The following is an 80,962-nucleotide window of genomic DNA, read 5'->3' as shown; positions in this document are numbered from 1 at the left end:
AAGCAAAGTATTTATAAATGAAGCAAAAATTAAACTTAAATAAAAAATAAAAAGAGAGAAATTACAAATTGATTAATAACACTTAAATAATTTATAATATGAAAAATGAATCAAAATATTTATAACTATGTAAACAAAATTACCAATAGAATCAAACACAAGAATGATATTGAAGATGTAGTGCAAAATGTATTAATGATCCTGTGCGAAAAGAACTTAATCAATAATGAACTTAATGATACCCTAAAGAACTATATAAAAGGAATTGTTTTTAATCAATCAGTTACTTTTTACAAGGCCATCCACCAGAACCAATACGAATTAAGCCCAAACATCACCTATAAGCTTACGGATGAAGCAGATGATACTAACAATGATCATCAAGTTTCAGAGCTTTATAGCACCCTTAAAACCTATGTATTTAGGCAATATTACAGTAGAGGAAAGAACATTACTAGATGGAAGGTATACTACCTAAGATTAAAAGGGTGGAATTATAATGAAATCTTTGCTAGGCTGGGGATTAGCTACAAAACTGCTATTCAATACTTCTATCTGTGCGATAAAGAAATTAATGGTATAATGACCTATAAATAAGCTATATAGGTGATATAACATATTATTTTTTGTTTTTATTTTATTTTTTTAGACTGGTAAATGTTTACTGGTCTTTTTTGCTTATTGGTGATTATGCGTAAATTATGCCTTTTGTAACTAATTTTTGAATATATGGCTGTTAATCATAACCTAATTACACTCAACCAATTTAATTTAACTGAGAATAAATTTAATCCGAGGAATACACATCAAATTGGGTTTAGCGATGAAGTTTTTGCTCATTTTAAGGGGAAGGAAATTCTGTTTGAAAATGTGACTTTTGTAAATGAATTAAAGTTTGAATTTAAGGATACCACTATAAAATTTAATCAATGTCGATTTAATAAGGGATTTAATTTTATTGGAGATAAAAATAAAGTTGTTTTTAATGACTGTACATATTCTTTAAAAATTAATAATATTAAAGAAATTAATAGTGAATTTAAATTTTATTTTACGGAAATAAACGGAAAAAATAGAGAAGTAATTTCATTTGATAAATTTATTTATAGTAAAAGTATTCTTGTTGATGTTAAGAAATCAGTAGCTATTTCTTCAATAAGTGATGGAGTTAATGAATTTGTTATTTCTGGTAATAATAAAAACTATTTTATTGATTTAATCAGTTTTGAATGTGAAAATTCTCCAAATATTAAATTTAATGGTTGCCATATTGGACGGGTAGAATTTAAGTATAAAAAATACAATGATATTTGTATAGAGGATTGTGTTTTTAGATCGGATAACCTTGCTGGTATTGTTAATCCAAATAAGGATCGTGATTTAGCCTTAAGAGTTTCTGGAATCAATTCATTTAAATCTTCTAAATCTACCTTTGAAAATGTTTACTTTTTCTTTAAAGATAAAACTACTGTTGAATCAATATCATTTGCTGAAAGTAAGTTTAATGAACTTAGTATTGGGCAAGAAGGAAAAGGTGGTAAATGTGATCTTGTTACTGTAAATAAACTAAATATAGAAAACGATTGTACATTTGATCTTCAGCAAAATACTTATAATTCACTGGTACTTAAAAATAAATTTACCAAAGAAATAAATATTGAAGGTGCTACAATCGGTAATCTAACATTTGATAACTTTTCTACTACTGAAGAATTTACTTTTAAGGATGTAGATGTAATTAAAAAATCTAAATTAATTATATATAAATCATTATTTAATAAGGTAATTATTAATCCTTCATTTTTACATAGGTTTAATTCAATTGAAAACTTTCAATCCAAATTTAATGGTATAAATATAGTTAGTTTTGAAAAAGTTAAAGGTAGATATATTGAATCTAAAAGTGATTACAATAGTGTTTTAGGGAAAAAGAAATATAGGCTTGATAGAATTGATTTTGTAAGATTCTTGAAAAAACTAGCTGATGAAGAGGGGGATTTAAATTTATTCCAGAAATATAGGGCATTAGAATATAATTATACCTTAAGAGAATATAAAGGGGTTAATCTATTTGAGTGGTTTAATTTATTATTTAATTGTATAACTAATAATCATACAACTAGTTGGTTTAGAGCATTGGGATGTATAAGTGTTTTGATATTAGCATATTTTTATTTTTTATCATCCCATTTAATAGGTACTAATCAAATAACTGATTATGATCTTATATATCAAAATGCATATATATTTATTAGTCCAGTTAAGTACTTAAATACTTTAAATGGTTATGTATTTCCATCTTGGTATTATGTAATTGATGTTGTATATAAATTCTTTATAGGTGCATTATTTTTTCAAATGATTGCAGCTTTTAGGAAATTTCATAAATAAAATATTATGGCTGCTTTATCAGTTAGGGAGTTTAATATTAATGGTGATACTTGCACTTTCAATAAAGATATTTTCAATTTCACGTATATTGATAATTCCTTTAATGAATTGTTAGACGAAAGAAAAATCAAAATTATTGAATTTAAAAATGTTACCTTTTCAAGAGAAATTGAAATAGCTTGCTTAAAGTTTAAAAATAAAACGATTAAGTTTATTTCTTGTAGATTTGGTGCTTCATTAAAAGGTGATAATAATATAATATTTATTGATGATAATTTTGAATTTTTTGATATTAATGAAGAAAATTCAACTCTATTTTTAATTAAAAATTATTATGATGATATTATTCTAGATAATACTTGGAATGTTAATGAATTAAATATTTCAATTGGGTCAGATATAAAAACTATAAAGATTACTAATGAAGTAAAGTTATTTTCACTTTCTATATTGGGGAGTTATAAAGATCAATATTTTTGTGAGAATATAGATATTTCAAACCAAGAAATAAGATGTTTTTCAATTAGTAATTTGAAAACAAACTACTTTTATTTACCAGAGTTAAGTCTTACTACCTTAACACTAGTGGACTTAACAATTGTTAATAATATTGACAAGGATTTAAGTTTTAGGTTTTCTGATCTTTTAGATATAACAATACAGTCCGTTCATTTTCCAAATCAAATTTTTATTAATAATTTTTGCGATAATAATCAATCGGTTGATTTTGTTAGTATTGGAGATTCTAATAGTAAAAAAATAAATATTTTTTTAAAAGGAGTTAATGAAATAAGAAATGTATATATTAGTGGTGATATAAATTTTTTTATTACTCAATGTTTTATTCATCATATTAAAATTTCAGAATCGTTCTACAATAAATATAATCTTAGATATTATAAGTTTTCTACACTGGAATTTGAGTCATTTTATTCTTATGATACTTTCGAATTTCAGAATATTGATATTATTGGTGATTCTAAACTTGTTATTACTGATTCTAGATTAGATAACGTTGTATTTAAGCCTTCTTTTCTTCATTCTTTTAAATCTATAGAAATTTATAATTCTTCTATTGGAGATATTAAACTTATTGATTTTAAACCAATAATAAGTGATAGAATTAGAAAGAAGGGAGAAATTAAAACTCTAATTAGTAAGAAATATGACTTTATGTATAATGTAAGAAATATAATTTCAATAATTAAAGGAGACAGAAGGGTAAGATTTGATAAAGTGGGCTTTTTGCGTTTTTTGAAAACCTATGCGCATAAGGAAACAGATATAAACTTATATCATAAATACAAAAGAGATGAATATAATGAGATGTTGTTTTCTAGGAAAACTAAGTTTAACCTAATGGATTGGTTTATTCAATTTACCAATTACTTAAGTAATGATCATTCCAATAACCCTATTAGATCAATTTGTTGGATAATCATTATCTTATTTGGCTATTTATCCTTTTTATCTAACAAATATGGTAGTCAAGAAATATATTCCTTATTCATTCATTCACCAGAATACTTTCTAACACCTATCAAATTTTTATCATCTTCAGATATAGATCCAAAATTGAAAAGTAAATTTAGATTAGATGGTATATTTCTTATTGATTATGGATATAAAGTTTTATTTGGATATCTGATTTATCAAATGATTGCTGCTTTTAGAAAATTTAACAAGTAAAATATTATGGGTATTTCTATTGATGATTTTTCGTTAGAATCGGGTTGGTACGTTTTTAAAAATTCTGATACTAGCCATACCAAATTGGATTATGAATTATATGAAAAAATTGGAAGAAATATTAAGTTTGTTAATATCGTTTTTACCACTGGTATTTTTTTACAATTTTTTGGAAAGCAAGTAAGGTTTATTAATTGTAAGTTTTTGGATGGAGCCAAGTTTCGTGGTGCTAATAATAATTTATGGTTTGAAAACAATTTATCAAATTTTGATATTGATGAACAATCAAGTGAAATAAATATTGATGTGGTTGATGAAAATCAAACATTGTATTTTGGAAATGATTTAAGAATTAGGAGATTAGAAATAAATGTTATAAAGGATATTAAATCAATTCAGTTTTCTTTTAGTGATGTTAAGGAGATTAGTATTTTTAGTATGTATAAAAAACCAATTATATCCAACATCGAATTTTCCATTTATAATCAGTTTGAACTTGTTATCCAAAATATTAAAATAAAAAGGATAGATTTAAAAGATTGTCCTTATAAATCTATATCCTTTGAAGGAATTGAATCTGTTTCTGATTATCCCTTGTTTATTGATGTAAAGGATGTTACAAACCTTTATTTTGTGAAATGTAGAGTGAATGAATTACTAGCTTATTCAAGCGGTGGAACTAATTTAGATAATTTTTTTATTGAAGATTGTAATTTTATTAATGGAAGGATTGATTTATCCAGTGATATTCATAAAAACAAGATTAATCATTTTAGAATTATTGATACTACAAATTTTCTCTTTGAAAAGAAAATATATATAAATCGTTTAAGTTTAGAGGGTATATGTGATAATATTATCGTTAATCAATCAACTATTAAATATTTAAATTTCAATGGGATTGTTGTTATAAATAAAGTGGAATTTAATGATGTTAAGATTGATTCAATATCGCAGTTATCTATTATTGATTCTTTACTTAATAAAGTGATTATTAAAACATCTTTTCTTCATTTATTTGATAATATTAATTACGTAAATTCATCAATGGAAGGTGTTGTTATTTCAAATTTTAAAGAAATTTTTCCCATTCGAATTAATGATGATTGTGATAAAATAGAATTTCTTAGATTTCTAAAGACCTTTTCAAATAAACAAGATAATTTGCCACTTTATCAGAAATATAAGGCATTTGAGTTTGAAGAATTACGTAAAAGTAAAGATACTAGTAGAAAAGAAAAGTTTGTGCTATGGTTTAATAAGGTGACAAATAACTATGTTACAGATTGGTTTAGAGCTTTCTCTATAATTATATGTATGATAGGATTTCATTTTGCTTTAGCAACTTCCTATTTGTTATATACTTCTCAAATTAATTCTATTTGGGATACTTCATTAATATTACCTAATATATTTTCTCCATTTAGTTTTTTAGTTTCTCTTAAACAATTTACTTTCCATAATGGTATTTACTTTTTTGATTTCGCTTATAATTTAATTTACGCTTTAGTCCTTTATCAAATGATTGCAGCTTTTAGAAAGTTTAATAAGTAATTGATACCATTCTAATTACTTATAACTTTTTGTTTTTTTATTTTGTCTTATAATGATATGCGCATTATGGCCTAATTGATCCAGTTGTTATTGGTTTAATTAGGCTTTCTTTTTTGGGCGTAAATTGATACGTATTTACTTACTAATAACCAACTCTTATTGATGATGGGCGTAAATTTTTTAAAATTATTTACGAATGAAAAATAGGGGTATCCCCCTTTAAAATATTTTTAAATATTGCTATACAACCGTATTAGTGGAGATAGACTTTTTTACTCGAAAAATTCATAGGAGGGGGTAAAGTAGAAATTAGATTATGGGAAGAAATCATATACCGCTGGAAATAAAACAAAAAAGAGGAACTTTTGAAAAAAATAAATCTGTTGAAAATTCAATGCAACCAGATAAATTACTTCCTAATTCTGAAATTAAAATTCCTACTTTTTTAAATCGATACGGTAAAATATTCTTCCAAAGTATGTATCAAAAACTTACGCAAATGGGCGTATTAAGCAATACTGATATTGAAGTATTAAGTGCTTGTAGTTTGGAATGGGGAAAGTACATTGAAGCTCAATATAAGATCAAAAAGAATGGTGCTGTTACAGTAAGTACTAATAAGAATGGTAGTACCTATGAAATGGTTAGCCCTTGGTTATCAATTGCAAATAATGCATTAAAAAACTTTATTACTTTATCTTCTAAACTTGGTTTAAATCCAGCCGATAGGCAAAAAATAGCTTCAGCACCAATTGAAGAAAAGGGAGTTTCATTAGAAGATTTTTTAAGCAATAACTAATTACACTTATTTTTTAAGCTTTAATTTTTTTGACTGTTGATTTTTCCAAAATAGATACATCCAAATATTACTTTGATAAATATACCGCTGATAGGGCAATAAGATTTATTGAGGGCTTTTGTTCTCACGTAAAAGGGGATCTTGCTGGTAAGCCTTATGTTCTCCAGGAATGGGAAAAGGAAATTGTTAAAAATTTATTCGGTTGGAAGTCAATAAAGACCAATCTAAGGAAATATAGAGAGGCTTTTATTTTAATACCAAGGAAGAATAGTAAATCAACTTTGTCTTCTGCTATAAGCCTTTATATGATTTTGGCTGATGGTGAAAAGGGTGGTGAAGGGTATTTTGCAGCCAGCACGAGGGAACAGGCTAGAGTTGCGTTTGATATTTTAGGAGGGATGATTAAGAATTCACCGGAGCTTTTAAAACACCTTAAAATTTTTAGAAATTCAATCGAATACAGCAAATCAAATTCCTTTTTTAAAGTGGTAAGTGCTGATGCTGGAAGTCTTCACGGTGCTAACCTATCATTTGCTTTGGTAGATGAAGTACACAGCCATAAAGACGGTGAATTATATGATGTGTTGAAGACCTCAATGGGAGCGAGAAGCCAGCCCCTTTTAGTCAGTATAAGTACTGCTGGGAGCAACAAACATCATATTTGTTATCAACTATACGATTACAGCAAGAAGATAATAAACGGAATTATTGAGGATGAAACATTCTTACCAGTAATATTTGAAGCTGATGAAAATGATGATCCTTTTTCAATCGAAACAGCAAAAAAGGCTAATCCTAGCTTTGGTAAATCTATCAAGGAAGAATATATAATTGAGCAAATCAATAAGGCTAAAGCCATTCCAACTTATCTAAACACCTATAAGCAATTACATCTTAATATTTGGGTAGATAGTGTAGAAGCTTGGGTAAGTAATCAAGATTGGATGGCTAATAATATTGATTATGATGAAGATGATTTACTAGGAATGGATTGTTGGGCTGGGCTTGATTTATCAAACAATAGAGATTTAAATGCTTTTGTATTGGTATTCCCACAAAACAACGGAAAATTCAAAACCTTATCATATACATTTTTGCCCTATGAGAGTGCCAAATTAAAGGATAATATCAGTTCGGGTAAAGCATTTTTGGGATGGGCTAAAACAAAGAAAAACCACCTTTATTTAACTGATCTAAGGGTTAGGGATGATGATTTTATCATCAATAAAATAATGGAAATAGCAGATAAGTTTAAAATCAAAAATATTGCCTATGATAGATGGGGAGCTGATCAACTGGTTACTAAGCTTGAAATAGAAGGATTAAAGTTTACTTCATTCGGCCAAGGTTATAAATCTATGTCACCAGCAATTAAGAAAAGTGAATCATTAATTTTACAAAAGAACCTTCTTCATAATAATAATCCCGTGTTGAAGTGGACAATTAGTAATGTCAAGATTGTAAAAGATGATGCTGGTAATGTGAAGATGAGTAAAGAGAGGTCAAAGGAAAAAATTGATAATGCTGTTGCTTTGGTAATGGCTGTAGGTCAATATTATATTGATAAAAACGAGGATTTAATTAATGAGGAAAACAATAAATCCCCTTATAATGATGGTGGTTTTTTCTTTTTGTAAAGATTGATAATCTATTAATTACTACTAATAATATTTATTTCAATTTTTTAAACTAGATGTTTTTTGGATATGATAGTATAGGTGAATTAATCACCCAAACATTCAAACATATAACCAATGAATGGGTAATCAAGTATGTTATACCGTTCTTCATTTTGGTAAATACCGTATTTAATTTCCTTTTCGATAACTATACAGAATCAATCTATTTTTTGATGATAGTATATATCATTGATTTTTGTACTGGGATAGCCAAAGCAATTAATTATTCAATTCTATACAGTAACCTAAAGGAATCAAACCCAATAGAAGCTGATAAGATAAAAGATAAGGTGCTTACTAGTCGTAAGTTTCCAAGGTTTTTATTTACAATGTTAGCAGCCATATTAATCTTATCCTTACTAAGATTTGCTGGTGTTTACTCCATTATTTTCAATCCTTTATTTGCTATTTTTTATTCAATTTTTTTAGGGGGTAATATTATTAGTATAGGGGAAAATTTAACAGAATTAAAGCTTTTGCCATTGAGCATTTTAAACAAGCTCAAAAAGAAAATTACAGATTATACAAACGAAAAGATGTAAGTGTTTAACAAGATTTTTTTAGTCGCTGGTCATCATAATAAAGATTCTGGTGCTATATACAGTCATACAATCAAAGGAAATGAAATAAAGTTTACTGAATCAGATTTAACTAAAGAATTTAGGGATTTACTTTTTATCGAATTATCAAAATACATTGATAATAAAAGGATTATAAAAGATAATGATGATGAAGATTTAGGTAAAGTAATCAATTGGTTGAATGAAAAAGCTTCAAAAAATGATTTGATTATTGATTTACATTTTAATGCAGCAAGTGAAGCTGCTAATGGTACAGAGGTATTTATTAGGGATTATTCCACTAATTCAGAAATAGAATTATCAACTGAAATTAAAAGAACTATTTGTAATAGTATTAATACCAGAAGTAGGGGGATAAAAAAGCAAAATCAATCAGCACGTAAGAGAATAGGTATATTGAATTTACCTAAACCAACTATACTAATTGAAGTATGTTTTATAACCAATGAAAAGGATATAAGCAATTATATAATCAATAAGCATTTACTAGTAAGTGAGTTAGCTAAGACTATTGATAAATTTTTAATTAAATATTAGTAATCAAAAATTGAATGTCATTTTTTAAAAATATATTATCAAATTCAGTAGTAATCAATCCAGCAATATTATCAATTGAAGATATTAGTAATAATGCTGTTGTAGATGCTTCTACAGCTTTAAGTATTTCTACATTTTACCAAGGCGTAAACTCAATTTCAAATACCATTGCTTCATTACCTTTTAAGTTATATAAAAACAAAGAGGTGCAGAAGGAAAACCCAATTCATTTTTTAATCAAGGAAAAGACAAATGACTATCAAACATCATTTGAATTCTTCAATACTATGCTTTTGATTATGATGATCAAGGGCAATGCATTTGCTAGGATAGTAAGAGATAATAGGGGTGATGTTAGTCAATTGATTATAGTTAACTATTCGGTGGTAGAGCCAGTGATATTTAATAATAAGTTATACTTCAAATTTGATAGTAATGAAAGTATAGCAAATGAGGATTTAATTCATTTTAAAAATATTGGAGCTGGTTATTTGGGTATTGATCCGATAAGCAATTTTAGGAAAAATATTGAAATCAATCTTAACGCTACTAACTATACTAACAATGTTTACAATGGTGAAGCTTCAAGTGTTAGAGGTACAATAACCTATGATAAGCCTTTGAATGACAAACAAAGAGAGAGGTTAAGAAGTGAGTTATCTAATAATTTCAGTGGTAAGAATGGCAAGCGAATATTATTCCTAGAGGATGGAATGAAGTTAGATAATAATTTTTCTTTAAGTCCAGAAAACACCAAATTTTTAGAATCAAGGGAATTTGAAAAAAGTGAAATAGCTAGTATGCTTAATGTACCTCCATTTATTGTAGGGGATTATTCAACGAGTTATTCTAATGTAGAGATCCAAAACCTTCATTATTACAAACAAACCCTATTGCCAATAATCACAAAAATTGAAAGTGAGCTAAAACACAAACTACTTTCAAAAAGTGAAATTGTAAATGGGTACTATGTCAAAGCCAATGTTGAAGCAGTATTAAGGGGTGATTCAAAAAGTAGGGCGGAATATTACAAAGAGCTTTTTTATTTAAATGCCATCACACCACAAGAAATTAGGGATAAAGAAGATTTACCGATTGATTACAATGGTCAAGGTTATATACATTCAAACCTAATACCTTCAAATCTAAGCAATGATTACTGGTTATCCTTAATGGAGAAAAACAAAGCAAAATCAAATTTAGATAATTCTAAAGCTGATGATGCAGAATAATTTTTAGACGTAAATTTTTTAAATAATAATGAATAATGAAATAAGAACTTTTCAAACTGAATTTAGAGCAATTGAAGAAGATGGTAAGTATTATATAAGTGGGTATGCTTTACGCTTTAACACACTTTCAAAAGATTTTGGAGGATGGTTTGAAACTATCCATAATGAAGCCATTAATGATAATACTGTGATGGATGATATAGTATGTAGATTCAATCATAAGGATGATTACATTTTAGGTAGATCATCTTCAAACACACTTGAAGTAAGGGTAGATGATGAAGGTCTATTTTATAAATGTGAATTGGATTTGGATATTAGTTATCATAAAGACTTGTATTTATCGGTTAAAAGGGGTGATGTTAGTAAATCATCATTTGCATTTCAAATTGCTGAAGATGGTGAAAAATGGGAAAAGATAGATGATAAATATGTAAGAACTATTACTAGTTTTAAACTTTTGGCAGATGTAGCACCAGTTGTTAATCCAGCCTATGAAGATACTTCAGTAAGGAATTTTGATGAAGTAAAAAAAGAATTGGATAAGGTAGATAATTTTAATTATAAATATCTTATTAAATACAATCAATTGAAAAACTCAATTATCTAATTGATTACTTTTTAATTAATAATAATAAATAATTTTTAGAAATAATTTTTTTAAATATAGATGAAAAAAAGTGTAGAACTTAGAAAAAAATTAGCTGATTTAGATAATGAAATTAAACAACTTTTAGATTCAGCTAAACAAGAAAATAGAGATTTTAACAAAGATGAAAAGGAATCTTTTGATAGTAAATTTGCTGAAGCAGAAGAGTTGAGAAATGATATTGCACAAGCGGAAAAAGTAGAAGCATTTGAAGCAAGACAAGCAAGTGAAGCTGGTAAATCTGTTCCATCCATCCAAACTAGATCAAAAGAGAAGTATTCAATCATTGGTCATATTAATGCAGTAAGAAGCGGTAAATTAGATGGTATTTATGGTGAAGCTCAAAGTCAAGGTGAAAAAGAAGTAAGGGATTCTGGTGTTAGCCCTAATGCTAATGCTGTTTATATTCCAGCTAATTATCAAAGGGATTTTAGTGTAACTGGAGATAGTGGTGCTAAAGGTGGAAATCTTGTAGCTACTGAAAAGGGTGGAATTATTGAAAGCTTATTTGAGGGGTCGTTATTGAATAAAGTTGGGGCTTCTAGTATGCTTGGATTAGTTTCAAATGTAGATTTGCCAAAAGGAAATTCAGTAACTTCTAGTTGGGTAGGTGAAAACGCTTCTGTTTCTGCTTCTGATCACGAAATTGGAAATGTTGAATTAAGACCAAATAGATTGGCTACAAGAATGAATGTAAGTAATCAACTTTTTATTCAATCTAGTGAAAGTGTAGAAGCTTATTTGAGAAATGAGATTGAAAAATCTATTCAAAAAGCTTTGGATGAAAAATTCATCACTGATTTGTTAGCTTCTTCTGATGTAAATGCGATTGTTGGTGATGTTAATGGAAAGGCCATTGATTATGATGGTATTATGTCATACATTTCAACCGTTGGTAAATCTGAAGCTGATATGGCTAATGCTAAATTCCTAATCAACTGGGATGTTTACGGAGCATTAAAGCAACTAAAAAAAGGTACATCAAACGAAAGATTTGTTTTGGAAGATGATAAGATTGAAGGCTTTGATTATGTTGTTTCCAATAGAATTCCAAGCGACCTTACTAAAGGTACTGGTACTGATTTAAGTGCTGCTGCTTTTGGAGACTTTACTAATACAATTGTAGCTGGGTGGTCAACCGTGGAAATCCTAATAGATCCTTATACGCAAGCGGGATCGGGCAAAACCGTGCTTAATGTCGGGTCTTATTTCGATATCAAAAACAAATATCCAGAGGCTTTAGCAGTTCAAAAAGATATTATAGCATAAGTATAATCAAGTATAAAAAATCCATATTAAAGGGTAGTCAATCGATTACCCTTTTTTTATTGATAATTTTTTAATTAATAATATGAAAATCAAGATAGTTAAACCTTTTAATAAGTCTGGTTATTTCGCAAATCAAGAAATAGAAATCAATCCAGAACTATTAGAAGTGATTAAAAAATATAATGAAGTTGAAATAATTGAAACTGCTGCTATTGATGATAAATCAAATGAAAAGGCAGTTAATAAGGAGTCAATTATTAGAGAACCGATTAATACAAATAACATTGAAAAGGCCGTAAAACCAACTGTTAAAAGAGGTAGAAAAGCTAAGAAGTAATTTTTTTAAATGATTGCAAAATTAACCAAGAAAAGTAATCAATCTATTGTAACACTAGATGAAGCTAAAGAACATTTGAAAATTCTTCATACTCACGAAGATTTGTATTTAAACAGTCTTCTTTATGTGGTTACTGATACTATTGAAAATGAATTGGAAAAGGATTTGGTAGATACATCTTATACCTTTTCAATATTTGAAGAAGTTGAAGTAAATGAAAATATTTTGTTCCCAAATTCACCAATTGTAGCAATTGAATCTGTTAAATTTTTTGATAATTCTACTGAAATAGTAAGTGGGTTTACTTACTCAAATTCAGATGAATATATTACTTTTTCAGAATTACCAAGTGATTACACTAGAATAGAAATAACCTATAAGAAGGGTTATGAAGATGTTGATGATATCCCCACTGCAATCAAACAAGCTGCTTTACTTCAACTAACAGACCTTTATTTATTGAGGGGTAGTATTGTAATTGGTAAGACAGTAATTCACCTTAATAAGACGGTTGACAGACTTTTACAACCATATAGGAAAGTGAGGTTTATATGATACACCTAGAAGATTTAAGATATAAAATATCAATTTTTAGTTACACTGAATCAAAAAATAGTGTAGGCCAAATAATTAAGACTAAAACCCATTACCAAGATTTTTGGGCTTCAAAGTATCAATGGCAAAACCGTGAAAAATATGAAAACAATCAACTCATTGAATCTAATGTAATAATATTTAAAACCTATTATGATGAGAATATTAATACTAGTTATTTGATTGAATTTGAAGGTGTTGAATACAATATCAAAGGAGTAAAGGAATTAGGTTATAAAGATGGTTTAGAAATTACAGCTCAATCAAAAAACAATAGATAATGGCAAAGATTAAGGTTGATTTAGATAGTGGATTAATTCTTAAAAAACTAAGAAAACTTAATCAAGGTGTTGAAGATAAAGTAATTAAAAAAGCCGTAAGAAAAGGTGCTAATGAAATCAAGAAGGAAGCTAAAAGGAATGTGCCAGTTGATAGCGGTTTGATGAAAAAGAAGATCAAGGTTAAACTAGCTAATAGAAGGTATTACAAAGGGTTTTCTTTGATTGTAAATGTAGATAGTCCAGCACATCACTTAGTTGAATTAGGTACTGAAGACAGAGTAGCTACCAACCATAAACTACTAAAATTTGAAGGTAGTAACGGCCAAATGATATATGTGAAAAAAGTTAAAGGTGTTAAAGCTAATCCATTCTTGGGGAAAGCTTATGAAGCTAAAGCAGATGATGCTAGAAAAGCTTTTAATGAGTATATACTAAAGTTTATCAAAGAGAATAGTTTATAATGTTAATAGAAGAAGTAATATACGATGTACTTAGTAATTCAACTGAATTAAGTAATATTTTTGGAGCTAATATTTTTCCCTTGGTTGGGAGTGAAGGTAAGCCATTACCAATACTTTTATACCAAATTAACCAAGTAGATGTAAATCATACAAAGACCTCTAAGAGCCTCCAAGATGGATATTTATTAAAGATTAATGTGTTTAGTGAGGACTATAAGCAAGTAATTGATGCTGTTAAAATTTTAAAAGAATTACTTGATTTTAAAAGCTTTACAGATGAAGAAGATAATGTAATAATTGATTTGGTTAGGTTTAGTTCTTACACTGATGAATTTGAAGAATCAAGTGAGGTTTATTTTAGAAATATCAACTTCGAATTACTAACCTTCAATTGATATTTTTTTAATTATTAACAACAATAATAATATTGAATTAAATAATTTTTTGAAATAATGAATAATCAAGATAGCAATAAAATACTTATAAAAATAAAAGATAATGCTGATACTGGTGCAACTGAAACTGTATTAGCTGGGCAAACTTCAGCCTCTTTAGAGATTACGAAAGAAATGAGGGAGTTTACTAGTAAAACTACTGTAGATGGTAATGGTATACCTATTAGGCGGTATATTCCAACGAGAGTAACTAGTAGTATCTCAATTGAGTCTTTACAAGATGCTAGTGGTAGTTTATCAAGCCACGAATTGATTGAAATGTGTTATGATGGTGTATTAGTTGACTTCGCTTTGGGGGGATCATCTACGGGCGACCGAATAGCCAAAGGAAGCGGTTATTTATCTTCTGCTTCTGGTTCATATGCAATGGATGAAACAGTTTCTGGATCATTTACCTTGCAAATTGATGGCGGTTTAACATTTGAAGATGTGGTATAATTAAAAATTTTCATTTTGTTTTTTGTTTAAGTGTGAAGGGTAGTTACTGCAAGGTAATTGCCCTTTTTTATTGATATGAATCTACTTACTAATGATAAACAATTTTAAAATGATAGAATATTTAAAAGTAGATGAAAATGAATTTCCAGTAAGGATCAACAGAAGAGTAATTGTACAGTTTGAAAAGAAATTTAATAAAGGATTAACTGAATTAGCTAACATCAAAACCGATGAATTAAGTTATCTAATCTATTTAGGAGTATGTGAAGGATTCAGATTTTTAGAACAAAAGAATGAATTCAAGACTTTTGAAAAGTTTGAAGATGAACTTGATAAGCTTTCAGTATCTGATTTTTATGAAAAAACTGGTAAAGTAATTTCTGATTTTTTTACCGAAAAGAAGGAGAAGTAAATAGTACTTCTTCTTCAGATTTAGAAGAGGATGATATAAATGATAGTGATATATCATTAGAACTTGCTTTTGAAGCTGGAATGAATATCAATGAATACTACCAGCTTACACCAGTTGAATTTTCAAAGTTTATTATAGGCTTCGAAAACCGTAAAAAGCACGAATATAATCTAGCTAGATTTATATCATATTTTTCAATCAAACCACACTTAGACAAAGCACAACAAAACAAAGATATTGATTCTTTAATACCCTTTAATTGGGAAACTAAGAAGAAGAAATACAGACAATTAACAGTTGATGAAGTAGAGGAATTGAGAAGGAAATTCAACTTTTAATAATAATAACTTTTTAGATAAATTTTTTAATCTAAGTGAATTCAAATATAGGTAAGATTTTAATTTCCATTGGTGGAGATGCTACCCAATTTCAAAAAGCTATAGGTGGTGTACAACGAGATTTAAACAGATTTTCAAGGAATCTCGACAAAATAGCTGGTGATATATCAACTAAAGTATCTGCCCCATTAGCCCTAGTTGGTGGTATTGCTACTGCTGTTGGTGCTTCATTCAGTGATGGTATGTTACGTGTGCAAGCATTAACAAATAGTACTGGTGATGAGATTGAAAAACTTACCAAAAAGGCTAAAGAGCTTGGAATTAACACAAGCTTTAGTGCTACCCAAGTTACCCAATCAATGCAATATATGGCTTTGGCTGGTTGGAACACTACCCAAATTATGGATGGTGTTAAAGGTGTATTGGATTTAGCTGCTTCTAGTGGTGAAGATTTAGCAACTGTTAGTGATATTCTTACTGATGGCCTATCAGCATTCAATAAAGAAGCTAGTTATAGTGCTAGAATGGCTGATATTTTGGCTACTACAAGTGCTAGGGCTAATACCGATGTAACTAAACTTGGTGATGCTTTTAGATATGTAGCCCCCGTTGCTGGTGCATTAAACTTTGAAGTTGAAGATACTTTATTGGTGCTCGGCACTATGGCTAACAACGGAATCAAAGCCAGTCAAGCAGGAACAGCTTTAAGAGCCACTTTATCAAGAATGGTTAAACCAACCAAGGAAAGCCAGAAAGCCTTAGACCTACTTAATTATTCAATAATTAACAGTGATGGCACAATTAAGCCATTGACCAAAATAGTAGAAGATTTAAGGGGTAAGTTTGCCAATTTAACACCAGCACAAAAAGCAAGTACGGCTGCTATGTTAGGTGGCCAAGAAGCAATGAGTGGTTTGCTAGCTTTGATGAATGCCCCAACCGATAAATTTAACGAATTAAAAGAAGCTATTGAAGATAGTAATGGTGCTGCTGATAGGATGGCAAAGCTTATGAATAGTGGTTTAGGTGGTGCATTGCGTAAGATCAGAAGTAGTATAGAAGGGATTCTTGTAACAATTTCAGAAAATCTTACCCCATACATCATTAAAGCCAGTGAAGTAATAAATCAATTTTCAAATGCTTTTAATAACCTATCACCTAACATACAATCAATAGCAACTGGTTTTGGTGTAATGCTTACTGTAATCCCTCCATTGATTTTAGCCTTTGGACAGATCATTAAATTGGTTAGTAGCTCAATTGGAGCAATCAAAATATTGATACCTCTTATAGGTGGTATTAGTGCACCGGTACTTGGTATTGCTGCTGCTGTTGGTGCTACTGCTTATCTCATTTACAAATATTGGGATGATATAGTAGCGTATTTTACAACTGGTAATGGTATTCAATTTTTGAATGAATTAAAGATATTATGGTCAAATGTATTATTCAATATTAGGCGATTAATTCAAACTTTTACCAATACAGCAAAAGACATTTGGAGTAAGTACGGTGATGAAATAACACAAATATTTAGTTGGTTAGGAGAGGTTATAATGACCACCTTTAATATTGTCATCAATCAATTAACCCTTGTTGTAAAGTATATAAGTACCTTCATTGATGTTATTGTAAAGCTTGTTAAGGGTGATTTTAAAGGTGCATTTGAAAGTGTAGGTAATTTTATCAAAGAACTATATTTTACCATTTTTGAATCAATACTATCAGTTTTTGGGACTGTTATAAGGGGTATAAGTGGTATAGCTGATGTACTTGGATTTGATACTATTGCTAATGGTTTAAGTGCCACTAATGGTAATCTTAGTGATTACATTAAATTAATTAAAAAGGCTAAAGAAGAAGTTTCTGGTGGTGATGATACTCCAAGTGTTTTAACACCAGCTATTACACCACCAACAACTAATACAAATACATCTTCAATAGCTTATGGTGGTCATCCTATAATTGATGCAATTGGAGTTGGCAAAAGAAAATTACCACCACTTGAATTAAAGGAATTCAACAAGAGCTTAGAGGAACTCAAAAACAAAGGTATTCAACTAGCAACTACAGTTGATGAGATGGCTAAAAGGCTTACTGATGGATTTAATGATATTATCAATAATGGTATTGCAAATGGTTTATCTTCTTTTGGTGATGCTTTAGGACAAGTAATAAGTGGTAGTGCTCATATAAGTAGTATAGGTGTTTCCTTACTTACAACTTTGGCTGATGTAATGGGGCAATTGGGTAAGATGGCAATTGCTGCTGGTTTAGCCATCCAAGGTATTAAAGCTGCTTTAAAATCCCTTAATCCTTATGTTGCAATTGCTGCTGGTGTAGCCTTGATAGCTTTATCAAGTGCTATTAAAAGTGGTGCTAGTAATATGGGTGATAAGTTTGGAGGTAGTAGGGCTGAAGGTGGTAATGTTGACTTTGGAAAAGCTTATTATGTAGGTGAGAGGGGCAAAGAATTATTTGTGCCAAATCAGTCTGGTACTATAGTAAGTTCTAATGATCTTAAATTTGGTGGTAATCAAGCTGTAAATATCAATGGTAAATTAACTGCTGAAGGTAGCGACTTGGTGTATGTCTTTGGAAAAGAGCAAAATAAGAGGGGGCGTAAATAATTGATTATTTTTTAATTATTTGTATGTATAACACCAAGTATCAAATTCAATATTCTGACATTAATAATTCACAAACAACCATCAATATCAAACAAAAAGATTACAATGGTGAACTAATTGAATTAGAAAAATTTGGGGTTGATCCATTATATATAAAATGGTATGGTGAGGGTGAAAGTAAGTTTCAAACTATACAGCAATCAGAAGCAACTATTAGCTTATTAAGTGAGTTTAATTTTGAATTTCTTGAATTTGCTGATTTTGAGGAAAAGGAATATTTAGTTGAGATTATTAAAGGAGGTTTAGTTTATTGGATAGGTTACTTACTTCCAGATAATTATTCAGAATCTTATGTTGCACCACCATATGAGATTCAATTATTGGCAATCGATTGGTTGACTAGTCTTAAGGATATTGATTTTACTGATTCACTAGGGAATAATATTTACACAACCAAATCACTTTTAGAAATCCTTATTATCATTTTTGATAAAATAGGCTTAGATATTCCTATTTATGATGGAATTGATTGTAAATATGATGCTGGTGTAACTAGTGCCTTAGATGAAACTAAGATCAACTGCAAGAAATTTATAGATGATTTAAATGGTGATAATCCTACACCTTGGGATTGCGAAAAAGTTTTAGAAGAAATACTTACAATCTTTGGAGCTACATTAAAGCAAAATAAAGGACGTTGGGAAATAACCCACTTTGATAATCAATCTAAGGTCTTTCAAAAGTTTACTTATAATGGTACTTATATAGCTTCTGAAGCAATCAATCAAACCAAATACCTTGATGACAATCAATTAAAAATACTTGGTGAAAGTGGTGATCTTGAAATAGAAGGTGCTAAAAAAAGTGTTGAGATAACGCAAAAAATAGAAGGTAATGAAGATATAATTGTTGGGGGTAATTTTAAGCAAGATGCTAGTTGGAATACATCTACTGATTTACTCAATTGGAATGAAAATAATATTGAGGTTGAACAAAGTGAAGATGGTTTATACATAACTTCCAAATTTGATAACCTTCATCAAGGAACTGGATTTGAAGAAAATACCAAGGATTACTACATAAAAAGCAATCCAATTGCCGTAAGTAGATTACCAATATCTTCTAGTCCAACAAGTAATGATAAATGGTTTGATATAGATTATAAAATTAAGTTAAGACCAGAATATTTTGAACCAACTGGATTGACCACTGATCCCAACTTTGATAGGGAGCAATATTATTTATACCTAGAGACACAACTAAATGACTTTATCAATGCCCTTGATATGGGTAGTTTTTTTGCTGTAAAGTATGTTGATTCAAGTGGTACTTATTGGTTAAATTTTAGATATACATTAGTTGGTATAACAAATACACCAGTAGCTAGAGGGCGAAATTATCGAAGTGAGTGGATTAACCAACCAACTATTATCTGGAATCAATATTTAGATGCTGATAGGGTAGAGTTTAATAGACTAGAACCTAGCACTAATAGGAATATATATGATAGAATCTTATTTCCAGAAAATATTGAATTCCTAAACAAGACATTCAATTATGATCAAAGAATATATCTCTATGAAGAAAAGTATGATCAAGAAACACCATTGATTCAAGATGATGGATATTTTGAATTTTACTTTTGTGTGCCTTGGTTTACTGGGGCAGTTATAAATACAAGTGGAGTTCCAGTCGATTATATGGTTGACTTTAGTGGTGTTGGGGTATATTTTGAACAAATAAATGTAAGTAATGAAAATGCTGATAAAGACCCTATAATTTATACTGGTGATAATGGAAAAAACATTAAAAAGTTAGATGATATTGAAGTTGAAACTGGTGATGGTGAAGCTTTATATTTTGGTACACTTTTCAAAAATGATGGTATTACACCAACCATTAGTTGGCAAAAAGATTCTATTGAATTACCCATTTTACAACACACTGCTAATAGGATTATAAATCAATATCAAGCCCCAACCACAATATTTAGAGCTGATATTTTTACAAGTGAAATATTGAATCTTAATGATGTAATATTTAACCCAATTACCAATAAGAACTATGTAATTCAAGGTTTGGAGCTTAACGATAAAGAGGCAGAATATTCACTTGAATTAAGGGAGCTTTACAAGCCTATTAATTTCCATTATTACAACCTTATAAGGGATGGTGTAGGGGTTGATGATATACCACTATCAAATTTAGAAACTGGAATAAGTAATACTTATGATTTAGGATTTGCTATTATAGCTTGTTTAGGCCATAGGGATTACTTTAATATATCTGATAATATCATTGATATACTTTTTAATGTTCAAGCTTCTGATGGCTCATTTACTGATTATTTAGAAGATGGGGCTTTAGCTGGTAATACCTCATTTAGAAGTAATTCAGCTTTATTTTATGGCTTGAATTATTACATCAAAAACAGATATCATAATAAAAATGGACTTGATAAAGCAAAGGTGATAGTAAGTAAAATGTATGGCTTTATTGAAGGTCATTATTTCAAAAATGGAATAGGTTTAGGGTTTGATAATAATCTAATTAATACAAAGGATAATATTACCTACTATTTTGGGTTAAAGCTTTTTGATAGGGATATGGCGGTTAAATTAAAGTATAAGATTGACTATCAACTTTTCAATGGTAACACTGTTTACAGCGGTATTTTAAGCCACTCAAACAACCAACTTAAAGAGAATAACCAATCATTATTGCTAAGTGCTTTTGCTTATCTATATAGTGGTAATTCAAGCTTTATTGATGGTATATCAAGCTACTATGATGAAGAAGTATATACAAGCTTATTACTTGCTTTGTGCTACTTCAAAAATAGGAATTATGATAAGTGGGAAGATATAAATGAAACAATAATTGATACTGAAGAAGATGATGAGAATTTTTTATTACCTACTTCAATTAAACTAATAATTAATAATGTAGTTAAAAACAATATTTTTTAAAATGAATACACTAAATGTAGAGATTGTAAGAGGTGATACTAAGCAACTCACTTTTAATTTTTTTGATGAAAATGAAGCACCCCTAAATATAGATAGCTATGACAATATATTCCTAGACCTATCAAGATTTGATGATAGGCAAAGTGAGGAAATAAAGCTATCAAAAGGTAATGGTATAACTGTTACTGGGGCTAATTCAATATTGATTGATATTAACTATAATCAAACCCAATTGTTATATCAATCCAAATATTGGGGAGACCTTAAAGTAATGACTGGTTCTACTGTTATTACCCTTTTTAGGGTAGTTTTCAATAACTACCAAAGCACAACTAAGATTTAAATTTTTTTAATAAACAAATGAGTACATATAACATATACTTTAACTCAAATAATGAAGTAAATAGCATTGAAACTGAAACTATTGATTCTGTCAAAATAGTATCAGTCCTTAACGGTCAAAAAGATAAAGCTGGTGGTGTAGCTGGTATAAACAATAACGGCTACATAGATCCGCAATTTTTACAAATAACTGTAAGTGGTCAATTCTTGGGCTTGATTAGTCCAAGTGATGATGCCCCTATAAGTGGCACTACTGGTTGGTATTGGGCAACTGAGCAAGGAACATATACTAATCACGGTGGATTTGTTTTAGCACCACCAAATAACTTTGCAATAATTACTGTTAATGATGGTAATTTTGATGGTAGGGGAATACAGCTTGATTTGGGCGGTGTTTTATTAACAGAAAATACCAACCAGCTACCATTAGGAATTAACCATTTCAAACCTTCATTGGTTCAAAACGATAAATACATAGCTTCTAATGGTGTGATATCCACTCTTGCAGGGCGTAAATTAATGGTTCATCCTGTCAGCGAAAATAAAACGTATACTGTAAGTGGGATTAAGCCAAACAGCTCAAAATACCTAACATTTCACGACAGCTCAGGCACGAAATTAGGCACTCATTACCAGATCAATGTTACAGCACTTGTAGTGACTGCCCCAGCTGGTGCGGTTGAAGTGAGATATACGATAAAATGGGAAAGTGAGCCTGATGATTCAGGCTGGGCTAATGCACAGTTTGAAGAAGGAAGCGTAAAAACTGAATATGAGGCTTTTCAAGGTTATTCTATTAGTGAGGTTGAGAACCTCCCTTTAAAGGCTACATCCTTAGTTAAAGAGAATAGAGTTCCTGACCCTGATGACGATCACAATGCAATCAATAAAGGGTACTTTGATTTAAATTCTGTTAGAACACAAGACCTGACTTTAGAACCTTCTAACAATTTATTTAACCCTACATTGATAGTGGAAGATGCTTATGTTAATAGTGCAGGTACTATCACAAATGCAGTGGGATGGAAATATATAGATATTCCCGTAAATGAGCTGACAGACTACACTATAGGTAGAATTTTTTCAACTGGAACCGTATATTGGTCAATATGGGATGCCAGTGATGTTAAATTGACGAACGGAGGATTTGCAAGTGGTGCTACTCAAGTAGTTACAGTACCTTCAAATGGCGCTAAATTGAAGGTGCTTATAAAGAGGGATGTAGATGATGATTCTGTTTATAATGAGGGCACTGTTAACGACGGCGAAACTTTATTAACACCTTATGAAGCTTGGAGCTTTGAGCTTGTCACACACATAAAGGGCTACCCATTAAAGTCATCCGAAGGCGGAGGAGGAGAGGCATACGATCAGAGCCTTAATACTACGGATGCAGTCCAGTTTGTTGCTATTACAGCCCAAGCAGCTACGTTCGATTTACCAGAGGGCGCAGGATCTCCACCTTTAGGGGTTGAAATAGGGGATTTGTGGGTTGATACTAATGATTCAATTATTAAAGTCAGATTAGTATGAGAATTAAATTTTGGCCGAAACAGTCGACAATACCAGCTATTAAGCTCAATCACAGGTATGGTGCTGATATGACTTTCAGTTTTCAGACAGATAGTAGGTTAACTACTTCTATTTATGCGGTTGAAGCGTTTGGCTTCAAAAATAATTTCAGAATAGGAGCTTTTCAGTCGAATCTAGTGAATCAGATTGAAAGCGGAATATCCGAAGCCGAGGCAACTGGACTTATTAGGCACGACATCTATTTTGGCACGGATATGTGGAAGAACCCTGTTACGGGCGTAGTCGAAGTGGTTCCCGATTATTACGACTCAGAATGGACTACTTTAGGCGCGTCCTATTTTGTCAATGCAATTGAGGGGCAGCCGAAAGCTACCAGATACCCTAATAACGGACAGCAGATGTATGATATGTCAAATGGTGCATACGGTTATGACTTTTCCAATGATGTTGCAGGGACAAGCAATCTATATGAGTATAAAGGAGTCGTTGAAATCCAAAAGAACTGGATTAAAGGGCTGACGGGCAGAAATGTAAGCTCAGGAAGTTACAGGAATGGGAGGAGGGAAACATCTGGACTGAATTACCCTAACTTCTTAGGGGTGAGAAATAGTAATGCAGGGCCAGCTTTAGCCAATGGAGACGCAGACACTTATTACGGTAGTGGACTAGGTTATAAAGGTGATTCAAGATCATTTAGGGAGTATTTTATAGACTACCCGTCAACCACAAGATGGTGGGACTACTGGAACACATTCTACGTGCCTCCAATGCCGAAAGCTGATGCGATAGATTACTTGGAGCAGGAGATCGGAAAAACGCTTGTTAACAATGGTTGGTTTAGGGATTTCACCCACTTTCATAGTGCTTATAGCTTTGGAAACCTTGAAAGTCTTGACGAGTTTATGCAGATTGTAAAGACGTCAGTCGGAGCTGATTTCGCTTGGTACTGCTCGAATGGGGAGGCCTTGGAGTATATGTATTTGCGTGAATTATGCAACAGGGTGACCGCTCAGGAAAAGGACGGAAAAGTGACCGTGATACTTGATGTTGACGATGACTTTAAGGATATGATGGTTGATGGGATTTCGCTTGCAACTCCCTTGGATGGTATTAATACACCGCTTTCCATTCAGGTAGATTTATCAGGCACTTCTTTATCGGGAAAATCAATTATAACGACTAACGGAAAGCCTATAAGCCTTGGAAGTGATAATTATATAGTTGAAGTTCCTTTCAAATCAGCGGTTGAAGGGTTTGCCGCTTTGGTGATAGAGGAGGATTTAGAAGGGATAGGTTATTTGGATTTCACACCTCCTGTAATCACGACTACAATTGACGGAGAATTTATAGAAATCAGCACCGATCAGCTAACTAAATGTGCTGTTTTTCAAGCACCTTTAGGGGGGGAGTTGAAGGATGTTCAGATTTACAATAGGAGTAATAAACTTGGAACGATTCATAATTTTCACGTAGAATCAGGATATGAATATTGGGTTGGTGCAATAAATGAGGCTGGGCAGTCAAGCTTATTAAAAATATAATAAAAAAGGGGATGATATGAGATGATGTATGATCTTAGAATATGAAGAAAGTACCATCCCCTTTTAATTGGCTGTATAATTTTTTATCCGCCAAAGGGAATAAAAAATATAGGCCGTATGCCTATTGGTATTAATATAATAATTTCAATTTACTTTTAAATAGGGTGTACCTAAAGATGTAATCTAGGTGTTAGAAATTGATATTTAGAAAGTGTAACATAAATAAAGTAAATAACTTTAAAACTAATTTTGTTATACTTTTTGTTACACTATAATTTATAAACAATTGATAATTAGTGATTTATAATTGATTTGCGTTTTTACCAACAAATGGATTATGGATTTTCTCAATGCCTATTTGAGTGGCTGGTCCATGCCCCGGATAAACCGTTACATCATCAGGCAAGGTGAATAGCTTGTTTTTAATGGCATTGAGTAGGGTATGATGGTCACCACCAGGAAGATCAGTTCTACCTATACTGCCCTGGAAGAGCGTATCACCTCCAATACAAATTTTGGACTCGGGATGATAGAAAACTACATGTCCTGGAGCATGTCCCGGTACCCAGATGATTTCCAGTTCTGTGTCGCCAAAATTTATTTTTTCTCCTTCTTCAAAAAAGATTTCCGGTTCACATTCAGCGTATGCAGGAAATCCGTAATTAGAAGCATATGAGCTTACAGATCTTAACACGACCTCTTCTTTTGGGTGGATTTCCAATGGTAATTTATAGCTGTGATTGATAAAATCATTTCCTAGAACATGGTCAATATGGCAATGGGTATTAAGCAATCTTACTGGCTGAAGACCATTGGATTCTATGAAATTTTTTAATTGATCCTTTTCACCTTTTTCATAACAGCCGGGATCTATGATGACCGCTTTTTTCGTATCATCATATAGAATATAGGTGTTTTCTTGGAAAGGATTAAAGGTAAAAGTTTTAATGTGGAGCATGTCCTAAACATTTTTGAATTCATGCCAAAATAACGAAGAAAGAATTTAATTTTGGGTATGGAAGTAGATTTTTTACTCATTGGACAAGGTATTGCCGGGACAGTACTGTCTTATAAATTGCACCAAGCGGGGAAGTCTGTCTGTATATTGGATAAGGCTTCAGAAAATAAAAGTAGTCGGGTAGCTGCAGGTTTATTTAACCCGATTACAGGGAGGAAAATGGTAAAGACTTGGAATGCAGATAATTTGTTTCCGCAAATTATTCCATTATATTCTGAACTGGAGAAACTGATTAACAAAAGGATAATTTATTCCAAGCCAATCTATAGGCCTTTCACCAATATCGAGGAGCAAAATGAATGGATGGGGAAAAGTATTGAGGAAGGATTGCAGGCATATTTGTCAGATGTTAGGCTTAATTCCCTTTATCCCGAAGTCAATGATCCATATGGAGGGATCATGCTAAAGAATTCTGGATATGTGGATATAAACTCTTTATTGGACGGTTATAAAAAATGGTTCCAAGCGTTCGGCATCTTAAGGGATGAAGTATTTGATGAATCAATATTGAAAGAAATTGAGGGAGTATGGAATTATAAGGATATTAAAGCGAAGAAAATTATCTATTGTAATGGACTTGGAGCAATGAAAAGCCGTTTTTTTGATTGGCTACCTTTTGCCCCAGTGAAAGGAGAAATCCTTGAAATGAAGGATGATTTTACCCCAAATGAAATTATTAACCGGGGTGTCTTTAGGATTACTATGCCTGACAATACGATTAGGGTTGGGTCAACCTACAGTTGGCATGATCTGGATGTTGGTCCGACGGAGCGAGCAAAGAAGGAGATTTTCGAACGGTTAAATAAAATTGTACACACAGAGGAAAAAAGATTGATTAGTCACAAAACGGGGATTAGACCAGCTACAAAAGATAGAAAGCCGTTTTTGGGAAAACATCCGGATAACGAAAGCGTTTATATATTTAATGGCTTTGGAGCCAAAGGTGTTTCTTTAGTACCTTATTACAGCAATATAATGTTCGACTTATTGTTTGGGAATATTGAACCTGAAAAAGATGTTAACATAAGTCGATTTTTTAAGTATATTTAGAACAAAGACAACATAAAAGTTAAATGAAGGTAAAATTAGTTGTTATTTATTTTACATTATTATGGCTTGGTTCTTTCGGTGTTTCAAAGGCCCAGTTTGATCAGGAACGATTTGGTAAAAACCGCATCCAGCACCAAGAATTTGATTGGTATTTTTTTTCTTCCAATAATTTTGAGGTCTACTATTATGGAGGAGGTAGGGACAATGCCAGAATGGCCATAGACTATCTGGAAAATGAATTTGAAAGAATCACCCAATTAATAGGTTATGTAGCCTATACCAAACCAAAAATTTACATTTATAATAGCCACGAAGAATGGTTGCAAAGCAATAAAGACCTTTTTGAGAACAACTACACTGTAAACGGTCAGACCTATTTTTCCAAGCTGCTGGCTGAAGTGCCCTATACAGGGGATATGGCTTCTTTTAAGGAAGAGTTATTGTATCGGACGACTAAGGTGATATTGGAGGAGATGCTTTTCGGCAGTACCATCGCCGATGCTTTTCAATCCAATTTGATTACTAGTTTTCCTGCTTGGTTTATAGATGGGGCAGCTTTGTATCTGGCCAAGGGATGGAGTATGGAGATGGATGATTATGTGCGCCATTATTTAAATGATAACAAACAACCCAAGTTATTTAAATTAAATGACAAAGAAGCTTCCTTGGTGGGACAATCCATCTGGAACTTTGTGGTACAACAGTATGGCAAACGATATATTTCGAGTGTATTAAACCTGAGCAGGATTAATAGAAACGAGGAGAACAGCATTGCCAATACCTTGGGTATAAGCTTCAAAAACTTTGTTGAGCAGTGGAAGCAATATTATCGGGGAATCAACGAACCTGTTTTTTCCTCATTTAAGGAAGCCAAGGAAGAGAATATCATAGCAAGGACGAAGAAGAACGATAACGGAACTATAAATGACATTAAATTTAGCCCCGATGCAAAACATTTGGCCTATGTTATAAATAGTGACGGGAAGTTTAAAGTCATTGTAAGAGAGTTAAGCACAGACAACGAGGTGACAATTTACAAGGGTGGTTATGTGACTGATGATCAGGAACCCAATTTTACCACACCGGTAATTGCCTGGAGGGATACTTTAAATCTAACTATTGCCACTTTTAAGAAGGGGCTTACAACTTTGAGAATGCGCAGCATTGACGGCAGTAACCAGGACAAGATTTTTCTAAGGAATATTACCCAGATCAATAGTCTGAATTTTTCTCCAAATGGAAAGAATATGGTGCTTTCCGCCATGGCTGGAGGGCGAACTAATATCTACACCCTTAATTTGAGAGGGCAGGGTAGAAGACTGACCAATGATGTGTTTGATGATATCACCCCGGTATTTATCAATGATTCTACTATAATTTATTCCTCCAATAAAACAGATTTGCCCGATAGCGTGATGAGTAAGGCTCCTGATGTGAGGAAATTACCTGAATATTTCAATTTATATAAAATTGATTTGGGAGATAGTATGGTTACCACAAGGCTGACCAATATGAGTTCCAAAAACTTTATGCCTAGGGTGATGAACCAGAACTTTGTGTTACACCTTAGTGATCAAAGTGGAATTAGGAATGTGATGAGATTAGGTATAGGAAGTGATATTTCCAGCCAAGTCTCTGCCTTTAACACAAGTGTAGAGAGCTTTGATTATTCTCCTTCCACCAATAAATGGGCTTATGCCATCAAAGATGGAACTGGAAGTAAATTGGTTTTGGAATCCTATCCAAACTTGGATCAATTCACCCCGGGTACCCCAAGGGTTCAGCTTTCTCAGGCCAAAGCTCTTAATGAAAGGTTGGCTGCGCGAAGGCTAGAAAACCAAGCAGACAATAACCAGGTAGAAGTAAAAAAAGAGCCAATCATTGAAAAACTGGATGAGCTAGCTCAAGATACCGTCATACTCCCCAATAGGGCCACAGGGGCCATCAATATTGATCGTCTTCGATTTGAAAGTAAGGGAGGTATAAATACAGAAAATTATATTTTCGATACAGTGCCTGCACCAAGGGAAGAACAACAAAATACCATTAGAACAGGTAGAAGTAGTATTTTGGAGGCATTCAGAAAACAAAGCTTAAAAAATACGGTGAGAGGTCCTAATGCCTACTCTTCACAGTTTATGGCGCACAGTTTAAGGACGACTTTTGTAGTTGATCCTTTGAGGGGATTTGGAATCAATATAGCCGGCCAAATGGCTGACCTATTGGATAACCATATTTTTAAGGGAGGGATAATGACTACGTTAGATTTTAGGTCCGGTAGTGATATTTTCTTTGAATACCAGTATTTGAAAAGTAGGATAGATTTTAGAGGTAGGTTTGACCGTAAGGCTTTAGTGATTTCAGAAGGTGATGTTACCTTTCAAAGGTATGTGTTGACCAAGACCGAGTTAGGCTTTTCTTATCCATTTACAGTGCATACGAGGTTTACAGCCGCCCCTTTCTTTGCAAAGACCCAGTATTATAACCTTAACCCTGATTCTTTAATTCGAGGAGGAGATGGGCCTCAAAACAGATTTGATGTAAATTATATTGGTGGTAAGGCTGAATTTGTAATGGACAAAACCAGACAGTTGGGTTTGTATATGGAGCAAGGCTTTAAGGGCAAGGCTGGATTCCAGCATTATCAGGGAATAGGAAAGTCTGACCGTACTTTCAGTAATTTTTACCTTGACATAAGGAATTATCAAAAAGTCCATAAGAATATCACCTTTGCGACCAGATTATACGCAGGATCGTTTATGGGCAATAACCCGCAGAGTTATTTGGTGGGAGGTATGAAAAACTGGCTATTTAATGAATTTTATGAGCCACCTTCCAACAGACCTGAATCTTCTCCTATCAGGAATAATGATGGTAGGGAAAACTCCAATATTCTTTTTGCGGAATTTGCGGATTTGAGAGGCTATGATTATGATGAAATAAGAGGAAGGAATGTTGTTACCTTTTCTGCAGAATTGAGGATACCATTGTTTTCATATCTGTCAAGAGGAAATATAGCCTCTAATTTTATTAAAAACTTCCAGTTAGTTGGTTTTTACGATGCAGGTTCCGCTTGGGATAAAGCAGCCCCTTGGGAGCGCGTAAATGACCAAAATACTGAAGTAATCAATACAGATGGTTCGCCATTTGTGATCACCCTTAACAACTTTAACAACCCTTGGCTTCAAAGCTTTGGCGGTGGACTGAGGACTGTATTGTTAAATTACTATGTGAAGTTTGATATGGCCAGACCGATCCGTAACTATGATGTGGAGAAGACCAAGTTTTACGTGACGCTAGGTTATAATTTCTAAAATGATTCTTATTTGTTTAAGTTTGTGGCATGATTAAATCCATGACCGGCTATGGTATAGCCAATTTTGAAAATGAGCGCTATATTATTAGTGCAGAGATCAAAACCCTTAACTCTAAGTTTTTGGACTTAAATCTCAGAAGTCCTCGTCAATTTTCAGACCGTGAAATAGAACTCAGAACCTTGGTAGGAGATATTCTAGGTAGGGGAAAAGTCAATTTGAGTATAGAATTTACAGCCAAATCCAGTAGTGATCTTCCTGTAAGTATCAATCAGGACCTTTTTGAAAACTATTTCAACACCTATAAAGGCATGGCTGATAAAGTGGGACTTGAAGGAGGAATGGATTTGTTCAGAATGGCTGCACAAGCACCCAATGTAGTCACTGCTTTAAGTGAGAAATCTGATGATCCTGAAGAATGGGAGGCAGTGAAGAAAGTGGTTGTTGAAGCTGCAGAGAAATGTAATGAATTCCGTATGGATGAAGGAGAAACCCTGTTTGGTAAGTTCAAGGAAAATCTTGAAGTGATTACCTCAGGCCTTAATCAAATCCAAGAAGAGGAGCCAAAACGTAAGGATAGAATTAAATCCCGGATCCGTAATAATTTCAAGGATTGGATGGAAGAAAATAGTTTTGATGAAAACCGCTTCGAGCAGGAGTTGATTTACTATTTTGAGAAATTGGATATTACAGAGGAAATTGTCAGATTAGGTACTCATTTAGAATATTTCGATAAGACCATGTCCAATGGTGCCAACCAAGGAAAGAAACTGGGATTTATTGGGCAAGAAATTGGCAGGGAAATCAATACCATCGGTTCAAAAGCAAATGATGCCAATATCCAAAGACATGTGATTATCATGAAGGATGAATTAGAAAAAATCAAAGAGCAGGCTCTGAACATCATTTAAAATGATTTCAGCTAGTTCTTTCGAGGCCAATTCCCGTTATAGATTTATTGAATACCCATAGAAATGAAACAATATCACCAATTACTACAGCACATTCTGGATAATGGTACCCAAAAAGGAGACCGTACTGGTACGGGTACGCTCAGTGTTTTTGGCTATCAAATGAGATTTGATTTGCAAGAAGGGTTTCCTTTGGTAACAACCAAAAAATGCCACCTTAAATCCATTATTCATGAGTTATTGTGGTTTTTGAAAGGGGACAGCAATATCAAATACCTTAAAGACAATAAAGTTTCTATCTGGGATGAATGGGCTGATGAAAATGGAGACTTGGGACCTGTATATGGTTATCAGTGGAGACATTGGCCTGATGGAAAAGGAGGTGAAATAGACCAGATCAAAAATCTTATCCATCAAATCAAGAATAATCCAAATTCCAGAAGGTTATTGGTGAGCGCTTGGAATGTTGCAGATGTGGACAATATGGCTTTGCCACCTTGCCACACTATGTTCCAGTTTTATGTTGCGGAGGGGAAACTTTCCTGCCAATTATACCAAAGGAGTGCAGATGTGTTTTTGGGTGTGCCTTTTAATATTGCTTCCTACGCTTTGTTTACTATGATGATAGCCCAGGTTTGTGGTTTGGAGCCAGGTGAGTTTATTCACACCTTTGGTGATACTCATTTATATTCCAACCATCTTGAACAGGCTAAACTGCAACTTACAAGAGACTGTAGACCATTACCAAGCATGAAAATCAATCCCGAAGTAAAGGATATATTTGATTTTAAATTCGAGGATTTTGAACTGTTAAACTATGATCCTCACCCACATATTAAGGCTCCAGTAGCTGTGTAAGAAAGGGGATTTAATCAAATAAAAAGATCTTCAATAAAGGAAATGGGCTGAGTATCAAAGTCTGTTTCCTTTATTTTTTTGATATAGGCAATACCGGTTACATTGCTGGTGAAAACCTGTTCAGCACTTAGTAGATTTTCCTCATTGTATTCGCCTGTATTTAATTTTCTGCCTGTTTTTTTTATGGTTTCGATGATCATCCTTCTTCCTATCCCAGCAATGCAATTACAATTGAGTGAAGGGGTATAAAACGTATTGTCCTTTATCCAAAAAATATTGGCAGCACCCGCTTCTGAAATATTACCCTTGTCATCCAATAGTATGACCTCGTCCATTTTCTTTTCGTTACGTTCAATATTTGCCATTACATAAGTAAGGGCATTGAGGGTTTTGCAGTTGGCCCAAGGGGAGAAGGGTACATTAATTGTGGAACTAAAATAAGCTGAATTTTTAATAAGGGGTGGAGAAGAATGGGATGCGATCATGATGGTTTCTTCAGCTAAAGATTGTTGGGGAGTATATTTCCTGAGTCCTGCCCGAAAAATATTCCATCTAATTCTCAGGTTGCAAGTCTTTCCATAATCTTCCAAAAGGAATTTTTCAAGTTGTCCAAGGGAGGAAAGTCCCTGAGATTGAATTTTTAATTTTTCCAGACCCAAATTCATTCTTTCTTCATGTGCTTTGGCAAACCTGATTTTTCCATTTGAAAAAATCATGGTTTCAAATATTCCATCACCAAAAAATGAAGCTCTATTGGCCGCCTGCTTATCGATTTCTTTATATTGTTTATCCTGGCAAGGAGATAAAAGGATGGGTTCAATAATGGACATGGTGGGTTAGAAATTAGCTGCTTGTTTTCAATTTTTGACCAATAATGTTAAAATTAAGTTAAAATATTTCAAATTGGTCTGAATAGATTGAATTAAAATACATAATGGGAGATAATTAAATCTTTAATAGTAGATTAGCATATTAATTAGTGAATTTGGCTAAAATATGGCTAGAAAGAGTAGCGTATTTGATATGATCGGACCGATAATGATAGGTCCTTCTTCTTCCCATACAGCAGGAGTGGTAAGAATTGCTCGAGCAGCAATAAAGGTATTGGGATCAATTCCTGATAAGGCTTTAATAACCTTTTATAATTCATTTGCCAGTACCTATGAGGGACACGGCAGTGATAAGGCCGTAATCGGAGGATTATTGGATTTCAAAACTGATGATGTTAGGATTAAGCAATCCTTGGATCTCGCTGAGGAAAGGGGGCTTGAATATAGCTTTAAATCTATTGGCAATGCCTCGGTATATCACCCCAATACCATAAAACTAAATCTTGAAAAAGGAGAAAGAAAAGTAGAGGTAATCGGTGAGAGCTTGGGAGGCGGACTGATCAATATCAGTGCTGTTGATGGATTTCATGCTGATTTCTCGGCACAAGAACATACTTTGATCATAAAAGCAGATGATGTTTCTGGTGCCATTGCCTTTATTACAAGTATTCTGGCCCAAGAAAAGGCCAATATAGCTACCATGTCGGTTTCTCGGAAAGGTAAGCGGGAAATAGCCTGTCATGTGATAGAAATGGACTCAGGATTGAATCCAATTACGATACAATATTTAGAAAGTATTGGATGGATTCATGAATTAATTTATATTCCAAAAATAGACCTTTAGTAATTGCTATGACCAAGAGATTTTTTGTAACCCTAGCTTTAATTGTTTTTAGTATTTTAAATGGTTGGACTCAAGAGAATATTTCTTATTTATCTTTAGAGGAATGTGTACAAATTGGACTTGAAAACAATCTTGAACTACAGAGGAGTGTCCTCAATCAAGAAAACAATCAAACCAATTTGATGGAATCCAGGGGGCAACGCTACCCTTCACTTTCAATGACCTCATCTTATAATTATAGTTGGGGGCGTGCACTTGATAATGTAACTAATGACTATTTACCCAGTAGTAGTTTTGGGAGTGCAGGTTTTAGTGTAAGGACTAACGTAAGTTTGTTTTCAGGAGGTAGGATTAATAATAGTATTAATCGGGCTGTGGTGGATTTGGAAACTGGAGAGCTGAATGTGGAAGCCACTAGAAATAATATTACCCTTAATATTGTCAACTTATTTGTAAACGTGGTTTTTGCCAAGGAACAGGTAAATGTGGCTGCCTCACAACTGGAAGTAACCAGTAATCAGTTGGAGAGGACAAAAAAGTTGGTAGAAGTTGGTGCTCTTCCTATTTCAGATCAATATGATTTGGAAGCCCAGAATGCCACCAGCAATGTGGAGTTGACCAATGCGAGGAACAATTTGAGATTGGCGAAGTTGAACTTAATGCAGGCCATTCAAATCCCCTATGAGGAAGAATTTGATGTGTCGGTGCCAGATTTAGATGCAGAAAATTATTTGATTGGTGGACATAGTGTAAATGAGGTCTATGCCATTGCCTTGGCACTTATGCCAGAGGTAAAAGCTGCAGAACTGGGCACTGAGAGTGCTGAATATGGGGTTAAAATTGCTAAAGGAGCTTACTATCCTACTTTAGGTTTTGGAGCAAATGCAAGTACAAATTATAATGAACTCTATAAAGATGTTGTGCCTTTTTGGGAGCAATTTGATGGGAATTTAAGTGAAGTGATTGGGGTAAACCTGAATATTCCCATATTTTCAAATTTAACCAATAGAGCTAATTTACAACGGGCAAGAGTCCAAAAAGAATTAAGTAAGATTAATGTTAAGGAGGTTAAGAATAGATTAAGGCAAGATATAGAAACGGCATATACCAATGCAATTGCCGCCAAACAAACCTATGAATCTTCTCTTTTGAGGGTATCTTCTTTAAATGAAGCTTTTAGGATGGCCCAGAAGAGATTTGAAGTGGGAATGATCAATGCAGTAGATTTTCAGGTGGCACAAAATAACTTATTTAATGCGCAGGCAGATTTGCTTCAGGCAAAATATCAATATATTTTTAGTGTAAAAGTATTGGATTTTTACGTGGGCAATCCCTTAACACTTTAATAAATTAAACCATGGCTAAAAAGAAATCAAACAAGCTTATTTACTGGCTTTCTGGCGCATTGGGAATTTTGGTGGTAGTGATATTGGTAGGTAAATCTATGGGCTGGGTAGGTGGCCCAGCAGAGACGGAGGTAGAAACCTTTAAGGCAGCCAAAAAGACAATTGTAGAAAAAGTAAGTTCTTCAGGAGTGATTCAGCCTGAGACAGAAATCAAGCTTAGTCCAGATGTAGCTGGGGAAATCATTGAATTAAACATCAAAGAAGGGGATTCTGTTCAGCAAAATGACCTTTTGGTCAAAATACGACCTGATAATTTCATTTCTGTGCTAGATAGAAATAAAGCCAACCTCAGTCAACAAAAGGCCAATTTAGCCCAGTCTGAAGCAGCTTTGAATCGTTCTGAGGCCCAATTCGAAAGAGCTCAACTTGAATATGATAGGAATAAGGATCTTTATGAGAGCAAGGTGATTTCTGATTCTGAATTTGAACAGGCAAAGGCCAATTATATTTCAGCACAAAATGATTTAGCAGCAGCCAAACAATCCGTTGAAGCTTCCAAATATATCGTAAAAAGTGCTCAAGCAAGCGTAAACGAAGCCTCAGAGAATCTGAGCTTAACGAATGTCTTTGCTCCAGTAAGTGGGGTGGTTTCTAAGCTATTGGTGGAGAAAGGCGAGCGGGTAGTTGGGACCCAGCAGATGGCTGGTACGGAGATGTTAAGGATAGCTGATATGAGCAAAATGGAGGTTAGGGTGGATGTGAACGAAAACGACATTGTAAGGCTTTCTCTGGGAGATACGACCATTATTGATGTTGATGCTTATTCCAGTACAGGAGATAAATTTAAAGGAGTAGTGACTTCCATAGCCAATTCAGCTAATGAAAAGGCCAGTCAGGATGCCGTAACGGAATTTGAAGTTCGAATCAGGGTAATCAATGATTCCTATAAGCATTTGGTGACAGAACAAAACCGCTTTCCTTTCAGGCCTGGGATGACTGCAAGTGTGGAGATAATTACCGATAAGAAAGAAAATGTACTTTCTGTTCCTCTTGCATCTGTAACTACCCGGGAGAATATGAGACAGGACAGTACTGATCAGTCCAGTGATTTAAAAGAATTGGTGTTTAAAACCGAAGGAGGTAAGGCTGTATTGACAGAGGTGAAAACGGGGATCTCTGATTTTGAAAATATTGAAATATTGGAAGGACTGGATGAAGGTGTTGAGATTGTCTCAGGTCCGTACCATATAGTGAGCAAAAAATTGGAAGATGGAGATCTGATCAAAAAGGCAGATGAAAAATAAGTTCACAATGCCTTCCTCTTAAAAAAACAAAAGCCCCGATTCAGGGGCTTTTGTTTATATAAGCTGGACAAGCTCATCTGCAATCAGATTCTCTACTGCCGTTTTTTCTTTGATCAATCCTAATTCAAATAGAATGTCCATTGTCTCTTTTAAACTATCTGCACTAACCTGACTGTTAATTGCCCAGGTAGTTTGTTCTAACCAAGCTTTAATATCTATTTCTTGAATGCCGTATGCTTCAGCTATTATTTGGGATAGGTTGTTTTTGTTTTTTATTTCATTGGACTTTTTATAGAGTAAGTCCTGAATGAGTTTTAACTCGCTTTTGTACTTGTCAATAAGTTCCTGTCGAGCAACTATTACAAAGCATGGCCAGGGAGTAGGGATTTCATCGACCCTATTAAAAAGTCCTTCATCAACCAATGGTTTGGTGGTATATTTTTCCCATAAGAATCCTTTTGCTTTTTGATCTTCAAAGGAATCCTTTGCTCCATCCATATTGCCCACTACTTCAAATTTCAACTCTTCGGTTTTCCAGCCTTTTTCTTTGGCTAATAGATAGGTCATAAGATGGGAGCCAGAACCATATCGACTGATTAGAAAAGGGGAGTTTTGAAGCTCACTAGCTGTTTTAACTCCTGATTTTGCAGGTACATGGATTCCCCAGGTGAGAGGGGAGAGTACATGGTATCCTATTATTTTACCAGGGTTACCTTCGATCTGGTCTTTTATAAAGCTCTCGGTGAGAATAATGGCTATATCAGCTTCGTTTTCCCTAATGGCTTTGTTCATGGCTCCTGATCCCTTGGATTCATTCTTCCAAGCCAGTTTTATGCCTTTGTCTTCAAGAGGTTGTTCAGCGACCAATTGTATCCAAGGATAATTAAAGTGTTCAGGAACCCCTATGATTTGGATTGTTTTCATATTCAAAGATATACGCCCCAGAGGAATTCTTAAAGCACTTAGGGGCATTTTAATAGTCAATAAAATGGTTTTTTCAATGAGTCATTTCTTCAAGAAACCAGGATAATGCATGTAAATGGTCTACATGGTCAGGTGCTGAATTGCCTGCATAGGCCTTTATTCTGAGTGAACCTTCTTGGTTATCTGCGACTTGCTGCATTCCAAGTGGACCTTGGATCAAGACAGGATTTCTCTTTAATTCAAGTTGGTTGATTAGGTAGTCGGCACATTCTGTTGTACTTGCAAAGGTGCCAGGGAAAACGCTACTATGGGTAAAAGTAAATATGATGTTTCCTTTTATAGCGTCTTGGGCTAGTTGAAGAAATATTGATAAATCTTCCTCATTGATTTTAGCCCCTGTAGCTAAGGGTTGACCTTTGGGAATATATCCTGCATGCATGCCATCCAAAAGTAGGACTCCATCAATTTGGGAATAATAGTTTGATTTTAGAATAGACCTAATAGCACCATACCCTGCGCTCCATCCGGAAAGATAAATAGCCTTAATAGGTTTACGCATTGTTGATTCTGTGGCTTTCAATAATTTGTGGAAAGCATCGACCTGATCTAAAGGGCGGGAATATGCAGAAGAACCACTGCCCAAGTTAAGTGTCAAAGCCGCCCATCCATTTTTGTTTTTTATGGCATAATCTGCCACTTCATGGGAACCATGAAAATGAATCAAGAGACAGACAGAATCCTGAGGATAGGTTTCTGTAGGAATAAATAGGTGGGCTGGAGATTCAAAGATATCATTAATTTCTAGGTGTTTGCCCAGGTAATTGTTTTTTGGGATTCGTTCATGGGGCCGTATACTTTCCGTCATAGGAGATGGATTTTGCGGAGCCATCTGGTTTTTGTTTTGTGCATATAACTTGGTTCCTAAGAAACAATATGCGCCTAATAATATGCATAGAATAAAGGGTTTCATACTTGAAATAGGTTGTTGGTAGAATTTTTATTCACCGATATCCTCATTCCACAGGGCTGAATTGGAAGCGATAAAAGTAGTCATTAATTCCTTACAAGTTTCATTATTGCTAACAGTGACTTCCACGCCTCTTGATTTTAGGAGTTCTTCCTCTCCCATGAATGTTTGGTTTTCCCCAATTACTACTTTTGGAATGCCATAGAGCAAGATGGTACCAGAACACATGGGACAAGGGGAAAGGGTGGTATATAGAATGCTGTTTTGATAAACTTTTGCGCTTTGTCGTCCAGCATTTTCTATGGCATCCATTTCTCCATGCAAAATAGCGCTGCCTTTTTGTACTCTTCTATTATGCCCTTTTCCTATTATTTTTCCTTCATATACAAGAACGGAGCCTATTGGGATTCCACCTTCACTTAAGCCCTTTTTAGCTTCTTCTATTGCTGCTTCTAAAAATTTGTCCATGGTTTATATTTTAAAGATGATTACTTGATAACTATTCTGATAAAGGAAATTCAAGCCTAACGTTTACCAAAATAATAAAATACAGAATCATTAGCTTAAAAATAAATCTTTGCCAGCTATTTCATTTTTGGAAGCTGAAATTTTTATAATATGATTATCCGTTTTCACACCAGTAGCTTTATTTCTCACGAATTCCACGGATTTCCACTGACTTAATTAATTATTTCTGTGAAATATTAGTCATTTTTGAGAGAATGTTTTGAAGGGTAATACTTGCTGGTGGAATAGGGGATATACAGATTTTATAATAAGCTTTTTGGAGATCAATACTTTTGGAAAGCAGCTCCAAAATGAAATCACTGGCTACTTAGGATCTAATTTTTCATATTTCAAAAATTAATACATAAGACTCTAAATATAAAGGAAGCTAAATTTAACTGCGACGATCTAAAATTAATTTCCCGAATTTCTGTAAAATGCCCTGCTTTCTCTGTCCTCTTTCTAGGTCTGGTAGCATTGATTTTCTTTAAATTCTTACATATACCGTATATTTTTCATGTTCTGTCAAGAGTATTTGTTGGGATCAAAAAAAAATATTTGTTAGATTATATTCCTGGTTTTATGGAGTGATTTCTAAATATAAGGTTGAAAAAAGTAAATAAAGTTATGCTAATTAGTTACAAACAGAATAATATAATACTATATTTGTAGTTTAAATATTGAATAACGTAATTTATTTATATTATTCATTGCCCAAAATTATTAACCAGTAAATAATATGATAGTAAGCCTTGGTGTTGATAATCAATTTTTTAAATTAAAAATACCGGTGTTTAAGTCCGTTGAAATTATTGTTAAAAATGAATTATGAAATTCATATAACTTATATGGGATTTATTTATTTTCAAAATGTTATTGAACACCAAGTAATTTTATAATGGAATTCACACTTAGCGCATATTCGCTCTCTCTATTGATTTTTTCCGTTTTAACGCTGTTTTTGTCCGTTGTTGTTTTCATTGGACTGAACAAAAACGTTAGATGGTTTGGAGCAATGATGGTTGCTGTAAGTGTTTGGGCTGCCTCAGATGGGATTATGGTTGTTATAGATGATCTTGATCGCATGCTATCCATTGTAAAATTTGAGTATGTCGGAATATCCTTAGTGCCTGTTTTTTGGCTTCTCTTTGTTCTTCGCTTTGTAGGCAAAGAGCAATGGTTGAAGCCTCAAATGGTGGCGGCGCAATTTATTTTTCCTCTGTTGACCTTGTTAATGGTTTGGACGAATAGTTATCATCACCTACATTACCAGTCTGCAGAGATTAAGGAAATTAATGGGCTATATGGACTGATAACCTCAAAAGGTCCTTGGTATATTATCCATACTACTTATTTCTATTGTTGGATGATATTTGGCCTATTCCTATTGTTGCTTCACTACAAAAGGTCCGAGGGCATTTATCGCAAGCAAACATTGATTATCATTTTGGGCAGTTTGGTGCCTTGGCTTGCGAATATTTTGGTTGTTTTCCAAGTAGGACCATTTAATGGTTTTGACCCGACACCATACGGCTTTGTGATTACCAGTTTTATAGTGGTTTTTGGTTTTTGGGAATTGAGCTTGTTTGATTTAAGGCCAATAGCCCGCAACAAGGTAGTTGATTCCATGAGAGAAGGAATGTTGGTTCTGGATGTCGAGGATAGGGTAGTGGATTTTAATGATCAAATGCTTAGGATACTGAGTAAGAGGAAAGGGGAAGTTACAGGGATCGTTTTTGGTAAACTGGGATTTAATGATGATCGTTGGGTTGAATTATTAGAACAAGATACTGAGCAAGTTGTTTATCTTGATTTGTTGCACCAGGAGGAAAAGAGGTATTATGAAATCAACTGTAAAATTATCAGTGGCGGCAAAAGGGATTTTAGGGGTAGGTTATTAATGTTTAGGGATATTACCCAGTTTAGGCTTGATCAAAGGCAACTAGAGGAACAGGCCAGGGAATTGAGTGAGCTGAACATGACAAAAGATAGGCTTTTATCCATTATTTCCCATGATATGAGAAGCCCTCTTAATTCTCTAACTCAGTTTTTGGAGATGAGTGAATCGGACTTTATCAGCGATGAAGAATTCAAGGCCATGATTCCAAGAATTTCAGAGAACCTAAGGCAGGTTTCTGGTTTTATGGAAAACTTATTGGTGTGGGCCAAGAGCCAATTAATGGGAGAGAATATAGAGAAAGAAGTGTTTGATATAGATAAAGAATTGAGCTCTGCTGTTAATCTGTTTAGGCCTTCAATAGAAAATAAGGGAATACATGTCAATCACTTAAGTAAGGGAGAAGCATTGGTGTTTGCTGATCCTAACATGACCCGTCTTGTGCTGAGAAACTTACTAAGCAATGCCCTTAAATTTTCCAATAAAGGAGATAAGATCAGTGTCTATTTAGAGTTTGCCGAAAATCAAACAAAAATATTAGTAGAGGATACTGGAGTAGGTATTCCCGACAAAAATTTGAATAGGATTTTTTCAGCGGAAGCATTTACTACCTTTGGAACCCAAAAAGAACAAGGTACTGGATTAGGCTTGATGTTGAGCAAAGATTTTGTGGAGAAGAATGGTGGCGAAATTGGAGTAGAAAGTGAACTGGGAAAAGGGACGAAGTTCTTTTTTACATTGCCAAGAAAAGCGAAAGTTAAAAAGGAAAAAGGCTTCTTGAAATGAATTTGAAGAAGCTTTGATGTAACTTTTATGGGATGGTTATCTACGATTTTAGACTTGAAATCATTATACTTTTTCTGGAAGTAATTCCTCTTCGAAAATTTTTACATCGTCTTTATCATCAACAAATATCACACAAATAGCTGCTATGATGAGGATAATCCCTGCTGAAAATAAAGCATAGATAGCTTGTCCATCGTAGAGATACTTCACTATATAACCTCCCACAAAGCCATTTAAGATTTGCGGTGCTGTGATAAAGAAATTGAAAATCCCCATATATACTCCCATTTTCTTTGGAGGAACTGAGCCTGCTAAAATGGCATAGGGCATGGCCAAAATACTAGCCCATGCAATGCCAACTCCTATCATGGAAATATTTAGCAACCATTTCATATCTACATTGCTTACCATAATTATTGAAATTAGGCCTAAGCCTCCAGCTGTCAAACATACAGCATGAGTCAGCTTTCTACCTATTTTTGCCGCTATGACTGGAAGTGTCAAAGCGAAAATGGCCGAAACAAGGTTGTAAACCCCGAAAATTACCCCTACATAATTTCCAGCTTCATTAAATTCGACAGATGACCTGTCCATTGCAGAAAGTCCCCATACATGCTGGGCTAGGGCTGGAGTGGTAAATACCCACATGGAGAATAGGGAAAACCAAGAGAAAAACTGTACAAGACCGAGTTGGCGCATGGTTTTGGGCATTGCCCAAAAGGCGGTGAAAATTCCGAGAATTCCCTTCTGTTCTTCAGGACTATTAGAAATATCTTCATTTTCTTCAGGAGGATATTCAGTGGTCCTGATTACCGTCCAAAGTATTGATGCTACCAATATTGTTGCGCCTATCATAAATGCCCAAATGACGTTTTGCGGTACTACTCCATCCGAGCTACCAGTGGATATTCCCATCCATTCAGTAAGAATGTAGGGTAGCCAAGAACCGATTACTGCACCTAGTCCAATTAATAGAGTTTGTACCGCAAAACCAAGAGTGCGTTGGTCTGTGGGTAGCTTGTCTGCTACTAAGGCCCTGAAGGGTTCCATGGCAATATTAAAGGAAGCATCCATGATCATCAGGAAACCTGCCCCAACCCATAAGGCTGGAAGGAATGCTATGAATAGAGAGGCATTTGGCATAAGCATTAAACCAATGGCTGCTAGTATCGCTCCCGCCAAAAAGTAAGGTCTCCTTCTTCCTAATTTAGTCCAGGTTCTGTCACTGTAATGACCAATGATCGGCTGTATGATCATTCCGGTAATTGGGGCAACCAACCAGAAGAGCGAAAGGTGTTCCACATCAGCACCAAAAGTCTGTAAAATCCTACTTGCATTGGCGTTTTGGAGGGCAAAGCCCATTTGAATGCCTAAAAATCCGAAGCTCATATTCCAAATCTGCCAGAAACTGAGTTTTTTCTTATGTGTATTGGCTTGCATTTATTTTTGAAATGGTTTTAAAAAGGGAAAGCATTCATTATAAGTGTTTTTTAGTATGCTTTCCCTAGTAATTTAATGATTGATTATGATTAAAAGAAAATCTTAATTTCCTCAGAATCATTATTGATCCTTACTGAAGGTAGGGCAGGCGTTTCTAGAAATGGCAAACAATTGTCCGGCAATGGATCAAAATCGGTGAGCCTTGACAAAAATGCAGCTGTCTTCATTTTAGTTTCCAATGCTTCATTGTTTATTTTTATATTATTGCTTTCAAAGCCATGGAAGATCAATTCGAGTTGCTTGAAGCTTGAATCAAATTCACCTGTTGATTTTTCTAATAGTAATGTTTGTTGGTCACTGTTTAGGATGAATTTTCTGGAATAATAGTCTCCATTTTGATAGGCAGTACTCAGCCCATCATCTTCATAGTGATTGTATTCTGTAATCCCACTTCCCTTATAAATATGTAATCTCAAAATTCCATCATGGTCTTCACCTGTGTGATTAACAGTTGATTGCAAGGGGAGTATGGAACCTCCTTTTACCAAAACAGGCAAATAATTGATCGGACTGTCCAAGTAGACTTCCTGATTTCCCTGGTACTCATTATCATTAAAGAAATAATACCAGCGTCCTTCAGGTAAATAAACTTTACAAATTTCTTTATTGTTTTCTATTGGGGCAATCAAAAAACTGTCGCAGAAAAGGTATTGATTTTCAAATTTGCTGTCAAAGATGTTGTTGTCATGCGAATAATCAATGGCCAGACTTTTGGCTAAAGGTAAGCCATTGAGACTGCTTTGATGAAAACTGCTGTAAATCAAAGGGAGCAATTGGTAGCGAAGTTTTAGGTAATTTCTTGAAATTTCTTCCACTTCTTCACCAAAGGACCAAGGTTCTGCGGCTTTGCTATTGATCATGGAGTGCGACCGGTATAAAGGCGAAAAAGCCGCTATGCTCATCCACCTTGCGAAAAGAGCTGGGCTCGCTTCTCCACAAAATCCGCCAACATCATATCCGGCAAATGCCACTCCACTCATGCCAAGACTATTTACCAATCTTATTCCTGCTAACATGTGTTCTTCACTGGCTACATTATCTCCAGTCCAAGCTGCTGCATAACGCTGTATGCCTGCAAAACCAGCCCTTGTGAGTATAAAGGGTCTTTCTTGGCCATTGTTGCACGCACCTTGTTGTGCGGCTCGGGCCATTTGCATGCCATAGATGTTTCTGGCCTTTCTGTGGCTGACCTGTTCTCCTTCAAAATCAAAATTGATCAGGTTTGGAGTGTGTTGTCCCCATGAGGCAGGTTCATTCATGTCTGTCCAGAAACCATCTACGCCGGCATCCGTATAAAATTTCATTTTTTCGGCCCACCAGTTTCTGGTTTTTTCCATGGTGAAATCGGGAAAGGCACACCAGCCAGGCCAAACTTGTCCCTCGTAAATTTCACCGTCGGGATATTTTAGAAACAAATTTTCTTCTTTTCCCTCTTCATAAGGCAAGTAATTATTTTCAACCTTTATACCTGGATCCATGATGACTACCACGCTGAATCCTCTTTCTTTAAGGGACTGGATCATGGATTTGGCATCAGGGAATTTTTCACCATCGAAGGTAAAGACCTTATAGGCTTCCATATGGTGGATGTCCAAGTAGATGACGTCTCCTGGCAGATCCTTGTCTCGAAAGGTTTGGGCTAGGGATTTTACTTCAGACTCAGGATAATAGGAATAGCGGCATTGCTGATAACCCAATGTCCATTTTGGAGGTAAATTCAGCTTTCCTGTGATATCAGTGTAGGCAGAAATGATTCTTTCTACATTTTGATCATGGAAAAAGTAATAGTCCATATCTCCATCTTCTGCTGAAAAGTAGGAAAACCTTCTGTTGGAAGCCCCAAAGTTAAATACTGATTTATGGGTATTGTCAAAGAATATTCCGTAGGCTAATCCATGGTGGATTCCCATATAAAAGGGAATGGACATATATAATGGGTCATCATTCACTCCGTATGCAAAGAAATCGGTATTCCAATTGGTGAAGGCTTGTCCTGCTCTGTCCAATCCGCCAGTTTTTTCCCCAAGACCAATGAACCGTTCATTGGCCTGTAATTTTTTATAGTTGCTGACTTCAGTGCCCAGCCAAGATACCCCAAAGGCAGGGTCGTCCTGATTGATGGTTTGTCCATTATGGTCAAGAAAGGTCAGTGCCCATTCATTCTTATTGAGCTGAACCTTGAATTTGGCTGTTTCAAGATAGATATGTTCTTCATCCTCAGAAATAAGATAGATTTCTTCAGATGGATTTGCAATAACACTATAAGGGTTGGGACTAAAATGATCATTTTGACTGAGCTGGATCCTTATGGTGTTACTGGCGTATACGCTAATGTTAAATTGTGCATTGACTGTTTGTCCGCATAAGCCAGTGGAGGTTTTTTTCCAAGAAATGATCCTTCCAGCTGATACATTTTGAGCACGATTGCTGCTTGTTGCTACAGTAGTCATTTGGGTGTAATTAGTGATTAATCTTTATTAATAGTTATTACAGCCCTCCTTGGGTAGGATTTGGAGTAGCTTAGAAACCTGTTAATGCGCATTGCTGGTGACGGACAGCTTAGTGATAAAACACAGGTTTTCTACAGCTAAGTTATAAAGTAATATTAAAGTAAAAAATTGGATATCAGGCCACAGGGCCGTTTATCGCTTGTTTTTTTTGCAAAAATCCCCTACAAATAGGCCTTTCTTTCCAATTCAATCGTGTGCATAAAATAAATGGGAAAATTTGAAAAAAATGAATCCTCCACCATAAAAGTTTAACCTTTTTTAGTTGAGGATTCCCTGATAATAACGGCTGTGCCCAAAACTTCGGTTTTTGGTTTAAAGACTTCTTCGCTTTCGTTGTCTATCATTTTTAGAAGTAATGTGGCTGCTTTTTCCCCCATGTCAAAGCCAGGTTGGGAAACGGTGGAGAGTGGGGGATCTATCATGGAGGAAAACTGCCAATTGCTAAAGCCTACTGCTCCGAAATCATTTGGGATCTTAAGTCCAAGTGATTTGGCTGCCTTCATGGCACCAGCTGCTGCTATGTCATTTGAAGCAAAAACTGCATTTGGACGGTCACCAGCTTGAAGTAACTTTAAGCATATTTCTTCACTTTCTTCTGGAGTTCCCTTAGGACAAGGGATTATCCATTCTTCCCTGATGGGGATATTTGCTTCCGTCAGTGCTTTGGTGTAACCTTCCTGTCTATCCTTGCTTATTTTAAGATTTTTGGGGCCAGCCAGATGGACTATCTTTTTATATCCCTGTTCTATTAGGTGTTTTGTGGCCTCATATGCACCGGAAAAATCATCCACAGTGACATTAATGGTGTTTTTAAGATCTGGAATACGATCAAAAAATACGATGGGATAATTATAGTCCATCAACTTTTGAAAATGCTCGAAATTTACCGTTTCCTTGGAGTAACTGACCAATAAACCGTCTATTTGATTGGTGATCATAGTTTCAATAGCTGCTTTCTCTCTTTCCAGTCTTTCATTGGTCTGCAATAGAATAACATTATAACCATTTGCATAGGCCACTTCTTCAATCCCACTGATAACAGTGCTAAAGAAAAAATGCACGACTTCTGGAACAATAACGCCAATAGTAGAGGACTTGCTCTTTCTTAGGCTCAATGCTACAGCATTAGGTCTGTAGTTAAGCTTTTTGGCCAACTCTTTTACCTTTTCCTTGGTCTCCTTACTGATTCCAGGGTAGTCTTTAAGTGCTCTGGAAACAGTAGAAGAAGATATGTTTAAGGCCTTGGCAATATCCTTAATGGTTGCTTGTCCTAATCTCATGGTAAAATTTAACTTTTCTAAGAATCTAAGATAAGATTTTTGTTTGTTTTTAGAATAGTGACAGATTTAGGGTTTTGGACAAAATCGTTCAAAAACGTTAAAATTGAATTATTGTAAGTGAAAAAATTGTACCCTTATGAAAACGTTTGCGGTGACGTTTGCATAAAAAATAGTTGATTTTTTTGTTTCCAAAAGCTTGTTCGTACGTTCTGTATTGCCTAATATTCATTAATCGTTCAAGATAAATGAACTGATTGGTGAATGAATCTCATTTTAATTTATTTGGTAGGGAATAATTAAAATTGTACTAATCAAAGAAAATATTTATCGTGAATTAATTAACAATTCATCCAAAAAATAACCATTATGCGAAAGATTTATACCGGCTTAAAGGTAGCGGTAATTTGCCTGGTGCTATTGGGTAGCCAAAACCTGGTCGCACATGCTCAAACGGTGAGCGGTACGGTGACGGATATTGATTCCGGAGAGCCTCTTCCCTTTGTGAATGTATTATTGAAAGGGTCTACAAGAGGAACAACTACAAATATTGATGGTAAATACACCATCAATATTAATTCAAAAGATGATGTATTGGTTTTCTCATTTATTGGGTTTGAGCCAAAGGAATACAAAGTAAATAATCAATCAATAATAGATGTTCAGCTTCAGGGCAATACCAAGCAGCTGGATGAAGTGGTGGTGGTAGGTTATGGTACGCAGAGAAAATCGGACTTGACGGGGTCTGTGGGATCTGTTGTACGGGACGACTTCAATGTCGGACAAGTAACCAATCCAGAACAACTAATCACTGGTAAAGTGGCAGGCGTTCAAATAACACCCAATGGAGGTGCTCCCGGATCAGGAGGTAGGATCCGGATCCGAGGAGGAGCTTCATTGAATGCTTCCAATGATCCTTTGATTGTTATTGATGGTGTGCCTTTGGATAATTCCAAAACATCAGGTACTTCCAATCCGCTGAACTTTCTTAACCCCAATGATATTGAAACCTTTGATATCCTTAAAGATGCTTCAGCTACAGCCATTTATGGTTCAAGGGCCTCCAATGGAGTGATTTTGATCACTACAAGAAAAGGCAAAGAAGGCCAGCCAATGAAGGTGAACATGAGTTCTTTGGTTTCCCTTTCACAGGTAACCAAAAAAGTGGATATGCTCTCAGCTGATCAGTTTAGAGATGTGGTGGCTGAACAAGCCATTCCATCCCAAGCAGCCTTGGTAGGGGATGCAAGTACCAATTGGCAGGACGTAATATATAGAGATGCAATTAGTTTTGATAATAATGTTTCCATAACTGGATCATTGAACCAATTGCCATATAGGGTGTCTGTTGGTTATCTGGATCAGGACGGGGTTCTAAAGACCGACAATCTAAAAAGAACATCTGCCAGTATCAGTTTGAATCCTAATCTATTCGATGATCAACTGCACGTAAACTTCAATGTAAAGGGAGTGATTACAAAAAGCCGTTTTGCCAATAGGGATGCCATTGGTGCTGCAGCTGCATTTGATCCTACACAGCCTATATATGATGCTGAAGGACTCGGAGGGTATTGGGAATGGTTGAATGAAAATGGATCTCCCCAAACCTTGGCGTCAAGAAACCCGCTGGGGCTGTTGATGCAAAAGGATGATAGGGGAACAGTGAAAAGAAGCATAGGAAACCTTCAGTTGATTTATGACCTTCCATTCTTAGAGGGGTTAAAAGCCAATCTTAACTTGGCCTATGATATCAGTGAGAGTGATGGCCGCACCCTGATCTTTCCAAATTCTGCCGCTGGTTATAATGAGGGTGGTAGCAATGCCCCTTATGCCCAAAGCAAAAGAAACTTGTTGGCTGATTTTTACCTGAATTATCAAAAGGAGTTTAAGGATAGTCGCTTGAATTTGATGGTGGGCTATTCAGCCCAGGATTTCTTAACCAAAAACCCAACATTCGCAAGACTGAATTATGAAGGGGATACATTGGCGGCAGCGGGTGTTGAAACGAGACCTCAATACAGATTAATATCCTATTTCGCCAGGGCCAATTATAGCTTAAAAGACAAATACCTCTTTACTGCTACAGTAAGAGCGGATGGTTCATCGAGGTTCAGTCCTGATAACAGATGGGGCGTATTCCCTTCTCTAGCTGCTGCATGGAGGATCAGTGAAGAAGACTTTTTGAAAACCAATGAGACATTGACTGATTTAAAACTAAGGTTAGGCTATGGTGTTACGGGACAGCAGGATATAGGCTCTTATTTCCCTTATCTTCCTAGGTATGTGCAGAGTGATAATGCCTCACGGTACAGTTTTGGGGATACTTATTACACCACCCTTAGACCTGAGGGATATGATGAGAATATCAAGTGGGAAGAGACTACAACCATCAATGCTGGTTTGGATTATGAATTCCTAGATGGAAAACTCTACGGTACTTTGGATTATTATTTCAAAAGAACCGATGACTTATTGGCGGTGATTCCAGTGCCTGCAGGTACCAACCTGACCAACAGATTGTTTACCAATGTGGGTAGTATTGAGAATCAAGGTGTGGAAGTTGGAATCAATTATAATGTGATAAAAACATCCAGCTTTAACTGGGATATCGGAGCCAACTATACGCATAATAAAAGTACGATCAAGAGCTTAAGCAATGTAGAAGAAGATGCTGTGGGGATTTTGGTCGGAGATATTAATGGTGGAACCGGAAATACCATTCAGGTTCATACAGTAGGATATCAGCCTAATTCATTTTATGTGTATGAGCAAGTATATGATAATAATGGTGCTCCAATAGAGGGGCTCTATGTGGATCAGAATGAGGATGGAATTATCAATGAAAATGACTTAGTAAGAAACGGATATCCTGATGCCCGTCAATTCTTCGGATTCAATTCATCCATGCAATATAAAAACTGGAATTTTGGGTTTGTCCTTAGGGGAAGTGCAGGGAACAAGGCTTATAATAATGTGGCTTCTTCCAATGCTGCCTATCAAGGCTTGAGGTTCCCTGATTATTTGAACAATCTTCCAACAGATGTTTTGAATACCAATTTCCAAAATTATCAGTTAAGGTCAGATTATTATGTACAAGATGCTTCATTCTTGAGAATGGAAAATATCAGTCTTGGCTACAATTTCGGAAACCTCTTTGATTCCAAGCTCAACTTACGGGCAAGTGCAACAGTACAAAATGTGTTTGTCATCACTGATTACGATGGGGTGAGCCCAGAGATTGCGCCTGGAGAGGATGATGCCACTGGAGGAGGTATTGACAATAATTTCTACCCAGTGCCGAGGATCTTCTCATTTGGTCTAAACCTAGGATTTTAATTTAAACCCTGAATAACAATGAAAATTAATTGGATATATAAAATCAATTGGGTGTTGGGCTTGTTTGCCGTGGCATCATGCACAAATCTGGATCTAGAGCCCTATAATGAGGTGACATCCATACAGGTTTATGAAGATTTTGATAATTATAAAAATGTATTGGCCAAGCTTTATGGAGGGCTAGCGGTAAGTGGACAGGAAGGGCCTGCGGGAAAACCGGATATCAGTGGTTTGGACGAGGGAGCTTCCACTTATATCAGGGCATATTGGAAATTGCAGGAGTTGCCAACAGATGAGGCGATTATTGCTTGGAATGATGAAGGCCTGCCTACCTTGAATACCATGCAATGGACTTCTGACAATGGTTTCATAGCTGCAATGTACTATAGGATATTCTATCAAATTTCTTTAGCCAATGAATATATCAGGGAAACCAGTGATGAAAAGATGGCCAGTAGAGGTATCGCTGAAGCTGATCAGGAAGTGGCAAGGATTTTCAGGGCTGAGGCCAGATTTCTAAGGGCTTTAAGTTATTATCATGCATTGGATATGTATGGGAATGTCCCTTTTGTGACGGAGGAAGATGGAGTGGGAGCCTATTTCCCAGAGCAGGGCAATAGACAATTGTTGTTTGATTATGTAGAAAGCGAATTGCTGGAAATATTACCTATGCTGGTAGATGCAAGGCAAAATGAGTATGCCAGGGCCGATAAGGCTGCAGCCTGGATGCTTTTGGCAAAGCTTTACCTTAATGCAGAAGTGTATATCGAAGAAGATCACTATTCTGAGGCATTGACTTATTTGAATGAGGTTTTGAATAGTGGTTATACTTTAGAACCAAATTATAATTACCTGTTTTTAGCTGATAATCATCTTTCCCAAGAATTGATTTTTTCTGTGGCTTTTGATGGGGTGAACACAACTTCATTTGGAGGAACCACCTTTTTGGTCAATGCGGCTGTAGGAGGTACGATGGACAGAGAGGAATTTGGAATTCCGGGGGGATGGCAAGGGATTAGAACCAGACCAGAAATAGTTGCCCTTTATCCTGGTACAAATGGCACACCGGATGCAAGGGGATTATTTCATACTGATGAACAAAACCTAGATATAGAGAATATTTCCCTTTTTCAAGATGGATATGCTGTGAAGAAATACAAAAATGTTACCAGAGATGGAGAGAGAGGTTCTAGTCCAGGAAATGATCAGGTGGATACAGATTTCCCAATGTTCAGGTTGGGGGATGTCTATTTGATGTATGCGGAAGCTATTTTAAGAGGTGGTAGTGGAGGAAGTCTAGGGCAGGCTTTAGCTTATATTAATGAATTAAGACAGAGAGCTTATGGTGATGCTTCCGGAAATATTTCAGCTGGGGAATTGACCCTTGATTTTATCATTGATGAAAGGGCCCGTGAGTTGAAATGGGAGGCTCATCGAAGAACTGACCTGATCAGATTTGGTAGGTTCACTACAGCGGACTATGTATGGCAATGGAAAGGTGGGACCTTTGAAGGCAGAGATGTGGATTCGTTCAGGGATATTTATCCACTTCCCACTGCAGACTTGACGGCCAATCCAAACCTTGAGCAAAACAACGGATACTAAACCCAAATTTCTCAAAACATGAAAAAATATTATTCTAATATATTTTGGTTGTTGACCATAGCGATGATTTGGTCGTGTAGCGAAGACTTGGATCCGGTGATCAGCAGTGATCCCCAATCTCCAGTATTGATGAGCCCGGAATCTGGCACCTCCTTGGTGCTTACAGCAGAGGAAGAAACGAAGGAAGTAATATTTGAATACCAGGAAGCCGATTATGGATTTTCAGCAGCAACCAGGTATACCGTTCAAATGGACCTGGTAGGTAATGGCTTTGCTGAATCTGTAGATGTAATTAACTCTACCAGCAATAAAGCGATATTGACTTATGCTGATTTGAATCAAAAACTATTAAGCAGAGGTTTGATGCCCAATGAAGGAACGACAGTAGAGATGAGGATAAAGGCATTTCTTAATGACAATGTAAGTGATGAGTTTTCTGAGACTATTACTATGTCCTTGACTCCCTATGAGGTAGCCTTACAATATCCTAAAATGTACGTTCCTGGAGATTATCAAGGCTGGAACCCTGCCAATGAAAACACAATTCTATATTCAGTAAAGTCGAATAATGTTTACGAAGGTTTTGTACATCTAATAACTGGAAACGGGGAATTTAAAGTAAATGAAGGACCAAACTGGGATGTGAATTACGGGGATGATGGTGCAGACGGTATCCTCGATGCAGGAGGAGCAAACCTGAAAGTGGATGCCAAGGGAACCTATAAATTGACGGTAAACCTAAATGATAAAACCTATAGTATCGGGGCTCCTCTTTATTGGGGAATCATTGGTGATGCTACTACTGGAGGTTGGGACAGTTCCACTCCAATGGAATATAATGCAGATGAAAATATTTTGACCCTTACTACTGCTCTAAGTGTTGGGAATATGAAGTTTAGGGCCAATGATGCTTGGGATAATAATTACGGAGATGATGAGGGCGATGGAGAGTTAGAGGCTGGAGGTTCTGATATAGCCATTTTAGAAGCAGGCAACTATACGATTACAATGGATTTCAAAGTTCCAGGAGAAGTGTCTTATACTCTAGTGAAAAATTAAATCCTTCTATCTGAAAAACTAAGGCTGTTTCAAAAACATTACGGATTTCATTCTTATCCCAACAATGAAATTGAGGACTTAGAAACAGCCTTATTTATAGACCTCAAATAACCAAATGAAAGATTTTCACCTTAAAAATGCATTACTGGTACTTGTAATGGCTTGTATTCCTGTGCTAGTTTGGGGGCAAGTAAGTACTAAGCCTAGTTTCCCACGTGCAGATGAAAAGGTGAGAATCATTTATGATGCCAGCTCAGAAGTCTCTGAATTACAGGGTGAGGAAGAGGTGTGTATTCATATTGGTGCGATTACAGAAAGCGAGAATTCCAACTTTTGGTCCGTAGTCCCATTTGAGTGGGGGAGTTCAGATCCAGCCGCCAAGATGAGCAGAGTGGAAGGCGAAGATGATCTTTGGTTTTTTGAATTGGTCCCGAATGAGTTTTTCGAAAGGGCAAATGATGAAACGATTTTCAGGCTCGGGCTAGTGTTCAGAAATGCTGATGGGACTAAGGAGGGAAAGAGTGAAAGCAATGAGGACTTCTTTATTAACCTGGCTCAGGGATTTGATATTTCCTTTAAAGAGCCAACTGGGGAAAGGGTATTTCTTAAGCAAAGGGAAGAATTGGCAATTGAAATCCAGGCTAGCTCAAATGCAAGGATAAGTCTTGAACTGAATGGTCTTGAAGTGGCTTTTGAAAATGAGGGCAGTTCCTTAGCTTATAGTTTTGTTTCTGATGAACCGGGTGAATTTCTTTTTGTAGGAAAGGGAGAAAAAGTTGGGTTGGAGGTTTCAAAAAGCCTGTCAGTAAATGTGTTTGCGGATAGTGAGGTGAAAGAGCTTCCCAATGGCTTAAGGAAGGGGATAAACTACCTTTCTGAAACCAAAGTGGCTTTGGTGCTTGAAGCTCCTAGAAAGGATAATGTGTTTGTTATTGGTGATTTCAATGACTGGAAAGTATTGCCAGCTTTTCAAATGAACATAACAGCAGCTGGAGAAATATTTTGGTTAGAGCTGGATGACTTGGAACCAAATAAGGAGTATATGTTTCAATATTTGGTGAATGGAAAAACGAAAATAGCAGATCCATATGCTGAAAAGATAGCTGACCCTTTCCATGATCAAGAAATCATTGATTTGGGAAAATACCCAGGCTTAAAGCTTTATCCAGAAGGGCAAGAGTTTCAGGCTTCTTATCTACAGACTGCCCAAGAAAAATATGATTGGAAATACAATAATTATGAAAAACCACTGGCTGAAGAGTTAGTCGTTTATGAGTTGTTGGTAAGGGATTTCGATGAAAGGAGATCCTATAATGCAGTAACTGAAAGGTTGGATTATCTGCAATCTTTAGGTATAAATGCCCTTGAGTTAATGCCCGTGATGGAATTTGAAGGGAATCTTTCCTGGGGATATAATCCTTCATTTTTCTTTGCACCGGATAAGTATTATGGGACCAGAGATGAGCTGAAAAGACTGGTTGATGAAGCGCATAAGCGGGGGATGGTAGTGATAATGGATATGGTCTTAAACCATGCTTTTGGCCAAAGCCCTTTTGTGCGGCTGTACAATGAGGGAGACTATGGAGCTCCTACAGTTGAGAACCCTTGGCTGAACACTACTGCTACCCATCCTTTTAATGTGGGTTATGATTTCAACCATGAAAGCAAGTATACCCAGGATCTGGTGGACTCGGTGAACCATTACTGGATGTCTGAATACCATATAGATGGTTTTCGCTTTGATTTGAGCAAAGGATTTACCCAGCAAGATGCAGGAAATGATGTAGCTAAGTGGTCTCAGCTTGATGAGAGTAGAATTGAGATATGGAAAAGAATATATGATCAAATCAGATCCCATCATCCTGATGCCTATGTAATATTGGAGCATCTTGCTGAAAATGCAGAGGAAAAAATCCTTGCGGATTATGCTATGATCCTGTGGGGAAATATGAATCATAGCTTTCGGCAAATGGCCAAGGGTGAATCTTTGGACTTTTCCTATTCATATTATAAAACCAGGGGTTGGGAGAAAAACCATCTGATCAGCTATATGGAGAGCCATGATGAGGAGCGGTTAATGTGGGAGACATTGAGTTTTGGTGAGCGTTCACCTTTGGATTTACGTGGTTTGGAAAATGCAGTGGACAGGAACCAGCTATTGACTGCTTTCTATTTTGGCCTACCGGGGCCTAAAATGATCTGGCAGTTCGGAGAAATGGGCTATGATGTAGAGCTGGACAATGATCGTTTAGGTGTTAAACCGCCTCATTGGGGGTATTTAGAGAATGAGGAGCGGTTGAGACTGTATTATTTATATAAGGCCATGATAAAATTGAAGCAGGAGTATGCTGTTTTCAATTACCCAAAAGAGGTATCTCTTGATTTAGCTAATGCCGTCAAAGTGATTAGTTTGGTTGGGGAGGATTTGGATGTGGTGCTAATAGGGAATTTTGGTTTGCAAGAAGTGAAGCAGAAAAGTGTGGACTTTCCTTATTCGGGGACTTGGTATGAGTATATAAGCGGAGAAGAAATAGAGGTAGTGGGAGACTCGCGGATTCTGGATCTCGAAGCCAATGAATTCTTGGTGTTTACCAATAAAAAATTACCAAAGCCTGAGGTAGAGATCAGGTCGTTGGATTTGATTACAGCCTTACCGGAAGAAGGGAGAAAGTTCGATGAAATCAAGCTTTTTCCAGTACCGGTAAGCGGAACCTTAAATGTGGAATTGCCAGAGAAAATCGGGGAATTTATATATAGAATTATTGATATGAGTGGAAAAGTGTGGTTTGAGGGGACAAATTACTGAAATGATAAGATTTTAGCCTTTCAATTAAAGGATATTAGAGCAGGTCTTTATATCTTTGAGCTTTATGACAATCGTCAGATGCTAAGAAAGCAATTTATCAAAAAGTAATCAAACCATTAAACCATTCAATTATGAAATTCAAACCAGGGATTAAGTTCGGTGAAGAATTGAAAGATTTGTTGGACTATGCCAAGGAGAGCGAATTTGCTTTACCAGCTGTCAATGTAATCAACACCAGTACTGCCAATGCAGTTTTGGAAACAGCTAAAAAGGTAAATTCACCTGTTATCGTTCAGTTCTCAAACGGTGGTGCGCAATTCTTTGCCGGAAAAGGTCTGGCTAATGATAAGCAACAAGCTTCTATTGCAGGTGCTGTTTCAGGTGCTATGCACGTTCATAAAATGGCTGAGGCTTACGGAGTACCGGTAATCCTTCACACTGACCACGCTGCTAAAAAGTTGATCCCTTGGGTAGACGGTATGTTGGCTGCAGGTAAAGAGTATTATGAAGCTTTTAAGAAACCATTGTTCAGTTCTCACATGCTTGACCTTTCTGAGGAAAGCCTTGAGGAAAACATTGAAACTTCTGTAAAATACCTAGCTGAATTCAAGAAATACGAAATGGCTCTTGAAATTGAATTAGGTGTAACTGGAGGTGAAGAAGATGGTGTTGACAATACAGATATTGACAGCTCTAAGCTTTACACTCAGCCTGAGGAAGTTGCTTATGCATATGAAGCCCTTAAAGCTCAAAGTGACTTGTTCACGATCGCTGCTGCCTTCGGTAATGTTCATGGTGTGTACAAGCCAGGTAATGTAAGCTTGCAGCCTAAGATCTTGAAAAACTCTCAGGATTATATCTGTGAGAAATTCGGATTGAGCGGTAAGCCAGTAAGCTTCGTATTCCATGGTGGATCAGGTTCTTCTGTAGAGGAAATCAGAGAAGCCAACAGCTATGGTTCTATCAAAATGAATATCGATACAGATATGCAGTGGGCATTCTGGGAAGGTATTCTTAATTATTACAAGGAGAATGAAGGTTATCTTCAGTCTCAATTGGGTAACCCTGAAGGTCCAGATGTACCTAATAAGAAGAAATATGATCCGAGAGTGTGGTTGAGAAAAGGTGAAGAGAGCTTTGTGAAGCGTCTTGAAGTTGCCTTCGACATGCTTAATGCGGTGAATAGAAACTAATTATTTCTATAATGCGGTATAGGAACCGTCTCAGGAGTTTACTTTAACATCTTTGTTCAATAGCAAGAATTTCCGAAAACTGGAATTCAAGAAAATGCAGATTGATCTGAGTGGTTAGATGACTTCTGAGGCGGTTTTTTTGTGCCCAAAAACCAAATGTATAATGAGTAAACTATTAAAATTTTCCATCTGTGCTGTATCTTTATTGATAGCGTTTGGTTGTGATACCCAGCCAAAAAATGACAAGGAGGTGAAAAACTATTGGCCTAAAGCGGGGATAACCTATGAGATCTTTATCCAATCTTTTTATGATACCAATGAAGATGGTATCGGAGATGTGAATGGGGTTATTGAAAAGCTAGACCATGTTCAGGATCTTGGCGCCAATGCCATTTGGTTTATGCCTATCATGCCTTCTCCTTCTTATCATAAGTATGATGTGACAGATTATAAAGCCATCCACCCGGATTACGGGACAATGGGAGATTTTAAAAAGCTTATTGAAGAGGCTCATAAAAGAGATATAAAAGTGGTCATTGATATGATCATTAACCACACCAGTGATGAACATCCTTGGTTTTTGGAATCAAAAAAGGGTAGGGATAATCCATACAGGGATTATTATGTTTGGGCTCAGGCCGATACAATTCAGGACTTTTTGGATAAAAAAGTGGTCACCTTGGACAGTGATAATATCCGTCAATGGCACGATCCAGGATACGGAAAGGATTACTATTATGGTTTTTTTACTGGGGATATGCCAGATTTGAACTTTGATAATCCTAAGGTTAGGGAAGAAATTTACGATATAGGAAGGTTTTGGCTAGAGGAAGTTGGTGTAGACGGCTTTAGGCTGGATGCAGCCAAGCATATCTATCCAGATGATAGGGCTGTAGATAACCATGCTTTTTGGAATGAGTTTAGGGCTGAAATGGAAAAAATAAAACCAGATATTTATTTGGTAGGAGAGGTTTATGATATGAAAGAGGTAGTCGCCCCTTATTTGACAGGGTTGCCAGCGCTGTTCAATTTTGATTTTCACTATACTCTTTTGGATGCCTTTGGAATGGAGGACGGTATGCTGTTGGCCAAAAAACAAAAAGAGATTATTGAGTTTTACAAGGGGATTACCAGTGATTTTATAGATGCTACCATTTCTTCTAACCATGATCAGCCGAGGTTGTTAAATGAATTGGGTAAAAACCCGGACAAGCAAAAGCAGGCCATCGCTATTTTGATGACCATGCCCGGAGCTCCTTATTTATATTATGGTGAAGAGATCGGGATGTTGGGTGAAAAGCCCGATCCGAATATTCGGGAGCCATTTCTTTGGGATGAAGTTTCAAAGGATATAGGCCGTACTAGCTGGATCGAGCCCTTAAATACTACTGATAAAACCGTAGTCCCTTTGTCTAAGCAAAAGGTGGATACAGACAGTTATTATAATCATTATAAACAGGTTGTTTATTTGCGCAATACCAATCCTGCATTAGCCATAGGAGATTTGGAGCTTCCTTCTGAAAAGTATCCCAAGCCTGTTATGGCATATAACAGGAAAACAGCATCCCAAGATCTGATGGTATTTCATAATATAGGAAAGAAAGTTATAGAAGTAGATTTGCCACCGGCTTATAGTAATGTTATTTATAGCTTAAAAGGAGCGGAGGTGAGTGGAGGTAAAGTGATCTTGTCTTCCTTTGGGTCAATAGTGTTAGAGAAATGATTGGAAAGGAGGCTGTCTTATTTTTTGAGATTGCCTCTTTTTCTTAAAAAAAATGATAAATAAGGTTTTATTTTTTAATTGTAAAAGTGTTGAAAACAAGGTGGCATTTTACTGGATTTACACTTTTGTATTTTCAGCACCATAAATTGCTTTTTAGGTTAAATAACTTAATTTTGTTTTAAATGAGTAAGATTTTTACTCAGACAAAAGGGTCTATGTTATATTTCCTCGGAGCATGTTAGATATATTGATCACCTCAAAAACCAGGGTTAAACTTCTGATTAAGTTTTTTACTCAGGAATCCAATAAGGGATATCTACGTGGATTGGCCGAAGAGTTCAATGAATCCACCAATTCAGTGAGAGTGGAGTTGAACCGTCTATCGGATGCCGGTATTTTGGTGTCAGAAAAAGAGGGGAATACTAAATCTTATTCTGCCAATAAAAAACACCCGCTCTTTAAGGAAATGAAAAATATGGTGGCCAAGTACCTAGGGTTTGATCGTTTGGTAGAAGTGGTTATTCGAAATTTGGGCAATGTGAGCAAGGCCATTGTTGTAGGTGACTATGCTCATGGAATTGATTCAGGACAAATAGATTTGGTTTTGGTCGCCAAAGATATCAACCAAGAATATTTGGATTTTTTAATAGAAAAGGCTGAAGATAAAATTAAGAGAAAAATAAATGTGCAAGTTTTTGACGAGGAGCCTGACTTTATAGATGGAATGGTCGTTTTTGATCTTTGATATAGTTTCTTTTTCGCTCAAGTTTATAGGATTATCTGTTTAAACATCAAAATTTTATTTTTCAATTGAAAAAATATTGATTTTTAATTTCATCCCATTGCTGATGTGTATAATGTAAAATATGTAAATGGTGGTTGTGTTTTTAACTTGTAAATAATGATTTTGTTGAAAAAATGTTAAAACAAGTTTTTAATTAACCTTAAAATTTATAATTTGACGTAAAGTTGGTTTAAATAGGTTTGTATTTAATCTTGTTTAGATTTTAATATTGTTTTGTTCCAGCTTTTATTTCGTTTATTCCGAAAACCACACCACTAGCCCATGAAAGAAATCGAATTAAGACTACTTAAACAAATCAGAAAAGGAAACGAGTTGGCCTTTGTTGAAGTGTATGATAAGTATTGGAAATTGCTTTTCAATAGCGGATATAAGCGACTTCGAAAAAAGGAGATTGTTGAGGGGTTGGTTCAGGAAGTTTTTGTGGAAATGTGGATGAAAAGGGAGAGTTTAGAAATCCATACCTCCTTAAACTCTTATCTATATACTGCTATGAAGTATAAGGTGATCAATCAAATGAAATCCCAAATGGTAAAGGAAAAGTATGTTGCCTTTGTGAATTCAAAAAGACCATCATTTGGAAGTGAAATTGAGGAAAAGATATTTTATAAGGAATTGGATGAAGCCTATAAAAAGGAGGTTTCAGGGCTACCAGAAAAAGCCAAAAGAGTATATACCCTAAAAAACAATGAAGGTAAAAGCTATGCCGAAATAGCAGAGAATATGGAGATTTCCATTAGCACGGTGGAAAAGCATATGATCAAAGCGCTTAAAATCCTCCGTAATAATTTGAAAAACTACTCTTTTTCGGCAGTTATACTTGGGGTGTTGGGACAGTTAAATCTCTAGGTAACTGTTTTTTACCAAACTTAAGTTTGCTGAATTATTTAAATACATAATGTTTTTTTATGGTATTATGATAAATGCATAAGTTTTTTTAATTTTTTTTGAATGATAATGGAGGGGGGAGATGATAAAGTTGACATAAGTATAGAAAGCAGTTAAAATGAACCTAGAGGAGATCAATAATTTGTTAGATAAATTTTTGTCCGGTAAGATCAGTAAGGAGGAAAAAGAATCACTTGATAAATGGTATCAAGATTTCGATTCCGAAGACGATGTTACTGCAGGGATGAGGCAGGAGGAGCAATTGGAGATTCGCAACAGGATGTTAAAGGCGATAAAAGAGCAGTCCTTTAAAAGTGAGATCAAGGAAAGCGATTCTCAAAAGTCAATAGGTAAATTATTTATCAAGGTGATGGCAGCAGCAGCATCCTTGGTATTGATCGCTGCAATTACCTATTCGGTATATTATCCGAGTTTAAAACCTGTGATTTACCAAACTGATCTTGGAGAAGTACTGATCATGAAGTTGCCAGACAGTACACAAGTCACGCTAAATGGCAACTCTCAGTTGAGTTATGAGCCTAACTGGTTGGGTAAGTTTGACAGGAAAGTAAGTTTAAAAGGAGAGGCCTTTTTTGAAGTGTTCCATACCGTTGATAAACGAAGATTCACTATAAATGAAGGAGCTGATATGGGGATCGAAGTTTACGGAACGGAATTTAATTATAGTGTTAGAGAGGGAGTCAATGCTGTAGCGTTGAAATCAGGCAGTGTAAAAGTAATGTTAACTGAAGATAGCAAGGAGGTCAAAAGGGAACATTTTCTTAAGCCTGGTGAGATGGCACGGTTTGATTCACAAGAAAGAAGCGTGGAGATAGATTCACCGAGTAATTTGGAGAGTTATTACGCCTGGAAGGATGGAAAGCTAATTATGGATTATTCCACTTTGCCAGAGATCATTGAAAAGTTGAGAGGTACTTATGGAATAACAATAAGCTTAGATACTTCTAGCTGGAGAGAAAAGAAAGTTTCAGGGACATTGCCACTGACTAGGAATCCTGAATCTTTGATATTGAATCTAGAACAGCTTTTTGATGTCGATATTGAAATAACCGAAGAGAAATAAAATTATTCTTCAATCAGATCGAACGAAAAGATCTGAAGAAGGGGGATCACCCTTCACCCTTAATTGATAATTCTTAAGATCAGTACTGATTTAATATTAGTACTTCCAGGAAAACTGTGTATGGGCTTTCCCTGGAAGAATATTGCCAAAAAAAAAACTGATTACCATTCGAGGGGAGAGGCAGGCTTGTTTAGCAAAATGGTCAATTGACACCTGAGCCCAAAATACGAGAGTATTTTAACCACTTAACCAAATACCTATGCTAAACACATTTACCAAACGCGTGTTAGTGTTAATGGCAGCCTTTGTTCTCTCTGAAGAGGCAAAGTCCCAACTACTCGCCGAATTTGCCCAGGTTCCGGATCGGTTTACGGTCTCCAGAGAGCCTTCGCTGCCAGATGTTTTTCGTAAGCTTGAGGCCATTTATAATGTGTCCATAGCCTATCCATCTGATTTGGCTGACGAAAAATGGTCCAAGGATTTCATCCCAAATCGTAGTCTTAGTATTGAAGAAAACCTAAGCAATCTGCTGAAGGATTCCCAGCTTATCTATCGTCAGGGGGTTGGAGAGTTTTATGTTGTCATGAAGAAAGAAGCTGAAGAATCTGTTAAAGAATCCCTTTCAGCGACTGTTGTTAAACCAAAAAAGGTGGCTTTTGAGAAAATAAAGGGTGTAGTATTGGATGAGGAGGGAATGCCTATTCCGGGTGCCAGTGTTTTGGTAAAGGGAACCATGAAAGGTAGTGTTACTGATTTTGACGGCAATTTCACTCTGGATATTGAAGATGGAGCTGCGGACCAAGTTTTGGTGGTTTCTTTCATCGGTTTTGAAACCAAAGAGGTAGCTATGGGGGCCCAGTCGGAATTTACAATCGTACTTAGCTCCAGTACTATGGCGTTGAATGAGGTCGTAGTAACCGCTTTTGGTCTTGAAAGAGATAAAAAAGCACTTGGTTATACTGTACAAAGTGTAAAGGGTGATGACCTTACGGAAGCGCAAACCCCAAACGTAGTAAATAGTCTTTCAGGTAGGGTAGCAGGTGTACAGATCAATGGGAACTCCATGCCAGGAAGTGGTGCCCATGTAGTTATTCGTGGTTCTTCCTCAGTTGCAGGTGGTAACCAGCCTTTGGTGGTTGTAGATGGTGTTCCTTTGGAACAGACTTCATCTAGGACTTATGGTAATGGCCTTTCAGAAATCAACCCAGATAATATTAAAGAGATTAATGTTTTGAAAGGTGCTACTGCAGCAGCTTTATATGGTTCCAGAGCCGCCAATGGGGTTATCATGGTAACCACCAAAGATGGTTCCGGCACAAAAGGAGTTGGTGTTGCGATCAATTCAAATATGACCTTTGACAATCCGCTAGTAAAACCCAACTTCCAAAACATTTATGGAGGAGGTGCAGGATACGGGACCTATTATGTTGATGGCCGCAATGGCTTTGATGAAGATGGTATTAGAGGAACAGCTGGAGTGGATGAGAGTTGGGGTGCTCCAATGGATGGTAGAATGGTTCCGCTTTGGTATTCAGCTCCTGAAAAAGTAGCATTGACTCCCCAACCAAACAACTGGGAGGACTTCTGGGAAACGGGTAAGACCATCAGTAATAACATAGCGGTTTCTGGTGGAAATGAAAAAGGTAATTTCAGGCTTTCCGTGGGTCGTCTCGACCAGAATAGTATCATGTACAATAATGATTATTACAGAAATAACTTCAAGTTGAATACTGGGTATAATTTCACTGATAAACTGAAAGTAACCATCAGTGCAGAGTATGTGAAATCAGGCTCTGATAACAGAAGGTATTCAAGTAGCTCTGACTTTATTTGGTCACACAGACATACTGATTTCACCAAATTGAAAAGCTGGAGAGATTATTATGATATCCAAAAGGAAACTTTTCGGGATGGCGATGACTATCCGTATGCTAACTGGCAACATGAGTACTTTACCAACCCTTATTTCCTGCAGGAATTCTATACCAATGCCAATACAAAGGATAGAATGTTAGGGAATATTGCTGTGAACTATGACTTTACTGATGAGTTGAGTTTAATGGTGAGAACAGGTACTGATTTCTGGACTGATACTAGAATCAATGTGACTGGTGTAGAGAGAACAAAGAACTTTGTGACTACCAAGGGATCTTATGAAGAAGAAGTGTTGAGAAGCCAGGAAACCAACAGTGACTTTATTTTTACCTATGATAAAGATTTTTCCAATTCCTTCTCATTGAAAGCCCAAGCAGGGGGAATCAACAGGACCAATTACTATAAAAGAAACTATGTTGATGTTAGTGAATTGACCATAGACGGTCTTTATAACCTAGGTAACTATGCCAGCCCTGTTACGCCAGAAAGCATGATCAGAAAGCAAGAGGTAAACAGTTTGTTTGCTTCAGCGCAGTTTGGATTGAACAATTACGTATTCTTGGATGTAACAGGTCGTAATGATTGGTCCAGTACATTGCCAGTGAAAAACAACTCCTTTTTCTATCCATCTTTGGCATTGAGTGCGGTGCTGACTGATATATTTAATATTCAAAGTAATGTATTGTCCTTTGCGAAATTCCGAGCCAGTTGGGCACAGGTAGGTAGTGATGCCAATCCTTATATGCTTAACCAGGTATATAATTCACAGGGGCTTTGGGCAGGCACCACCCCAACTTATGCAGAGTCTGATGAGATTGCCAATATCAACCTAAAGCCTGAGATCACCACCGGTAAAGAAATAGGCTTGGATTTGAGGTTCTTGGAAGGAAGACTTGGCTTGGATTTCACCTACTATGCTCAATCGACCACCAACCAAATTCTGGCAGTGTCCATCTCTAGGTCCTCAGGTTATGCCAGTCAGATCTTAAATGCCGGTGAAATTACCAATAAGGGAGTGGAGCTGATGATCTATGGTACGCCAATTAAAACCGATTTAGGTTTTGTTTGGGACATGTCATTCAACTTTTCTAGAAACAGAAACCTTGTGGTGGAATTGGCAGAAGGTTTGGAGAACTACACTTTGGAGAGCCAAAATAGTTTGACTTCAGAGGCTAGGGTAGGACAGCCTTATGGAACTCTTTATGGTAGAAGATACCAACGCTCTCCTGAAGGGGAGATTGTTTATAAGGAGGGTTTGCCTCAATTGGAAGAAGGAACCTTTGCCCTTGGAAATATCCAGCCTGATTGGATGGGAGGATTCTCCAATAACTTTAGCTATAAGAATTGGTCATTGAGTTCTTTGATCGATATCAGAATGGGTGGAGACCTATTTGACGTAGGAACTGGTTTGGCGCGCAAGACGGGACAATATGCTGAGACAGCTATCGGTCGTGAAGAAGGAATCATTGGTGCTGGTGTAATGAATGTGGGTACTGAAGAGTCTCCGGTGTATGTTGAGAATGATGTGATCGTCAATGCTTCTACTTTCTGGAATGCCCAGAACCCTAGGAACTACCATGAAGCTGGTATTTTTGATGGAAGCTTTGTGAAACTACGTCAGCTTAGCCTAGGTTATAGTTTCCCTAAAAACTTCCTTGGAAACAATTTTATACAATCCATGAAGTTGTCGGCAGTAGGAAGGAACCTGGCCTTACTTTACAAAAATCACCCACACATGGATCCTCAAGTTGATATGAAAGGTGGCAATGGGCAGGGTTTTGCCTACGGGCAGCAGCCTTCCACAAGAAGTATTGGTTTTAACCTAAGCGTTACTTTTTGATCTTAATTGAGGAACCTAAAAACAACGAGTTATGAAAAGTATTAAAAAACTATATAGCGTTCTTATGATTTCAGCGGCGGGCCTTTCAATGGGGGCTTGTACCGGAGATTTTGAAGAAATGAACACAGACCCTAACAACCCGGTGAGTATTTCACCGGCCTTGTTACTGCCAAATGCTATTCAGGTTTCAGTAGATAGGTACTGGGGGCATGAGGAAAGATTTGAAAGGTTGAATATAGATGCAGCCATGTGCTGGATGCAGCATTTGTCACGAAATATTTATATCAATGTCGAAGGGGACAGTTATGAGATTCCCTTGACGGTTTCTTCGGGAACCTGGAATGCCCTTTATAATGATGCCTTGGTGAACTTTGAAAGTGTATTGAAGCTTTCAGGCCCTGAGGGGGATTTTACCAATAGCAATTACTATGGAGTTGCTTTGGTGATGAAGTCCTTCACCTTTTCCTATATGGCGGATGTTTTTGGCCCTATTCCTTATTCTGAGGCTCTAAAAGGAACTGCAGCGGAGGCTATCAACAGTCCTAAATATGATTCCATGGAAGATATTTACGCTGGATTGATGGCTGACTTGAAGATGGCCAATGAGAATTTAAAAGTAGGAGGTCCGGCCATTAGTGGTGACATCCTTTTTGAAGGGGACATCATGAAGTGGAAAATGTTTGCCAATTCCCTTAGGTTGAAACTCGCCAATCACCAAGCAGCCAAAAAGCCAGCTGAATCCAAAGCCATCATGGCAGAGATTTTAGGTGATCCATCCACTTATCCGGTATTTACAAGTAATGATGATTTTGCCCAACTGCACCATGTAAATGTGATCGGCAGTAGAAATAAAATGTTCGACGTTTTCTCTACCCGTTCTGACTGGAATATCAGTAGTACACTGATCGATAAATTATTGGAATTGGATGATCAACGCATTACTGTGTATGCACAGCCTTTGGCAGATGGAACTTATGCTGGCCTCCCAAATGGTTTGACTGATGCGGCTGCTGGCACTTTTACTGCTTCCACTATTGGTACCAAGTTTTTGGATCCAACTGCACCTAGCATATTGATGAGTTATGCCGAACTGCTGTTCATCAAGGCAGAGGCAGCATTTGACGGAGATATCTCTGGTGACCCTGAAGCATTATTGGAAGAGGCTATTGCTGCTTCCTTTGATCAGCACGGTTTGGTAATGCCGGATGATTATATATCCAGAATCGGCACGGTAGATAAAGAGGCCATCATGACGCAAAAATGGTTGGCGCTGTTTGGCCAGGGAATAGAGGCCTGGACAGAATACAGAAGAACCGGTTATCCTGTTTTTCCTCCGGCTCACCCAAGTGCAGTTTTCTATAATGAAGGCGTATTGCCAACAAGAATTGAGTACCCAACTTCAGAGTACTCACTTAATAAAACTGCCCTGGATGAAGGTGTTAGGATGCTAGGTGGAGAAGATAATATGCGCATACCACTTTGGTGGGTGGAAGATTAAGTCAGTGTGTACCTTATTAGCAGTATTCAACTAAAGTAAAAAATCATGAAAAATATATCATATAAAATCTCAGGAGCATTATTGATTTTGGTCAGCTTCTTGAATTTCTCTTGTACAGATGCTGAAGATTTGGCCACTCCCAATGTTGCCTCGCCGGTATTGGTGATGGTTGAAGGTAGCTCTTTTCCTGCTGATACTGAAATAGGCGTGATGGCCAAGTTTATGGAGCTGGATAAATCTGGTATTTTGGATCATAATGTGGGAATCGACTCTATTCCTGTGATGGATCTGCCGATCACTGTTTATGTCAACCAAACAGAGGAAGTTTCTTCCTTGGTGACAGATCAGGACGGTATGGTCATGTTGGAATTGAGCTGGGAGGACCTTGGCTTGACAGCTGCCAGTTCCGGAGACCAGGTAAAACTTGAATTTACTGGTTCCTATAAAAATGTAAAATTCAGAAAATACCATACAGTAAGAGTGGATTGATTTGACATGATCCGTAATAAGAATTTATAATGGGTAATTCTATAGGTCAAAAACCTGGATGGCGCAGCTGTTCAGGTTTTTTTATGCCAAAATTGAATTGCTAATCGTGTTTTTATTAAATGGAGAGCAATATAGTGTCAAGATCAAGAATTTAGCCTTTAAAGTATGTCTTTGGATGGGATAGTCTTTAATAGCTGTGGATTATTGTGTTATGGTAATGGTTGAATTGTAGATTTAAAAAAATAACCGGTTTTTTGTCTATTCACATTTTTTTATTAAAAATAGGGTGAAATATCGCTGTTTTTATGGAGGTTAACCATTCCTTGGTTGACTTATATATAGAAGCCCAAAATAAATGATGATTATTTAAGTCCGGAAAAATTCCTCCCGGCGAAGCATTACAATAAGCCCATTATTAGTAAAGTATTTAAATCATTTATAGTTCAATTTTCAAGTTTTTAACCATTTCAACCATGACAACAAAGATCAATAGAAGAGCTTGGCTCAAGTCCAGTTTATTAGCAGCTGGAGGTATAGGATTGGCTCCATCTTTAGCGGGAGCGGCAGTTTCAAGAGTTTCTTCCCATGTAGCACCTATCAATCCTCAAAGTTTGCTTTGGGAGCATGATCCCATGTTCAAGGAAAGTGCACCGGCATTAAAGGCCAGGCTTTTGGCGAATGAGAATCCTTATGGCCCTGCCAAAAAAGTGATTTCTTCTATTTCTGAAGCGGTTTCTCTGGGTAATAGATATGCCCATAGTGATGCGGCTACCTTGATTGACATGATCGCTGAGAAAGAAGGAGTTTCCAAGGAAAATATCATGTTAGGCCCTGGTTCTACTGATTTGCTGGAGAAAAGTGCCATTGTAAGTTTCCTTAATGGAGGAAATATTGTGTCAGCAGACCCAACTTATATGTCCTTGATCAATACCTCCAGAGGAATAGGTGCTGACTGGAAGGCCATTCCGTTGAAGCCAGATTTTTCGCATGACCTGGACGCCATGGCAAGTGCCGTGGACAGTGATACCAAGATGGTTTATATATGTAATCCTAATAACCCTACTGGTTCTATTACCAATGCAGACAAGTTGAAGAGTTTCTGTAAAACTGTTTCCAAGAAGGCTCCAATTTTTGTGGATGAGGCTTATTTGGAATTCATGGACAATTCTGAGAAAAACACCATGGCTGGTTTGGTAGCAGAAGGCTATGATGTCATCATTGCCAGGACCTTCAGTAAGATTCACGGTATGGCAGGTTTGAGAATCGGTTATATCGTTGCTCAGCCAGAAAGGATTGAAAGCATCACCAGTAAGGTAAGAAGCACCATGGGCCTATCCGTAACTTCCCTAAGAGGTGCCATTACCAGTATGAAAGAAGAGCAGTTCATCGCGGACTGCAAGAAGATGAACAAAGAATGTAGGGACTTTACCTATACTGCCTTGACAGGTATGGGTTATGATGTGATTCCTTCTTCTACCAGTTTTATGATCTTCCCTATTGAAATGGATGGTGATAAGTTCCTAAAGGCCATGTTTGCCGAAGGCGTAGGGGTAAGAGCCTATAATTTCCTTGATAAGCCTTGGTGCCGAGTAAGTATGGGTACCATGCCTGAGATGAAGATTTTCCTAGAAGCATTTAAGAAAGTTACCGCCTAATTTAAATTAGTCTATCATGAGCATAGCTATACAAAAAACCCTATCTCTACTATTACTCATAGGTATAGGTTTTTTTCTAAAGAGTAAACTAAGTAAAGAAGAGCATAAAAAAGGGCTGAAGATTATCATCCTCAATATAGCATTGCCTGCGATCATTTTTGTGGCCTTGCTTAAGATTGAGATTCAGCCCGACCTTTTGTTCCTGCCTGTTTTGGCCTTGGTATTTAACCTGGTGATGTTGGCTGTCAGTAAGTATGTCCTGCCATTATATGGGATAGATAATGATAGTCCGACGATGAGGACCTTGATGATGCTCTTGCCTTCTTTGGCACCTGGACTCTCTTGTTTTCCTTTTTTGGTGGAATACCTGGGAGATGAGGCCCTGGCCATGGGAGCCTTGGCAGATATTGGGAACAAGGTGTTTGTGTTGATTTTGACTTATTTGCTGGCCATGAGTTGGTATTATAAGGCCAATAAATCGGTCAATCACAGTGGGAACCAAAAGATCAAAGGCCTATTGCTTTCCATGCTCAATGAGCCCATCAATATGGTAATGATCGTGGCGATTATTTTATTGAGCTTTGGCTTTACCCTCAATAGCTTGCCCTTATTCTTGAGTGAGGCCATCATCCAAATGAAGAACCTGATGACACCGCTTATTTTGATTTTCATCGGTGTGGCAGCAGTACTCAAATGGGATCAATTGAAGATGATCGTCGCCTTGCTGTCTTTCAGGTCAGGGATCACCTTTATCATCAGTGGTTTACTCGTAATGCTAGTGCCCATGCCCAATGAAGCGGCCATCCTATTGGCGGTAGTATTTCCACAAAGTGCCTGTAGCTTCTGGCCTTATGCGCATATGTCAGCGGTCTCGGGTATGGAAAAACTGGACAATAAGGCAGCTCATGAGGAGACTTTCGATATGGGGCTTGGCCTGAATATCCTGGCGGTATCCCTGCCTTTTAGCACCCTGGTGATACTAGGGGTGTTTACCTCCGGAAGCTATTTTGCAAATCCCTATCATATTTTATTGGGAGGGGCGGTATTGATGGCATTGGCAGCTATTCCAGTAGTGGTACAGCTGGTCAAGAAGTCCAATATCAGTTATGAACTTTCAGAGGAGGAAAGTAAATAAATAAGGCATATTTCGGAATTAGTTATATAGTTGAATGTTGTTATTTTGTGGGTTGGCAAAAGCCTCGCGTGTGCGGGGCTTTTACTTTTTTAGGGCGTTTGTTTTTGGTTAACCACAAAGGACACATGGGATTTTTTTACCACAGAGGGCGCTGAGGGCTCGGAGGTTTTTATGGTAAATTTTGTGAAATAGGTGAAAGCTTTTGATTCTGATTATTATAATAGACTGACAATTGAATATAAATAGTTTAATGAGAAAACTATTGTAGAGCAAATTCTAAAAAGTGCGGAATTGGAATCAGATTAAAGTTTGTGGAAAAAAGTACAATAGGGATTTGATTTGGAACATAATTACAACAAAATAAATTTAGCAGAACCGTTTTATTTCAAATTAGATACTTTAAACAATATGATTATCCGCAATCATGCCAGTAGCTTTATTTCTCACGGATTCCACGGATTTTCACTGATCTACCTGGCGGAAGACAGGTTTAATTAATTATTTCTGTGAAATATGGATCATTTTTGAGAGAATGTTTTGAAGGGTAATACTTGCTGGTGGAATAGCGGATATACAGAAAGTCTGAACTTAAAAAATCTTGAACAATAGTGGCTTTCATGAATAACCTTTAGTTCCCCATATCTCTTTATTTTTTCTTTTTGGCTGTTTTTTGTCAATTGCCATGATTTAGTCCAAAATCTAAAACCAAGCTGTTATATTATGGGAATTAAAGGCCATTAACTTCCTTCGGTCGGTAGCACCTTATGCAAAGCCCCTTGGCAACCATATAAATGAATGGCTTATAAAGTTCAAACGGTCACTGGAATGATTAAAATAATTGCAATTTTTTACTTTGACATCGTGTAACGAAAATAAAACAGCAAAAAAAATGAAATGGCAAAGACAGACAAATTGACTTTTGACAGCGGATATTCAGAAGTGAACGGACTGAAAATGTATTATGAAATTTACGGACAAGGTAAACCGCTTGTTCTCATTCACGGTGGTGGTTCGACAATTCAGTCTAATTTTGAAAAGGTTATTCCATTATTTGCAAAAAACAGAAAAGTAATTGCAGTTGAATTACAAGCACATGGACGGACGAGTGACAGAAATGCAGACTTGTCATTTGAACAGGATGCGGACGATATTGCATTACTTCTCGAAAAACTAAGTGTTGACAAAGCTGACTTCTTCGGCTTTAGCAATGGTGGAACAACGACTTTGCAAATTGCTATTCGGCACCCCAAACTAGTTGACAAGATTGTTTTAGGTTCTGCACTTGCCAAACGGAATGGCGTTCCCAAATGGTTTTGGGGATTTATGGAACAAGCGAAATTGGAAGATATGCCCGAACAACTAAAAACGGCATACAAGAAAGTTGCACCAGAAACAAGCAGTTTACAAGTAATGCATGATCGAGATGCAAAGCGAATGATCAATTACAAAGACATTACGGACGAGCAAATTAAATCTATAAAAGTCCCGACTTTAATTATCATTGGTGATAAAGACATTATTAGCCCCGAACACGCCCTTGAATTGCATAGACAAATTGAGGACTCTGAATTAGCAATAGTCCCAGGTGGACACGGAGAATATATTGGCGAAATCACTACAATAACACCATTTACAAAAGAAAATGAATTTGTTGTGCCGATGATCGAAAAGTTTCTTAACAAACCGAAAAAATAGACAAAGAATTACCAATGTCGGCTTCCATCAACAACCTTTAGTTTCTTTATCCCTATATTTTTATTTTTCGCTTTGGGCATATCTGTCCAATTAGCCCCTTTGATAACAAATCTTATAATTTGCTCCCCTGTACCCCAATCATTCCTTCCGGTATCTTTCCAGGCTTCCTGTATATTAGTTGCCCCTAACTAATTGTAAGGGGCCATGGTCCTCCTGAAGCCCAACTTATGGTACAGGGCACTGACTTTACCTACGGGGCGGAATCTTTCTCTTGATGGAGATGCTTTAGCTTTTACCTGGGTATTCAAATTGCCAAAAATTGCTGGTCTTTTTGAGATTCGTGTGGACGAAATTGGTGATGTTTTACTAGGCTAAATATTGGTGATTTGACTGAAAATCATCAACTTATGTTTTGCTACAAAGAAAATAACTTTAGAGCTTAATTAAAGAATATGAAAACCATAAAATACCTACTCGCTTTAGTGGCTTTTTTAATGGTAACACAAAGTATTAATGCTCACCCATCTTGTGGCATTGTCGTGGACAAGGATAAGAATATCTACTTTGCTGATATTGCACATAATGGGATGGGTTCGGTTTGGAAGTTGACGAATAAGGGAGAGTTGATATTGCTTCTAGAAAATTTTCACGCCCATAATGTCAGCTTGGACAAGGAAGGTAATATTATAACTGCACATGGAGAAGTCCCTTATACATTGGTTAAGATCAAGCAAAATGGAAATATTGATACATTATATCACACTAAAGACTATAAGGATTTTTTTGGCGGAAACTGCGCTTGGTCGGCAAGTACCGGGAAGATTGTTTACGGTTTGAGAGAACACAAGTACTTAAGAGAGTTAGATCTAAACGGAAATCAAAAAGATATTGGAGACTATCAATTTATATGGAACCAGACAGTTTATGTTGCACCGGAGGGAACCATTTACGCCACAGAAATTGGAAGAGATAATGGCTGTATTGTGAAAATTGACAGCAATGGAAAAAGCTCAATTATTGCTAAAAACCTTATTACCAAACTATACAGGGAAAAAGATATTCATAATGATATACTGCTAGGAATAACCGAAGGAGATAGCGGACATATTTATGTGGCTGAAACTGCTGGAAAGAGAATTGTGAAAATTCTCAGCAATGGCCAAAATGAAACATTTTACAAATCAGAAAAGAATTGGATGCCCACTGCAATTGACTTCTTTTCAGGAGAAGCTTATATTTTCGAATATAAGGATGGGGGGGAGCTTATAGGGCCAAGAATTGTAAAAATTGATGAAAACGGTTCAAGGTCGGTTATCTTTAACTATGACACTTATAAAAAAGGTGAGGTCTTAGCATTTGGCAAGAAGAGAAACAATAAAATGTTTTTTGGGATAAGTGGACTTATTCTTATCGCTATATCAATAATTCAAATCAAAAGATTTGGAATATTTTCAAATAAAAATGGGAAAAGGATTATACTTAACGAGCTAAATAAAAAAATAGAAACATAACCAAGTGCATATCCCTTGAGATACAGAATTTGCACAAACCCTTGTATTCAAGCTGAAAAATGAAATACTTCCCATTGATTTTTGTAATAATCTTTAGCTGTTCTAAAAAAAAGAATACTGAATTAGCAATCTCCTTAGAAGGAGATTGGATGGAAGTGCCTTTAAAGACAGGATGGATTTACGATTGGTCGGGATTAAAATTTAAGGGTGATACAGTTTATATGATAAGTGATTTTGGGAATTTAGTTAACGGCCCATATTCAATTGTTGAAAATCGTATAGTAACTGAGGAATTTGAAGGCCCTTCAGAAATTGAAATACAAAACCTTACAAGGGATAGTTTGATAATTGGAAGAAATGGAGTGATAACCAAATACTATTCAAGAAGATTAGAGCACGATAAGGATTTAAAATTCAATTCTATCTCAATTGCCGCTTATAGGTGTTTAGATTTATGCTGGGAGTTTGATTATAAATTAGATAGTGAAGGATTCGAAGTATTTAATGGTAAGTACAATACTAAAACCTATGGGATAAAAAGTGGTAGAATTAATGAAAAGTTATTGGACGAAATAGACAGCCTATTTAAGTGGACAAATATAAAAGAACTCGATCCAAATATGGTTCCAATAGAGACGGATGGATGGCGAATAGATTTCGAGGTTAATTATAATGAAAATAAATCAATAACTTTTTCAACAACTGAGTTTGTAATTCCATATAGATTTAAACCCATATTCCAGGCTATAAAAAAACATCTTCGTGATGAAAGGTTAATGTAATCAGCCTCTAACATCACCTTGGATCCAGTAACAAGTTCGGTGTAATTCTGGAAATCAGTATCTACAGAAATTGAAATTTGGTTTAAAATGAATGGTTACGAATGTTCCGCCATAAAGTTGATAACCAACAGTATCAAGCATGAAAAACATCCCAATTATATCTTAATAATCTGTTTATTTATTTTCACACTAAGCTGTAGTGAAAAGGGTAAAGGCACAAATGAAAATCAGGCTTCGATTTTTGAAAAAGTGGATAATGTTCCCGACAGTATCAAAGTAGATGATATTGTCATCTATAACCTTTTTAAATATCAAATCCTTGCGAATAAGAATGACTTATTTGACAGTGCACTGTTAATTAACCTGGTGTATAATAAGCAGCCTAAAATCTGGAAAGATCTGTATGGTGTTTTATTCGATAGGGAAATGTTTACCACTACCCAGGGAATGATAAAATGGAACAAAGAAATCTTTCAAAATAGAAGGGACTCCATTGAATCAAGAGTCAATGCGCTATTGGATAGTGAATTTGATTCAACCTTAAAAAAGAGCTTGAAAGGAATCAAAACGCTAACAGGACATACGCCAAAAAATATTAGGTTAAGTATCATCCTTGCACCAGTAGAGGGGATTGGATTTGGAGGCATGGAAAATGATGCGTTTATCTTGGATCTGCTAGACAATAACTTCGATGTAATAAGTATGGTTCAAGAAGGTATTCCTCATGAATTCAATCATTTTATTTACGAACCTACAAGAGAAAATGACCCAAACAAGGATACTCCTTTAAGGTTAACAATTGACGAAGGCTTTGCCTGCTACTATACCTACAAGTATTTTGATGGAGAAATCACAAAAGCCCAGGCGGTTGAACAAATGACAGAAGAAGACTTGGATTGGTATTTACAACATGAGAAAGAAGTTTACAATAAATGTGCTCCCTATTTCTTTTATAAAGGCGATGAAGATCCTTTAAGGAAATTGGGCAATGAAATGAACGCGCCGAAAACCTTGTTTTATTGGTTGGGCTTTAGAATAATAGATTTCTATGTAAACGAACATGGCCCTGATTCCTGGAAAGATATTTATGATTTACCTGTCAAAGAAGTGCTGGAGAAAAGTGGGTACATTCAGTATGTTAATGGCTTAAAATAGTCTTATTAGCGAAAGCTGTGTAATGCGGTGTACTTAAAGGGGTTTTCTCCTTAATGCCAATATCGAAGAGATCATCAAACCAAATGTTATAAGTCTGTGTTTTGTAAAGCCCCTTTTTCACAGATCTAAAAACAAAAGCTATTTAAAATATGAGTTTATCAGAAAATAAAGAAAATGCGATAGCATTTTATAAAATGGCTTATGAAGGATACCCCAAAAAGGCAGTGGAACTTTATGTTGGTGAGCAATATGTCCAACATAATCCCGATGTGGCTGATGGGTTTTCAGGCTTCATTGAATATTTTGAGCAGATGCAGTCGGAATATCCGGAAAAGTCCATTGAATTTGTAAGGTGCATTGCCGAAGATGATTTAGTGGCCTTGCATACACATCAGATTTGGCCTGAGAATGACCAGTATGTAACAATGGACTTTTTCCGGTTTGATGAAAATGGAAAAATATGCGAACACTGGGATGCTATCCAGCAGATCCCCAAGAAATCAGCGAATCCGAATACAATGTATTAGAAAGACTGTTACCTTAAATAGTTATTGATGGGGATTTTTTTTAATGGTTGTCAATAAGTTTTGTTTTTGGTTTAGATCAGTTAAAGGTCATTTTGTTAATTATTTTCTAAATGTTTGGCTATTTCATTACGAATTCTCGGAGTTTCCACCTGTATTCTTTAGTTTTGTCAACATCTTTTTTTGTTCTCCCTTTCAAACCATCCAAAATGGCAAAAGTGAAAGGGTGATTGCAAGCAAAAAAGGATAAGATTATATTAAAAAAAGCCTATTTTTGGGGCTTCTTTAGAATTAGGGAAAAATCGGATGTCAAATTCGTATGAAGATACACATCCAAAAAACAAAAGTGAGATGAAATTAGGAATAGCTGCTGATCATGGTGGATTCGACCAGAAACAACAAATCTTTCGATTTCTAACGGAGAATGGATATGAGGTGATTGATTTTGGTGCCCATGAATTTGATGAGGCAGATGATTATCCGGATGTGGTAAAACCTTTGGCCTTGGCCATAGCCAATGGCGAGGTGCAAAAAGGGATTGCGATATGTGGAAGTGGGGTAGGCGTTTCCGTGGCAGCCAATAAGGTGCCAGGGGTAAGAGCAGCATTGATCACTGAACCCTATTCTGCCCACCAAGGTGTGGAGCATGATAATATGAACCTGATGTGTTTGGGGGGCAGGGTCATCGGTCCGGCCTTGATCAAGGAGTTAGTGGCTGTCTTTATACAGTCAGAGTATGTGGAGAAGGAAAGATTCCAAAGACGTCTGAATAAAGTAAATGAATTGGAGAAGGCTTTTAGTCAATCGACAAAAAAAGAAGAACCAAAAAAATAATAGTAAAGAGTAAAAGAAATGGGACAATACGACTTTGGTATAGTGGGCTTGGGTGTTATGGGCAGGAATCTACTGCTCAATATGGCAGATCATGGTTTTGCAGTGGCAGGACTTGATCTGGACGAAGAAAAAGCACTTTCGCTCGAAACAGAAGCTGCCAAGGGACATCAGGTGAAGGGATTTACCGTTGCAGAAGATTTTATCAAATCCCTGAAAAATCCAAAAGCCATTATGCTATTGGTGCCTGCTGGCAAGCCCGTGGATGCTGCCATTGCTTCATTGTTGCCATTCATGGATCAAGGTGATATAGTAGTGGATGGAGGAAACTCCTATTTCCCTGACACGGACAGAAGGTTCAATGAATTGGCTGAAAAGGGAATTCACTTCTTTGGAATGGGGATTTCCGGTGGAGAAAAGGGGGCAAGATTTGGTCCTAGTATGATGCCAGGAGGGGATGCTGAAGCCTATGAAAGGTTAAGGCCTGTTTTTGAGGCTATCGCTGCAAAAGTGGACGGAGAACCTTGTGTTACCTATTTGGGTAGAGGATCAGCTGGTAATTATGTAAAGATGGTGCATAATGGTATCGAATATGGTATCATGCAGTTGATTGCAGAGACCTATGATATCATGAAAAGGGGACTGGGCTTGGATGATGCCAAAATCCAGGAAGTCTTTGAAGCCTGGAACCAAAGTGAATTGCAATCTTTCTTGGTTGAAATCACAGCCAAATTGCTTAAGAAGGTGGATGAAACCACAGGAAAGCACTTGGTCAGCTTGATTTCAGACCGTGCCCGATCAAAAGGTACCGGGAAATGGACTTCACAAAATGCCATGGATTTGCAGGCTCCTGTGCCAGTGATCGATGTGGCTGTATTGATGAGAGATATATCCAAATTCAAAGAAGAAAGAGAAAGTGCCAGCAAAACTTTATTGTGGAATCCTGTAGTTGAAAAGGATGCTTCTTTGGATATGTTGAAAAATGCTTTTTACTTTGCCATGATTACAACCTATGCACAGGGGATGGCACAGTTGAGCATAGCTTCCAAAGAGTATGATTATGGATTGAACTTGGAGGAAGTGGCCAAAATCTGGCGTGGAGGATGTATCATTAGAGCTGTATGTTTGGAAGACTTCAGGCAGGCTTACGGTAGAAATGCTGATTTGCCTAATTTGTTGTTGGATGAAAAAATCGGCCAGGATTTAGTTGATAAGCAAAAAGATATAAGAGAACTAGTGAAGATAGCTGTAGACCAAGGAGTTCCTGCTCCTGCATTTATGGCTTCACTGGGATATTTTGATTCTTACCGAAGTGAGATATTACCGACAAATGTAATCCAAGCTCAGAGAGATTTCTTTGGTGCGCACCAGTTTGAGCGCATTGACAAAGAAGGGGTATTCCACGCGCAGTGGGAGTAGGGAGATCGAGCTGAGGGATTAATCTAAAGCATTAAAAAATGAAAACAACGAAAAAGGCAGACCCTACCATTATTGTAATTTTCGGAGGTACAGGAGATCTGGCCAAGCGTAAGCTGGTACCAGCTTTTTACAATCTGTTCCTGGATGGGTGGATGCCGAGCAAATTTGCCATTATCGGTTTGGGAAGAACCGAGCTGGATGATGAAGCCTATAAGCAAAGGCTTTTTGATGGTCTGACTGAATTTTCCAGAAATGGAAAGCCCGAAAAAGAAAATTGGGAGAAATTCAATCCTGCCATCAGCTATTTCCAGTCCAATATTAATGACCAAAGTTCCTATGAAGAATTGGCCAAAGAAATGGACCAAATCGATGCGGAATGGGGTGTCAGGGCAAATAGGCTTTTTTATCTTTCTGTGGCTCCTAGATTCATCGAAAGTGTCACCACTAACCTTAGTGTTTCTGGTTTGGCCTGTGATGATTTGAAGGACAGGATCATTATTGAGAAACCTTTTGGTACCAATAAGGAAACTGCCATTGAGCTTAACGAAATGCTCCGTAGGACTTTTAAGGAGGAGCAGATTTATAGGATAGACCATTATTTGGGTAAGGAAACCGTGCAAAATATTCTTGCTTTCAGGTTTGCCAATGCATTGTTTGAGCCACTTTGGAATCGAAATTATATCGATTCTGTACAAATTACCGTGGCTGAGCAAGTAGGGGTGGAAGACCGTGGAGGATACTATGAAGGTTCCGGTGCCCTTAGGGATATGATCCAGAACCATCTTTTGCAGATTTTGTGTATGGTAGCCATGGAAGCTCCTATTTCTTTTGAGGCAGAGGAGATCCGTAACAGAAAGGCTGATGTCTTGCGTGCTGTAAGAAGAATCAATCCTGAAGAGGTACATAAATATGCTGTTCGTGGTCAATATGGACCAGGATGGGTAGAAGGAAAGAAAGTTCCCGGTTATAGGGAAGAAAATGGCGTAGATCCAAAGTCTGGTACTGAGACCTATGCTGCAATCAAGTTTTACTTGGATAACTGGAGATGGCAGGGAGTTCCTTTCTACTTAAGAACAGGTAAGAGAATGCCAGTGAAGACTTCTTCAGTGACCATTCAGTTTAGACCAGTTCCTCACTCAACCTTTTCTAAGGAGCAGGGAGATAGTGTAATGCCTAATAGGTTGACCATTAACTTGCAGCCTCAAATGGATATCAGATTGAGGTTTACTGTTAAGCAGCATGGTTTGGAGATGAACCTGAATCAGGCAGATATGATCTATGATTATGATGCCTGCAGCACCCAAACGCCTGAGGCTTATGAAACCTTATTACTGGATGCCATGAGAGGGGACCCTACCTTGTTTATGCGTTCCGATCAGGTGGAAGAAGCTTGGGATGTGATTGATTCTATTTTGGATGTTTGGGAGAATAGGCCTTCATTGGACTTTCCTAACTATGCAGCGGGAGCTTGGGGACCTGAAAATGCTGAGGCATTGATAGCCAAGGATGGCCATGTTTGGGCTACCAATCTTCAGAAAGACTAAAAACAATGCTTAAAATGATCAATATTCATAAAGACCCGGCAGCGCTTGGAGAAGTAGCCGCCAAATTATTTGTTAATTCGGCCAAGGCGGCAATCGAGGAAAAAGGCAAGTTTACTGTTGCCCTTACTGGAGGGAGTTCGCCGGTTCAATTGTACAAATTACTTGCTGAGGAACAATACAAGAGCCAGGTAGACTGGGATAAGGTATTTGTTTTCTGGGGCGATGAAAGATGGGTGCCTTTGGAGGATGAGCAAAGTAATGCTGGTATGGCCTATGGTACTTTGTTAAACCATGTGCCAGTTCCAAAGGAAAATATATATCCGATGTGGGCGGCAGGTATCACACCTGAAGCAAGGGCAGCTGAATATGAAGGATATTTGAAGAAAGTGCTGGGAGAAGATGGTGTCTTTGATTTGATTCTTTTGGGCATGGGAGATGATGGGCATACCGCTTCTTTATTCCCTGGAACCAAGGTGTTGGAAGAAAGAGAGAAATGGGTGGAAGGCTATTTCTTGGAAGCTAAGGATATTTATAGAATAACCTTGACTGCTCCTTTGATCAATAAGGCCAAAAAGATTGTCTTCTTTGTCTTTGGAGAAAATAAATCCAATGCACTTTATGAGGTCTTGGAAGGGGAATCCAATTACGAACTTTATCCTTCCCAATTGATCGAGCCTGTAGATGGTGAATTGCTTTGGCTTGCCGATGAGGCAGCTGCATCAAAATTGAAAGGAAAGTAAGTTTCAAATTGCGCGATAAATATATTAAAGGAGGCGTAAGCCTCCTTTTTTGTTTATTAACCATTTGTAAATTATAAGCCTCTATTTGTGTAAGTTTTTTGTATTTATTTATAAAGAATCATTAGTTTTAAAACTAGTTGAAATTCAAGGTAGGTGCTCCTATGAATATTTTAAATAAAAATGGATAATGCTATTTTATTATTGCACTTTACCCTTATCTTTTGATTTTATTAGGTAAAAGGGTGATTGTATAAACTGTTGACTTTAGGGGTGTTAATCTTGGGAACCTGAATTTTATTACAATAAACCACCAATAAATCTCTGTTCTATAATTAGAATAGGATTGATCATAAACCAAAAAATATGAAGAAGGATTTTAGCAAACCAAGCTCGAAAGAGAAAAATGAAAGACGGAAATTTTTAAAAAGAGGAGCATTGGCTTTTGGGGCTGTAACCATCGTGCCAAGCCATGTACTTTTTGCCAAGCCTGAAATAAGAAGCAAAACTGGCGAATTGATTAGAAGAGCTTCTGTGGTACCTAGTGATAAGGTGAACTTAGCGTGCATTGGTATAGGTAACCGAGGAGGGCAGGTGATGAATGCCATACAAAACACAGGAATGGCCAATATTGTTGCCCTTTGTGATGTAGACATGGGAGCAAAGCATACTTTGGACCAAATGAACAAGCATCCAAAGGCGCATAGGTTCCAGGATTTTAGGGATATGTTTGATAAAGTGGGAGGGGAGTTTGATGCGGTGACCGTAGGAACTCCTGATTTTTCACATTTTCCTATTACCATGCATGCCATGTCAGAAGGTAAAGGTGTTTATGTTGAAAAACCTTTGGCCAGGACCTTCAATGAAATTGAATTGCTGATGAAGGCTGCTGATAAATATGGCGTGGTGACTCAGATGGGTAACCAAGGGCATTCTGGAGCCAATTATTTTCAGTTTAAATCCTGGGTGGATGCTGGTGTGATCAAGGATGTGAAAAAGATCACTTGTCATATGAACAGTGCACGGAGATGGCATGGTTGGGATACCAATATGAGTAGTTTCCCAGCAGCAGAGCCAATTCCTTCTACTATGGACTGGGATACTTGGTTGGGCACTGCACAGCCTCATGATTATAATAAGGACTTTATAAATGGACAGTGGAGATGCTGGTATGACTTTGGTATGGGAGCTTTGGGAGACTGGGGTGCTCATATTATGGATG

At 36.3% G+C, this 80,962-nt stretch carries 64 protein-coding genes (1 of these 64 running past the window's edge); 56 read left to right on the top strand and 8 right to left on the bottom strand.

Translation table 11 applies throughout. The annotated features are described in order from the left end of the window. The first annotated feature begins 105 nt into the window (after positions 1–105). The 23 genes from KMW37_RS17075 to KMW37_RS16965 all read left to right on the top strand — a co-directional run bounded on the left by KMW37_RS17075 (position 106) and on the right by KMW37_RS16965 (position 24,711). Positions 106–597, top strand: a complete 492-nt coding sequence (locus tag KMW37_RS17075) for an RNA polymerase sigma factor (protein WP_215225871.1) — start codon at positions 106–108, stop codon at positions 595–597. Between the two features lie 132 nt (positions 598–729). Continuing rightward, positions 730–2,391: a hypothetical protein gene (locus tag KMW37_RS17070; RefSeq protein ID WP_215225870.1), complete on the top strand. Its 1,662-nt coding sequence runs from the start codon at positions 730–732 to the stop codon at positions 2,389–2,391. Between the two features lie 6 nt (positions 2,392–2,397). Then, positions 2,398–4,080, top strand: coding sequence for a hypothetical protein (locus KMW37_RS17065; protein WP_215225869.1), 1,683 nt, complete (start codon positions 2,398–2,400; stop codon positions 4,078–4,080). A 6-nt stretch (positions 4,081–4,086) separates the two neighbouring features. Beyond that, positions 4,087–5,634, top strand: coding sequence for a hypothetical protein (locus KMW37_RS17060; RefSeq protein ID WP_215225868.1), 1,548 nt, complete (start codon positions 4,087–4,089; stop codon positions 5,632–5,634). A 316-nt stretch (positions 5,635–5,950) separates the two neighbouring features. After that, on the top strand, positions 5,951–6,433 hold the full coding sequence (locus tag KMW37_RS17055) for a phage terminase small subunit P27 family (RefSeq protein WP_215225867.1): 483 nt from the start codon (positions 5,951–5,953) through the stop codon (positions 6,431–6,433). Between the two features lie 29 nt (positions 6,434–6,462). Then, the gene (locus KMW37_RS17050; protein ID WP_215225866.1) at positions 6,463–8,070 is read left to right on the top strand and encodes a terminase large subunit; all 1,608 of its coding nucleotides are present in this window, start codon (positions 6,463–6,465) and stop codon (positions 8,068–8,070) included. Between the two features lie 56 nt (positions 8,071–8,126). Then, complete coding sequence (locus KMW37_RS17045) at positions 8,127–8,654, top strand: phage holin family protein (RefSeq protein ID WP_215225865.1); 528 nt, start codon at positions 8,127–8,129, stop codon at positions 8,652–8,654. Further along, positions 8,655–9,230: an N-acetylmuramoyl-L-alanine amidase gene (locus tag KMW37_RS17040; RefSeq protein WP_215225864.1), complete on the top strand. Its 576-nt coding sequence runs from the start codon at positions 8,655–8,657 to the stop codon at positions 9,228–9,230. 14 nt (positions 9,231–9,244) lie between these two features. Beyond that, a complete protein-coding gene (locus KMW37_RS17035) occupies positions 9,245–10,462 on the top strand; it encodes a phage portal protein (protein ID WP_215225863.1) in 1,218 nt (405 codons plus the stop codon). A gap of 28 nt (positions 10,463–10,490) precedes the next feature. Continuing rightward, entirely contained in the window at positions 10,491–11,072 is a 582-nt protein-coding gene (locus tag KMW37_RS17030) for an HK97 family phage prohead protease (protein ID WP_215225862.1), read from the top strand. A gap of 60 nt (positions 11,073–11,132) precedes the next feature. Further along, positions 11,133–12,380, top strand: coding sequence for a phage major capsid protein (locus tag KMW37_RS17025; RefSeq protein ID WP_215225861.1), 1,248 nt, complete (start codon positions 11,133–11,135; stop codon positions 12,378–12,380). 82 nt (positions 12,381–12,462) lie between these two features. Then, entirely contained in the window at positions 12,463–12,717 is a 255-nt protein-coding gene (locus tag KMW37_RS17020; protein WP_215225860.1) for a hypothetical protein, read from the top strand. A 9-nt stretch (positions 12,718–12,726) separates the two neighbouring features. After that, positions 12,727–13,272: a head-tail connector protein gene (locus KMW37_RS17015; protein WP_215225859.1), complete on the top strand. Its 546-nt coding sequence runs from the start codon at positions 12,727–12,729 to the stop codon at positions 13,270–13,272. Continuing rightward, entirely contained in the window at positions 13,269–13,592 is a 324-nt protein-coding gene (locus KMW37_RS17010) for a phage head closure protein (RefSeq protein ID WP_215225858.1), read from the top strand. The genes KMW37_RS17015 and KMW37_RS17010 overlap by 4 nt, the downstream gene beginning before the upstream one ends. Beyond that, positions 13,592–14,053 carry an HK97-gp10 family putative phage morphogenesis protein gene (locus KMW37_RS17005; RefSeq protein WP_215225857.1) on the top strand — a complete coding sequence of 154 codons (462 nt, stop codon included), beginning with the start codon at positions 13,592–13,594 and terminating at the stop codon, positions 14,051–14,053. The genes KMW37_RS17010 and KMW37_RS17005 overlap by 1 nt, the downstream gene beginning before the upstream one ends. After that, a complete protein-coding gene (locus KMW37_RS17000) occupies positions 14,053–14,448 on the top strand; it encodes a hypothetical protein (RefSeq protein ID WP_215225856.1) in 396 nt (131 codons plus the stop codon). The genes KMW37_RS17005 and KMW37_RS17000 overlap by 1 nt, the downstream gene beginning before the upstream one ends. Positions 14,449–14,505: 57 nt before the next feature. Continuing rightward, the gene (locus KMW37_RS16995) at positions 14,506–14,946 is read left to right on the top strand and encodes a phage tail tube protein (protein ID WP_215225855.1); all 441 of its coding nucleotides are present in this window, start codon (positions 14,506–14,508) and stop codon (positions 14,944–14,946) included. A 109-nt stretch (positions 14,947–15,055) separates the two neighbouring features. Then, a complete protein-coding gene (locus tag KMW37_RS16990; RefSeq protein ID WP_215225854.1) occupies positions 15,056–15,358 on the top strand; it encodes a hypothetical protein in 303 nt (100 codons plus the stop codon). Positions 15,359–15,731: 373 nt separating this feature from the next. Next, a complete protein-coding gene (locus KMW37_RS16985; protein WP_215225853.1) occupies positions 15,732–18,326 on the top strand; it encodes a phage tail tape measure protein in 2,595 nt (864 codons plus the stop codon). A 23-nt stretch (positions 18,327–18,349) separates the two neighbouring features. Beyond that, positions 18,350–21,295, top strand: a complete 2,946-nt coding sequence (locus tag KMW37_RS16980) for a hypothetical protein (RefSeq protein WP_215225852.1) — start codon at positions 18,350–18,352, stop codon at positions 21,293–21,295. 1 nt (position 21,296) lies between these two features. Beyond that, positions 21,297–21,638, top strand: coding sequence for a hypothetical protein (locus KMW37_RS16975; protein WP_215225851.1), 342 nt, complete (start codon positions 21,297–21,299; stop codon positions 21,636–21,638). Positions 21,639–21,655: 17 nt separating this feature from the next. Continuing rightward, positions 21,656–23,170, top strand: coding sequence for a hypothetical protein (locus KMW37_RS16970; protein WP_215225850.1), 1,515 nt, complete (start codon positions 21,656–21,658; stop codon positions 23,168–23,170). Then, a complete protein-coding gene (locus tag KMW37_RS16965) occupies positions 23,167–24,711 on the top strand; it encodes a hypothetical protein (protein WP_215225849.1) in 1,545 nt (514 codons plus the stop codon). The genes KMW37_RS16970 and KMW37_RS16965 overlap by 4 nt, the downstream gene beginning before the upstream one ends. Before the next feature lie 301 nt (positions 24,712–25,012). On the opposite strand, the gene KMW37_RS16960 is transcribed toward KMW37_RS16965, so the two are convergent. Next, positions 25,013–25,669, bottom strand: coding sequence for an MBL fold metallo-hydrolase (locus KMW37_RS16960; RefSeq protein WP_215225848.1), 657 nt, complete (start codon positions 25,667–25,669; stop codon positions 25,013–25,015). A 57-nt stretch (positions 25,670–25,726) separates the two neighbouring features. Between KMW37_RS16960 and KMW37_RS16955 the strand changes: the two genes are divergently transcribed. From KMW37_RS16955 to KMW37_RS16940, 4 genes are all read left to right on the top strand, one after another. Further along, complete coding sequence (locus tag KMW37_RS16955; protein ID WP_215225847.1) at positions 25,727–26,779, top strand: NAD(P)/FAD-dependent oxidoreductase; 1,053 nt, start codon at positions 25,727–25,729, stop codon at positions 26,777–26,779. A gap of 23 nt (positions 26,780–26,802) precedes the next feature. Beyond that, entirely contained in the window at positions 26,803–30,093 is a 3,291-nt protein-coding gene (locus KMW37_RS16950) for a biopolymer transporter Tol (RefSeq protein WP_215225846.1), read from the top strand. 29 nt (positions 30,094–30,122) lie between these two features. Beyond that, entirely contained in the window at positions 30,123–31,004 is an 882-nt protein-coding gene (locus KMW37_RS16945) for a YicC/YloC family endoribonuclease (RefSeq protein ID WP_215225845.1), read from the top strand. Between the two features lie 63 nt (positions 31,005–31,067). Beyond that, positions 31,068–31,862 (top strand): thymidylate synthase, encoded by a 795-nt coding sequence (locus KMW37_RS16940; protein WP_215225844.1) that lies wholly within the window; start codon positions 31,068–31,070, stop codon positions 31,860–31,862. A gap of 14 nt (positions 31,863–31,876) precedes the next feature. Here the strand turns inward: KMW37_RS16940 and KMW37_RS16935 are convergent, their stop codons facing one another. After that, positions 31,877–32,692: an aminotransferase class IV gene (locus KMW37_RS16935; RefSeq protein ID WP_215225843.1), complete on the bottom strand. Its 816-nt coding sequence runs from the start codon at positions 32,690–32,692 to the stop codon at positions 31,877–31,879. A gap of 166 nt (positions 32,693–32,858) precedes the next feature. On the opposite strand from KMW37_RS16935, the gene sdaAB reads away from it, so the two are divergent. From sdaAB to KMW37_RS16920, 3 genes are read left to right on the top strand one after another with little or no spacing between them, the layout of a single operon-like run. Beyond that, on the top strand, positions 32,859–33,536 hold the full coding sequence (gene sdaAB / locus KMW37_RS16930; RefSeq protein ID WP_215225842.1) for an L-serine ammonia-lyase, iron-sulfur-dependent subunit beta: 678 nt from the start codon (positions 32,859–32,861) through the stop codon (positions 33,534–33,536). 8 nt (positions 33,537–33,544) lie between these two features. After that, positions 33,545–34,882: a TolC family protein gene (locus KMW37_RS16925; RefSeq protein ID WP_215225841.1), complete on the top strand. Its 1,338-nt coding sequence runs from the start codon at positions 33,545–33,547 to the stop codon at positions 34,880–34,882. 11 nt (positions 34,883–34,893) lie between these two features. Then, entirely contained in the window at positions 34,894–36,186 is a 1,293-nt protein-coding gene (locus KMW37_RS16920) for an efflux RND transporter periplasmic adaptor subunit (RefSeq protein ID WP_215225840.1), read from the top strand. 54 nt (positions 36,187–36,240) lie between these two features. Here KMW37_RS16920 and KMW37_RS16915 read toward each other — a convergent pair whose 3' ends face one another. The 3 genes from KMW37_RS16915 to KMW37_RS16905 form a co-directional block, all read right to left on the bottom strand. Next, entirely contained in the window at positions 36,241–37,110 is an 870-nt protein-coding gene (locus tag KMW37_RS16915) for a type 2 periplasmic-binding domain-containing protein (RefSeq protein WP_215225839.1), read from the bottom strand. Positions 37,111–37,183: 73 nt separating this feature from the next. Then, a complete protein-coding gene (locus KMW37_RS16910) occupies positions 37,184–37,975 on the bottom strand; it encodes a hypothetical protein (RefSeq protein WP_246581543.1) in 792 nt (263 codons plus the stop codon). A 132-nt stretch (positions 37,976–38,107) separates the two neighbouring features. After that, a complete protein-coding gene (locus KMW37_RS16905) occupies positions 38,108–38,545 on the bottom strand; it encodes a nucleoside deaminase (protein WP_215225838.1) in 438 nt (145 codons plus the stop codon). Positions 38,546–39,482: 937 nt separating this feature from the next. Here KMW37_RS16905 and KMW37_RS16900 point away from each other — a divergent pair. After that, complete coding sequence (locus tag KMW37_RS16900) at positions 39,483–41,267, top strand: sensor histidine kinase (RefSeq protein WP_215225837.1); 1,785 nt, start codon at positions 39,483–39,485, stop codon at positions 41,265–41,267. 63 nt (positions 41,268–41,330) lie between these two features. Here KMW37_RS16900 and KMW37_RS16895 read toward each other — a convergent pair whose 3' ends face one another. The 3 genes from KMW37_RS16895 to KMW37_RS16885 form a co-directional block, all read right to left on the bottom strand. Then, positions 41,331–42,707 carry an MFS transporter gene (locus KMW37_RS16895; RefSeq protein ID WP_215225836.1) on the bottom strand — a complete coding sequence of 459 codons (1,377 nt, stop codon included), beginning with the start codon at positions 42,705–42,707 and terminating at the stop codon, positions 41,331–41,333. Positions 42,708–42,796: 89 nt separating this feature from the next. Next, positions 42,797–45,217, bottom strand: a complete 2,421-nt coding sequence (locus tag KMW37_RS16890) for a glycoside hydrolase family 31 protein (protein ID WP_215225835.1) — start codon at positions 45,215–45,217, stop codon at positions 42,797–42,799. A 308-nt stretch (positions 45,218–45,525) separates the two neighbouring features. Beyond that, positions 45,526–46,557 carry a LacI family DNA-binding transcriptional regulator gene (locus KMW37_RS16885; RefSeq protein WP_215225834.1) on the bottom strand — a complete coding sequence of 344 codons (1,032 nt, stop codon included), beginning with the start codon at positions 46,555–46,557 and terminating at the stop codon, positions 45,526–45,528. Between the two features lie 366 nt (positions 46,558–46,923). On the opposite strand from KMW37_RS16885, the gene KMW37_RS16880 reads away from it, so the two are divergent. From KMW37_RS16880 to KMW37_RS16760, 25 genes are all read left to right on the top strand, one after another. Then, a complete protein-coding gene (locus KMW37_RS16880; protein ID WP_215225833.1) occupies positions 46,924–49,890 on the top strand; it encodes a SusC/RagA family TonB-linked outer membrane protein in 2,967 nt (988 codons plus the stop codon). Positions 49,891–49,908: 18 nt separating this feature from the next. Next, positions 49,909–51,495: a RagB/SusD family nutrient uptake outer membrane protein gene (locus tag KMW37_RS16875; protein WP_215225832.1), complete on the top strand. Its 1,587-nt coding sequence runs from the start codon at positions 49,909–49,911 to the stop codon at positions 51,493–51,495. 18 nt (positions 51,496–51,513) lie between these two features. Beyond that, complete coding sequence (locus KMW37_RS16870) at positions 51,514–52,554, top strand: SusE domain-containing protein (RefSeq protein WP_215225831.1); 1,041 nt, start codon at positions 51,514–51,516, stop codon at positions 52,552–52,554. A gap of 115 nt (positions 52,555–52,669) precedes the next feature. Next, the gene (locus KMW37_RS16865) at positions 52,670–55,360 is read left to right on the top strand and encodes an alpha-amylase family glycosyl hydrolase (protein ID WP_215225830.1); all 2,691 of its coding nucleotides are present in this window, start codon (positions 52,670–52,672) and stop codon (positions 55,358–55,360) included. 131 nt (positions 55,361–55,491) lie between these two features. Continuing rightward, positions 55,492–56,553 (top strand): class II fructose-bisphosphate aldolase, encoded by a 1,062-nt coding sequence (gene fbaA / locus KMW37_RS16860; protein WP_215225829.1) that lies wholly within the window; start codon positions 55,492–55,494, stop codon positions 56,551–56,553. Between the two features lie 163 nt (positions 56,554–56,716). Further along, on the top strand, positions 56,717–58,276 hold the full coding sequence (locus KMW37_RS16855; protein ID WP_215225828.1) for an alpha-amylase family glycosyl hydrolase: 1,560 nt from the start codon (positions 56,717–56,719) through the stop codon (positions 58,274–58,276). A gap of 235 nt (positions 58,277–58,511) precedes the next feature. Further along, on the top strand, positions 58,512–59,021 hold the full coding sequence (locus KMW37_RS16850) for a winged helix-turn-helix domain-containing protein (protein ID WP_215225827.1): 510 nt from the start codon (positions 58,512–58,514) through the stop codon (positions 59,019–59,021). Positions 59,022–59,342: 321 nt separating this feature from the next. Then, positions 59,343–59,927 (top strand): RNA polymerase sigma-70 factor, encoded by a 585-nt coding sequence (locus KMW37_RS16845; protein ID WP_215225826.1) that lies wholly within the window; start codon positions 59,343–59,345, stop codon positions 59,925–59,927. A gap of 157 nt (positions 59,928–60,084) precedes the next feature. Continuing rightward, positions 60,085–61,050, top strand: a complete 966-nt coding sequence (locus KMW37_RS16840; RefSeq protein WP_215225825.1) for a FecR family protein — start codon at positions 60,085–60,087, stop codon at positions 61,048–61,050. Between the two features lie 259 nt (positions 61,051–61,309). Further along, positions 61,310–64,765 carry a SusC/RagA family TonB-linked outer membrane protein gene (locus KMW37_RS16835; RefSeq protein ID WP_215225824.1) on the top strand — a complete coding sequence of 1,152 codons (3,456 nt, stop codon included), beginning with the start codon at positions 61,310–61,312 and terminating at the stop codon, positions 64,763–64,765. A gap of 31 nt (positions 64,766–64,796) precedes the next feature. Next, on the top strand, positions 64,797–66,263 hold the full coding sequence (locus KMW37_RS16830) for a SusD/RagB family nutrient-binding outer membrane lipoprotein (protein WP_215225823.1): 1,467 nt from the start codon (positions 64,797–64,799) through the stop codon (positions 66,261–66,263). A gap of 45 nt (positions 66,264–66,308) precedes the next feature. Continuing rightward, a complete protein-coding gene (locus tag KMW37_RS16825) occupies positions 66,309–66,752 on the top strand; it encodes a hypothetical protein (RefSeq protein ID WP_215225822.1) in 444 nt (147 codons plus the stop codon). Between the two features lie 473 nt (positions 66,753–67,225). Beyond that, positions 67,226–68,407 (top strand): pyridoxal phosphate-dependent aminotransferase, encoded by a 1,182-nt coding sequence (locus tag KMW37_RS16820; RefSeq protein ID WP_215225821.1) that lies wholly within the window; start codon positions 67,226–67,228, stop codon positions 68,405–68,407. 16 nt (positions 68,408–68,423) lie between these two features. Further along, positions 68,424–69,542 (top strand): AEC family transporter, encoded by a 1,119-nt coding sequence (locus KMW37_RS16815; protein ID WP_215225820.1) that lies wholly within the window; start codon positions 68,424–68,426, stop codon positions 69,540–69,542. Between the two features lie 894 nt (positions 69,543–70,436). Then, positions 70,437–71,237 carry an alpha/beta fold hydrolase gene (locus KMW37_RS16810; protein WP_215225819.1) on the top strand — a complete coding sequence of 267 codons (801 nt, stop codon included), beginning with the start codon at positions 70,437–70,439 and terminating at the stop codon, positions 71,235–71,237. 204 nt (positions 71,238–71,441) lie between these two features. Then, a complete protein-coding gene (locus KMW37_RS16805; RefSeq protein ID WP_215225818.1) occupies positions 71,442–71,612 on the top strand; it encodes a hypothetical protein in 171 nt (56 codons plus the stop codon). A gap of 290 nt (positions 71,613–71,902) precedes the next feature. Beyond that, positions 71,903–72,748: an NHL repeat-containing protein gene (locus tag KMW37_RS16800; protein ID WP_215225817.1), complete on the top strand. Its 846-nt coding sequence runs from the start codon at positions 71,903–71,905 to the stop codon at positions 72,746–72,748. Between the two features lie 59 nt (positions 72,749–72,807). After that, positions 72,808–73,530, top strand: coding sequence for a DUF6438 domain-containing protein (locus KMW37_RS16795; RefSeq protein WP_215225816.1), 723 nt, complete (start codon positions 72,808–72,810; stop codon positions 73,528–73,530). Positions 73,531–73,617: 87 nt separating this feature from the next. Then, positions 73,618–74,685 (top strand): DUF2268 domain-containing putative Zn-dependent protease, encoded by a 1,068-nt coding sequence (locus tag KMW37_RS16790; protein WP_215225815.1) that lies wholly within the window; start codon positions 73,618–73,620, stop codon positions 74,683–74,685. A gap of 149 nt (positions 74,686–74,834) precedes the next feature. Continuing rightward, positions 74,835–75,212, top strand: coding sequence for a nuclear transport factor 2 family protein (locus KMW37_RS16785; RefSeq protein ID WP_215225814.1), 378 nt, complete (start codon positions 74,835–74,837; stop codon positions 75,210–75,212). Positions 75,213–75,560: 348 nt separating this feature from the next. Further along, positions 75,561–76,043, top strand: coding sequence for an RpiB/LacA/LacB family sugar-phosphate isomerase (locus tag KMW37_RS16780; RefSeq protein WP_215225813.1), 483 nt, complete (start codon positions 75,561–75,563; stop codon positions 76,041–76,043). 18 nt (positions 76,044–76,061) lie between these two features. After that, the gene (gene gndA, locus KMW37_RS16775) at positions 76,062–77,459 is read left to right on the top strand and encodes an NADP-dependent phosphogluconate dehydrogenase (RefSeq protein WP_215225812.1); all 1,398 of its coding nucleotides are present in this window, start codon (positions 76,062–76,064) and stop codon (positions 77,457–77,459) included. A gap of 38 nt (positions 77,460–77,497) precedes the next feature. Next, the gene (zwf, locus tag KMW37_RS16770; RefSeq protein WP_215225811.1) at positions 77,498–79,003 is read left to right on the top strand and encodes a glucose-6-phosphate dehydrogenase; all 1,506 of its coding nucleotides are present in this window, start codon (positions 77,498–77,500) and stop codon (positions 79,001–79,003) included. Between the two features lie 14 nt (positions 79,004–79,017). Next, the gene (gene pgl / locus KMW37_RS16765) at positions 79,018–79,743 is read left to right on the top strand and encodes a 6-phosphogluconolactonase (RefSeq protein ID WP_215225810.1); all 726 of its coding nucleotides are present in this window, start codon (positions 79,018–79,020) and stop codon (positions 79,741–79,743) included. A gap of 363 nt (positions 79,744–80,106) precedes the next feature. Beyond that, positions 80,107–80,962: the 5' portion of a Gfo/Idh/MocA family oxidoreductase gene (locus tag KMW37_RS16760; RefSeq protein WP_215225809.1), read on the top strand. Its footprint extends 626 nt past the window's final position; only the first 856 of its 1,482 coding nucleotides appear in the window; its start codon is at positions 80,107–80,109; the stop codon falls past the right edge of the window.

Origin of the sequence: Echinicola shivajiensis (genome assembly GCF_018642165.1) — a bacterium.
Classification (GTDB): domain Bacteria; phylum Bacteroidota; class Bacteroidia; order Cytophagales; family Cyclobacteriaceae; genus Echinicola; species Echinicola shivajiensis.
The sequence above is the reverse complement of the archived record's forward strand: the minus strand, read 5'-3'. Positions and strand labels throughout refer to the sequence as shown.

Bases quoted from the DNA above. Each gene is read 5' to 3' on its own strand.
- KMW37_RS17075 (WP_215225871.1), top strand. From the start codon at position 106: ATGAATCAAAATATTTATAACTATGTAAACAAAATTACCAATAGAATC.
- KMW37_RS17070 (WP_215225870.1), top strand. From the start codon at position 730: ATGGCTGTTAATCATAACCTAATTACACTCAACCAATTTAATTTAACT.
- KMW37_RS17065 (WP_215225869.1), top strand. From the start codon at position 2,398: ATGGCTGCTTTATCAGTTAGGGAGTTTAATATTAATGGTGATACTTGC.
- KMW37_RS17060 (WP_215225868.1), top strand. From the start codon at position 4,087: ATGGGTATTTCTATTGATGATTTTTCGTTAGAATCGGGTTGGTACGTT.
- KMW37_RS17055 (WP_215225867.1), top strand. From the start codon at position 5,951: ATGGGAAGAAATCATATACCGCTGGAAATAAAACAAAAAAGAGGAACT.
- KMW37_RS17045 (WP_215225865.1), top strand. From the start codon at position 8,127: ATGTTTTTTGGATATGATAGTATAGGTGAATTAATCACCCAAACATTC.
- KMW37_RS17035 (WP_215225863.1), top strand. From the start codon at position 9,245: ATGTCATTTTTTAAAAATATATTATCAAATTCAGTAGTAATCAATCCA.
- KMW37_RS17030 (WP_215225862.1), top strand. From the start codon at position 10,491: ATGAATAATGAAATAAGAACTTTTCAAACTGAATTTAGAGCAATTGAA.
- KMW37_RS17025 (WP_215225861.1), top strand. From the start codon at position 11,133: ATGAAAAAAAGTGTAGAACTTAGAAAAAAATTAGCTGATTTAGATAAT.
- KMW37_RS17020 (WP_215225860.1), top strand. From the start codon at position 12,463: ATGAAAATCAAGATAGTTAAACCTTTTAATAAGTCTGGTTATTTCGCA.
- KMW37_RS17015 (WP_215225859.1), top strand. From the start codon at position 12,727: ATGATTGCAAAATTAACCAAGAAAAGTAATCAATCTATTGTAACACTA.
- KMW37_RS17010 (WP_215225858.1), top strand. From the start codon at position 13,269: ATGATACACCTAGAAGATTTAAGATATAAAATATCAATTTTTAGTTAC.
- KMW37_RS17005 (WP_215225857.1), top strand. From the start codon at position 13,592: ATGGCAAAGATTAAGGTTGATTTAGATAGTGGATTAATTCTTAAAAAA.
- KMW37_RS17000 (WP_215225856.1), top strand. From the start codon at position 14,053: ATGTTAATAGAAGAAGTAATATACGATGTACTTAGTAATTCAACTGAA.
- KMW37_RS16995 (WP_215225855.1), top strand. From the start codon at position 14,506: ATGAATAATCAAGATAGCAATAAAATACTTATAAAAATAAAAGATAAT.
- KMW37_RS16990 (WP_215225854.1), top strand. From the start codon at position 15,056: ATGATAGAATATTTAAAAGTAGATGAAAATGAATTTCCAGTAAGGATC.
- KMW37_RS16980 (WP_215225852.1), top strand. From the start codon at position 18,350: ATGTATAACACCAAGTATCAAATTCAATATTCTGACATTAATAATTCA.
- KMW37_RS16975 (WP_215225851.1), top strand. From the start codon at position 21,297: ATGAATACACTAAATGTAGAGATTGTAAGAGGTGATACTAAGCAACTC.
- KMW37_RS16970 (WP_215225850.1), top strand. From the start codon at position 21,656: ATGAGTACATATAACATATACTTTAACTCAAATAATGAAGTAAATAGC.
- KMW37_RS16965 (WP_215225849.1), top strand. From the start codon at position 23,167: ATGAGAATTAAATTTTGGCCGAAACAGTCGACAATACCAGCTATTAAG.
- KMW37_RS16960 (WP_215225848.1), bottom strand. From the start codon at position 25,669: ATGCTCCACATTAAAACTTTTACCTTTAATCCTTTCCAAGAAAACACC.
- KMW37_RS16955 (WP_215225847.1), top strand. From the start codon at position 25,727: ATGGAAGTAGATTTTTTACTCATTGGACAAGGTATTGCCGGGACAGTA.
- KMW37_RS16950 (WP_215225846.1), top strand. From the start codon at position 26,803: ATGAAGGTAAAATTAGTTGTTATTTATTTTACATTATTATGGCTTGGT.
- KMW37_RS16945 (WP_215225845.1), top strand. From the start codon at position 30,123: ATGATTAAATCCATGACCGGCTATGGTATAGCCAATTTTGAAAATGAG.
- KMW37_RS16940 (WP_215225844.1), top strand. From the start codon at position 31,068: ATGAAACAATATCACCAATTACTACAGCACATTCTGGATAATGGTACC.
- KMW37_RS16935 (WP_215225843.1), bottom strand. From the start codon at position 32,692: ATGTCCATTATTGAACCCATCCTTTTATCTCCTTGCCAGGATAAACAA.
- sdaAB (WP_215225842.1), top strand. From the start codon at position 32,859: ATGGCTAGAAAGAGTAGCGTATTTGATATGATCGGACCGATAATGATA.
- KMW37_RS16925 (WP_215225841.1), top strand. From the start codon at position 33,545: ATGACCAAGAGATTTTTTGTAACCCTAGCTTTAATTGTTTTTAGTATT.
- KMW37_RS16920 (WP_215225840.1), top strand. From the start codon at position 34,894: ATGGCTAAAAAGAAATCAAACAAGCTTATTTACTGGCTTTCTGGCGCA.
- KMW37_RS16915 (WP_215225839.1), bottom strand. From the start codon at position 37,110: ATGAAAACAATCCAAATCATAGGGGTTCCTGAACACTTTAATTATCCT.
- KMW37_RS16910 (WP_246581543.1), bottom strand. From the start codon at position 37,975: ATGACGGAAAGTATACGGCCCCATGAACGAATCCCAAAAAACAATTAC.
- KMW37_RS16905 (WP_215225838.1), bottom strand. From the start codon at position 38,545: ATGGACAAATTTTTAGAAGCAGCAATAGAAGAAGCTAAAAAGGGCTTA.
- KMW37_RS16900 (WP_215225837.1), top strand. From the start codon at position 39,483: ATGGAATTCACACTTAGCGCATATTCGCTCTCTCTATTGATTTTTTCC.
- KMW37_RS16895 (WP_215225836.1), bottom strand. From the start codon at position 42,707: ATGCAAGCCAATACACATAAGAAAAAACTCAGTTTCTGGCAGATTTGG.
- KMW37_RS16890 (WP_215225835.1), bottom strand. From the start codon at position 45,217: ATGACTACTGTAGCAACAAGCAGCAATCGTGCTCAAAATGTATCAGCT.
- KMW37_RS16885 (WP_215225834.1), bottom strand. From the start codon at position 46,557: ATGAGATTAGGACAAGCAACCATTAAGGATATTGCCAAGGCCTTAAAC.
- KMW37_RS16880 (WP_215225833.1), top strand. From the start codon at position 46,924: ATGCGAAAGATTTATACCGGCTTAAAGGTAGCGGTAATTTGCCTGGTG.
- KMW37_RS16875 (WP_215225832.1), top strand. From the start codon at position 49,909: ATGAAAATTAATTGGATATATAAAATCAATTGGGTGTTGGGCTTGTTT.
- KMW37_RS16870 (WP_215225831.1), top strand. From the start codon at position 51,514: ATGAAAAAATATTATTCTAATATATTTTGGTTGTTGACCATAGCGATG.
- KMW37_RS16865 (WP_215225830.1), top strand. From the start codon at position 52,670: ATGAAAGATTTTCACCTTAAAAATGCATTACTGGTACTTGTAATGGCT.
- fbaA (WP_215225829.1), top strand. From the start codon at position 55,492: ATGAAATTCAAACCAGGGATTAAGTTCGGTGAAGAATTGAAAGATTTG.
- KMW37_RS16855 (WP_215225828.1), top strand. From the start codon at position 56,717: ATGAGTAAACTATTAAAATTTTCCATCTGTGCTGTATCTTTATTGATA.
- KMW37_RS16850 (WP_215225827.1), top strand. From the start codon at position 58,512: ATGTTAGATATATTGATCACCTCAAAAACCAGGGTTAAACTTCTGATT.
- KMW37_RS16845 (WP_215225826.1), top strand. From the start codon at position 59,343: ATGAAAGAAATCGAATTAAGACTACTTAAACAAATCAGAAAAGGAAAC.
- KMW37_RS16840 (WP_215225825.1), top strand. From the start codon at position 60,085: ATGAACCTAGAGGAGATCAATAATTTGTTAGATAAATTTTTGTCCGGT.
- KMW37_RS16835 (WP_215225824.1), top strand. From the start codon at position 61,310: ATGCTAAACACATTTACCAAACGCGTGTTAGTGTTAATGGCAGCCTTT.
- KMW37_RS16830 (WP_215225823.1), top strand. From the start codon at position 64,797: ATGAAAAGTATTAAAAAACTATATAGCGTTCTTATGATTTCAGCGGCG.
- KMW37_RS16825 (WP_215225822.1), top strand. From the start codon at position 66,309: ATGAAAAATATATCATATAAAATCTCAGGAGCATTATTGATTTTGGTC.
- KMW37_RS16820 (WP_215225821.1), top strand. From the start codon at position 67,226: ATGACAACAAAGATCAATAGAAGAGCTTGGCTCAAGTCCAGTTTATTA.
- KMW37_RS16815 (WP_215225820.1), top strand. From the start codon at position 68,424: ATGAGCATAGCTATACAAAAAACCCTATCTCTACTATTACTCATAGGT.
- KMW37_RS16810 (WP_215225819.1), top strand. From the start codon at position 70,437: ATGGCAAAGACAGACAAATTGACTTTTGACAGCGGATATTCAGAAGTG.
- KMW37_RS16805 (WP_215225818.1), top strand. From the start codon at position 71,442: ATGGTCCTCCTGAAGCCCAACTTATGGTACAGGGCACTGACTTTACCT.
- KMW37_RS16795 (WP_215225816.1), top strand. From the start codon at position 72,808: ATGAAATACTTCCCATTGATTTTTGTAATAATCTTTAGCTGTTCTAAA.
- KMW37_RS16790 (WP_215225815.1), top strand. From the start codon at position 73,618: ATGAATGGTTACGAATGTTCCGCCATAAAGTTGATAACCAACAGTATC.
- KMW37_RS16785 (WP_215225814.1), top strand. From the start codon at position 74,835: ATGAGTTTATCAGAAAATAAAGAAAATGCGATAGCATTTTATAAAATG.
- KMW37_RS16780 (WP_215225813.1), top strand. From the start codon at position 75,561: ATGAAATTAGGAATAGCTGCTGATCATGGTGGATTCGACCAGAAACAA.
- gndA (WP_215225812.1), top strand. From the start codon at position 76,062: ATGGGACAATACGACTTTGGTATAGTGGGCTTGGGTGTTATGGGCAGG.
- zwf (WP_215225811.1), top strand. From the start codon at position 77,498: ATGAAAACAACGAAAAAGGCAGACCCTACCATTATTGTAATTTTCGGA.
- pgl (WP_215225810.1), top strand. From the start codon at position 79,018: ATGATCAATATTCATAAAGACCCGGCAGCGCTTGGAGAAGTAGCCGCC.